Here is a 115,343-nt window from a genome sequence, read left to right on the forward strand (position 1 = left end):
TCCGCCGTCCGGGCGCCGCTCATCGACCGGCCCCCGCAGCACCCGTACCGACCGCTTCGATCCCGCGGCGGTCCGCCACCCGCAGCACCAGTGCCGCGTATCCGCAGAGCATCACGACGTCGACGCAGACCGACATCCAGTCCATGTCGGCGGCCGTCTCCTCGGAGGCGAGCGCGCCGACGATCGCGGTCGAAACCCCCATGGCCAGCAGGTTGTTGAGCACGTGCAGGCCGATGGCCGCCTCCAAGCCGCCCGTACGCACCGTCAGGAGGCCCGCGACGAGCGCGAACACCATCAGGTCCGCGAAGCCCCACGGCGTGCCCCAGCCGTGGGCCGCGGCGAACAGCGGAGCCTGGGGCAGGACCGCGAGCCACGGGGAGCGGAGCCAGGCGCCGACGGCCTGGGTGAGCCAGCCCCGGAACACGTACTCCTCGGCCGCCGCCTGGAACGGCACGAGTGCGCACACCATCGCGAGGCCGACCAGGAAGTCGGGGAGTCCGACCCACCGCATGTCGTCCGAGCCGTCGCCCGCCGGGGAGGGCAGCAGCAGCATGACCCCGAACGCCACCGCCACCAGGGGCACTCCCATCGCCGTGCACCGCCCGAGCCAGCGCCACCGCAGCCGCCCGGCGACCGACGACACCGTCCCGGCCGGGCGCCGCTGGGCCCAGCGGGCGGCGAGCAGCACGACGGGGAGCAGCAGCGCGAGGGAGAGCAGGCCAAGGCCCGTCTCCCCGATGCCGCCCCACACCCGGAACCCGTCCCGGTCCACCGGCCGGTCGAGCAGCGCGCCCGCCACCTGGCCGCCGAGCAGGACGAGCAGCATGACGGCGACGCCACCGGCCAGCACCAGGCCGGTGCCCGCGAGGGGACGCCACCAGCGGTGACGTCCGGTGAGCAGGGCGAGACGGTGGTACGGGAGGGGCGAGGGTGCCGGTGGGGGGAGGGGGTGGTGGGGGTACGGCGTGAAGTGGGCGTAGGGGCCGGAGGCGTACGGGCCGCGGGCGTCCGGGATGGCGGCGTACGGAGGGTGAGCGTACGGAGGGGCGGCGGGGGAGGGTGGTGGCGGCGGTGCGAACGGGTCGGGGGAAGGGCCCGCCGGGAAGGGCGTCTCGGTCATGCCCTTCAGCATTCCGGCCCCGACGGGCCAGGGCGTCGGCCGTCGGCAGGATCGCGCTCTCCACCCTGGGATAGAGCCGGGGCGGGACCGGGTGAGCGGGCCGGTACGGCCCCGGGCCCTGGGGCCCCGGCCCGGGCGAAGGCCGCCGCGGTACCGCCCCTCCGTATCATCGGAGCCCATATGGAGGGGATACGTAACTGGCTGCTGCCCGCCCTGTTGGCGATCCAGCAGCTGGCCTACTGGCCGGGGCGCGCGCTGCGGGACGGGGACCAGATCGGCGCCGCGCAGCTCACGGCGGCGCTGATCGTCGCGGTCGTCGTCACCGCGGGGCTCGGCATGCGCCGCGGCCGGCCGGTGGCCGCCGCGCTCGTCGTCGAGGCGGGCATGGCGGGCGGGTTGCTCCTGCCCGAGGACGCGACGCTGCTGCACGGGGTGGCCGTGCTGGTGGCCCTGTACTCGGTCGTGGTGCGCCGCCCGTTGCGCACGGCCGCCCTCGTCGGGTCGGCCCTGGCGGTCGCGGAGGCGGTCCGCGCGGCCGTGCTGTACCCCTCCATGGCCGAGGCCGGGGGCGAGACCCTCATCAACTGCGCGGTCTTCCTCACCGTCCTGGGGCTCGGCCGCAGCCGCCGCCGCTGGCTCGCCGGGCGCCGGGCCGCCGCGCGGGAGCTCGCGCGGGCGGAGGCCGAACGGAACCGGGCCGCCGGGACCGAACGCCTGCGCCTCGCCCGCGAACTGCACGACGTCAGCGCCCACCACCTCACCTCCGTCGTCGTCACCGCGGACGCGGCGCTGCGGCTCGGCGACCGCCGACCGGAACTGACCGCGCAGGCCCTCGCCTTCGCGGCGGACAGCGGACGCGAGACGCTGGCGGCGCTGCACCGCCTCGTCGCGATGATGCGCACCCGCGCGGCGGACGAGGAGAGCGGCATTCAGGAGCGCGTGGGAGAACTGGCCGACGGCTTCGCCCGCCTGGGCCTGCGCCCCGCCGTCGAGGTGACGCCGGACCTCGCGGCCCTGACCGGCCCGGTCGCCGACGCGGCGTTCGGCATCGTCCGCGAGGCCCTCACCAACGCCCTGCGGTACGCCCCCGGGGCCGCCGTACGCGTACGCGTCGGCGTCTTCGAACGTGACGGCGCGGTGGACCTCGTGGTCGAGGACGACGGGGCGGCCGCGGACGCGCCACCCGACGCGTCGTCCTCCGGAGGGAGGCAGCGGCTCGGGTCGGGCCGGGGCACCGCGGGCATGCGGGAGCGCGCCGCCGCGCTCGGCGGCACCCTGGAGGCGGGGCCGCGCGCCGACGGGCCCGGCTGGGCCGTGCGCGCACGGCTGCCGCGCACCACGGCCCCGATGCGCCACCACGCCTCCCGCCACCGGGCCCTGCGCGGCCTCGATCCGGCGGACGGGGCGGCCGTGCTGGCCGCCGCCTCGCTGCCGGTCTTCACCGTCCTCGCGGAGAGCCCCGGCGACACCGCCCTGGCCTGCGGGCCCGCCGTCGCCCACGCGCTGCCGCTGCTGTGGCGGCGCCGGGCACCCTGGGCGGTGCTGTGCGCGGTCCTCGCCACGGCCTGGCTCGCGCCGCTCGGGGTCGCCTTCGGGCTCGTGCCGCCCGCGGTGGCGCTCTGTCTGGCGGTGGCCGGCGGGGTGGGGGAGTGCGTGGCCGTGCACGCCGTGGGAGCCTTCGCGGGTCCGGCGCGGGTCACCTGGACCGCCGTGGTGGTGGGGGCGGCCGGGTTGTGCCTGTCGTGGCTCGCGGTGGCGGCGGCCGACGGCATGGCGGACCTCGACCAGGACGGCGGTTTCGGCGCGTTCCTCTTCATGGCGTGTGCGTTCGGCGTGCTGTCGCTGTTCCCCCTGGCGGTGCCCTGGGTCATCGGCGCGGTGGTCCGCACCCGGCGCGAACGCATCAGGGCGATCGAGGACCACGCCCTCACCGAGACGGTCCGCTCGGCGGTCTTCGAGGCGTACGAGGAGCGCCGCCGCATCGCCACGGAGCTGCGCGGCGAGGTCGTACGGCACGCGGACGCGGTGGTGCGACGAGCCGAGGCGGGCGACCTCCAGGGCGTGACCGACGAGGCGAGAGCGGGCCTGTCAGCCATGCGGAACTTGCTGGCGACGCTGAGAGAGACGACGGACCCGGGCAATGCGCGCGGGGCGCGCAGGGAGGCGGCGGGGGCGGCGGGGTCTGGTGCCGGGGTGGTGTCGGGTGGCTTGGCGGTCGTGAGTCCTACGGCGTCTGTGAGCACCGCGGCGGCTGAGGGCACCACGGCATCCGTGAGTCCGACGACGCCCGTGAGCACCCCGATGCCCGTGGGCACTACGGCGGCCGAGAGTCCCGCGACAGCCGTAAGTCCCACGGCGGCCGAGAGTCCCAGGACGCCTGTGAGCACCACGGCGGCCGAGAGGCATGCGACGCCGCTGGGCCCCGCCACACCCGTAAGCCCCACGACGCCCCTGAGCCCCACCCCACCCGTAAGCCCCACGACGCCCCTGAGCCCCACCCCACCCGTAAGCCCCACGACGCCCCTGAGCCCCACCCCACCCGTAAGCCCCACGACGCCCCAGAGTTCCCCGCTCGCCGAAAGCCACACGGCAGCCGCGAACACCCCTGCGGCCGCGAGCCCCACGGTGCCGTGAGCGCCCTTGTGGCAGCGAGCACAGCGGCAGCCGAGATCCCAAGGAGGTATCACCATCCCCACCGAGAACACAGCGGCCGACGAAGCCGGCGAGGCGCGCCCTGCTGGAACCGTCCGAGTGATGGTCGTCGACGACCAGGCCGTCGTCCGTGCCGGGTTCGCGGCGATCGTCGACGCGGAACCGGACCTGCACGTGGTGGCGGAGGCACAGGACGGTGCCCAGGCCGTGCGGCTGGCACGGGAACTCTCCCCGGACGTCGTCCTCATGGACATCCGCATGCCGGGCATGGACGGCCTGACGGCGACCCGCCTGCTCACCGCGGAGCCCACGGAGCCCGCGGGGGCGGCGCCGCGGGTCCTCGTCCTGACCACCTTCGACCAGGACGCGTACGTCCACGACGCCCTGCGCGCCGGGGCTTCCGGCTTCCTCCTCAAGGACGCGCTGCCGGAGGAACTCCTCGCAGGCATCAGGGTGGTGGCCTCGGGTGAGGCCATGCTCGCGCCCACCGTCACGCGCCGCCTGATCGACGCCTTCGCGGACACGGCCCCCGCTCCGGACCCCGAACTCCTCACCTCGCTCACGCCGCGCGAACGCGAGGTGCTGACCCTGGTGGCGGCGGGCCACACCAACGCCGAGATCGCCGGCGCCCTCGGCGTGACCACCGGCACGGTCAAGTCCCATGTCAACGCCCTGCTCGGCAAGTTGGGGCTGCGCGACCGCGTCCAGGCCACGATCCTCGCGTACGACCTGGGCCTGGCCCGCCCCCGACGGACGCACCGGGAGTGAGCGCGCCGCGGCCCCGGCGGATCAGGCCGACGGCGGCCAGGGCCCGGCGAGCAGCCGCTCGGCCTCGGTGACGATCGCCCGTGCCAGGTGCTCACGGTCGCCGCGCCTGAGCGCCGTCCAGTCGTTGTACGCGTCGACCTTGTCCACCAGGGGGCCGAGCGCCCGCGGCCGGCCCAGCGGGCCCCAGCCCTCGTACGTGATCACGTCACCACCGGGCCCCGGGGCCAGGCTGCCGTTGACGATCAGCCGCAGCCACCAGCGCACGAGCCGCCAGCGGACCGATGCCTCCCGGGAGCCGCCCCCGTCGTCGGCGGGAACGCCCCGGAGCAGCCCCGCCTCGCGCGTCACCTCCTCGAACAGCGCGGGGGCCCGCGCGCGCTCGGTGCGCAGCAGCCCGGCCAGTGACGGCAACGCGTCCGACTCCACCTCGGCGTCGAGGACCAGCGCCGTGAGCGCGGCCTCGATCAACTGCTCCGGGTGGTGCCGGCGGCCGATGAGGCGCTCCAGCGCCAGCATCCGCAGGTGTTCGACCGCCTCGCGCGCGTCCGTCGCGTACGGAGTGTGGGGCGTCGGCGCGGCGACGTCGGTCCCCGGCCCGCCCTCGACGAAGTACGACCAGAAGTCGACAGTGGCGTGCGCGGTGACAGCGCGGCTTCGGCCGGTGAACTCGTGCCGTACGTAGTCGCCGAGGTCATTGCCGTAGATGATGACGTCGGTCTGGTGGACGGAGAGCACGGGGTGCCCCCACTCGCCCGCCGTGCCCGGCAGATAGCGGTGGGCATGGACAGGGACCAGCCGCGGCACGGCCGCCAGCTCGGACGTCGCGAGCCGCAGGGCGTCGGACGTCCCGTCGGGCCGCGGGGGCCAGGAGGGGTGCCAGAAGCCGGTGTGCTCCACGTCGAAGAGCACGCCCTCCACCGGCCGGGAGAGCCTGTCGGCCAGGTCGTCGGGGTCGCCGCCGCGCCAGTCGGGCCACCGCGACGACCCATGGGGCAGCCCGGCGGCGAGAAAGACCCGGTGATCGGCGGAGAAACGGAACCCGAACCGTTCCTCGACGGCGGTGAGTTCGTGCTCACTGAGCCCCGGCCCGATCTCGGCCGGGAGCAAGCCCTGAAGCTCCCGGGCGGCTTCCGGCGTGAGCCGCGGGGGCGACTGCGTGGTCATTCCGGGGAGCATAGTGAGGCCCTCTGCGAGTGCCCCACCAGGGGCGTCATGGCCGCCGGTGCCGGGGCGGAAACGACCGCACCCGGACCGTCGAGGACGCCGTGTACGGCGGCCGGCCAACGGGCCGGGTGCGGGAAGGGCGGACGCTGCGGCCAAGGAGGCCGCAGGTCAGAGGGCGTGACCGGGGATCAGGCCTTCTTCGTCTCCCAGAAGATCTTGTCGATCTGGGCGATGTAGTCCAGCGCCTTCTGGCCCGTGGCCGGGTCCGTCGACGCCTTGGCGGCCGAGAGGGCCTTCAGGGTGTCGTTGACCAGCTGGTGCAGCTCCGGGTACTTCTCGAAGTGCGGGGGCTTGAAGTAGTCGCTCCAGAGCACCGACACGTGATGCTTGGCCAGCTCTGCGCGCTGCTCCTTGATGACCGTGGCACGCGCCTGGAAGTGGGCGTCGTCGTTGGCGGCCATCTTCTCCTGCACGGCCTTGACGGACTCCGCCTCGATGCGGGCCTGGGCCGGGTCGTACACGCCGCAGGGCAGGTCGCAGTGGGCGCTGACCTTCACCTTGGGGGCAAACAGGCGGGAAAGCATGTAGCTGTCCTTCCTCGTGATCGTCTTCTCAGGTGGGACATTACTCCGTGAGAAGCCGGTTTTCGCGGGTGCCCCCATGGGCTTAGGACAAAAGTCCAGGGTCAGACTGGGACTGGTGGAGGATAGGACCGGGGAGGTGCCGGTGATGCCGGAGCTGTCGCAGGAGAGCGAGCGCGGAAGGGCCGTCCTGCCGTGGGGCGCGGCAGAGGTGACGGGTCCCTCGATGGTGCCCACGCTGCATCACGGGGACCGGCTGCTCGTCCGGTGGGGCGGCCGCGTCCGCCCGGGGGACGTGGTGGTCCTGCGCCATCCGTTCCAGCAGGACCTGTTGGTCGTCAAGCGCGCCAAGGAGCGCCGCGGCGGCGGCTGGTGGGTGCGCGGCGACAACGCCTTCGCCGGCGGGGACAGTACGGACTACGGAGTCGTCCCCGAGGAGCTGGTGCTGGGCCGGGTGCGGTTCCGCTACCGGCCGCCCGCCTCCGGGCGGCGCTCGCCGCTGGCGCTGGCGCGCTGGGCGGTCTGTGCCGTGCGGCCGGTGTTCGCCGAGCGCTCCGTCTCCAGGCGCTTGCGGGCGCGGTAGGCGGCGACGTTGGCGCGGGTCGCGCAGCGGTCCGAGCAGTAGCGCCGGGAGCGGTTCGTGGAGGTGTCGAGATAGGCGTTGCGGCACGGCGCCGCCTCGCACAGGCCGAGGCGGTCCACGCCGTGCTCGGTGAGGTGGAAGGCGAGGCCCATCGCGGCGATCGCTGCGTACCCCGCGGTGGCGTTCGAGGGGTGGTCCGCCAGGTGCATGTGCCACAGCGGGCGTCCGTCGTCGTCCCGGTGGTCGTGGCCCGAGATCTGCGGGCTCACCGGGAACTCCAGGAGCAGTGAGTTCAGCAGGTCGACCGCGAGCGTCTCGTCGCCGCCGTCCGCCGCCTCGAAGACCGCCCGGAGCCTGCCCCGTACGGAACGGAAGCGCGTGACGTCGGAGTCCGTGGCGCGGCGGGCCATCTGCGTGCTCGTCCCGAACAGCTCCCGGATCGCTTCGACCGAGGTCAGCGCGTCCTTGTTGCGGCCCGGCTCCTCGCTGTTGACCAGGCGTACGGCGTAGTCCGAGTAATAGGCCAGTTCCACTTGTAGTCCTTACGGGGGCGGGCTATGGTCATCTCGTCGGCCGGTAATAGCCGATTGCGGTACCAGGGTATTACGGAGTGGAGGGGTTCTGATGACGGAGACGGGAACGGGGGCCGGGACCGCGGCCGGGCACGGCACCGACTGGCGCGCCTGGCAGGACAGCTGGGACCGGCAGCAGCAGTGGTACCTGCCCGACCGCGAGGAGCGGTTCCACATCATGCTCGACATGGTCGAGGCCGTGGTCGGCCCCGAGCCGCGCGTGCTCGATCTGGCGTGCGGTACGGGAAGTATTACGGACCGGCTCCTCAAGAGGTTCCCGGACGCGACGAGCGTCGGCGTCGACCTCGACCCCGCGCTGCTCACCATCGCCGAGGGCACCTTCGCGGGTGACGACCGGGTCACCTTCGTCACCGCCGACCTGAAGGACCCCGACTGGGCCGCCGCGCTGCCGCACGACTCGTATGACGCCGTGCTCACCGCGACGGCGTTGCACTGGCTCTTCAGCGAGCCGCTCGCCACGTTGTACGGCCAGGTCGCCGGGCTCGTCCGGGACGGTGGCGTCTTCATGAACGCCGATCACATGCCGGACCCCGCCACCCCGCGGCTGAACGCCGCCGAGAGCGCCTTCCGCCACCGGCGGATGGACCGTGCCAAGGCCGAGGGCGTGCTGGACTGGAAGGAGTGGTGGCAGCTCGCCGCCCAGGACCCGGTCCTCGCCGGACCCACCGCCAAGCGGTTCGAGATCTACGGTGAGCACGCGGACGGGGACATGCCGTCCGTCGAGTGGCATGTGCGTACGTTGCGGGAGGCCGGGTTCTCGGAGGCGCGGCCGGTGTGGGCGTCGCCGTCGGACGCGGTGGTCCTGGGGCTGAAGTAACCCGTGGACGGAGAAGGGGCGGTACGGATCACTGATCCGTACCGCCCCTTCTCGCACGTTTCCGGGTGCGGGCGCGTCGTGGTTGCTCGCGCAGTTCCCCGCGCCCCTTACGGGGCGCCGACTACAGCACCTTCGACAAGAACGACTGCGTCCGCTCCTGTTGCGGGTTGGTCAGGACGTCGCGCGGGTTGCCCGACTCGACGACCACGCCGCCGTCCATGAAGACGAGGCTGTCGCCGACCTCGCGGGCGAAGCCCATCTCGTGCGTGACGACGATCATCGTCATGCCGGACTCCGCGAGGTCGCGCATGACGTCGAGGACGTCGCCGACCAGCTCCGGGTCGAGCGCGGACGTCGGCTCGTCGAACAGCATCAGCTTCGGGTCCATCGCCAGCGCGCGGGCGATCGCCACGCGCTGCTGCTGGCCGCCGGAGAGCTGGGAGGGGTAGTTGCCCGCCTTGTCGGCCAGGCCGACCCGCTCCAGGAGCTGGCCCGCGCGCTCCCGGGCCTCGGCCTTGGCGATGCCCTTGACCTGGACCGGCGCCTCCATGACGTTCTCGAGCGCCGTCATGTGCGGGAAGAGGTTGAAGCGCTGGAAGACCATGCCGATGTCACGGCGCTTGAGGGCGACCTCGCTGTCCTTCAGCTCGTACAGCTTGTCCCCCTTCTGCCGGTAGCCGACCATCTCCCCGTCGACGTACAGCCGACCGGCGTTGATCTTCTCCAGGTGGTTGATGCAGCGCAGGAACGTCGACTTCCCGGAGCCGGACGGGCCGATGAGGCAGAACACCTCACCCGCCTCGACCTCCAGGTCGATGCCCTTGAGGACCTCTACGTGGCCGAAGGACTTGTGGACGCCCTCGGACTTCACCATGGCGGTCATCAGCGCGTCACCCCTTCCGTGCGGTTGCTCAGCGAGAGCATGTTTGCCTTGATCTTCTGGAAGGGGGTGTCCGGCAGGGTGCGGGACGAGCCGCGCGCGTAGTACCGCTCCAGGTAGAACTGACCGACGCTGAGGATCGACGTCATGATCAGGTACCAGCAGGCGGCGAGCAGCAGCGTCTCCACCGTCGCGCCCGACGAGGTGCCGATGTCCTGGGCGTACTTGAGCAGCTCGTAGTACTGGACGGCCGCGACCAGCGACGTCGTCTTCAGCATGTTGATGAACTCGTTGCCCGTCGGCGGCACCACGACGCGCATCGCCTGCGGCAGCACCACGCGGCGCAGCGTCTTGTTGTGGCTCATGCCCAGGGCGTGCGCCGCCTCGGTCTGGCCCTCGTCGACCGAGAGCAGGCCGGCGCGGCAGATCTCCGCCATGTACGCGGCTTCGTTGAGGCCGAGGCCGAGCAGCGCCGTCAGGAACGGCGTCATGAAGTCCGACCACTCGTCCTTGTAGACCGGGCCGAGGTTGATGTAGTCGAACACGAAGCCGAGGTTGAACCAGACGAAGAGCTGGACCAGGACCGGCGTACCGCGGAAGAACCAGATGTAGAACCAGGCGATCGACGAGGTCACCGGGTTCTTCGACAGGCGCATCACCGAAAGGATCACACCGCCCACGACGCCGATGAGCATCGAGAGGAAGGTGAGGATCAGCGTCTCGCGGACGCCCCTGAGGATGCGCTCGTCGAAGAAGTTGTCGGGGATCGCGTCCCAGCGGATGTCGCCCTGGGAGAAGGCGTAGACGATGGCGGCGAGGACGCCGATCGCGAGGACCGCGGCGACGTAGCGGCCGAAGTGGCGCACGGGGATGGCCTTGATGGCCTCCGCCTGCCGCGCCTTCGGGACGTCGTCCTCGGGGCCCTTCTTGGAGATGTCGGTGGTCACGTGCGTGGCCTTTCAGCGACTGGGAGGGAAGGGGGCGCGGTCACTTGCCGCCGTTGATCTTGGCTTCCTTGACCGCGCCGTCCTCGACGCCCCACTTCTTGATGATCTTTTCGTAGTCGCCGTTGGCGATGATCGCGTCGAGCGCGGCCTTGATCGCGTCGCGCAGCTCGGGGTTCTTCTTGGAGACCGCGATGCCGTACGGCGCCGCCTCCACCTGCTCGCCGACCAGTTGGAAGTCCTTGCCGCCGCCCGAGGTCTTCACCGCGTACGCGGCCACCGGGAAGTCGGACGAACCCGCGTCGGCGCCGCCGGAGCGCAGCCGGGTCTGGGCCTGCTGGTCGTTGTCGTACTGCTCGATGGAGATCTTCTTGCCGCCCTTGCACTTCTTCGACTCGGTCTTGGCCAGGTCGTGCGAGACGGTGCCGCGCTGGACGACGATCTTCTTGCCGCAGAGGTCCGACCAGGTCTTGATGCCCTGGTCGTCGCCCTTCTTGGTGTAGATCGAGACACCGGCGGTGAGGTAGTCGACGAAGTCGACGCCGTCGCCGATCTTCTTGCCGGTCTCCTCATCGATGCCCTCCTGACGGTTCTTGGTGTCCGTCATGGCCGACATCGCGATCTGGTAGCGCTTGGAGCGCAGACCGCCGAGGAGCGTGTCGAAGGTGCCGTTCTCGAACTCGAACCGCACGCCGAGCTGCTTGCCCATCGCCTCGCCCAGGTCCGGGTCGATGCCGACGGTGTTGCCGGACTTGTCCTTGAACTCCACCGGGGGATAGGCGATGTCGGACCCGACCTTGATGACGCCCTTGGCGCGGATGTCCTTGGGCAGCTTGTCGGCGAGCGGCGCGTCGACGACCGCGTTGCTCTTCTTGTCGTTGGTCTGGTCGCCACAGCCGGACAGCAGCAGCGCACCGGCGACCGCGATCGCGCCGACCGCGGCAATCCGGGACTTCGCGGACTTATCTGCGGTCCTGCGACAAATGGAGCTTGCGGTCATGGTGGGTCCTCCGGCGGATGAGGGAGTTGCCGATGAGTCGTGCACACACCTTCGGGTGTCGCGACCTCGTGTGATGACGGCATCTTGCCATTCGGACCGTCCGATTCTGGGTGCCGGAGATGTCAAAATCGGATAACGGGCCAGCCTCGAATGCTGACGGCCCGGTACAGCACGGGCTTATGGGGCGCGGTGCGAATCACCGTTAACCGAGTGATATCCCGCCAATCTCGCCATGTGGACTACAGACGATTCCGGGCCGCCGTACGGTTCGTGGCATGCGGAGGCCCGCCACTACCCCGCCGCGGGCCCGGCGGCCCCCATTCCGGCGCGTTCTGCAACCAATGTCACTCGCCCGGGCCCACCGCCTTCGGGTAGAAAGGTGGGCTACACCCCTCATCCGGGGCTCAGGGCGCGTGTGCGGCGCGCCCGCGTGTCCGTACCTCCCTCCGCCGACAGGCGGGGAACGGACGCGGTGCCCGCCCACTTCTCAACCAGGAGTGGACACCCTCAACGAATGATTAAGACTTAAGGGGTCAGACAAGTGGCAGCGGAGATCGTCAATCCTCGCAGCGACAGCAGTACGGATCACGAGGGCCCCGCCGGTGCGGCCGAGCCCTTCGATCCGGCGTTTGCGCTGCATCGCGGCGGCAAGATGGCCGTGCAGGCCACCGTGCCGGTCCGCGACAAGGACGACCTGTCCCTCGCATACACGCCCGGCGTCGCGAAAGTGTGCAGCGCGATCGCCGAGCGGCCGGAACTCGTCCACGACTACACGTGGAAGTCGAACGTCGTCGCCGTCGTGACCGACGGCACCGCCGTGCTCGGGCTCGGGGACATCGGCCCCGAGGCCTCGCTCCCCGTCATGGAGGGCAAGGCCATCCTCTTCAAGCAGTTCGGCGGTGTCGACGCGGTGCCGATCGCGCTCGCGACGACCGACGCCGACGAGATCGTCGAGACCGTGGTGCGCCTCGCCCCGTCCTTCGGCGGCGTCAACCTGGAGGACATCTCGGCGCCCCGGTGCTTCGAGATCGAGCGCAAGCTCCAGGAGCGGCTCGACATCCCCGTCTTCCACGACGACCAGCACGGCACGGCCGTCGTCACGCTGGCGGCGCTGCGCAACGCGGCGAAGCTGACCGGGCGGACACTCGGCGACCTGCGCGCCGTGATCTCCGGCGCCGGCGCGGCCGGTGTCGCCATCGCCAAGTTCCTGCTGGAGGCCGGGCTCGGCGACGTGGCGGTCGCGGACCGCAAGGGCGTCGTGAGCCGCGACCGGGACGACCTCACGCCGGTCAAGCGGGAGCTGGCCGAGCTGACCAACAAGGCGGGGTTGAGCGGGTCGCTGGAGGCCGCGCTCGCCGGTGCCGACGTCTTCATCGGCGTCTCGGGCGGCACCGTGCCCGAGCCGGCCGTCGCCTCCATGGCGCCCAACTCCTTCGTGTTCGCCATGGCCAACCCGAACCCCGAGGTCCACCCGGACATCGCGCACAAGTACGCGGCCGTGGTGGCGACCGGCCGGTCGGACTACCCGAACCAGATCAACAACGTCCTGGCCTTCCCCGGCATCTTCGCCGGCGCCCTCCAGGTGCGCGCCTCGCGGATCACCGAGGGCATGAAGATCGCCGCCGCCGACGCCCTCGCGGACGTCGTCGGGGACGAGCTGTCCGCCGCGTACGTGATCCCGTCGCCGTTCGACGAGCGCGTCGCCCCGGCCGTGACGGCCGCGGTCGCCGCCGCCGCCCGCGCGGAGGGCGTCGCCCGCAGCTGACCGCCCGCCCGGCACCGACCCCGCGCCCCCTGGCCTACCTCGCGTACGGCAGGGGGCGCGGCGCGTGTCACAGTCGTACGTGGTTCCGCCGCGGCCCGGCGGCGGCCTATGGTCGGCGGCATGTTCGCTGCATACGCCGCCCGTATCGACCGTGACCAGCCGCTCTCCGGCCTCGAGTTGGGGGAGCGTCCCGCCCCCGAGGCGCGCCCCGGCTGGTCGACCGTGAACGTCAGAGCCGCCTCCCTGAACCACCACGACCTGTGGTCGCTGCGCGGGGTCGGTCTCGCCGAGGACAAGCTGCCGATGATCCTCGGCTGTGACGCGGCGGGGATCGACGAGGACGGCAACGAAGTCGTCCTGCACTCCGTCATCGGCCAGTCCGGGCACGGGGTCGGGCCCCGCGAGGGCCGCTCCATCCTCACCGAGAAGTACCAGGGCACCTTCGCCGAACAGGTCGCCGTCCCCACGTGGAACGTGCTGCCCAAGCCGAAGGAGCTGTCCTTCGCCGAGGCGGCCTGCCTGCCGACCGCCTGGCTGACCGCGTACCGCATGCTCTTCACCAACGCCGGGGTGCGCCCCGGGGACTCCGTCCTCGTGCAGGGCGCGGGCGGCGGCGTCGCCACGGCCGCGATCGTGCTCGGCAAGGCGGCGGGCCTGCGGGTCTTCGCCACCAGCCGGGACGAGGCCAAGCGGAAGCGGGCGCTGGAGCTGGGCGCGGTGGAGGCCGTGGAGGCGGGTGTGCGGCTTCCGGAGCGGGTCGACGCCGTCATCGAGACGGTGGGCGCGGCGACCTGGTCGCACTCGGTCAAGTCGCTGAAGCCGGGCGGCACGCTGGTGATCTCCGGTGCGACCAGCGGCGACCGCCCCTCGCACGCCGAGCTGACCCGGATCTTCTTCCTGGAGCTGAAGGTCGTCGGCTCGACGATGGGGACCAAGGACGAGCTGGAGGACCTGCTCTCCTTCTGCGCCGCCACGGGCGTACGGCCCGTCATCGACGAGGTGCTGCCGCTGGACCGGGCGCGGGAGGGCTTCGAGCGGATCGAGTCCGGCGACCAGTTCGGCAAGATCGTGCTGGAGGTCTGAGACCGTGCCGGAGGTCTGAGATCGTGCCGGAGGTCTGAGCGCGGCCGTAGTCGCCGTCTCCGCTGTTCGCTCCGCCGTTCCCTCCATCGTCCACTCCGCTGTTCTCTCCGTCGGCCCCTTCGTCAACTACGGTTGACGGAGGGGCTCTGTCAACGTACGTTGACATACATGACCGAAGCTACGGATCTCGCCGAGCGGGCGGGCGATCAGGACCCACGGGTCGGGCTGCGTGCCGTCTCCGCGCTGCGGAAGCTGGTGGAGCGGCTGGAGGCCGTGCAGGTGCGCAGCGCGCGCCGGCAGGGCTGGTCGTGGCAGGAGATCGCCACGGAGCTCGGAGTGAGCAGGCAGGCCGTGCACAAGAAGTACGGGAGGCAGTGATGTTCGAGCGGTTCACCAAGGATGCCCGCGCGGTGGTGCTGGGCGCGGTCGAGCACGCCGAGCGGGGGAGCGCCGAGTCCGTGGACGACGGACACCTGCTGCTCGCCCTGCTCGACCGCGAGGCGAGCCGCGGGTCTTTCGCCCTCGCCACGCTCGGGGCCGCTCGCCAACGCGACGCGATCGAGGGGGCGTTGGGCGGGGCGCGGCGCCGCGGGGGTTTGTCGCAGGCCGACACGGAGGCGCTGGCCGGACTCGGCATCGACGTCGACGCGATCGTCTCCCGGGTCGAGGAGGGCCATGGGGAGGGGGCGTTGGACGGTTCCCGCCCCCGGGGGAAGCCGGGCGGGGGTGTGGGTGTGCGGGGGTGGCTCGGCCGGGTGCCCTTCTCCCGCGAGGCCAAGGAAACCCTGGTGAAGTCCCTGCGCATCGCCACCGCCCGCCGCGACCGCCGCATCGGTGACGAGCACATCCTGCTCGCCCTCACCGTCCGCCCGGGCGTCGTCGCCGAGGTGCTCGCGGACCATGGGGTCACCCACGCGGCGGTCGACCGGGTACTGGGGTGAGGCGCCTCCCTGGCGCGCCGTCAGACCTGCCGTGGGTGCAGGGTCGCCGCGATGTGCGCGGCGGCCGACGACAAGTGGGCGCGCACGTCCCGTAGTTGCTCCTCCGTGACGCCGTGGTCGCGGGCCGCGTCGCGGACGTCGTCGCGGAAGCGGTCCAGCAGGCGGTCGAGGTCGCGGGCCGGATTTCCGGTCGAGTCCTCCTGTGCCCAATCGGGGGTGTAGTCCACGACCAGGTCCTCGGGGGCCCCGCTGAACTTGGGCCCGGCCCCGGCCCCCGCCCCGGCCCCGGCGGGCGGGTGGGGGAAATGCTCGCCGAAGTCCATGCCGAACTCGCTGAACTCCTTGGCCAGTTCGGACAGGCCCTTCTGTACGCCCGTCGGCCAGTCGCCCCCCGCGAAGTGGTCCTGGACCTGCTCCTGGATGCGCCGGGCGATGCGCTGGACCTCCTCCTGCGCCAGGCTCCGCGCCTTCTCCTGGGCGTCCTTGGCCTGGCGGCGTGCGCGCTGGGCCTCCTCGCGGGCCCGGCGGCTCTCGTCCTTCGCGCGGCGCGCCTGTTCCTTCCACTCCTGCTTGGCGCGCTTGAACTCCTCCTTCGCCTGCCGCCAGCCGTCCTTGTCGGCCCAGGCGCCGTCGAGGAAACCGGACGGATCGGGGAAGCCGGTGCCGGTGCCCGTGACTCCCGAGGTACGCGCCTCCTTGGCGGCGGTCCGCATCTCGCGGCGCAGATCGCCCGCCGCGCCCCGGACGCCCTCGTGGATCTCGGCGGCCAGCTCGGCGACCGACTCGCGGATCTCCAGCTCCAGGTCGGCCAGCTCACCGCTGCGGCCTGCCAGCTCGGCCCGGCCCGCGTCCGTGATGGCGTACACCTTCCGGCCGCCCTCGGTAGTGTGCGTGACCAGGCCCTCGGCCTCCAGCTTCGCGAGGCGGGGGTAGACGGTGCCCGCCGAGGGCGCGTACAGACCCTGGAAGCGCTCTTCGAGGAGGCGGATCACTTCATAGCCGTGGCGGGGCGCCTCGTCGAGCAGCTTGAGCAAATAGAGGCGCAGGCGGCCGTGGGCGAACACGGGGGGCATCTCAGAGCACCTTCTTGTGGGTCGGGGCGGCGGGCGGCTGAGGGGGGACGTCGGCGTCGGGGGAGTCCGACGGGGCGACGTCCAGGGGGACCTCGTCGTAAGGATCTTCCTCCATCGGTGGCCGGCGCAGCAGCGCGACGGCTCCGGAGACCGTCGTCGCCCGGAGGCTTCCGCCGCCCGCGCCGAGCCGGCCCGTGACGCGCTTGGTGCCCCAGCCCCAGCCTTGCGCGCCGCCGCTGACCCGCAGCTCCTCGAAGGCGCTCGACACCGCGCCGCTCGTGGTCTCCACCTCCACCTCGGTGTCGGCCGGGTGCGGAAGGCGGACCGCGATCTCACCGGAGATGTTCGTCAGGGCGAGGTCCGCAGGGGTCCCCGTCGGGGTGAGGTCCACGATCAACGCGCCGCTCACCGAATCCGCCCGGACGGAGGCGCCCGCCGCCTCGACCATGGTCAGATCCCCGGAGACGGACCTGAATCCCAGGTCGCCGCAGACGCCCTGCGCCTCCACGCCGCCCGACATCGTCTCCGCGTTGACCGGGCCCGTGAGGCCGACCAGCGTCATGTCACCGGTGACGCTCCTGACCTCCACGGGTCCCTCGATGCCGGAGACCATGGCGCCCGCGCCGATCGCGCCCACTTCGACGCGGGCCCCCGCGGGCACCGCGAGGGACACCACCGCCCTGTGCCACCACCCCTTCTGGGCGAGTCCCTTGAGCTTGCGGAAGCCCTTCCACGGCAGGTCGTCATAGGCGACGGACAGGACGCCGTCCTTCTGGGTGACGGTGAGGGGAGGGCCCTCGATCTCGGAGACCTCCAGGCGGGCGGTGTCCTCGTCGGTGCCCACGACGTGCACCATGCCGTTCACCAGGCGCACATGGAGGGCGGTCACCGGGGCGTCGAACGTGAGCTTCCGGGGTTCGGCGACAGACCACTCGGACATGGGCTGACCTCCTTGATGGGCCGGGCGGCCGGGCGGGCGGGGCAGGCCGGGCGGGCCCGGCACGGAACACGCCATATCGCGTCTCCGCCATCCACGATATATCGCGGTTGGCGGAAGTCAAGACATGTCGAGGGTGAAAAGCCTCGGTCCGCGGTGGGCGGGCCGGGAGGGGCATGTGCGGCGTCGCCGCGGCCATATGTCACGGATCGTGCGCCGAATGTCACGATCTGTCCTAGCGTGGGGCCATGTCGTCTGAAGCCCTCGACCACGCCACTGGCGTCGGTGCGCTGCTCCTCGGCCAGGCCGAGCCCGACATCGTGGAACCGGCCGCCCACCTGCTCCGCGAGCGGATGCTCCTCGCGCCGGCCGGTGGCGGCTGGAGCGTCCTCGTGCCCGAGGGCAAGCCCTGGCTGCACGGCGAGGAGCCCGTCGACCGGGTGCTCACCGGCTGGGCCACGGCGCTCGCGGTCGGCTCGGGCCGGCCCGTGCTCGCCCTGTGGTGGGACACCGACCGCTCCGGCTACACCCTCGCGGCGGGCTTCCGGCGCACCGTCGGCTACGAATGGCTGGCGAACGGCACGCCCGTGGGCGAGGACGAGGCGATGCGTACGTTCGCCGCGCGGCTCGGCCTCGACCCGGTCCTGGACATGGAGTCCCTGGAGGCGTTGACCCGGCCCGACACGCAGGCCGACGCGCGCGCCAGGATGCTCGGCCTCCTCGCCGTCCTCACCCGTACGGGGCTCAGCCTCCCGCCCGGCCTCGGCCCCGGCGAACCGGCCGACCGGCTGCGCGAGGTCGCGCGGGTCCAGCGGGACCTGCGCCGGATCGAGTGGTCCGGCTGGCGTGACGCGGTGCGGGCGGAGTTCGACGTGGTCGACAGCGGCCCGCTCGGCCCCTGGGTGCGCGGCCCCAAGGCGCGCGCCCTCGCCGCGGCACAGGTGGCCGCCGGGCTGCCGCTCGCGGTGTGGGCGGTGCGGCGGCGCAGCGGGGGATGGGCCGCCGCGGCCGCGGTGCTGCTGGTGCAGGGGGCGCTGGGACTCGCGTACGACCGGATGCGGGCGCGGGGCTGAGGGGGCGGCGGCGCGCGGCGCGGGTCAGCGGCGGCGTACGGCGTCGAGGACCAGGGTCAGCAGGCGGTCCGGCTGAGCCGGGTCCGCCGTGGCGTGGGCCGTCGACAGTGCGATGCCGACCACCAGTTGTACGAGGTCGGGGGCCGTGAGGTCGGGCCGTGCCGTGCCGGAGCGCTGGGCGCGCGCGAGGAGCCCGTGTGCCGTGTCCTGAATCCGCTGGTGGCAGTCGAAGCCCAGGGCGTCCGGCCTCTCCAGTTCCTCGATCAGCAGGGAGCCGCCCATGCCTTGGTTCACGCGCGCGTGGGCGAGGAACGCGCGCAGCCACTCGGCCAGCGCCTCGTCGGGGGAGTCGGCCGTGAGCAGTTCCTCCGCGCGTCCGCACAGGGTGTCGATGCGGTCCTGGAGGACCGCGGTCAGGAGCGCGGGGCGGGTGGGGAAGTGGCGGTAGAGCGTGCCGGGGCCGACTCCCGCGCGGCGGGCGACCTCGTTGAGGGAGGCCTCAGGGCCGGACTCGGCGAACGCCTCGCGTGCCGCCTCGACGATCCGCTCGCGGTTGCGGCGGGCATCCGCGCGGGTGCGGCGGCCGCGCGCCGACTCCGAAGGCTTCGGGGGTTCCAGCGGGCCAAGAGGTTCCAGGGGTTCCAGGGGTTCCGAGGGGGACTTCGTCATCCGGCCATCCTCGCGTCCCGCACGGCCGGGGGCTAGTTATCCGGAGAGATTCTCCTTATCGTGAGTCCCGGTTATCCGGAGACCCTCTCCGGAAAGCACCCGCAGCATGCAGAAAGCACCGAAAAGGAACCGAGCAAGACCGCAAGGAACCGAGAAAGACCGAGAAGGCACAGAAAGCAAGGGGTGGGGCAATGGCTGGCAGCGCTTTGACGCGGGACGGCCTCGGGCGGGCCGGGGTGTGGACCTTCGCCTTCGAGGGGCAGCCCGCGGGCCGCGTGCGGGAGGCCGCCGCGGAGATAGAGGAACTGGGATACGGAGCCCTCTGGTACGGAGAGGCCTTCGGGCGGGACACGGTGGGACAGGCCTGGCTGCTGCTGTCCGCGACACAGCGCATCGTCGTCGCCTCGGGCATCGCCAACATCGCCTTCCGGGAGCCGCTGGCCATGGCGGCGGCGGAACGTACCCTCGGCGAGGCCTTTCCGGGGCGCTATCTGCTAGGTCTGGGCGGCCACCGGGTCGACGACACGGCCGTGGAGGTCGACGGCTACTCCGTCCCGACGCGCGGCAAGGCCCTCAGCACGATGCGCCGCTACCTGGAGGCCATGGACGCCGCCCCCGCCCACGGCCCCGCCCCGGACGTCGCCCCGCGCCGCGTCCTGGCCGCGCTCGGCCCGAAGATGCTGGCGCTGGCCGCCGAGCGCGCCTGGGGCGCCCACCCGTACTTCGTGCCCGTCGAGCACACGGCGTCCGCGCGCCGGGCCATGGGACCGGACGCGTTCCTCGGTGTCGAGCAGGCCGTCGTCCTCGACACGGACATCGACCGGGCGCGCGAGGTGGCCGCGCGGCACGTGGCGGGCTACGTCACGAGCGCCCCCCACCAGACGGCGAACGCGCGGCGCATGGGATTCGGTGACGAGGACCTCGCGGGCGGCAGGCCGAGCCGCCGCCTCGTCGACGCGATCGTCGCCTACGGAGACGTCGACGTGCTCCACGCGCGCGTGAAGGCCCATCTCGACGCGGGCGCCGATCACGTCTGCGTCCAGGTGCTGACCGAGGACCCGGCCGCGCTGCCCCTGCCGCAGTGGCGGGAGCTGGCACCCGCGCTCGTGACCGGGTGAGACGGCAACCGCCCGGCCGCGTGACCAGGAGCGGCTACTCGTCCTCGTCCTCGTCGTCCAGCCGCGCCAGCCAGGTCGCCAGGCGCTCGACCGGGACCTCGAAGTCGGGGTTGAGGTCCACGAAGGTGCGGAGCTGCTCGGCGAGCCACTCGAAGGTGATCTCCTCCTCGCCGCGCCGCTTCTCCAGCTCCTCGATGCCACGGTCGGTGAAGTACAACTCATGCTCCTGATGCGGACGGTCTCTTCCGCCTCAATCCTAGGCCGTGGGCGGCCGGCCTCGGTCTGGCCGGATTCGTACGGCGTGCGGGGGTCGCCCCGCAACCGCGCAGGCCATTAACCTCGTCGCAGATCAAACAGCGTGTTCGAAGGGCGAGTTGGAAGAGCGGGGGGACGGACTGTGACGGGGCATGTCCAGCGGATCGAGCTGCCCGGCGGTGAGACCGTGTACGCCAGGATCGGCACGGCCGGCGGACACGGCGAGGACGACGAGGACGTCGGTGTCCTCGACACCGCCGCCGCCAAGGTCGAGGAGCTGGGCCAGTTGATCCGCGGGGTCGGCCGCTCCGTGCTCGACGCCGCGGCGGCCGTGCGGCCCGACGAGGCCAGTGTCACCTTCGGGGTGGAGCTGAGCGCCAAGCCCGGCAAGGTCATCGCCGTGCTGGCCGACGGCGAGGCCAAGGCGTCCGTGCAGGTCACGCTGACCTGGCAGCTGGACAGGCAGGCCGCCCAGGGCCGGCCGGAGGGCGGCCCCGACGGCGCGCGCCCCGCCGCGGACCCGGACCCGGTCCCGCATGCCTGAGCCCGCCCCCAGGCTAGACGCCCTCGCACAGGCCGCCACCGTGCACCTCCTGGCGGCCGACCACGACGGCGCCGGGGACGCGCCGATGTGGGGCAGCGGGTTCTTCGTCGCGCCCGGCTGGGTGCTGACCTGCGCCCACGTGCTGCGCCCGCACCTCGCCAGGGACCGGGAGCGGCCGTTCGCGGTGCGCGGCGCCGACCTCAACGACGGCATCCCCGTCGCCGCCCGCCTCGCGCACTGGCTGCTCAGCGATCACGAGCGGCCCGTGGTGCTGCCCGAGGAGGACCTCGCGCTGGTCCGGCTCCTCGACGACGCCGTCGAGCACGAGTGCGTATGGCTCGCCGACCGGGCCGTACGCCCCTTCGGTGCCGTCGTCGCGTACGGCTACCGGCCGGACGAGAACGAGGCGAGCGCCGGCGCCAAGCCCTGGAGCGCCGACGCGGAGATCAACGTCCGCGACGACGGCGCCGGGCTGCGCTTCAAGCCCGACATCGCCTTCCCCAAGGGCGTCTCCGGCGGCCCCCTGCTCGATCCGCGCACCGGCGCGGTGGTCGGCCTGATCAAGTCGCGCCGCAAGGAGCGGGACGGCGGCATGGCCGTCGCGACGCTCGCGTTGCGGCGGTTCGGCGCCGCCTACCGCGAGGTGACGGCCGCGCACGACCGCTGGCACGGCACCGTCCCGCGCGTCATCACCGGCGACAACTGGATCGACGAACAGCAGCGGCTGCTGGGCGCAGGCCGCCACGCGGGCCCCGAACTGTGGACGCCCAAGGACCGCCGCGCCGCCCTCGCCCTGCTCGCCCGCCTGCCCGACCCGGGCGCCGCGCCCTCCGTCGCGAAGATCGTCCGCAAGGTGCGGGGCCGCAGGCCGCCGGGTGCCGCGCCCGCGCTGCTGACCTGGCGCGACGGCCATGGGCTGCTCTACGACGGCGCGCTGCCCGAGGACGCGCTGACGTTCCTGCACTACCTGCGGCTCGTCGCCGCGTACGTACGCAGCCGTGGGGGCGATGTCCAGCCGCTGGAGGCCTGGGTCGCCGAGCGGCTCGGGCAGGACGACCGCACCCATCTGCACGCCCTGGTCACCGACGCCCGGCTGCCCGACGAACTGCGCCCCGACCCGGGCGGCCCGGACCGGGTGGCCGTGCCCTATCCGGGGCCCGGCGAGGGGCCGACGGTGACCGTGCTGCTCGACCCGGTGATCAGCGTGACGCCCGCCCGCTTCCACTGGCAGATCTGGGTCAACCACAGCGGTACGGAAGGCGAGTTCGAGCACGGCGACACGGAGATGGCCGCGGAGGACTACTCCGGAGAGGGGTTCCTTCCCGCCGAGCTGGTCCAGGCGCTGCGTGCCCCGCTCGGCCGCACCCTGCACCGGCTGGACGGCGAGGGCGCCCCGGTGCCGCTGGAATTCGCCCTGCCCGCCGAGCACTTCGACACCCAGGTGCACCGCTGGCAGTTCGACGACATGGCGAAGCTGTACGCCACCGAGCACCTCGGCACGCAGCGGCGCGTGGTCCTGCGCGACCTCGCGCGCCGCGCGCATCCGGACAACCCCGACTGGCACGAACGCTGGGAGGCGATCGCCGCGGCGAGCGAACTGGCGCCCGCCCGGGTCCCCGAACGGGACACCAGGCCGCAGGCCCGCCACTTCCAGAAGCTGCCGCACACCTCGATCCCGGTGATGTGCCGCCCCGCCGGGCGCGGCGCGGGCCGCGACGCGATGCGGCTCGCCCTCGGCAGCGGCCACGGGGTCATGCTCTGGCACATCGAGGGCCACGCCACGCGCGGCTGCCAGGACTCCTGCGAGGACCTGCACGCGGGGGTGGCGCGGCTGCTCGGCCAGGTCGGCTCGGTCACCGAACTCCCGGACGTGCTGCGCCACATCCGCCAGGACATCAGCCGCGGCCGGAGCGACCGGCGCTGGGCGGAACCGCTCGCTCTCCTGTACGACGACCCGCGCAGGCCGTTGCCGCCCGAGGACACGATGCCGGCGGACTCCCCGTGAGCGCCCGACACGCCGGCACGGTCCCACCCCCGCCTCCCCAAAGCGCCCCCACCCCGCAGCCGCCCCCGCCCCCGCTCCCCGAAGCCACCCCCGTGACCGCCCCTGCGCCCCCCAACGCCCCCGCCCCACCCACCTCCTGGCCGAAACGCGCTCTTCGGAGCCGTGAGCGTGGGTACATTTCCAAGGGCCCGTTGTGGGCGCGTATCGCCCCCGTCGGCCAGGGCGTGGTCAGCCACCTCAGCCACCGACCGTCGACGAGGAGCACGCAGTGAGCGGATGGTTCATCTACGAAGGCGCCGGGGGTCCGGATTCGGACAAGATCCGGCGGCTGCCGGAGCCGCCGCCGTGGCGGGCGTTCGACGCGCCACCGGTGGAGTACGAGGTCCCGGGCATCGACTCGGCGACCCGCCGCCGCCTCGGCGACAGCAACGTCCCGATGTCCGTGCAGGGCGCCGAGGCACTCGAACTCATCAACGCCGCCCTCTACTTGAGACGCCCGCTCCTCGTGACCGGCGAGCCCGGCTCCGGCAAGAGCACCCTCGCGCACTCCCTCGCGTACGAACTGGACCTCGGCCGGGTGCTCCAGTGGGCCATCGTCAGCCGCAGCGAGCTGAAGGACGGCCTCTACACCTACGACGCCATCGGCCGCCTCCAGGACAACCAGCTCGGCCGCGACCACGCCGAGGACATCGGCCGCTATCTGCGGCTCGGACCGCTCGGCACCGCGCTCATCGCCTCCGACCGGCCGCGCGTGCTGCTCATCGACGAGCTGGACAAGAGCGACATCGACCTGCCCAACGACCTCCTGAACGTCCTGGAGGAGGGCGAGTTCGGCATCCCCGAGCTGGAGCGGATCGCCGACCGGCCGGGGCAGGAGACCGTGCGCGTCCTCACCGACGACGGGCGCAGGGTCCCCGTCACCCACGGCCGGGTGCGCTGCCGGGCGTTTCCCGTCGTCGTCCTGACCAGCAACCGCGAGCGGGAGTTCCCCGGCCCGCTGCTGCGCCGCTGCGTCCCTCTCGACCTCGAACCGCCGCGCGACCAGCGGCTCGCCGCGATGGTCCTCGCGCACTTCGGGGCCGGTTCGTACGACACGAACCTCGACCTCGTCGACCAGTTCACGGACGCCGAGTCGGACGGCGCGCTGCGCCCCACCGACCAGCTCCTGAACGCCATCTTCCTCGCCCAGCACGCCGCGCGGCAGCAGCCGGAGCGGCGCGAGGAGATCGCCGGGCTGCTCATGCGGCCCCTCGACCGAGGGCCGCGGTGACGGCGTGATGTCCGCCCCGCACCGTGCCGACGCCGTGAGTGAGGCGCTCGCGGCGCTCGTCGCGCGCCTGCGGGACGCCGAACTCGACCCCACGGTCCGGGAGCTGGCGGACTCCTTATGGCTCGCCCGGCAGGTCGCCGCGGGCACCGGCGCCGAGGAGGGCCCCGCGGTCGAGCCGCCGCCGCCCGCACGGCCGGGCGGCGGCGCCCACGACGACGCCGGGCTCACCCACCCGCACCCCCCGCCCGCCCCCGCGCCGAGGGTGCCGCCCCGGGCCGCGCCCCGCGCCCGGCTCGTCGTACCCGCCGGGGAGGGCGGCGACGCCGAGCGGCGCGACGGCGTGCCCGTGCAGGTCCCGGCCGCCGCCGTGCTGCCCGACCCGCTCGCCCTCCAGCGCGCCTTACGTCCCTTGCAGCGCTACCGGCCGCCCGTGCGCCCCGTACCGCGCCAGCTCGACGAGCAGGCCACGGCGGAGCGGGCCGCCGACACCGGACTCGTGATACCCGTCCTGCGGCACGCGCGGCGGCGCGAGGCACGGCTCCTGCTCCTCATGGACCTCTCCACGTCCACGGTCGTGTGGGAGCAGGCGCTCGGTGAGCTGCGGCACGTGTGCGAGCGGGCGGGCGCCTTCCGCGAAGTACAGGTGCAGTTCCTGCACGAGGGCGAGGACGGCCGCCCCGGATACGCGGCGACGGCCCGCCCCGGCACCGCCCTCCAGGACCCCGAACGCCTCAGCGACCCCACCGGCAGCAGGCTGGCCCTCGTCCTGAGCGACTGCGCGGGCCCGATGTGGCGCAGCGGCCGCATGCAGCGGCTGCTGTACCGCTGGGGATCGCTCGCGCCGGTCGCCGTGGTGCAGCCCCTGCCGCAGCGCATGTGGCGGCGTACGCACCTGCCCGCGCACCGCGGCCACCTGCACCGCTGGGAAGGCCCGGCGGGGCGCCTGGAGTTCGAGCCCGCGAGCGGCGGCCCGGCGCGGCGCCGGGGCATCCCCGTGCCGGTGCTCGCCCTGCGGCGGTCCTCCGTGGAGGGCTGGGCCAAGCTGGTGTCCGGCGCCACCGGGCAGTGCCTGGAGGCGGCCGCGGGGTACGCCGAGGCCGCGCACGGACCCTCCAGAGCGCCGGTGCGGGCCCGGCAGGAGGTCGGCGGCCGGGAGCGGGTGCGGGCGTTCCGGCGCACCGCGTCGCCCGCGGCCTGGCAGCTCGCCGTGTACCTCTCGGCGGTGCCGCCGATCCTGCCGGTGATGCAGCTCGTGCAGCGCGCCATGCTGGCGGGCAGCGGCCCCGAGGTCCTCGCGGAGGTGCTGCTCGGCGGCCTCCTCAAGCGCCGCGAGCGCGACGAGGACCCCGACGTGCTCGGCTACGAGTTCCTGGAGGGCGTGGAGGAGGAGTTGCTCGGGCACCTGGAGCGCGACGACGCGATCCTGCTGCAGAAGCACTGCTCCGACTATCTGGAGCGGCGGTTCGGGCGCAGCGTGCACAACTTCCCCGCCACGGCCGTGGCGCTGCTCGGCGACACCGGGCAGCCCGCGCCCACGCCGTCCGGCCCCGCCGTCGACCACCCCGGGCTGCGGGCCTTCGCCGAGGTCTCCGGGGAGGTCCTGCGGCGCTTCCTGCCGGGTGCGCGGGCGCAGGAGCGCGCCCTCGACGCGGCCGACCCCGAGGCGCTGCGGGCGGCGGCCAGACAAGCGCGTGAGCGGTACGCGCGAGAGCGGCAGGCCCCTGACCTGGACCGCGCCGTGGAGCTGTTGGAGGCGGCGGCTGGGCGGTGTGGCGACACGGTGCGGGACGGGGTGCTGAAGGAACTCGGCGAGACGCTGTTCCTGCGGTGGACCGCGCGGCACGGCGTGGCCGACCTGCGCCACGCGCTGCGGGTAGCGGCCGCCGTCGGGGAGCGGTCACCGCAGGCACGGCTGCTGCTCGGCGCGGTGCTCGTCGCGACCGCCGAGGAGGTCGAGCGCTCCGGCACGGAAGCCGCCGCGCTGCCGGACCCCGTGCGGGCCCAGGCGGAGCGGCTGGCCGGGGGCGGGCCCCTCGCGGCGCTCTGGGCGGAGTACCTCCTCCTGGGCGACGCGACGGACGCCCTCCTGCCGGTCCCCGCCCACCTCGGCGACGCCGCGGACGCCCCGGGCTGGCCGGCGCAGCAGACGCTGGCGGAGGTGCTCGGGCGGCTCGCGGTGGTGGCGGCACGGCTCGTGGAGGGAGGAGTCGAGATGGCGGTGGCGGGCCCGCACTCGGGCACGCGGGCGCAGGATGCGGGGGGTTCCCCCCGCGGATCACGCGGACCACGCGGATCAGGCGGAGGCGACGCGTACGCGCGAGGCACGGCGGAGGGCGTCGACCACCGAGCGGTCGTCGATCACCACGCGGCCGTCGACCACCAACTCGTGCGGCGGTTCGCACGAGAGGTCCACGGCCGCCTTGCCGAGCAGCGCCGCAGGGACCGGGACCAGAGGCTCTCCCCGATGTCGGACGAGGACGAGCGGCAGTACGCCCGTGCCGTCATCGCACAGGTCCTTGACGAGTACGCGGGCGCGGAGCCGGCCGACGGGCGCCGGCCGTTCCCATCGGAGACCGACAGGCGGTACGCGGATGCCGTGTTCGCGGCGCTGTACGAGGCGCACGGGACCGGGGAGCCGTCCGGCACGTTCCCGGGGGCCGCTGCCACCGGGTCCGCCGAGGACGACACCGTCGGCGTCGGCGCCTACACCGCGTCGGAGGGCCCCGGCCCCCGCGCGGGCCGCCTCGACCTCGGCGACGCCGCCTTCCACGGCAGCATGCTCGGGCAGTACCGCGCCGCCGCCGTCGGTTCACGCGCGGGGGGCGGCCCGGAGACGGAAGACCCCTGGTTCACGGCCCAGGGCGCGGCAGGACCCTCGTACACCCCCCGCACCGAAGGCCCCCGCCCCCAGGACATCTACGTCGACTTCATGCGTCGCGCCATCAGCACCGCCGGTGTGCTCACCCTCGGCCCCGACCAGGCCGACGGGTACCTCCTGCGCGGACGGCTGCGCAAGCGGCTCGCGCGGCACTACACCGGGCGCGGCGAGATCCCGAGGGACGACCTCGGGGGCCGCTCCGTGCCGGACGCCAGCGGCGTGGCCGTCGACGCCTGCGAGGATCTCCGCGAGGCCCTGGCGCATGACGGCTTCGGCACGGCCGAGCGCACCCGTGCCTGGCTCGACCTCGCCGACGCGCTCCAGCTCGCCCGCGCCGACGACCCCGACGACGGCGGCCAGCGGCTGATCTTCGCCGCCGTGGACGAGGCCCTCGCGGCGGCCGACGGCGACCACGACCTGATCCTGGAGTGCCACGCGCGCGGCGCCGACGTGCACTGGGCGCGGTTCCTCGGCTCCGGCCGCGACGAGTACCGACACCTGGCCATCGAACGCTGGGAGATGGCGCTCCCGCTCGCCCCCGACGACGACCCCGCCAGGGCGCTGCTGCTGCACCGCCTGGGCTCGGCCCTCGCGCAGCGCGGCGTCGACACGCACTCGGCGGCCGACACCGACGCCGCCGTACGGCACCTGCGCGAGGCCGTCGAGGCGACCCCGACGGCCGACCCGCGGCGCGACGAGCGGCGCATGCACCTGGCCGACGCCCACATCGCCCGCTTCGAGGTGCAGGAGGTGCTCGCCGACCTGTACGAGGCGGACTGGCTGCTCGGCGCCGTGGCCCGCTCCCTCGCCGACCCGTTCCTCGCCGCGTACAGCTGGCTGCGGCGCGGCGAGGTGGCCGCGCGGCTGGCCGCGCGCACCGATGTCCTCGCCCAGCTCCGCCGCGCCGACGAGTACTACCGCCGCGCCGCCGAGGCCGCGGCCGAGGCCGGGGACGCCGACCTCGCCGCCGAGGCCCACCACTCACGGGGCGAGACGCTGGAGCAGCTGGAGGAGCCCGACCTGGCCCTCGCGGAGTACCGCGCGGCCCGGCGCCTTCTCCAGCGGCCCCCGTCCGCCGGGGCCGCCGTCCGCGCCGAAGAGCTGCGCGCCGCCGTCGCCCGCCTAGAGTCCCGCCCGGACGAGGCGTGAGCGCCCCCGCCGCCGCGAGCGGCATACCCCTGCCCGAGCTGCCGCCCCTCGCCGCCCTCGCCCCCCACGCGGACCGCTCGGACCACCCCGTGTACGCCGCCCTGGTCGCCGACCTCGTCGAGGCCGCGGCCGCCGCGCCCGACGGCCCGGTCGTCGCCCGCTACGAGGACGCGCCGTGAGCCACCCCGCCTGGCCGCACGCCGCCCTGGACCCGGCAGCCCACCGGCCCGTCCCCTTCCGCCAGTTCGTCCTGAAGGTCCACGGCCGCTGCAACCTCGACTGCTCGTACTGCTACATCTACCGCTCCCCGGACGCCAGTTGGCGGGCACGCCCCGCCCGCGCCGACGCCACCGTCATGCGCCGCACGGCGGCCCGCGTCGCCGAACACGTCACCCGGCACCGGCTCACCGCCATCCGTGTCGAACTGCACGGCGGGGAACCGCTGTTGACCGGACCCGACGCCGTCATCGCGTACGCCCGTGCGGTGCGGGACGCCGTGCCCGCCGACTGCGAGGTGACCGCCACCGTCCAGACCAACGGCACCCTGCTCACCCGGAGTGCCCTCGACCGCCTCGCCGCCGCCGGTATCCGCGTCGGCCTGAGCCTCGACGGCGGGCGCGCCGCCCACAACGCCCGCCGCACCGACCACGCGGGCCGCTCCGCCTGGCCCGCCGCACACCGCGCGGCCCGGCTGCTCGCCGCGCATCCGCACGCGTACGCCGGGATTCTCTGCACCATCGACCTCGCCGCCGACCCCGTCGACGTATACGAGTCGCTGCTCGGCCTGGACCCGCCGGGCGTCGACTTCCTGCTTCCGCACGGCAACTGGGCCACGCCGCCGCCCGGCATCGCCCCCGAGGAGGGCCCGGGGCGGCACCGGCCGCGCCCCACCCCGTACGGCGACTGGCTCGCCACGCTCTTCGACGCCTGGTGGGACGCCGGGCGGATGCGCACCCGCGTCCGCCTCTTCCGGGAGATCGCCGCGCTCCTGCTCGGCCTGCCCAGCACCGCCGAGGCCGTGGGACTCTCACCGCTCGCCGCGGTCGTCGTCGACACGGACGGCGCGATCGAGCAGGTCGACTCGTTGAAGTCGGCGTACGCGGGCGCCCCCGCCACCGGCCTCGACGTCTTCCGGCACGGCTTCGACCGGGCCCTGCGCCACCCCGGCGTCGCCGCCCGCCAACTCGGCCTGGAGGGCCGCTCCGAGGAGTGCCGTACCTGCCCCGTGGTGCGCGTCTGCGGCGGCGGCAACTACGTCCACCGCTACGCCCCCGGCAGCGGCTTCCTGCACCCCAGCGTCTACTGCGCCGACCTGGAACGGCTGATTCGGCACGTCGCCGACCGGCTTTCCGCCGTCGCCGCCGCTTCCCCTGCCCCAAGTCGTCTATTCTGACGCCCCTTTGACGCACAATTGGAAGTCCTGTGCACACACGTGACCGTTTTCGCCGTGGCGGGACCCCGCCGGCGTCACCGGAGGAGGAGGCCGCGCATGACCGGACGACCCGGGGGTGAACGGCCGCACGTCACCGTGGTCTTCGCCGGCCAGAGCGAGTCCTGGGCCAAGTGGATCGAGCACCAGATACGCGCCGCCGGGCGGGCCACCACCCTGGTCCGCTGGAACCCCTTGCTGCGCCCGCCCGCCACCGACGCCCTCACCGGCCTCCTCGAAGCCCCCGGCCGCATCCTGCTCCTCATCGACGACTGGTACGAGCGGCTCGGCGCCGACCGCTTCGAGGCCTGGGCCGCCGCCCTGCGCGAGGTGCTGCCCGCCCACCGCGACCGCATCGCCGCCGTCAGCATCACGGCGCAGCCGCTGCCCGAGGCCGTCATAGCTCTGGCCCCGGTCGAACTGCGCGGACTGCGCCCCGAGGCCGCCCGCTCCCGCGTCCTGGAGTGCGCCGGGATCGCCGCGCCCACCACCCTCGTCGCCCTCGACCGCGGCCCCCGCTTCCCCGACGACCTGCCCGAGGTGTGGAACGCGCAGCGCCGCAACCGCCGCTTCACCGGCCGCACCCGCCTCCTGGAGCAGATCCACGACACCTTCGCGGCGGCGGGCCCCGACGGCTGCTCCCTCGCCCTGCACGGCCCCGGCGGCATCGGCAAGACCCAGCTCGCCCTGGAGTACGTCCACCGGTTCGCGGGCGACTACGACATCGTGTGGTGGGTCACCGCGGGCAGCCGCGTGACCGCCCGCGAGCAGTTCGCCGCCCTCGCGCCACAGCTCGGCATCGAGGCCTCCGGACAGCTGGAACCGGTCATCGGCGCCGTGCGCCGCGAACTGGTCGGCACCGCGCGCCCCTGGCTGCTCGTCCTGGACGGCGCGGACGCACCCGAGAAGGTGCTCGACCTCATCCCCGAGGGGCGCGGCCACGTCTTGGTCACCACCCTGCGCGCGGAGTGGGCGGCCCACACCGAGGCAGCCGTCCTCGTCCCGCCCTTCCGGCGCAGCGAGTCCGTCGCCTTCGTCGGGCGCCGGGCGGCCCGCCTCACCGAGAGCGAGGCGGACGGGCTCGCCGAGGCCGTCGAGGACATGCCGCTGCTCCTCGACCAGATGGCGGCCTGGCTCGACGTCACCCCGACCGCCGACGTGCCGGGCTACATCAAGGACATCCGGCGCGGCAAACCCGACCGCTTCGGCATCGTGGAGTCCCGCGACTACCCCGAGTCCTTCCAGGTCGCCTGGGCCAAGACCCTCAACACCCTGCGCGACGGCGCCGCCCCCGCCTGGCAGCTGCTGAACCTCCTGGCCTGCTTCTCCCCGGACGTCGTGCCGGTCCGGCTGCTGCAGACCGCCCGCCACGGCGACCTGCCCCGCCCGCTCGCCGAGCTGGTCTCCGAGCCGAGCAGCTGGAACACCGCCCTGCGCAGGCTCTCCGAGATCACCTCGATGCGCGTCGAGTACGAGCCGGGGCGCATGGACATCCAGCGCGTCAGCACCCTGCGCATGCACCGCCTCTTCCACCGCTACGTCATCGGCATCCAGTCCCCGAGGGACCGCGAGCGCTACTCCGAGGCCGCCCGCAAGGTCCTCGTCACCGCCGACCCGCGCGACCCGGCGTCCCCCGCGAACTGGGCGCGGTACGCCGAACTGATCCCGCACCTCAAACCGTCGGGTGCGCTGGAGTCCGAGGACGACGACGTCCGCGACCTCGTCCTCAACTGCATCGACTACCTCCGCATGCGGGGCGAGTACCGCGCCGGCTCGTGGCTCAGCCACCAGGCCGTCGAACACTGGCGGCCCGTCTCGGGCCCCACGCACCGCTCGGTGCTCGTCGCGCTCCACCAGCAGGCCAACATGCTCCGCAGGCTCGGCCACTACAGCGAGGCGGAGGCCGTCGGCCGCGACACCCTGGAGCGGCTCACGGCCACCGGGGACGCCCGCCCCATCGAGGTGATCCGCGCCCGCGACGGCCTCGGCGGCACCCTCATGGCCCTCGGACGGTACGACGAGGCCCGCGACCTCTTCGAAGCCGCCGCGGAACGCGCCGCGGCGGAACTGGGCGGCGAGGACATACCGCGCACCCTCACGATCCGCAGCAACCTCGCGGTGGCCCTCGGCCTCCAGGGCCGCTACACCGACGCTCTCGCCCTGCACCGCAGAATCCTGGAGGCCCGCGTCGAACTCCTCGGCGGCAAGAACCCGCTGACCCTGTACTCCGCGCTGCGCACCGCCTGGACGCTGCGCCTCCTCGGCAACTACACCGAGGCCATGGACATCCAGGGCCACAACTCCCGGCTGCACAGCCAGGTCCTGGACCGCAACCACGGCCAGACCCTGCACGCCGAGCACAACCTCGCCCTGTGCGCCCGCCGGACGGGCGACCTCCAGTTCGCCCTGGCGATGATGCGCAAGGTCCGCGAGAAGCTGCTGAGCCGACGCGGCAGCCAGGACCCCGACGCGCTCATGGTCTCCTGCGACTACGCCATGCTCCTGCGCCAGCTCGGCCGCCCCGACGAGGCCCGCGAGCTGGCCGAGACCACCGCCGCGCTGTACGAGGCACAGCTGGGCGACAGCCATCCGTACGCCATAGGAGCGCGGGCCAACGTCGGCCTGCTGCTGCGGGACGCGGGCGAGCTGAGGGCGGCGCTGGCCGTCACCCTGCGGACGCGGGGGCAGATGGCGCGGGCGGTCGGCCCGGACCACCCCTGGACGCTCGGCTGCGCCCTCAACGCCGCCGCGGTGCTCGCCCTCAGCGGCGACACCGAGGCCGCCGCGGAACTCGGCAGGGACGCGGCGGAGCGCTCCGCCCGCACCCTCGGCGACTCCCACGGACTGACCCGCGACCTCAGGGCGGGCCTCGCCCTGGACCGCGCCGGGCCGTCCAAGACCTCCGAGACCTCCGAACGCGGCCGCCTCTACTGGGACTTCGAGCCCCAGCCCATCTGAGACGCCCCCGCACACGCCGGTGGGCCCGGCCCCGAGCGACAAGCACTCGGGGCCGGGCCCACCGTCGTACGACCGCTGAGGCCTAGGCCTCGAAGACCTCGTTCAGGAGCTGTGCCTGCTCCTGCTCGTGGCGCTTCTTCGAGCCGACCGCCGGGGACGAGCCGTGCGGGCGCGAGATGCGCCGCAGCCGCTCGCCGTGCGGGATGTCGGCGCCGACCGCCAGGTCCAGGTGGTCGATGAGGTTGAGGGCGATGAAGGGCCACGCGCCCTGGTTCGCCGGCTCCTCCTGCGCCCACAGGTACTTCTCGGCGTTCGGGTACTTGGAGATCTCCTCCTGCAGCTCGGCGCCCGGCAGCGGGTACAGGCGCTCGATGCGGATGATCGCCGTGTCCGTGATGCCGCGCTTCTGCCGCTCGGCGTCCAGCTCGTAGTAGAGCTTGCCCGCGCAGAAGACGACCTTGCGGACCGCCTTCGCCTCCACGGACGCGTCGCCGATGACGGGGCGGAAGCTGCCCGAGGTGAACTCCTCCGTCTTGGACGCGGCGGCCTTCAGGCGCAGCATCCACTTCGGGGTGAAGACCACCAGCGGCTTGTGGTGCGGGTTGTGCACCTGCCACCGCAGGAGGTGGAAGTAGTTCGACGGCAGGGTCGGCATGGCGACCGTCATGTTGTTCTGCGCGCACAGCTGGAGGAAGCGCTCCGGGCGGGCGGACGAGTGGTCCGGGCCCTGGCCCTCATAGCCGTGCGGGAGGAGCAGGGTGACGCCGGAGGTCTGGCCCCACTTCTGCTCGGCCGAGGAGATGAACTCGTCGACGACGGTCTGCGCGCCGTTGACGAAGTCACCGAACTGGGCCTCCCACATCACGAGGGACTCGGGACGCGCCAGGGAGTAGCCGTACTCGAAGCCCATCGCCGCGTACTCCGAGAGGAGCGAGTCGTAGGCGTTGAAGCGGGCCTGGTCCTCGGAGAGGTACAGCAGCGGCGTGTAGTCGTCGCCCGTCTCGCGGTCGATGAGGACCGCGTGGCGCTGGCCGAACGTGCCGCGGCGCGAGTCCTGGCCCGCCAGGCGCACCGGGGTGCCCTCCATCAGCAGCGAGCCGATGGCGAGGGTCTCGCCCATGCCCCAGTCGATCGTGCCGTCCTCGACCATGGCCGCGCGGCGCTGGAGCTGCGGCAGCAGCCGCGGGTGCACGGTGATGCGGTCGGGGATGTTGACCTGGGACTCGGCGATGCGCTTGACGACCTCCTGGGAGATCGCGGTGTTCACCGCCACCGGGAACTCGGCCTCCGGACCGGAGATGTCCACCGGCGAGGGCTGCGAGGTGGCCTCGCGGACCTCGGTGAAGACCTTCTCCAGCTGCCCCTGGTAGTCCTGGAGCGCCTGCTCGGCCTCTTCCAGGGTGATGTCGCCGCGACCGATGAGGGACTCGGTGTAGAGCTTGCGCACCGAGCGCTTCTTGTCGATCAGGTCGTACATCAGCGGCTGGGTGAACGCCGGGTTGTCCGTCTCGTTGTGCCCGCGGCGGCGGTAGCAGATGAGGTCGATCACGACGTCCTTGTTGAACGCCTGACGGAACTCGAAGGCCAGGCGGGCCACGCGGACCACGGCCTCCGGGTCGTCGCCGTTCACGTGGAAGATCGGCGCCTCGATCATCCGCGCCACGTCCGTCGAGTACATCGACGAGCGGGACGACTCCGGGGCGGCGGTGAAGCCGACCTGGTTGTTGATGACGATGTGGACCGTGCCGCCCGTGCGGTAGCCGCGCAGCTGCGACATGTTCAGGGTCTCGGCCACCACGCCCTGGCCCGCGAAGGCCGCGTCGCCGTGGAGCGCGACGGGCAGGACCGTGAAGTCCGTGCCGCCCTTGTTGATGATGTCCTGCTTGGCGCGGACGACGCCCTCCAGGACGGGGTCCACCGCCTCCAGGTGCGAGGGGTTGGCGGTGAGCGAGACCTTGATCTGCTCGCCGTCCAGGCCGGTGAAGGTGCCCTCGGCGCCCAGGTGGTACTTCACGTCGCCGGAGCCGTGCATCGACTTCGGGTCGAGGTTGCCCTCGAACTCCCGGAAGATCTGCGCGTACGACTTGCCGACGATGTTCGCCAGGACGTTCAGACGGCCGCGGTGGGCCATGCCGATGACGACCTCGTCCAGGCGCGACTCGGCCGCTGAGTCGATGACCGCGTCGAGCAGCGGGATGACCGACTCGCCGCCTTCGAGCGAGAAGCGCTTCTGACCGACGTACTTGGTCTGGAGGAACGTCTCGAACGCCTCGGCGGCGTTCAGGCGGCGCAGGATGCGCAGCTGCTCCTCGCGCTCCGGCTTGGTGGCGTGCTGGCCCTCGATGCGGTCCTGGAGCCACTTGCGCTGCTTGGGGTCCTGGATGTGCATGAACTCGACGCCGGTGGTGCGGCAGTACGAGTCGCGCAGCACGCCGAGGACGTCGCGCAGCTTCATCATCGACTTGCCGGCGAAGCCGCCGACCGCGAACTCCCGCTCCAGGTCCCACAGGGTGAGGCCGTGCTCGGTGATGTCCAGGTCGGGGTGCTTGCGCTGCTTGTACTCCAGCGGGTCCGTGTCGGCCATGACGTGGCCGCGCACCCGGTAGGAGTGGATCAGCTCGAAGACGCGGGCGGCCTTGGTGACGTCGTCGTCGTGCGAGGCGTCGATGTCCTTGAGCCAGCGGACCGGCTCGTAGGGGATGCGCAGCGCCTCGAAGATCTCGTCGTAGAAGCCGTTCTCGCCGAGGAGGAGGTTGGCGACGATCCGCAGGAACTCGCCGGAGGCGGCGCCCTGGATGACCCGGTGGTCGTAGGTCGACGTGAGCGTCATGACCTTCGAGATGCCGAGCTTGTTCAGGGTGTCCTGGGAGGTGCCCTGGAACTCCGCGGGGTAGTCCATGGAGCCGACGCCCATGATGACCGACTGGCCGGGCATCAGGCGCGGCACGGAGTGGACGGTGCCGAGGCCGCCGGGGTTGGTCAGGGAGACCGTGACGCCGGTGAAGTCGTCCATGCCGAGCTTGCCGTCGCGGGCGCGGCGGACGATGTCCTCGTAGGCCTGCCAGAACTCGAAGAAGTTCAGGGTCTCGGCCTTCTTGATGCCCGCGACCACGAGCTGGCGGTCGCCGTTGGGCTTCACCAGGTCGATGGCGAGGCCGAAGTTGATGTGCTCCGGCTTGACCAGGGTCGGCTTGCCGTCCTTCTCCTGGAAGGAGTAGTTCATCGACGGCATGGCCTTGATGGCCTGCACCATCGCGTACCCGATGAGGTGCGTGAAGGAGATCTTCCCGCCGCGGGCACGCTTGAGGTGGTTGTTGATGACGATGCGGTTGTCGAAGAGCAGCTTCACCGGGACCGCGCGGACCGACGTGGCCGTCGGGACCTCGATCGAGGCGTTCATGTTCTTCGCGACCGCGGCGGCGGGGCCGCGCAGCGTCACGTACTCGGGGCCGGCCGGGGCCTCCTTGGCGGGGGCCTCCTTCGCGGGCTCCGCCTTGGCCGCGGGCTTCGCGGCGGCGGGCTTCGCGGCGGGGGCCGGAGCGGCGGCGGGCTTCGCCGCGGGGGCTGCGGGCTTCTCGGCGGCCGGGGCGGCCGGAGCCGCGGGTGCGGCAGGCGCGGCGGGAGCACTGGTGGCCGCGGCCCCCGCGGCCGCGTCACCCGCCGGCTTCGCCGGGGCGGCGGCTACGGAAGCGCCCACCCCTGGCTTGTAGTCGGCGAAGAAGTCCCACCAGGCTCGGTCGACCGAATTCGGGTCCTGGAGGTACTGCTGATAGATCTCATCGACGAGCCACTCATTGGGACCGAAGGCAGCGGCAGGGTCCTTGCCCTGCGCGTCTTGGTCGGTCGAGATGCTCGAGTTACTGGGGGACTCTGGCGACACGGCGGTAACCGCCCTCTTCCGCTTCACAAGGTGATGGACAGCGGAAATAAAGGCTACGCCTCCATCGGCGCTGGGTGCAGGCCGGGCCCGTCATCCGTCGCGTAAGTCACACTGGAGCAATGGTTTCGGGGCTGTAAATGGCGGGAAACAAGCGAGGTTCCGCAACGCGACATGGCCGCGCGGGTACGTCGGAGAGACGTCTACGCGCGGCGGCAGCCCCCGAGTGCCCACGAGAGTGGCCGGTAATCGCTTCCGCCTCGAACCCTACGTCAATTTCACGCGTCGGACAGGCCCGGAAGAGTGACCCGGATGCGGCAGCCGCGCGGGGATTCGGCCACCCCGATGTGGCCGCCGTGCAGATCGACGGCCCAGCGCGCGATGGCGAGGCCGAGGCCGGTGCCGCCGTCGATGGCCGAGCCCTTGGCGGGGGCTCCGGCGTGACTGCCCCGGTTGAACCGCTCGAAGACCCGGTGCCACTCGGACTGAGGGATTCCGGGGCCCTCGTCCAGCACCTCCAGGTCCAGCGACTCGGGGTAGGGGCCGCGCCGGGCCCGCACCGTCACGCGGCCGTGCGGCGGGCTGTGCTTGACCGCGTTGTCGATGAGGTTCGCCACCACCTGGTGCAGGCGCTCCGCGTCCGCGTGCGCCGTCAGCTCCGGGGGCGAGACGTCCAGGTGCAGATGGACGTCCGTACGCGTGTGGCTGCCGGAGCCCGAGGCCATGTTCGCGCGCGCGGAGGCCACCATGTTGGCCTCCTTCAGCACGCCCGACAGATACGGCCAGACCTCGAAGCGGCGGGCCTTCAGCGGTACGACGCCGTTGTCGAGGCGGGAGAGGTCGAGCAGGGTCTCCACCAGGCGGCCGAGGCGCTCGGTCTGCTTCAGGGCGGTGCGCATCGTCTCCGGGTCGGCGGCGGAGACTCCGTCCACCACGTTCTCCAGGACGGCGCGCAGGGCCGCGATGGGGGTGCGCAGCTCGTGGCTGACGTTGGCCACGAGTTCCTTGCGCTGGGTGTCCTGGGCCTCCAGGTCGTCGGCCATGGCGTTGATCGTGGTGGCCACGTCGCCCAGCTCGTCGCGCCGGTCGGCGCCGCGTACCCGGCGCGTGTAGTCGCCGTGGCTCACCGCGCGGGCCACCGCGTTCATCTCGTCCAGCGGCGCGGTGAGGCTGTGCGCCACGAACTGCGTGATGAGCAGCGTGGCGATCACCGAGAAGACGGTGATGAAGCGCAGCTCGGTCTCGGTCTTCATGGCCACCAGGAGCAGGCCCGTGGTGATGAAGACGGAGACCACCACCAGGGCCCCGAGCTTCGTCTTGATGGAGAACGGCCGCAGCCCCTGGAACGGCCCGAAGGACCCGAACGGCCCGCTCATGGCAGGACCGGCCTCACGGCGTCGGGGTTTCGAGGGCGTAGCCCACGCCGTGCACCGTCCGGATGCGCTCGGCACCGATCTTCCGGCGCAGCGCCTTGATGTGGCTGTCGACGGTGCGGGTGCCGGAGGCGTCGGCCCAGTCCCAGACCTCGGCGAGCAACTGCTCGCGGGAGAGGACGGCGCGCGGGGTGTTGGCCAGGCAGACCAGCAGGTCGAACTCCGTGGGCGTCAGATGGACGTCCTCGCTGCGCACGCGCACACGCCGCTGGGCGTGGTCGATCTCCAGTTCGCCCAGGCGCAGGATGCCGCTGCGGGGCGTGGTCGCGGCGAGCGCGGCCCGCTCGACCCTGCGGAGCAGGACGTGGACGCGGGCCGCGAGTTCCCGCATGGAGAACGGTTTGGTCATGTAGTCGTCGGCGCCCACGCCGAGGCCGACCAGCATGTCCGTCTCGTCGTCACGCGCGGTGAGCATGAGGACCGGGACGGGGCGCTGGGCCTGGACCCGGCGGCACACCTCCAGGCCGTCGAAGCCCGGCAGCATGATGTCGAGGATGAGCAGGTCGGGCTGCCAGGCCTGGGCCGTGTCGACCGCCGAAGGGCCGTCCCCGGCCGTTTGCACAACAAAACCCTCGGCCCGCAGCCGGGCGGCGATGGCGTCGACGATCGTCGGGTCGTCCTCGACCACCAGGACCCGTCGCTGGGCGCCGGGTGTCGCCGCCGTCGCGCCGTTGTGGGAGGTGTGTGTCTGCTCCATCGCCCGCCCCTGACACTGATCGCTTGTGTTCGGTCAGCAGGGTACGGGGCGCGAAGGCACCTCGGCTACGCAGCCCTGACGCCGAGATGCACCACGTCGGGGACGCCTCGGGCAACGGGGATCTCTTCGGTGCGTACCCGCTGGAATCCGGCATTCCGTAGAGCGTCGTCGAAAGCGGGCGAGGGCTTGGCGGACCACACGGCGAGCACTCCGCCGGGGGTGAGGCGGGCTTTGCAGGCGGCCAGACCGGCAGGCGAGTAAAGGGAGTTGTTGCCCTCCGTCACCGTCCAGTCGGGGCCGTTGTCGATGTCCAGACAGAGTGCGTCGTACGTCTGGTCGTCCGTCTGCGGGGCACCGGGGCGTGTGTCCCTGGTTCCGTTCATGTAGGTGACGAGGTCGGTGTGAAGAATTTGCGTACGCGGATCGGTGAGCGCGGCGGCGGACAGCTCGGCGAGCGGTCCCGCCCGGTGCCAGTCGATGATCGCCGCCTCGCGCTCGACGACGGTGATGCGCCCCCAGCGGGGGTCGGCGGCGGCGTGCGCGAGGGAGAAACCGACGCCGAGGCCGCCGATCAGGAGGGCGGGTGCCGGGCGGTCGTCGAGGGCGTCCCGCGCCGCGTCGACGAGCAGCCGCTCCGAGCGGCCGTCGGAGGTGTCCATGAGGAAGCAGCCGTTGGCGATGATCTGCAGCAGCTCACCGTGGCGCCGCAGCACGACCTCGCCGTACGGGCCCTCGCGCCTGTCGAGGACGACGGGGGCGTCGGTGGTGTGGGTGTGCATGGGCCACAGGGTATGAGCGCGGGGGCGGAGTGCGGGCGGCATTTTCGGCGGGCGGGTGGTGCCGAGGCTGCCGGTGACGCGGAAGTGACGGGTGGGGTTGCTGTGAATCACGTCCCACGTGGGCGCCGGGCGTGGACAGCGCTCCGGGAATGGGCAAAGGGTAGGACGGGACGGAAGGAGCGCCTCACCCGTGAACCAGAGCGTCGAGCCCCCGGACACCCCCGCCGCCACCGGCACCGCCCGCGCGCCCGGGGACGGTGAGCCGCCCGCCCTGAACGCGATACCCCGGCAGCCGCCGCCGGGGCTTTGGCGGGAGGGGGAGCGTGGGGGTGCCGCAACGGTTGGGGTTGCGGATACGGCCGGGGCCGCTGTTGGGCCTGCGGATGGGGCTACGACTGCCGGGGGGTCTGCGGCTGCCGTTGAGTCTGCGCCTGCGGCTGGGGCTGCCGCTGGGCCGGGGTCTGCGGCTACGATTGCCGAGGGGTCTGCGGCTGCGGCCGGCATTGGGCCTGCGGCCGTTGCCACCGCTGTGGCTGGGCCCGTCGCCGCTGGGCTCGCTCCGGCTGTCAGGGCCGTCGCCGGGTCCGCCACCGTCGGGCCCGTACCTGCTGTCGCGGCCGTCGGCGGGTCCGCCACCGCCGAGTCCACGCCCGCCGTCACGGCCATCGCCAGGCCTGTGGGCACCGCTACGGCCCGCGCCGAGTCCGCGGTCACCGCCGCCCCCGCCGTCCGCTCCCGGGCCCGCCCCTGGCGGTTGCTGCCCGGGCCCCGTCGTACGCCCTTCACCTTCGGGTACGCCGTCGTCCTCACCGGCACCTCGCTCCTCGGCCGGTACGGCGACCCGGAGCTGGTCGACGCGCTGTTGCGCGGGTCCAGCACCGATGTGGCGCACCTCGCGCACAACCCGCTCCTCGTCCTCGTCGCCAGCGCCCTGTGGATCGCGGGCGGCATCACCTCGCCGTACGCCATCGCCTTCCTGCTCGTCCTCACCGCGCTGGAGCGCCGCATCGGCGGTCTGCGCACGGCCGGGGTCTTCCTGCTCGGACACGTCGTCGCCACGCTCGCGACGGAGGTCCCGGTCGGGCTGTCCGTCCTCGCGGGGCACCTGCCCGGCAGCTCGCTGCACCGCCTCGACTACGGGATCAGCTTCGGCGTGGCCGCCAGCGTCGGCGCGCTCGCGGGGCTGCTCACGCCGTGGCTGCGCTGGGCCGTGCTCGCCGGCTTCGGCTGGATGCTGGTCGAGGACCTGATCGCGTTCACCGACCCCATGACGAACTGGGGGCACCTGCTCGCGTTCGCCGTCGGTGTCTGCGTCTGGCCGCTGCTCAGGCGCGGCCGTCCCTTCCGGGCTTCCGCCAGGCCGGCCTCACGCGCCGAAGCGGGCTAGGCGGGCACCGCCTCCAGTACGGACGGCCACGCCGCCGTCGGCACGATCCGCGTCAGCGTGAACCCTCCCGCCGAGAGCAGCGCCGTGAAGTCGGCCTCCGTCCGCTCCCGGCCGTCCACGATCGCGGCCATGGCGAGGTCCAGCGCCTTGCCGGGATGCGGGTCGTTGCCCTTGGGGAGCACCGACTCGACGACCAGGAGGCGGGCGCCGGGTGGCATGGCCGCCCGGCAGTTGCGCAGGATGCGCAGGCAGGCGTCGTCCGGCCAGTCGTGCAGTACGTGCTTGAGTACGTAGAGGTCGCCGCCCTTGGGTACCTCGGCGAAGAAGTCCCCGGACTCGGCGCTCCAGCGGCCCCGCACGGCCTCGTCCCCGCTCAGGACATGCGTACTGATCGCCGGGGTCTGGTCGAAGAGGACCCCGGTCAGGCCGGGCCGCCCGCGCAGGAGCGTCTTCAGGAGGTTGCCGCGCCCGCCGCCGACGTCCACCACCGTGCCCCGCTCGGGGAAGGGGAACGCCTCGGCGACCGCCGTGTCGACCGGCCCCGAGAGCGAGGTCATGCCCGCGTCGAACAGCTCCCGCAGCGCCGGGTCCCCGGCCAGGTACGCGAAGAACGGCTGCCCGAAGGTCCGCTCGAAGGACGGCCCCTCCTTGCGCACCGTCTCCTCCAGACCCGCCGAGGTCCTCTGGAACGCCTGGTCGGTCAGCATCACGACCGCCGCGTGCTGCGAGTGCGGCACGTCCGTGCGCAGCGAGTCCGCGAGCGGCGTGAGGTGGAAGGCGCCCGCCTCGTCCTCGCGGAAGACGTCACGCGTGGCGAGATAGCGCAGGACGCGGCGCAGGTGCCCGGCGTGGGTGTCCGTCAGCTCCGCCAGCTCCTCGGCGGTGCGGGGCCCGGCGGCCAGGTGGTCGGCGACCCGGCAGCGGGCCGCCGTGCGCAGCGCCGCGGAGAACAGGTGCCCGAGCGCGTGCTCCATGAGCCGGCCGGTGAGGTCAGGTGTGTCCACCATGGGTCTCCTCCGTGAGAGTCGGGGGGAAACCTCCACGGTCCCGAGGGAAGGCCCGTCCGTACAGAGGGCGTCCGGGGCCCACCTGGAGCGGATGACGGTGCTGATGCCCACGCCGATGCCGCTCACGCCGTCGCCCCGCACGGCCCCGGCGACCAACTTGGGGTCCCCGTAGCCGAGATGAGAGGCGCATATGGCGGCCCGCACGCCGGCTGAGCGCGTTCTGGCCCGCTCATTCACCACCGATGACGGCGCGACCCGGTTCAACGTCACCGACCTGATGACGGAACATCAGCCGGACCGCAGCGTCACGTTGACCTACGGCCTGATCGTCGAGCGGGAGGGTCGGGCCGACGAGTGCTGGGTGTGCACACTGCCCTGGGGCGACAAGTCCTTTGCGGACGTGTTCACCTCCTCCGCCCCCGACCCCGAGCGCCTTCGCCAACTCGTCGAGCTGGTGCGTGGCCTCTTGGAAGAGTGGTGGGACACCAAGGGGCACAACCGCCGGTCCGCGAAGTTGGGACGCCGCTGCCCCTGAGCCGCCTCCACGGAGGCAAGCGACCCGGAAACGCGGCACCGCGGCCCTCGGCAGCACACCGGGTCGGGGTGATCGCTCAGAGCGAACAACGGTTGGGGAACATCGCGGCGCTCACAAGCATTGAGTCGGTACAGCTCAACTTGAATGCCGAAAGGGAGATCATGGCTACTGAGTCCACCTCGTACACAACGCTCACTCTGCCTGTGCTGCCGCTCGACGACGAGGTGGTCCTGCCCGGCATGGTGGTTCCGTTCGACCTCTCCGACGCCGAGGTGCGCGCCGCGGTGGAGGCCGCGCAGGCCGCGGCCCGTTCCGAGGGCGACAGCAAGCCGAAGGTGCTGCTTGTTCCGCGCATCGACGGGACGTACGCCGCGATGGGCGTCCTCGGCACCGTCGAGCAGGTCGGACGGCTCTCCGACGGCGACCCCGGCGCCCTCATCCGCGGCCGCGGCCGCGTGCGCATCGGCGCCGGTACGACCGGGCCCGGCGCCGCCCTGTGGGTCGAGGGGCAGAACGTGAGCGACTCCGTCCCGGAGCCCCTGCCCGGCGCCGTCACCGAGCTGGTCAAGGAGTACAAGGCGCTCGCCACCAGCTGGCTGAAGAAGCGCGGCGCCTGGCAGGTCGTGGACCGCGTCACGCAGCTCGCAGAAGGCAAGGACGTCTCCGCGCTCGCCGACAACTCCGGGTACTCGCCCTTCCTCACCACCCAGCAGAAGGTCGAACTGCTGGAGACCGAGGACGCCGTCGCCCGCCTCAAGCTCGCCACCGCCCAGCTCCGCGAACACCTCGCCGAGCAGGACGTCGCCGAGACCATCGCCAAGGACGTCCAGGAGGGCGTCGACAAGCAGCAGCGCGAATTCCTGCTGCGGCGTCAGCTGGACGCCGTGCGCAAGGAGCTGCGCGAGCTGAACGGCGAGCAGGAAGGCGAGGAGTCCGACGACTACCGCGCCCGCGTCGAGGCCGCCGACCTGCCCGAGAAGGTCCGCGAGGCCGCCCTCAAGGAGGTCGACAAGCTGGAGCGCGCCAGCGACCAGTCGCCCGAGGGCTCGTGGATCAGGACGTGGCTCGACACCGTTCTCGAACTGCCGTGGAACGAGCACACGGAGGACGCGTACGACATCAAGGGCGCCCAGGAAGTGCTCGACGCCGAGCACGCGGGGCTCCAGGACGTGAAGGAGCGCATCACCGAGTACCTGGCGGTGCGCAAGCGCCGCGCCGACCGCGGCCTCGGGGTCGTCGGCGGGCGCCGCGGCGGCGCCGTGCTCGCCCTCGTCGGCCCGCCCGGCGTCGGCAAGACCTCGCTCGGCGAGTCCGTCGCGCACGCCATGGGCCGCAAGTTCGTGCGGGTCGCGCTCGGCGGCGTACGGGACGAGGCGGAGATCCGCGGACACCGCCGTACGTACGTCGGGGCGCTGCCCGGGCGGATCGTGCGGGCCATCAAGGAGGCCGGGTCGATGAACCCGGTCGTGCTCCTCGACGAGATCGACAAGGTGGGCTCCGACTTCCGGGGCGACCCGGCCGCCGCCCTCCTCGAAGTCCTCGACCCGGCGCAGAACCACACCTTCCGGGACCACTACCTGGAGGTGGAGCTGGACCTGAGCGACGTCGTCTTCCTGGCGACGGCCAACGTCCTCGAAGCCATCCCGGAGGCCCTGCTCGACCGCATGGAGCTGGTCCGCCTCGACGGTTACACGGAGGACGAGAAGATCGTCATCGCCCGCGACCACCTGCTCCCGCGCCAGCTGGACCGGGCGGGCCTGGCGAAGGACGAGGTCACGCTCGACGAGAGCGCCCTGCGCAAGCTCGCCGGGGAGTACACGCGCGAAGCGGGCGTACGCAACCTGGAGCGCTCGGTGGCGCGGCTGCTGCGCAAGGTCGCGGCCCAGCACGAACTGGGCGAGCGGGAGCTGCCCTTCACCGTCACCGACGAGGATCTGCGCGACCTGATCGGGCGGCCGCACCACGTGCCGGAGTCCGCCCAGGACCCGGCCGAGCGGCGCACCGCGGTGCCGGGCGTGGCGACCGGGCTCGCGGTCACCGGGGCGGGCGGCGACGTGCTGTTCGTGGAGGCGTCCCTCGCCGACCCGGAGACCGGGGCCTCGGGGCTGACCCTCACCGGCCAGCTCGGCGACGTGATGAAGGAGTCGGCGCAGATCGCGCTGAGCTTCCTGCGCTCGCACGGCGCCGAACTGGAGCTGCCGGTCGCCGACCTGAAGGACCGGGGCGTGCACATCCACTTCCCGGCGGGCGCGGTGCCGAAGGACGGGCCGAGCGCGGGCGTCACGATGACGACGGCCCTCGCCTCGCTGCTCAGCGGCCGGCTGGTCCGCACCGACGTGGCCATGACCGGTGAGGTCTCGCTGACCGGCCGGGTGCTGCCGATCGGCGGCGTCAAGCAGAAGCTGCTGGCCGCGCACCGCGCCGGGATCACCACGGTGATCATCCCGAAGCGGAACGAGCCCGACCTCGACGACGTCCCGGCCGAGGTCCTGGAGAAGCTCGACGTGCACGCGGTGACCGATGTGCGCCAGGTGCTCGAACTGGCGCTCACCGAGGCCACCGTGCCCGAGGCGCAGGTCCCGGTCGCCGTGTAACGGGCCAGGGATCGCCGCGTCACGGCAAGGGAACGGCGGTCCGCCCCGCACGGGGCGGGCCGCCGTTCGCGTACTCAGCCGTTGGCGAGCGCCTGGACCCGGTCGTAGGCGCCGTTGAACTTGTTGTGGTCACCGACCGTCGGCCCGGAGGAGGTGTACTGCCACATGGTGTGGAAGCCCCAGCCGGCGGGGAGTTCGCCCGGGCTGGTGTCGTAGCGGGCGATCCACAGCGGGTTGCTGGCGCCGAAGCCGCTGTAGTTGCCGGTGCACTGCTTCCACCAGCTGGTGGCGGTGTAGATCACGGCGTCGCGGCCGGTGCGCGCCTTGTAGGTGGTGAGGAAGTCACGAATCCAGCTGACCATCGCGGACTGCGACTTGCCGTAGCAGGCGGCCCCGTAGGGGTTCCATTCGATGTCCAGCGCGCCCGGCAGCGTCCTGCCGTCGCGCGACCAGCCGCCGCCGTTGCTCGCGAAGTAGTTGGCCTGGCTGGCGCCGCTGGCGGTGTCGGGGGTCGCGAAGTGGTACGCGCCCCGGATCATGCCCACGTTGTACGAACCGTTGTACTGCTGGGCGAAGTACGGGTTCTCGTAGTACGTGCCCTCGGTGGCCTTGACGTAGGCCCACTTCACGCCGCTGTTCCACAGCGTGGACCAGGCGACGTTGCCCTGATGGCTGCTGACGTCGACGCCCTCGGTCTGGGTGGCGCCGCCGCCGGTGGGCAGACCGCCCTGGCCGTCGTGTTCGATGACGCCCTGGCCGAGGCGGGCGGAGCCGCGCGGGGGGACGTCGTCCGCCTGGGCCGCCGTGGGGAGCGTCAGGAGGAGGGAGAGGGCGGACAGGACCGCGAGGAGGATCGCCGCCGGCGAGAAGCGGGGGCGGTGGGAGGGGCCGGGTCTGTGCACGGACATCTGCGTGCCTCCGAAGGCCTCGGTGGTGCTCTGGGGGGACCTTGCGACAGGTTCATGGTGTGAACATGTCACTTGAAAAGCTACGCACGTAGACCGTCGCGGGGAAGAGGTCCAGAGTGGTGCCGTTGGTCCACTCCTGTGGCGGTGCCACCGGAGCGGCACCGTGGCGACCTTGCGAAATACTGGTCAGGCCGTCGGCGCCACGGCCGCGGCGCGAGGGCCTTCCGGCGACAACTTTCAGAATCGGGAAAGCGGGACATGGGTGCTGCAGAGAAGGGCGTGAAGGACGGGGCGCGCGGTGACGCCGAACCAGGGGTGGACCGCGAGTTCCTCTCCCTGGAACGGGAGTTGTCTCTCCTGTTGCGCCGCGCGCGGGCCTCCTCCGGCGAGATGGCCCGCCAGGTCCACCCCGACCTGGAGCCCGCCGCGTACGGCCTGCTCGTCTGCCTGGACGACTCGGGCCCGCAGCGGGCCACCGACCTCGCCGCGTACATCGGCGTCGGCAAGGCGACGATGAGCCGCCAGCTGCGGGCCATGGAGGAGCTGGGCCTGGTCTCCCGCGAGCCCGACCCCGCCGACGGCCGCGCCTGGCTCATCCGGCTCACGCCCGACGGCCGCACCCGCTTCCGCACGGTGCGCGCCGCCCGCCGCGCCCGGTACGTGCGCCAGCTCCAGGGCTGGGACCGGGCGGAGGTCGCCGAGCTGGCCCGGCTGCTCGGCCGGCTGAACGCCGGCGCCGACGCGTGAGCCGCGGGGCGGCTGGGGGGCTCGGGGCTCTGCGTGAGCCGCCGGACGGCATAAAGCTCTGCGTGGGCCCCCGGCCCGTGGGCCGCCGGACGGCTCAGAGTTCCACGTAGACCGCCGCCGCGTCGTCGTGCCGCTTGCCGCGCGGGAAGGCCAGGCGGTCGGGATCGGCGTGCTCCAACTCCCGTACGCGGTCCAGCAGGTGCTGCGGGCCCTCCTTGCGCAGCAGGCCGAAGCACTCCGCCCAGTCGCCCTCGCGGAACGTCTCGACCCACCGCGCCGCCCCGTCGGTGAGCGCGGCCACCGCCGTCACGTCCGCCCGCGGCGCCTCACCGGTGACCGCGCGCAGGGCGGCCGAGGGATCGGCCGCGGCCGTGAAGAAGCCGTCCTCGGCGTTGCGCAGGGCCTCGACCGCGGCCCCGTAGGCCCGGCCCGCCACCTCGCGCTCGGCCGAGCCGCGCGGCAGGGCGCGCACCTGGTCGCGCAGGGCCTGGACGGCGGGTGGCAGTTCGGCGAGGCGGCGGTCGAGGACGGCGGTCACCGCGCCGCCCTCGCCCGTCATGAGGAGCGCCGAGTCGGACAGCACCAGATGCTCGACGCGCTCGGCGTCCCACCGCACCAGCACCACGGTTGCCTGAGGCGTACGCGGGTGAGAAAGGTCACAGGTTGAACCATGTGCCTCGGCGGTACGCGAGATGGCGGCCGCGAGGACCTCAGGCAGCGTCATATCCCGTCGTGAAACGGACAGTTCGCCCAGGGCGCCGCCGAGTCGCGCCGTGAACCAGGGGACGGAATGCAGACAGCCCATGGACCCCTCCGGCGGGGTCACGCCGTCCAGCAGGACGAGCGATCCGCCCTGCCCGGAAGCGGGAAGCGCGACCGACGCGTAGTCCTCGTTGGGGCGTGCGGGGTCTCCGGGCTCAGTGGCGAGTTCGATGCGCATCCAGCCAGTCTGCACGAGGCGTGCGCGGGGTCCAGGGGGTACGGGAAGCGAGGTCCGGCTCGGCCCGGACCGGCGGGTCTCGCGCCGGAATTGGACCGGAATGATCGACTCCGCCGGGGTGTGGCGGCGCATCCTGCCAAAGCCGGTCGGCGACGTCCAACCGGCGCACCGCATATGCCAGGACTCCCGCGCGCCGGGACTTGCTCGCCAACTCCCTGCCGATGTTCACTCCTTCGGGTGGCCAGGCATGCGATGCGCGACCACCACTCACCGGCACTGGAAGGGTCAGGAGCCGTACCGGGGGCGCGCTCGTGTTGACGGATCGTCACCCGGGCACAAGGGCAGACGAAAAACAGGAATGCGAGCACCGGTGCAGAAGATGCGGCCTCGGCGCAAAGGCAAGCAGACGGCCCCGGAAGGGGCCACGCCGGGCGCGCCCCATCCGACCGAGCGCGCGGCGGGCCCCGGAGGGCCTGACGTGACGGTGCCGGCGGCGCCCGCCGGACAGGCGACGGCGCCCGGGGCTCCTGCCGGACAGGCGACGGCGCCTGGGACTCCTGCCGGGCAGACGGCGGCGCACGGTGCGTCCGCCGGGCAGGCCGCGACGCCCCCGGCCGGGCAGACCGCCCCCACCGGGGACGCCGCCAAGGCCGCCGCCGCGGCCGCCGCGGGCGTCGGCAAGAAGCCCACCGCCCGGGTGCGCAACCGACTGGTCGTCGCCGTGGCGGTGGTCGCCGCCGCCATCGCCGGCGCGGGCGCGCCCGCGATCCTCGCCGCCTCCGGCCGGCTGAACGACACGCAGCGCCTCGTCACCCTCGCCGAGCAGACCCAGCAGGCCGTCTCCCTCGGCCACTCGCTGGCCGACGAGCGCGACGAGGTCACCTCCTTCATCGCCGCGGGCCGCCCCGACGGCAAGGGCCTGTCCGAGAGCCGCAGCGCCCGCGTCGACCGGCAGATCGACGAGCTGCGGGCCGCCGACGCCCCGGCCGGGCTGCGCGACGACCTCGCCGACGTCGCCGCCGTGCGCCGGGCCGCGCTCACCGGCAAGAGCACCGCCCTCGAAGCGCACGAGGCGTACACGAAGGTCATCACCGAACTCCACGGCCTCACCCGCGACCTGGCCGAGCAGCTGCCGCCCGAGGCCAACCAGGGCGCCCTCGCCCTCGCCGACCTCGACCACGCCGTCGAGCAGGCCGCCGCCGCCCGCGGCCTGCTCATCGCCGCCCTCGCCGTACGGCCCTCGGCGTCCACGTCCCTCGACCCGGTCACCGGCCTGCCGGCCACCGGGGAGTCCTCGGCCGACGGCAAGCGCCGCGACGGCCTGAGCGCCGCCGCCCAGCAGGCCCACCTGCGCGAGAAGGCCGCCCTCGCCGACTTCCGTGAGGCCGCCGGTGACCCCGCCCGCACCACGTACGACTCGACCATCACGGGCCCCGAGGTCACCACCGCCGAGAAGTACCTCGCCCGGCTCACCGACCAGCCCACGCTCTCCGCCGCCGAGCGGGGCCTCGACCCCAAGAAGGTCGACGCCGCGCTCTCCGCCCGGATCGAGACGATGCGCGGCGCCGAGTCCGCGCTCGGCGTCGAGCGCACCAAGCACCTCGCCCAGCTGCGCGACGACGACGTCACGGCACTGGAGATCCGCGTCGCGCTCGTCGGCGTCTGCCTGCTCGCCGCGGTCGGCGTCTCCATGGCGATGGCCCGCTCGCTGACCCGCCCGCTGGCCGTCCTGCGCCTCGGCTCGGCCCGGCTCGCCGCCGAGCCCGCGCCCCAGGAGCCGATCCGCTTCACCGGCCGCGACGACGAGTTCGCCCAGGTCGTCCGCTCCGTCAACGCCCTGCACGGCCATGCCACCGCCCTCACCGAGCGCCTCACCACCCTTGAGGCGGACCGCAAGCACCTCATCGGCAAGCGCCAGTCCATGGCCGACGAGCGCGAGGCCCTGCGCGCCGAACTGGCCGAGGCCTCCGCGCACCTGGACCGCGTACGCCAGTCCATCCACGGCACCTTCGTCAACCTCGCCCTGCGCACCCTCGGCCTGGTCGAGCGCCAGCTCGCCGTCATCGAGAACCTGGAGGACCGCGAGCAGGACCCCGAGCGCCTCGCCACGCTCTTCAAGCTCGACCACTTCGCCACGGTCATGCGCCGCCACAGCGAGAACCTCCTGGTCCTCGCGGGCGCCGAACACGGCCACCAGCACCCCGGTTCGGTCCCGCTCGTCGACGTCGTACGCGCCGCCGTCTCCGAGATCGAGCGGTACGAGCGGGTGCGCATCGCCACGCTGCCGCCGCACGCGCACCTCGCGGGCTTCGCCGCGGACGACATCAGCCACCTCGTCGCCGAACTCCTGGAGAACGCCACCTCGTTCTCGCCGCCGGACGCCTCCGTCGAGGTCTCCGGGTGGCTCCTGGAGAGCGGCGAGGTCATGCTCTCCGTCCAGGACGAGGGCATCGGTGTCTCCAAGGACCGCATGGACGAGCTGAACGCGCGCCTCGCGGATTTCGACCCGGCCGCCGCCCACGACCAGGAGAGCGGGGACGGCCTCGGCCTCGGCCTGTACGTCGTCGCCCGGCTCGCGGCGCGGCACGGCGCGCGGGTGCGGCTGCGGGAGCAGAAGCAGGGCGGTGTCGCGGCGGTCGTGGTGCTGCCCAAGCCGATCCTGGCGCAGCCGCCCTCGACGGCCGCGGTGGTCCCGCCGCCGCGGAACGGCGAGCCCGTGACGCACCTGCCCGGGTCGGAGGCCGAGGCCAACTCGAACGTGCTGCCGGGCCGGTTGGCCGGCGCCCCCGGCGAGGACCCGCTGATCGCGGCGGCCGAGCGGACGCTGGAGACGGCCCTCCCGCAGCTCCCGGAAGAGCCGACGGCCGACGACGGACCCGAGCCCACACCGGCGCTGTCGCCGACACCTTCGCCCTCGCCCTCGGCCGAGACGACCATGGAACTCATGGCCCCCGCCGCCCCGGAGCCCGACCTCGACCCCGAGCCCGCGGCCGCGCAGGAAACTGGGGCCGAAGCCGAGACCGAGCGGCAGACCGCGGCCGAGTCCGAGCCCACGCCCGCCCCCGAAGCCGCCGCCCCCGCGCCGCCCAAGTGGGAGCGCGTCACCGACAAGGGGTTGCCCAAGCGCACCCCCAAGATCACCGCGCCCACGAGCTCCGCGCCGAAGCCGCGCGGTGCCGTGGACGCCGAAGCACTCCGACGCCGCCTCGGCGGCTTCCACCAGGGCGCGCAGAGCGGCCGCCGGGACGTGGAGGCCGAGATCGCCGCGGGGGCGAACCCGACGGAGCCGAAGGACCAGCCGGGTCCGTCGGGCCAGGCGGAGCCGTCACACGAGACGGAACCGTCGGAACGTAACAAAAAGACCGCAAACGCCGCAGACGTAATGGGGGACTCAGTCGAGGAGGCAAGCAGTTGACTGCGCCCATGCGCACGCCCAGTTCTTCCGCCGGACCCGCCACGCCCGCTCCATACGGCCTGAGCAGCGAAGCCCGCAACCTGCACTGGCTGTTGACGAACCTCGTCGAGGAGGTGCCCGGCATCCTCTCCGTCGCGGTGGTCTCCTCCGACGGACTGCTGCTGCTCTCCTCCGACCCCGGACGCAACGCCGAGCGCCCCGCCGCGACCCCGAGCGGCCCCAAGGGCTCCAGCGCCGACCTCGCCACCATCGTCTCCGGGCTCGGCTCCCTGACCATCGGCGCCGCCAAGCTCATGGACGGCGGAGGCGTCAAGCAGACCGTGGTCGCGATGGCGGAGGGCAGCCTTTTCGTCATGTCGATCAGCGACGGCTCGCTGCTCGGCGTGCACGCCACCCCGGACTGCGACATGAGCGTCGTCGCGTACCACATGGCGCTCTTCGTCGGCCGCGCCGGGCACGTCCTCACCCCCGAACTCCGCAGCGAGCTGCGCAAGTCGATGGAGAGCGCCCGATGAGCGGCGGCCGCACGACGCCCAAGCTCCCGCAGCGCGGCGGCGACCGGAAACCCGCCCGGGTGCGCCCCTACTCGCTGACCGGCGGCCGGACCCGGTTCGGTCACGTCCTGCTCGTCGAGACCTTCGTGGCGAGCAACCCCGAGTTGGAGGCGGCCGAGGAGCGCCTGGAACTGCCCAAGGGCGACCTCTCCACCCGTGTCATGCCGGAGATGCGCGCGATCGTCGAGATCTGCCGCCGCATGCGCACGGTCGCGGAGATCGCGGCCCTCCTCAAGATGCCGCTCGGCGTGGTCCGCGTACTCCTCAGCGACCTCGCCGATCAGGGAAAGATCCGCGTGTACGGTACGGGCCACGGCCCGGGACAGCCCGACCGCGCACTGCTGGAAAGGGTGCTGAGTGGACTCCGCCGTCTCTGAACTCCTCGAGAACGAGGGTCAGTTGCAGGCCTGGCAGACGGACAGGGCACGCGCCCCGATCGCCACGAAGATCGTGGTGGCGGGCGGCTTCGGCGTCGGCAAGAGGACGCTGGTGACCGCCGTCTCCGAGATCACGCCCCTCCAGACGGAGGCGCTGATGACGCAGGCGAGCGCCGACACCGACGACCTGAGCGGCACGCCGGACAAGACGACCACCACGGTCGCCATGGACTTCGGCCGCATCACGCTCGACGACGACCTGGTGCTCTACCTCTTCGGCACGCCCGGCCAGCAGCGCTTCTGGTTCATGTGGGACGACCTGGTGCGCGGCGCGATCGGTGCCGTCGTGCTCGCCGACACCCGCAGGCTGTCCGACTGCTTCCCCGCGCTCGACTACTTCGAGAGCTGCGGGCTGCCGTACATCGTCGCCGTCAACCACTTCGACGGCAGCGAGAAGTTCGAGGTGCCCGATGTGCGCGAGGCCCTCACGGTGCCGCCGCACATACCCGTGCTGATCATGGACGCGCGGCAGCGGATCTCGGTCATCGAGACGCTGCTCGCCCTGGTGGGCCACGCGCTGGACGCCACCCCCGAGTAGCCGACGCCACCCCCCACAGCCTCAGCCTCTTTGAGAACGTACGTAGGAGAAGTGCCCCCATGCGGAAGATACTTGTCGTAGGAGCCGGACAGTCCGGGCTCCAGATCGCCCTCGGGCTCCAGGCGCAGGGGTACGAGGTCACCCTGATGTCCAACCGCACGGCGGACGAGATCCGGTCCGGGCGGGTCATGTCGACCCAGTGCATGTTCCACACGGCGCTCCAGCACGAGCGCGACATCCAGGCGAACTTCTGGGAGTCGCAGGCTCCCAAGATCGAGGGACTCGGCGTCTCGGTCGCCGGACCCGACGGCTCCCGCGTCATCGACTGGGTCGGCAAGCTCGACGGGTACGCCCAGTCCGTCGACCAGCGCGTGAAGATGGCCGGCTGGATGGAGACGTTCGCCCAGCGCGGCGGCCAGCTCGTCATCCACGGCGCGGCGGTCTCCGACCTCGACTACTTCTCCCGCGCCTACGACCTGGTGCTCGTCTCGGCGGGCAAGGGCGAGCTGGTGTCGATGTTCGAGCGTGACGCGTCCCGCTCGCCGTTCACCGAGCCGCAGCGCGCGCTGTCGGTCGCGTACGTCCACGGCCTCGGCCCGCGCCCCGAGCACCCCGAGTTCGACGCGGTGCGCTGCAACCTCGTGCCCGGCGTCGGCGAGCTGTTCGTCATGCCGACCCTCACCACCTCCGGCCGCGCCGACATCCTCTTCTGGGAGGGCATCCCGGGCGGCCCCCTCGACGTCTTCCAGGGCGTCAAGGACCCGAGCGAGCACCTGGCGCTCACCCTCGAACTCCTGGAGAAGTTCCTGCCCTGGGAGTACGCGCGCGCCACCAAGGTCGAGCTGACCGACGCGGGCGGCACGCTGGCCGGGCGGTACGCCCCCACGGTCCGCAAGCCCATCGGGCGGCTGCCCGGCGGCGGCGCGGTCCTCGGAGTCGCGGACGTCGTGGTCGCCAACGACCCGATCACCGGGCAGGGCTCCAACTCGGCGGCCAAGTGCGCCGCCTCGTACATCTCCTCGATCGTCGAGCACGGCGACAAGCCGTTCGACGAGGCGTGGATGCAGTCGGCGTTCGACCGCTACTGGGACACCGCGCAGTGGGTCACCAAGTGGACCAACGCGATGCTGGGCGCCCCGCCCGAGCACGTCCTGAACATCCTCGGCGCGGCGGGGCAGCTCCAGCCGGTCGCCGACCGGTTCGCGAACGGCTTCAACGACCCGGCCGACTTCGAGAACTTCTTCTACGACCCGGACAAGGCCGCCGCCTACCTGGAGTCGGTCGCGGCCGGCGCCTGATCACCGCTGTACCCCAGATCGCTGCCGCTGCCCGAGGTCGCCCCCTCGGGCAGCTTCGGCGGCGTGTAGCCGCGCATCGGGCGGCTGCCGGGGTCGGGCCGCACCGCGCCGAGGACGGGGTTAGCCGCGATCGGCGACACCTTGACGCGGCCGCCCGGGCGCGGCGCCTGCACGACCATCCCGTCGCCCAGGTACAGCGCCACGTGCGTCGCGTTCGGGAAGTAGACGACGACGTCGCCGGGGCGCAGCTTCGACAGCGGGACGCGACGCAGCTTCGCCCACTGCTCCTGGCTGGTCCGGGGGATCGCGCGGCCCGCGTGCCGCCACGCCTCGTACGTCAGCCCCGAGCAGTCGTACGCGTCCGGGCCCTCGGCGCCCCACCGGTACGGCAGCCCGATCTGGCGCACCGCGAAGTCGAGGGCCTTGCCGCCCCGCCGTGAGGGCGGGCGCGTGGCCGGGCTGCCGCCGAGGGCGCCGGACGCCACGAACTCCTCCTGGGCGCGGGTCGTCCCCGCCTCCTCCGCCGCCCGCACCGCGGCGAGCTGGTCGGGGGTGAGCGCGGCGAGCAGTTCGTGGACCTCCTTGAGCTGCCCGCCGACCTCGTCCCGCTGCTTCTTCTGCCGGGCGGCCAGGGCGCTCTGGGCGGCCAGGGCCCGCCCCGCCGCGTCCGCCAGCTCGGCGGCCCTGCGCTCGCCGCCGGTCAGCCGCTGGATCGTGGCGGCCCGCCCGGCGGCGACCCGCTGGATGACGTGGCCCTGGTCGAGGGCGTGCTGCGGGTCGCGGGCGAGCAGCAGGCGTACGTAGGGGGAGAGGCCGGTGGCGCCCTGGTACTGCTGGCGGGCGAAGCGGCCCGCGTCGCCCCGGCTGTCGCGCAGCGAGGCGCGTGCCCGGTTCAGCTTCCGGTTCAGCTCCGCCGCCCTTGCGCGCTGTTCTCTGAGCTTCTCCTCGGTGGCGTTGTAGGTCTCGGTGGCCTCTTCGGCGGCCCGGTAGCGCTGCTGAAGGTCCGTCAGCAGGGCGCTGATGGAACGGTCCTGGGGGCCGGGGACCGCGTGGGCGGGGGGTGGGGGCGTGCACAGGGCCCCCAGGGCGGCGCCTGTACAGACCCAGCGCAGCAGCCGTGCTGACACGTCATCACCTCCGGTGCGGGGGCGGGACTTCCGCCGCGCATCGTGAGCGTGAGGGGTGAGCGGGGGGTGCGCCTCTCGGGGGTGGGCGGTCGGCGCAATGGGGTCACTCGTGCGGGGGGTGGCGGCGTGGGGGGTTGTGTTTTGGGTGCGGGCGCGTTTCGGCTGGTCGCGCCCACGCGGCGGAGCCGCACGTGTCACAGGCCCGCGCCCCTTACGGGGCGCCGAGCACCCGGCAGGTGTTACCTGCCCCCCGGCTTCGACCACGGCCACTTCAGGCCGGTGTTCTTGTCGCCGGACGGGTCGTACTCGTACTGCCACTTCGGGGTGAGGGTGAGGCGGTGGCCGGGCTGTGCGGGGGTGCGGCGGTAGACCAGGACCGTCGGGGGGCCGCCGGCGTCGTCCGGGACGGGGACGCGGTAGACCTTCGGCGGGTGGCCGGTCGGGCCGAGCAGGACCGGGAGCACCCGGCCGTCCAGGGGGCCACCCACGAAGGGGGTCTCTTCGCTCTTCACGCCACCAGTGTCACACCACGGCCGTCACCGGCCGTCACAGCAGGTGGCCCGCGTCGGCGACCACCGGCAGCACGCGCCGCGCGAGGCCGCCCACCGGGCCCTCCGCCGTCTCCAGGTCCAGCGCCCACCGCACGACCCGCGCCGTCTGCGGGTCGCGGCCCGCCGTCGTCACGAGCACCGCCATGAACTGCTCGACGAGCATGTCCCGCAGGTCGTCCAGCGGCGGCTGCTTCTCCTCGTCGAGCCAGATCAGCGAGGCCGCCTCCACCGCGGTGATCCACATCCGCACGGTCATCCGCAGCCGGGGCCCCGGCTCCGGCACGTCCAGGTGGGCGAGAATGTGCTCGGCGGCGGCCCTGCGCACGCCGTCCACTATGGCGGTGGTCCGGGAGGTCTCCACCACGCTGCCGCCCTGGAGCAGCGCGCTGAACCCCGTGTCGTGCTCGTCGACGAACGCGAGGTACCGGTCGAGCGCCCGGGAGAGCCGCTGGGTGAGCGGACCCTGTGGGGGCTCGGCGAAGCACTGCTCCAGCTCGTCGGCGGCCGACCGCAGGGCGGCCTCGTACAACTGCTGCTTGCCGCCCGGGAAGTAGCGGTAGACGAGCGGCCGGGAGACCCCGGCCGCCTCGGCCACGTCGTCGAGGCTGACCTCCTCGGGCGCGCGGTGCGCGAAGAGGGAGAGCGCGGACTCCAGGAGCTGCCTCCGCCGCGCTTCGACGCTCAGGCGGCGGTACGCGGGACTGGTGGCTGGCGAGGTCATGCCCCGCAGCGTAACCGCCGCGCGCTCGCGAAGGGCTAGGCCAGCAGCCCCGAGGACCGCCACAGCCGCCGCCCCACTCCCCGCATCACCCCTATGTCGTCCAGGAAATCGGTGAGCCGCTTCGCCCCGGTCTGCATGACCTCCCTGCGGTGCCCGCTCGCCCTCACCTGGGCGACGGCCTCGCGGCGGTCGAGGCCGACGTCCGAGTACACCTTGGGGTTCACGAAGGCGAGCGAGAAGACCCGCGCGGCCTCGCCGCAGCTCAGCCGCGTCAACTCCCGTTCCCAGCGCGGCGCGGTCGCCATCTGGCGCCGCAGCTCCTCGCGGGCGTACCGGACGTGGCGCGCCTCCTCGACGACGTGGATGCGGGTCACGCCGCGCACGATGGTCTGGACGCGCTCGTCCGGGAAGGTGAGCCGCTGCATCCAGTCGAGGATCTCCTCGCCGAGGAGCGTGCAGGCGAAGGAGCCGGGCGTGGTGGAGACCGTCTTGAGTATGCGCGCGAGGTTGTGGTTGAGGCGCGTGACGGGGTACGTCGGCGCCCCGCCCTTCTGGATCATGCGCGCGAACATCATGGAGTGCCGGCACTCGTCGGCTATCTCGGTCAGCGCGTACCGTACGTGCGCGCTGGTCACCGACTTGTCGTAGATGTGCCGCACGAGCAGCTGCATGAGGATGATCTCGAACCAGATGCCGAGCGAGGCGAGGGAGGCGGCCTCGTGCCGGGCCAGGTCCATCCGCTGTTCCTCGGGCATCTTCTTCCACAGCGGGGTGCCGTAGAGCGAGACGAGTTCCGGCGGCCAGAACCACTTGCCCTCCTCGACGGGCGCGTCCCAGTCGAGTTCCCGGTCGGGGTCGAAGGAGTGCTTGGCGGAGGACTCCAGGAGCCGGAGGGCCACCTGCTCCCGGTCCTTGAGCACTCCGAGCGCGTCCCGCAGGCCCTGGAGCGAAACGTCTTCCGTCACGGTCGTCATGACTGTTCCTGCCTTGTCGCGGGTCACCGGCGGTGTTACCGGCGGTCATCCACTTATAAGACTGCCTGTCAGCAAGGCCGTCAATCCCTCGCGCACGACTTGTTGACCCCTTGTCCAGCAGCGTGTGAGCCTGCCTCTATGTCGACACAGGAGCTTTACACCAAGTCTCCGGGTGAGCCCAACTGGCAGGTGCAGTCGGCCGGTTCGGCTCGTTTCAGCTGGGAGTACGACGAAGGACGTGAGCGGCTCCTCGCCCTGTACCAGAAGGGCAAGGACAAGCAGTGGGACGGCGCCAGGCGCATCGACTGGGAACTGGAGGTCGACCCGCTCGACCCGCTCGGCACCCCCGACGAGTCGCTGTCGCTGTACGGCACGCCCCACTGGGCCAAGCTGACCGAGAAGGACAAGGGCGAGCTGCGCAAGCACTACGCCTCCTGGCAGTTCAGCCAGTTCCTCCACGGCGAGCAGGGCGCGATGGTGTGCGCGGCGCGCATCGTCGAGTCCGCGCCCGACCTGGACGCGAAGTTCTACTCCGCGACCCAGACCATGGACGAGGCGCGGCACGCCGAGATCTACGGCCGCTTCCTGCACGAGAAGGTCGGGATGCTCTACCCGATCAACGACAACCTCCAGGCGCTCCTCGGCGACACCCTGCGCGACTCCCGCTGGGACATGCCCTACCTCGGCATGCAGGTCCTCATCGAGGGCCTGGCGCTGGCCGCCTTCGGCATGATCCGCGACACCACCGACAAGCCCCTGCCCCAGCAGATCCTCGCCTACGTCATGCAGGACGAGGCCCGCCATGTCGCCTTCGGACGGATGGCGCTGCGCGACTACTACAAGCAGCTCACCGACGCGGAGCTGCGCGAGCGCGAGGAGTTCGTCATCGAGGGCTGTTACTTGATGCGCGACCGGCTGCGCGGTGTCGAGGTCCTGGAGAACTTCGGCATCCCCAAGGCGCAGGCCGAGGAGTACAGCGAGCAGTCCGAGTTCCTCGCCCTCTTCCGGCAGCTGCTCTTCAGCCGCATCGTCCCGTGCGTCAAGGACATCGGCCTGTGGGGCAAGCGTCTCCAGCAGGCCTATGTGGACATGGGCGTCTTCGAACTGGGCGACGCCAACCTCGATCAGCTGATGGCCCAGGACGAGGAGATCGCCGAGAAACTGGACGCGGAGCGCTTCGCGGCCGAGGAAAAGGAGCGGGTGGCGGAGGTGGAGGACGCGATCGCGGCGGGCGAGAGCGCCTGACCCGGGCGGGGTCAGAGCCCGTCCTTGCGCGCGGACTTCAGCGCCGCCTCCATCACCGCCTTCGCGACCGGGGCCGCGCTGCCGCCGCCGCTGATGTCGCCGCGGTCCGCCGACGCCTCCTCGACGACCACCGCGACCGCCACCGAGGGCTCGGGCTCCTGGGGGGCCTGCGCCCAGGAGACGAACCAGGCGTACGGCGTGCCGGCGTTGCCGATGCCGTGCTGGGCGGTGCCCGTCTTGCCGCCCACCGTCGCCCCGGGCACGGCGGCGTTGGCGCCGGTGCCCTTCTCGACGACCTGCGTCATCATCTCCCGCAGCCGCCCCGCCGTGCCGGGGTTCATCGCCTGCCGCAGGGTCCGCGGGCCCGAGGCGGACACCACGTCGCCGTCGTCCGTGGTCGTCCGCTCCACCAGGTACGGCGCCTTGATCGAGCCGCCGTTGGCGACGGCCGCCGCGACCAGCGCCATCTGGAGGGGCGTCGCCCGGGTCTCGTACTGGCCAATGGCGGAGAGCGCCAGCTGTGCCTTGTCCAGGGACGGGTCGAAGTAGCTGGCCGAGACGGGGGAGGGGATGCGAAGGCCGCCGCCGTCGAAGCCGAACCTCCGCGCGGTCTCCACCATCGGGCCCAGCCCCGTGTCGACGCCGAGCTTGGCGAAGACCGTGTTGCAGGACCACTGGAAGGCGTGCCGCAGCGAGGCGCCGGCGCAGCCGTCCGCCTCGTCGGTCAGCCGGGTGTTCGTGCCCGGCAGGGTGTACGGGCTGGGCGACTTCGTCGGCGCGTCCGGGTCCGTCACCGCCCCCGAGTCCAGCGCGGCGGCCGCCGTCACCACCTTGAACGTCGAACCCGGTGGATACGTCTGGCGGATCGCGCGGTTCAGCATCGGCTTGTCGGGCGCGCCGTTCAGCCCCCGCCACGCCTTCGCCACCGCCCGGCCGTTCCCCGAGAGCCGCTCCGGGTCGTAGCTGGGCGTGCTGACCAGCGCCAGGATCTTCCCGGTGGACGGCTCGACCGCCGCCACCGCCCCCCGCTTGCCGCCGAGCCCGGAGTAGGCGGCCCGCTGCACCGCCGCCCTGATGGTCGTTTCCACCGTGCCGCCGGGGTTTCGCGCGCGCGTGACGTCGTTCCACAGGGGGAGCGGGGCGAGCATCGGGTCGGTGCCGGAGAGGATGCCGTCCTCGGCGTTCTCCAGGAAGGTCGTGCCGTACATCTGCGAGGCGTAGCCGGTCACCGGGGCGTACAACGGCCCGTTGTTGTACGTACGTTCGTACCGCAGCTGCTCCCCGGTGTCCTTGGAGCCGGTGATCGGACGTCCGTCGACGAGGATGTCGCCGCGCGGCTGCTCGAAGCGGGCAATGGCCGGGCGCCGGTTGGCGGCGTTGCCGTCGAGCGACGCGGAGTCGACGACCTGCACGCGGGCGGCGTTGACGAGCAGCGCGAGCAGCAGCAGCGCGCACAAGGCCGAGGAGTGCCTGATGTACCGGGTCACGGGGCGGCCTCGCCGACGGGCTGGGCGCGGGCCGAGTCGCTGAGCCGGATGAGCAGCGCCACGATGATCCAGTTGGTGACGACCGACGAACCGCCCTGCGCGAGGAACGGCATCGCCATGCCGGTGAGCGGGATGAGCCCCATGACGCCGCCGGCGATCACGAAGACCTGGAGCGCGATGATCGAGGCGAGTCCGATCGCGAGCAGCCGCCCGAAGGGGTCGCGCACCGCGAGGCCCGCGCGGAAGCCGCGCTCGACGAGGAGGGCGTAGAGCAGGAAGATCGCGCAGAGCCCGGCGAGGCCCAGCTCCTCGCCCGCCGTCGCCAGGATGAAGTCGGACTTCGCGGCGAAGCCGATCAGGATGGAGTGCCCGAGCCCGAGCCCGGTGCCGAGCATCCCGCCGGCCGCGAACGCGAAGAGGGACTGGGCCAGCTGGTTCGGCCCCTCGCCCGCGTCGATGGAGGCGAAGGGGTGCAGCCAGTCCTGGACGCGGCTGTGCACGTGCGGTTCGAGCGAGCCGACGGCGAAGGCGCCGAGCGCGGCGAGCAGCAGGCCGACCGCGATCCAGCCGATGCGGCCCGTGGCGACGTACAGCAGGATCACGAAGAGCCCGAAGAAGAGCAGCGAGGTGCCGAGGTCGCGCTCCAGGACGAGGACGGCGACGCTCAGCAGCCAGATGGTGACGATCGGGCCGAGGACGCGGCCGGTGGGCAGCTGGAGGCGGCGGAACCGCCACAGGGTGCGGCCCGTGAGGGCGAGCGCGTTGCGGTTGGCGGCGAGGTGGCTGGCGAAGAAGACCGCGAGCAGGACCTTGGCGAACTCGCCCGGCTGGATGGACAGGCCGCCCAGCCTGATCCAGATCCGGGCGCCGTTCACGGCCGGGAAGAAGATCGGCACGATCATCAGGAGCAGCGCGGTGACCACCGAGACGTAGGCATACCGCTGGAGCACGCGGTGGTCGCGCAGGGCGAGCACCGCGGCGATGAAGAGCGCCACGCCGACGGTCGACCAGATCAGCTGGGCGGGCGCGGCCTCGTCGTGCGGGGTCTGGAGGTCCAGGCGGTAGATGAGCACCAGGCCGAGGCCGTTGAGGAGCACCGCGATGGGCAGCAGCAGCGGATCGGCGTACGGGGCGCGGAGGCGGACGGCGAGGTGCGCGAGGAGGGCGAGCACACCGAGCCCGGCGCCGTAACCGGCGGCGCCGGGCGGGACGGTGCCGTTCCTCGCGAGGCCGACGGCGCAGTAGCCGTACACGCAGAGCAGGACGGCGACGACGAGCAGGGCCAGCTCCGTGCCGCGGCGCCGGGGGACGCGGACGGCGGGGACCGCGGGGGGTGCGGCGCCCACTCGTGTTCCGGTCATGCCCGGAACGTAGCAAGCAACCTGCCCCGAAGTCTGCTTATGCCGTATATGTCGACTATCGCCGTACGGCGGCTACGGATGCCGCTGCCGCGGCCCCGCACGGTGATGGGGCGTCAGCACCAGCGCGGCGACTTCCCGATGTTGGCGATGTAGTTCGCCGAGCCCCAGGCCCAGGTCCCGTCGGTGAGCAGGTACCAGTGGTTGGTACGGCCCACGCGGTCGCCCTTCGTCTTGCAGTAGATGGTGACGACCTTGCCGTGGGGCTCGGTGCGGACCACGCGGCCGCCGCGGGTCGGGGCGTCGCGGAGCAGCAGCCCCGACTTGGCGGTCACGCGGCCCTTGTAGACGGGCGCCTTGTAGTCGGTGACCGGTGCCTTCCGGGCGGTGGCGTGCGCGTTCTGGCCGGTGGCGTGCGCGTTGCGGCCGGGGTCGTCCTGGGCGGCGGCCGGGACGGTGGCGCCGTACGCGGCGAGGGCGGCGCCGGCGACGAGTACGCCGAGCCGGGTGGCGGTGGTGCGCAGGGGCATGGGGCCTCCTCGGGAGAAGGGGGACAGGCGGCGCCTCGCGGGGGCGCGAAGGCCGCATGTCACAGTAAAAGCGGCACTCCGGGTGCGCGCACGCTCACGTGGTGCTTTCGGAGCCGTCCGCCTGGTCCTCGGCCGGGCACTCGTCGAAGGGCAGCCTCAGCGTCGCCACCGCCCCGCCGTCCGGGGCGTTGGAGAACGTCAGCCGGGCGCCGAGGACCGCGGCCTGGCCGAGCGCGATGGTCAGGCCGAGGCCGTGCCCCTTGCTGGTGCCCTCGGTGCGGAAGCGCTGCGGCCCGTGCTCCACCAGGTAACCGGGGTAGCCGTCGCCGTGGTCCCGCACGGTCACGACCGGCCCGTCGACCGTCACCACCACCGGCGCCCGGCCGTGCTTGAGCGCGTTGGCGACCAGATTGCCGAGCACCCGCTCCAGGCGCCGCCGGTCGGTCTCCACGCACACGTCACGGACGACGACCAGCTCCGTGCCCTCGCCGGAACCCCGCACCACACGCTCCGCCAACGGGGCGAGCTGATGGGCGTCCAGGTCCACGTGCTCGCTCTTCGCGTCGAGCCGGGAGATCTCCAGGAGGTCCTCGGTCAGCGTGCGCAGCGCGGCCACCCGGTCCCGCACCAGCTCGGTGGGGCGGCCGGGCTCGAGGAGTTCGGCCGCCGCGTGCAGCCCGGTCAGCGGCGTCCGCAGCTCGTGCGCCACGTCGGCGGTGAACCGCTGCTCGCTCAGCAGCTTGCCCTGGAGCGAGGACGCCATGGTGTCCAGCGCCCCGGCGACCGCGGCCACCTCGTCCTGACGGCGTGCCGGGTCCTTGGTGCGCGGGTCGTTGACGCGCGCGTCGAGGTCGCCCGCGCTGATCCGCCGGGCGACCTGCGCCGTCTGGTGCAGCCGCCGGGTCACCCGCGTCACGGCGAACGCGCCGACCAGCAGCGTCGCCCCGATCGCGAGGACGGAGGAGCCGAGGATCGCCCGGTCGAGTCCGTCGATGGTGCGGGCGCCCTGCGCGTAGTCGACCTGGACGGCGATGGCGCGGCCCCCGTCGGCGGGCCCCGCCGCCCACATCGTGGGCCGCGAGTCGTGGGCGGCGACCATCGTGCCGCGCTCCCCGCTCAGCGCCAGCTCACGCAGCGGCGCGGGCAGGCCCTCGGGGTCGACGCCCGCGCCGGAGCCGAGGCGGTCGCCCGCCTCATAGCGCTCGGTGACCTCCGTCAGCCGGTCGAGGGCCCGCTCGCGGGCCTGGCCGACGGTCTGGTTGGTCACCGAGACGTGCACGAGCATGCCGAGCAGCGCGGCCAGCGCGCAGCACATCACGGTGATGAAGACGGCCGCCTTCCAGGTGAGCGTCGCCGTCCAGGCGGGGAGCCGCGGTCCGCGCGGCCGGCGCCGGATCACCGCGCCCCGCTCTCGGCAGGGGCCGGGCGGGGCGTCTTGGGCCGCCGCGCGTGCGTCGAACGCACGATCTCGTCGCGCGTCGGCAGCATCGTCTTCTGGTGCGCGTCCCAGGACCACACCGTGTGGTACTCGTACCCCGGCAGGCTGGAGACGGCGCGGATGATCAGCGCGCGCCCGGCCAGTTCCACGCCGAGCACGGCGTCGCTCATCTCCATGATCTGCGTGAGCCGCCCCTCCTGTTCGGCGTAGACGCGGATGTCGAGGTTGTCATCGGGTGTCGAGACGCCGACGATCAGGTCGTCCTTGCCGTCGCCCGTCAGATCGCGGTAGTACGCCTTGAGGACCGGGCACCGTCCCCGCGCGCCGGAGTCCTTCTCGGCGCAGTCGTCGAGCCGCTCGACGGTCTGCTCGTAGACGGAGTCCGCGGTGTCGTACGTGCCCGGATTCTGCTCGAAGTCGGCCCGGACCACGTCGGCCGGGTCCACCTTGCGCAGGTCGCCGCCGGGGACCCGCACGCCTTTGACCCGCACGCTCTCTATGGCGCCGTAGTCCTCGGCGGGCGCGGACGGCGCCGGCAGGTCGGGCCACAGGTGCGTGGGGCCCTGGGCGCTGGGCGTCGCACCGGCGCCGCGCAGCCCGCCGGGGTCGCCGCACCCGCCGGCCAGGGCCGCGGCGAGCGCGGCGAAGGCGGCGGTGAGCGCGAGCCGGCTGCGGTTCACTGCACTCCTGCCTGCCGCGGGGTGCGGCCTGTCGTCACGGCGGCCGGCCGTGGGTTCAGGAGACCAGGTCGGCGTAGAGGATGATGTTGTCAGACCGGTGGCCGCCGACGATCGGCCCACCACAGGTCAGCAGGCGCAACTCGGGCCGCGCGGTCGCCCCGTACACCTTATGGGTGGGGAAGTCCTTCTTGTCCACCTGCTGGATCTCCCGCACCCGGAACCGCGCGGTGCCGCCGTCCGCACGCGGTACGTCGATGGCGGCGCCGATGCCGATCTTCGCGACGTGCCGCATCAGCGCGGGGCCGTTCACCGTGTCGTAGTGCGCGACGAGCACGGCGGGGCCCTTCTCGCCGGGCGTCACCGAGCCGGTCCACCAGCCGGGCTCCTGAGCCTTGTCCACCGGCGGCACCCGCAGCTGTCGGTCCGGGCCGAGACCGAGCCGGAGCATCGACGTCGCGTCGACGCCAGCCGCCGGGATGCGCAGCCCGGTCGGCGCGGAGGCCTTCAGCGGGGCCGAGGCCTGCTGGGCCCGCGCCGCGGCGGCGTCGGCCACCGTGACAGGCGGGGCCGGGTCGCCCGTGCCGCCGCCCTGTCCGCAGGCGATCAGGGCGATGCCCAGCGCGGCGGTCAGGCCCGAGGCGACGGCGATGCGGCTGCCGTGCCGGTGCGAGTCCGGGCCGGACCCGGCGGCGGGGGAGGTGTGCACGCGGGGGCTCCTCTGACGGGAGTGCGGGAGTGCGGGAGTGCGACAGGGGGCGGGCGGGGAGGACGGCACCCCGGTCAGGCATCCGTGCGGCCGCGGCGCAGCATCGCGTAACCGAGCCCCGCGGCCCCGGCCGCCGCCATGCCGCCGCCCGCGGCGAGGAACACCGGGTTGCCCGCGCCCCGGGCCCCTTCGGCTCCGGCCCCGACACCGCCGCGCGGGGTGGGAGACGCGGCGTCGTCCCCGCCGTCGAGGGGCGTGACACCGATGTGTCCGTTGGACGGGTACAGCTCGTAGCGCACGCCGCTCTCGGTCACCGTGGGGTGCCGGGCGGAGAGGGTGGCGATCTGCTGGTCGCCCACCGAGAGCGTCGCGACGTAGGAGCCGTCACGGTCGCGCACCTCGGCCCTGGCGCCATGGCCCAGCACGACCTCGCGGCCCTTGGCCGCGCCCGGCCCGGGGCTCGGCGCAGGCGCGCCCGCGAAGGCCCCGGCGGCCGGCGCGAGCAGCACACCGCCGACGAGGGCGGTGACGGCGGCGGCGTGGAGGGCGTGGCGGCGGGTGCTCACGGGACGTTCCTTCGGTCGGTCTGCTGCTCCGGGCGGATGCCACCGAAGCTAGACGCCCGCCATTGCGGCCTCCCGTCGGACATGTAACAACGCGCCATACCTGTGCGGGCGGTGTGGTTACGGGACCGGGGCGAGTCCCGCCCGGCAGGGGCCGGGTCCTTGCCCCGGCGGCCCACCGGCTGGTCCCATGGTCGGGGGGTGATGCGACATGAGCGGCCTGCGCGTCGTACCGGCCTGGCGGCACGGACAGGAGCGGTTGTACGTCTGTCTCGCGGGCGGCGGGAACGTCGCCTGGTACGACCGGGACAGCGCCCGGGTGAACCTGCTCGGCGAGGAACATGAGGCGGAGGTCCTGCGCGTCCTCGCGCCGTTCCTCGTCGGCCCCGTCACGGTGGGCCCGCCTCCGGTCCCCACCCCCGCCGACCTGGCCCGGCTCGCCCTGCACCCCGACGACGACCTCGCCCCGAACCGCCCCGGCGAGGCCCTGCACATCGCCCTGGAGCGCGACCCGGCGCCCGCGCGCAGGCTCCGCGCCGACCCCCGGCACCGGGCGCTCGCCGCGGAGCAGGCGGTCGGCGAGGCCCTGGACGGCCTGGAGGGCGCGGGCTGGCGCGCCCTGCACTCGCTGCCCCTGTCCGGCGGCTCCCGCATCCAGCACCTGCTGATCGGCCCCGGCGGCCTGTTCTGCGTGGCCGCCCTCGCCGTCCGCAAGCAGCGGGTGCGCATCGCCGACCCGATGGTGACCGTGGGCCGCCGCGCCCCCGTCCCGCTGCTGCGCACGCTGCGCTCCGAGGCGAGCCGCGCCTCCTTCGCACTCACGGCGGAGGTCCGGCCCGTCCTGGTGCTGGCCGGAACGGGCGCGGCGGGCCCGGAGGCGGCGCACTCCCCGCGCGACGTGCGGGTGCTGGGCGTCGGGGAGCTGCCGGCGCTGGCCCGCCTGGGCGGTGTCCTGAAACCCGCCGACGTGGCGGCCCTGCACGCCCTGGCCAGGGACCGCCGCACCTGGCGGCGGGTGTGAGCCGCCGTCACCGGTGGCTCAGAGGTTGTCCCCCCAGCCGCCCTGGATCATCGTCTGGAAGGCCCACGCCCCGCCGCGCCTGATCAGAACGTCGGCGTAGCGCAGCCGCCGCGTCTCGCCGCCCGCCGTCATCACCGAGTCGGTGAAGACGACGGCCATCGCGGGGGAGAGGAAGACGGGTGTGCGCGTGGACTCGAAGGCGATGTCCTCGCCGCCGTCCCCCATCACCTGGGTCATCGTGCGGACGAACTGCTCGCGGTCCCACTGCGCGGCCCGGCCGTCGCCCGCGGAGTCGTCGCTGACCAGGTTGAGCGGGAAGACGGCCAGGTCGGCCATGCGCTCCACGTCGCGCTTGGCGCTGTGTCCGTCGTACGCGGCGAACCAGGCGTCCAGGCTCGCGCGGTCCTCGGCGGTCGGCATGTATCCGGTCTCGGGCAGAAGGGTCACGCGGTCTCCTCGTCGAAGGCAAGCTCATCAACTTTGACTACTGACGGAGAAGGTATGCCTCGACGACGCTCTAGTCAAACTTGAATAGGGGTGACGCCGGTCACACCGGGTCAGCGGAACCGGACCACCACCGCTGTCGCGTGCCGCGTCGTGTTCTGCCGGACCTCGACCATCACCACGGGCTCTGGGGGCAGCGCCGCGTACGTCAGGTCGCCGATGCCGATCGCGGTCGCCACCCCCTCGCCCACCGGCTCCGGCAGCGCCCGCGCGGCGGTCGACCGCACCGCCGGGGAGAGCGGGGACGACACGACGGGCGTGCCGTCACCGGGCAGGGCGAGGACCAGGGCCTGGGGGCGGGCCGGGTTCCCCGTGCAGCCCACCACCACGGCGTCCCGGGTGTCGCTGTGCCGCAGCTTCAGCCACGCGCGCGTGTCGCCCCGGTACGCCGAGTCCAGCCGCTTGATCACCAGGCCCTCCACGCCGGTCTCCGGCAGCGTCTCGTACCAGGTCAGGGCCAGTTCCCTGTCGGTCGTCGACGGCACCGCCTGGAGCGGCGGACCCCAGGGCGCCAGCAGCCGTACGAGCCGCGCGCGCCGCTGGGCGTACGGCAGCCGGCGGCAGTCCTCGCCGCCCTCCGCCAGCAGGTCGAAGGCGGCGTACGAAGCGGGCAGGGTGCGCGCGAGGACACCGGCACGCGCGCGCGTGGCCGCCGCCCGCTGCTGCACGGCGGCGAAGTCGATGCGCCCGCCGGACCACACCACGACCTCGCCGTCGAGCACGGTGCCCTCGGGCAGCCGGGCCGCGGCCTCGGCGAGGTCGGGGAAGGCGCTGGTGACGGTCCGCCCGGAGCGGGCCTGGAGGGTGACCTTGCCCCCCGGGCCGCGCAGCACGACCATGCGGTGGCCGTCGAACTTGGGCTCGTACGCCCAGCCGCCGCCCTCCGGCAGCGCGCTCACCGCCTCCGCGAGGGCGACCCGTACGGGCTGCTGCACGCTCATCGCGGGGCCTTGGCGGGCAGCGGTCTCGCCTCGTCGCCGGTGAGGAGGGGGCCGAGCAGGTCGCCGTGGTCCCGCAGCCGGGGCGCCATGTCGTCCGCGGTGAACACGAGCTGCTCCGGCTCCTCGCAGGCCTCGATCTCCGCCCAGGTCACCGGGGCGGAGACGGTCGGCTCGGGGCGGGCCCGCAGGGTGTAGGGCGCGGCGGTGGTCTTCGCGGCGGCGTTCTGGCTGAAGTCGACGAAGACCTTGCCCGGCCGCAGGCTGCGCGTCATGCGGTGCACGACGAGCGCGGGCATCTCCTGCTCGGCCTGCACGGCCAAGGTCTTCGCGTACGCGCTGACCCGTTCGGAGGGCGTCGGCTCCAGCGGCACGAGCAGATGGAGGCCCTTGCTCCCGGAGGTCTTCGCGTACACGTGGAAGCCGTCGGCGGTCAGCCGTTCGCGCAGCCAGAGCGCGGCCCGGCAGCACTCGACGACGGTCGCGGGCGGCCCGGGGTCCAGGTCGAGGACCAGCCGGTCGGCCCGCGCCGGGGCGTCGGCGCGCCACTGCGGCGTATGGAACTCCGTCACCAGGTTGGCCGACCACATCAGCGACGGCAGGTCCTGTACGAGGATCTGGCGCGTCGGCCCCTCGGAGCGGGGCACCTCGGCGGTACGCACCCATTCGGGGGTGCCCGGCAGCACGTTCTTGGTGAAGAAGCGCTGGCCGTCGGGTCCGTCGGGATAGCGCAGGAAGGACAGCGGCCGGTCCAGGAGGTGCGGGAGAAGGACGTCGGCCGTGCTGGCGTAGTAGTGCAGCACCTCGCCCTTGGTGAAGCCGCTCGCGGGATAGATGACCTTGTCCAGGTTGCTGAGCGAGATCCGTCGCCCCTCCACCTCTGTGATCGGCGTCATACGATGAGACTCCCATAAAACGCCCAGAACCAGATGAACAGTGCATATCTTCACCCCCTCAGCGAGAGGTCCCGGAACGTGCGATCCATATGGAACGGTGCGATCTCCTTCGGCCTGGTCAGCATCCCGATCAAGCTCGTGAACGCCACCGAGAACCACTCGGTCTCCTTCCGCCAGATCCACACGGAGGACGGCGGCAGGATTCGCTACCGCAAGGTGTGCGAGCTGGAGGAGCGCGAGGTGACCTCGGCGGAGATCGGCAAGGGGTACGAGGACGCGGACGGCTCGATCATCCCGATCACGGACGAGGACCTGGCCGCGCTGCCGATCCCGACGGCCAAGACGATCGAGATCGTCGCCTTCGTCCCGGAAGACCGCATCGACCCGCTCCAGATCGACGCGGCGTACTACCTCTCGGCGAACGGCGTCCCCGCCGCCAAGCCGTACACCCTGCTGCGCGAGGCGCTCAAGCGGAGCCAGAAGGTGGCCATCGCCAAGTACGCGCTGCGGGGCCGGGAGCGGCTCGGCATGCTCCGCGTGGTCGACGACGTGATCGCGATGCACGGACTGCTGTGGCCGGACGAGATCCGGGAGCCGGAGGGCGTGGCACCCGAGGCCCAGGTCACGGTCCGCGACGCCGAACTGGACCTGGCGGACGCGCTGATGGACACCCTCGGTGAGGTCGACATGGCCACGCTCCACGACGACTACCGCGCGGCGGTCGAGGAACTCATCGCCACGAAGGTCGAGGGCGGGGCCCCCGCCGAGAAGGCCCCGGCCGGCGAGGCGGGCGGCGGCAAGGTCATCGACCTGATGGCGGCCCTGGAGAACAGCGTCCGCGCCGCCCGCACCGCCCGCGGGGAGGCCGCGGGCTCCGACGAGTCGGCCGAGGCCGGGGCGTCCACCGGGTCCGGGGCGGAGGCGGAGGTCACCCGGCTGGGGGACCGCCGCGCCAAGAAGGCCTCGTCGTCCGCGTCGCCTTCGCCGTCGGCGCGCAAGACGGCTTCGGCGCGCGGGTCGGCGCCCGCCGCCCCCAAGGAGGTCGGCGGCAAGAAGTCGACGTCGACCGCGGCGAAGAAGAAGGACGCCCCGGCCAAGAAGGCGGCGACGAAGTCCACGGCGACGGCCCGCAAGGCGACGGCGGGGAAGGCCGAGACGGGCAAGGCGGGCACGGGCAGGGCGGCCGCGGGCAAGGCGACGGCGGGCAAGACGGCGGCCAAGACCTCGGCCAAGAAGACGGCCCAGAAGAAGTCGGAGCCGGCGAAGAAGACCGCGGCGAAGCGCCGCGCCTCGGCCTGACGCGGCGAGCGGCCGTGCCATTCCGGATGCCACCGCGGTGGACACGGAAGGGAAAATCGTAAAATTCGGCCGCCGAGTGGAGAGCCCCTTGGCGGGGAACTTCGTGAAACAAGTCGCATAAGTCACCGCGTGAATACGGTCAAACCCCACCCTCTCGCCCTTCCCGGTTCTGTGATCTGCATCACACTCGCTTGATGGAATTAGATATTCCGCGCAATGATCCCTGCGGACACAAGGGGATTCTTCAGTATTTCCGGGGGGTTCGAGGTGTATGGCAAATAATCCGTTCGAGGACGACGACGCCGAATATCTGGTGCACGTGAACGACGAGAATCAGCACACCCTTTGGCCCGTCGGTCCCGACATCCCGGCCGGATGGACCCTCGTACAAGAGGCGAGTTCACGGGCCGATTCCCTGGCCTACGTCGAGGAGCACTGGACCGATATGCGTCCGGCGAGTCTGATATCCGGCCCCTGACGTGACGGATCGCGAAAAAGCGGACGGAAAAGCGGTGCCGCGGGGCGGGGAAAAGCAGACGGCGGGACGTTTCGACGGCATCGGGCCCCTGCTGCTCGTCTGGTCGGGACAAGCCGTCTCACTGGTCGGAAGCGCTGTTCTCAGATTCGCTTTCATCATCGAGGTGTGGTCCACCGGAGAGCAGGCGTCCGCCGTCACCGCGCTGTCCCTGTGCGCCGTGCTTCCGCAGGCGCTGTTCAGTCCGTTCGCGGGCGCGATCATCGACCGCATTCGTAAACGGTCCGCACTCCAGATCGCGGACGCCGGCGGCATCCTGGCCGTCGGTCTGCTCGCCCTCGTGCACTTCTTCGGCGGCGGCCTGGAACCGTGGCAGGTCTACCCCGCCACCGTGCTGCTCGGCATCTCCGCCGCCTTCCAGCTCCCCGCGCTCACCGCGGCCGTCCCGCTCCTGGTGCGCAAGGACCAGCTCGGCCGGGCCAACGGCCTGTTGGCGGGCGCCCGCAGTGCCGCGGGCATCTGCGGCCCGGCGCTGGGCGGCGTCATGATCGCCCTGTCCGGGATCGGCACCGTCCTCGTCATCGACCTGGCCAGCTACGCCTTCGCACTGATCGGCGTACGCGTCGTGCGGATGCGGGGCGACAAGGTCCCCGAAGGCGCCGGCGCCCCGCGCGCGAAGATCACCGCCGAGGCCGTGGAGGGCATGCGCTACCTCTTCCGGCAGGCGAGCCTGCGCGACATGACCGTCAACTTCTGCGTGGTCAACCTCGTCATGGTCTTCGGCTTCGCCGTCGTCCAGCCCATGGTGCTGCTCCGGTCCGGCAACGGCGCGCTCGCCGCCGTGAACAGCGCGATCGGGCTCGGCGGCGTCGTCGGCGGCCTGGTGATGGCCGCGTGGGGCGGACCGAAGAACCGCGGCCGCGGCATGATGCTCGGCATCCTCGGCATGTGCCTGTCTGCGCAGATCGGCATGTCCCTGGTCGGCGGAGTCGTCGGCTGGTGTGCGGCCATGCTGGTCGGCGCGGCGCTCATGACGGTCGTCAACGCCTCGATGCAGTCGATCGTGCAGACCAAGGTGCCCCATGAATGGCAGGGCCGGGTCTTCGGCGCGGTGATGTTCCTGTCGCAGATCTCCGGGCCGCTGGCCATGGCGTTCTCCGGGCCGCTCGCCGACGGCCTCTTCGAGCCGCAGGCCGCCGACGGAACCGGGGTCTTCGTGCTGCTCGGCCCCCTCTTCGGCGACGCGCCCGGCAGCGGCATGGCGGGGATGCTCTTCCTCGCCGGCGTCGCGGGGCTCGCGGTCGCGCTCTGGGGCCTGGCGAGCCGCTCGATCCGGGACATCGACGTACTGCTCCCGGACGTCGGCACCGCCACCGATGCCGACGGCGGGACCGAGCGCAAGGGCGGTGAGAAGGATGACGCGGTGCGTGCATGAGCTCTTCGAGGAGCAGGCGTCACGGACCCCCGGCGCGACCGCCCTCGTCCACGACGGCGAACGGCTGACGTACGCCGAACTCGACGCCCGCGCCGACCGGTTGGCGGGCCTCCTGTCGGACCGCGGGGTGCGGCGCGGCGACACCGTCGGCGTGTACCTGGAGCGCTCCGCGGAGCTGGTCGTCGCGGTCCTCGGCACGCTCAAGGCAGGCGCCGGATACGTGCCGCTCGACCCCGGCTTCCCGGCCGCGCGGCTGCGCGGCATGGCGCGGGACGCCGGCATCGCGGCGGTGCTCGCGCGGCGCGGAGCGGAACCCGGGCCGTCCCGGTCCGGGAGAGCGCCGGTGATGCACGTCGAGGACGCCGCGCACGCCCGGCCGTTGGCGCGCGGCGCGGTGCGGGCGGCGCCGGACGACGTGGCCTGCGTGATGTTCACCTCCGGGTCGACCGGGCGGCCGAAGGGCATCGTGGCCCCGCACCGCGCCGTCACCGAGACGCTGACCGGCCAGGACTTCGCCTCCTTCGGGCCGGGCGCGGTGTGGCTCCAGTGCGCGCCCGTGTCGTGGGACGCGTTCGCGCTGGAGCTGTGGGGGCCGCTGCTGGGCGGCGGGACGTGCGTACTGCATCCGGGGCGGCGCCCCGACCCGGTGGTGATCGCGCGGCTCGTCGCCGCGCACGGGGTCACGTCCATGTACCTGTCCGGGTCCCTGTTCAACGTGATCGTCGACGAGTACCCGCGCGCCCTCGCCGGGCTGCGTGAACTGATCGTCGGCGGCGAGGCGTTGTCGCCCCCGCACGTCGCCCGCGCCCTGGAGCGCCAGCCGGGCCTGCGGCTCAGCAACGGCTACGGCCCCGTCGAGTGCATGGTCTTCCTCACCGTCCACCGCGTCACCCCCGAGGACGTCCGCGACGGCCGTCCGGTGCCGATCGGCCGTCCGCTGGCGGGCAAACGGCTGTACGTCCTCGACGAACGGCTGCGGCCGGTCGCCGACGGAGTCACCGGCGAGCTGTACGCCGCGGGGGCGGGCCTCGCCCGCGGCTACTGCGACGCGTCGCTGACGGCGGAGCGGTTCGTGGCCGGACGGGACGACGGCCCCGGCCCCGGCGTACGCATGTACCGTACCGGCGACCTGGCACTCCGGCGCCCCGACGGCACCTTCGAGTACCGGGGCCGGGCCGACGACCAGGTGAAGATCCGCGGCTTCCGCGTGGAACCCACCGAGGTCGAGGCGGCCCTGCTCCGCCACTCCGGGGTCGACCGAGCCGCGGTGATCGCCGCCCGCGCACAGACGGACGGCGAACGTCAACTCGTCGCGTACGTGGTGCCGACGGGGCGGGCCGCGGCTCGGCGTGGCGGGGATTCGGGCGGGGGCGACGGGGATTCGCGGGGCGGCGGCCAGGACACCGGAGCGTGGCACCCCCTCACCGAAGCCGACCTGCGCGGCCACGCCGAGCGTCAACTCGCCGACTTTCTCGTGCCCGCCGTCTTCGTCATCCTGGACGCGCTTCCCCTGACGGCCGGCGGGAAGCTGGACCGGGCCGCGCTGCCGGTACCCCGGGGTGTAGTCGGCTCCGGGGGCGGGGTTCCGCGTGCGGCGGTCGATGCCTCGCGGGGTGAGACGGTCCGTGTGCTGTGCGGGGTCTTCGCCGATGTCCTCGGGGTCACCTCGGTCGGCGCGGACGACGACTTCTTCGCCCTGGGCGGGCATTCGCTGCTGGCCGCGCGGGTGCTCGGCCGTGTGCATGCCCGGCTGGGCGCCGAGCTGGACCTTCGTACGCTCTTCGCGGCACCCACCCCGGCCCGCCTGGCACCGCACGTCGACGCGGCCGCCAAGTCCCCCCTGCCGCCCACCACATCGCCCCACGCGGACGGCGACCCGCTCCCCGTCTCGCACGCCCAGCACCGCCTGTGGTTCCTCGACCGGCTCGGCGCCGGAGTCGCGTACAACCTGCCCATGCTGGTGCGGCTGCGCGGTGCGGTCGACGTGGACGCGCTCGCCGGCGCCCTCGCGGACGTCGCCGCCCGGCACGAGGTGCTGCGTACCGTCTTCGACGAGGTGGACGGCTCTCCCGTGCGGCGCGTGCTGGACGGAGCCGAGGCGCGGCCGCCGTTCCGGCACGTCACCGTGACGGAAGGCGAGTTGACGTCCGCCGTCGGTGCCGCCGCGCGGCACCGCTTCGAGTTGGGGCATGAGCTGCCTGTGCGGGCAACGCTGTTCAGCCTCCAGGAGCGGACCGACACGCACGCGCTGCTCGTCCTGGTCCACCACATCGCCGGGGACGGCTGGTCCCTCGCCCCGCTCTTCCGCGACCTCTCGCGCGCCTACGCCGCGAGGGCCGGGACGGGCAGGCGGGCAGCGGGGCTGCCGCCCCTGCCCGTCACCTACGCCGAGCACGCCCGCCGCCACCCGGCGCGCCTCGGCTCCCCGACCGACCCCACTTCACTCGCCGCGCGCCAACTCGGCCATTGGCGGGAGGCGTTGAGCGGAGCCGACCCCGCAGGGCCGCTGCTGCCCCGCCGCCCCGAGCGGCCCGCCGTACCGGGACCCGCCGCCGCGACCGTGGTGCGCCGGCTCGACGCGGCCGCCCACGCCCGCCTCGTGGACGCCGCCCGCGCCGAGGGCGCCACCCTCTTCATGGCCCTCCACGCCGCGCTCGCCGCCGCCCTCGCGCGGGCCGGCGCGGGGGAGGACCTGGTGATCGGCACCCCCGTGGCCGGGCGCGCGGGGGACGGCAGCGTCGAGGACATCGTCGGGTTCTTCGTGAACATGCTCGCCCTGCGCGTCGACGTGTCCGGCGGCCCGACCGCGCGGCAGCTGCTCGCCCGGGTCCGCGAGAGCGACCTCGGCGCCTTCGCCCACCAGGACGTGCCGTTCGAGCAGGTGGTGGGCGAGCTGAACCCGCCGCGCGTACGGGGACGGCAGCCGTTCACCGACGTCGTGCTCGCCCTCCAGAACAACGCGCGCGCCGAAGTGGACCTGCCCGGCGCCGACACCGGCGTCGAGGTGGTGCGCACCGGCGAGGCCCGCTTCGAACTGCTCGTCGACATCACCGAGGCGACGGGACCCGGCGGCGCCCCCGAGGGCCTCACGCTCACCTTCGAGTACCGCGCGGACTCCCTGGAGGAGCGCTTCGTGACGTGGCTCGCCGACGCGCTGCCCCAGGCCCTGGAGGCGGCCGCCGCGGCACCGGAGACCCCCGTCGGCGACCTCGTCCCCGCGGGGCCCCCGCGCCGCGCGGACGAGCGGGACAGGGTCACGGTCCCGCGAGCGGCAGCGGTCGCTGCCGCCACCGGCCCTGTCACCCCGCTGGAGCGGGAGGTCGCCGCCGTCTGGGCCGACGTGCTCGGCGTCCCGGACATCGGCCGCGACGACGACTTCTTCGCGCTCGGCGGCAACTCGCTGCGCGCGGTGCGGGTCGCCGCCCGCCTCACCACCGGCACCAGGACCGTCACGGCCACGCAGCTCTTCACCGCCCCCACCGTCGCCGCCCTCGCCGCCGAACTGGCCAGGGCGCCCGTCACCACCGGCCCCGCGCCCGTCCCCATCCCGAGGCGGCCGCGCGTACCCCGCCGACAGGACCAGCGGAGTCACCGCAGCGACCCCAGTGACCTCAGCGACCTCAACAGCGAGCAGGAGGAGAGGCCGTGGACCTCAGCGTGATGTTCTTCGGCGCGGACAGCGGTTCCGACAGCGCCGCGGGCAGCGCTTCGGATGGCGGCCCGCCCCATGGGTCCGGCACCGCCCCGTCGCACGCCCAGACCTACGACGACATCCTCACCCTCGCCCGCGCCGCCGACCGCCTCGGCTTCCACGCCGTCTGGACCCCGGAGCGCCACTTCCAGCAGGTCGGCCAGGTCTTCCCCAGCCCGCCCGTGCTCAGCGCGGCCCTCGCCGTCGCCACCGAGCGCATCAAGATCCGCGCGGGCAGCGTCGTCCTGCCCCTGCACCACCCGCTGAAGGTCGCCGAGGAGTGGGCGGTCGTCGACAACCTCTCGCACGGCCGGGCCGGCCTCTCCGTCGCCACCGGCTGGCACTCGACCGACTTCACCCTCGCCCCCGGCCACTACGAGGACCGCAGGCGCCGCACCCTCGAAGCCGTGCCGGAGCTGCGGCGGCTGTGGGCGGGCGAGGCCGTCACCTACCCGGACGGCACCGGGCGGCCCGTCGCCGTCGTCCCCCAACCACGCCCCGTACAGCGGGAGCTGCCGCTGTGGATCACCACCTCCGGGAACCCCGAGACCTGGGAGACCGCCGGGCGGCTGCGCGCCGGAGTGCTCGGCGCGACCGTCGGACAGACCAGGGACGAACTGGCCGACCGGATCGACCGCTACCGCACGGCCTGCGCCGCCGCCCCCGACCAGGCGGGCACCGACGCGCACGGCCGCGTGACCCTGATGGCGCACACCTACGTCGGCGCGGACGACGCCGAGGTGCACCGCCTGGCCGCCGCGCCCCTGAAGGCGTACCTCGCCTCGTATCTGCGCCAGACCGCCGCCAACCGCGCGGCAAAGGCCCGCGAGGGCGGTGAGCTGACCGGTGAACAGACCGCGCTGCTCGCCGAGTTCGCCTTCCGGCGCTATCTGAACTGGGGCAGCCTGCTCGGCTCGCCCGGCACCTGCGCCAAGATGCTCGCCGACCTGCGCGACCTCGGCTGCGACGAGGTGGCCTGCTTCATCGACTTCGGCATCGGACGGGACGAGGTAGTCGCGGGGCTGCACCGCCTCGCCGAGCTGAGAGAGGCCGCACTGTGACCCGGAACCACCCCTCCATGGCCGACCGCTTCAGCGCGCTCAGCAGCGAGCAGCGGGTCCGGCTGATGCGCCGCCTCGTCGAGGCCGGCCGCACCCAAGAGATCCCCCGGGTCGTCCCGCCCCGCGACAGCGCCGGAGCCGTGCCGCTCAGCCCCGCCCAGCGGGACCTGTGGGTCTACGAGTCGCTGTATCCCGGCACCCCGGCCCTCAACCTCTGCTGCGCCTACCACTTCGACGCGGCGGACGGCCCGGTCGACCCCGCCCACCTGGAGGCCGCGCTCACCCTCGTCCAGAGCCACCACGACATCCTGCGCACCCGGATCTCCGGCACGGCGGACGACCCGCGCGTCGACTTCCCCGACGAGGGCCCTTTCGTCCTGGAGCGCGAGGACTTGCGCGGCACGGCCACCACCATCGAAGAGGCCTTCCGCGCCTTCCGCCGCCGCCCCTTCGACCTCACCGCCGACCGGCTGATCCGGGGCCGCTTCGTCCGCGTCGACGAGACCCGTACGACGCTGATGCTGAGCCTGCACCACATCATCACCGACTGGTGGTCCTTCGACGTGCTGCAGAGCGAGTTCGCCGAGGCGTACCGCGCCGTGCGCGAGGGCGCCGAGCCGAAGCTGAGCCGGCCCGCGATCCAGTACGCCGACTTCGCCTCCTGGCAGGGCGAGCTGGAGGCCGCCGGGGTCTTCGACGACCGCCTCGCCTTCTGGCGCCGCTATCTCGCCGATCCGCCGGGCCCGCTGACCGTGCCGGGGCACGGGGACCCCGAGGCGGGCGGCGAGGACGGCATCGTCCAGATCCGCTTCCGGGTCGACGCGGACACCACCCGCGCCGTCCGCGCGCTGGCCCGCGAGCGTGGCGCCTCCGTGTACGTCGTTCTCATGACGGCCTTCGCGGTCCTCGCGCACCGCGTCACCGGCACCGACGACCTGGTGCTCGGCACCCCGGTCGCCAACCGCTCCGCCAAGGGCCTGGACCAGGTCATCGGCTACGTGATGAACGCCGTGCCGACCCGCTGGCGCATCACCGAGGACGACTCCTTCGCCGACGTCCTCGCCCGCTTCGGCGCCGACTTCCCCGCCCTCATGGCGGGCGCCGACCTGCCGGTGGGCCGCATCGTCTCGGCCGCCGCGCCCGAACGCAGCGCGGGCCGCTCCCCGCTCTTCCAGTGGGTGTTCATGCACCTGACGGAGCAGCCGAGCGTCTCGGCCGTACGGGAGTTCGCCGAGCCCGAGCGCATCCACACCGGCGGCGAGCACGACCTGGTGGGCGTCGTGCGGGACAGCGGCGACGGCATGGACGGCAGCTTCGAGATCCGCACCGACCTGTTCGCCCCGGCGGCGGTGGCCCGCTGGGCGGACAGCTATCTCACCCTGCTCCGCCACGTCACCGCCGCCCCGGCCACCCCCCTGCGGGACCTCGACGTGCTGCCCGGCGCCGAACGCCGCCGCCTGCTCGCCCTGGCGCACGGACCGGCCGCCCCGGCACCCGAGTCGCTGCCGGACATGGTCGCCCGGCACGCCGCCCGCACACCCGACGCCCCGGCCCTCGAAGCCGACGGCACCCACCTCACGTACGCCCAACTGGCCGACCGCGTCGACCGCTTGGCGGCCCGCCTGGTCCGTGGCGGCGCCGGACCCGAGCGGACCGTCGCCCTCGCCCTCGGACGCGGCGCCGACCTCCCGGTGGCCGCGCTGGCCGTGCAGCGGGCCGGTGCCGCGTACCTGCCGGTCGACCCCGACCACCCGGCCGAGCGGGTCCGCCGTGTCCTCGACGACGCAGCGCCCGTGCTCCTGGTCACCGACGCGCGCACGGCCGCCGCGGGCGTCCTGCCGCCGACGGACGTACCGTGCCTCGTCCTGGGCGACGACGAGCGCGGCGGGGCGTACGCGGGTGAGCCTTTGGCGCCCGCGTCGGCCGCCGTGCAGGGGGCCGGTGCCGCGTCCCTGTCGGTCGACCCCGATCATCCGGCCGAGCGCGGCGGGGCGCACGTGGGTGAGCCTTTGGCGCCCGCGTCGGCCGCCGTGCAGCGGGCCGGTGCCGCGTCCCTGCCGGTCGACCCCGACCATCCGGCCGAGCACGGCGACGCGTACGCGGGTGAGCCCCTGGCGCCCGTGCCCCTCGACCCGGCGCACGCCGCCTACGTCATCCACACCTCCGGCTCCACCGGCACCCCCAAGGGCGTCGTCGTCACGCACGCCGGGATCGCCGCGCTCACCCGCGGCCTCACCGACCGCTTCGCGCTGGACGCGGACGCGCGGGTCCTCCAGCTCGGGTCACCGGCGTTCGACATCTCCGTCGCCGAGATGTGCATGGCCTTCGGGCCCGGCGCCACCCTCGTCGTGCCGCCGCCGGGGCCCCTCGTCGGGGAAGGCCTCGGCACGTTCCTCGCCGAGCGGCGGATCTCCTGCGCCATGGTGCCGCCGTCCGTCCTCGCGACCGTGCCCGAGGGGCCCTACCCGGCGCTGCGCGCGCTCGCCGTCGGCGCCGAGGCCTGCCCGCCCGCCCTCGTGGCCCGCTGGGCCGTCGCGGGGCGCCGCGTCCACAACGCCTACGGGCCCACCGAGGCCACCGTCGCCGCCACCCTCAGCGGCCCCCTGACCGCCGACGGCACCGCCCCGCCCCTCGGCACCCCGGTCCCCGGCACCGCCGCCCATGTCCTCGACGCGCGGCTGCGGCCCGCGCCCACCGGGGTCGCGGGCGAGCTGTACCTCTCCTCGCCGGGCCTGGCCCGCGGCTATCTCCACCGGCCGGGCGCCACCGCCGAACGCTTCGTCGCCGACCCCTACGGCCCGCCCGGCTCCCGCATGTACCGCACCGGCGACCTGGCGTACCGCGACGACGACGGCACCCTGCACTACCTGGGCCGCACCGACGACCAGATCAAACTGCGCGGCCTGCGCGTCGAACCCGGCGAGATCGCCGAGGCCCTCGCCCGGCACCCCTCGGTGGCACGCGCCGCCGCGGCCGTCCGCGAGGACGCCGACGGCCGGCCCCAGCTGACCGGCTACGCCGTGCCCGCCCCCGGCCACACCGTCGACCCGACCGCCCTCCTCGCGCACGCCGCCACCCTGCTGCCCGCGCACATGGTGCCCTCGGACGTCGTGGAGCTGCCCGAACTGCCCCTGACCCGCAGCGGCAAGCTCGACCGCGCCGCCCTGCCCGCACCACGGACGGCCGCCACCACGCGGGCCCCGGCCTCCGTCCGCGAGAAGGAGCTGTGCGGCCTCTTCGCCCGCGTCCTCGGCGTCGGCGAGGTGGGCGCCGACGACGACTTCTTCCGGCTGGGCGGCGACAGCATCATGGCCATCCAGCTCGCGGGCCACGCCTCGGCGGCCGGCCTCGTCCTCGCCCCGCGCGACGTGTTCACCCTGCGTACGCCCGCCCAACTGGCCGTCCACGCGCGGTCCTCGGACGGCGCCGGCCCGGACGCGTCGGACACCGGTGTCGGCCGCTTCCCGCTCACGCCCGTGATGCGGTGGTGGCGCGAACAGGGCGGCGACCCCTGGGCGTTCACCCAGTCGATGGCGTTCCCCGTGCCGCCCGGCACGGGCCGGGAGCGGATCGAGGCCGCGGTGCGCGGACTCACCCGGCGCCACGGCGCGCTCCGGATGCGGCTGCTCGCGCCGGAGGCCGAGATGGAGGTCGTCGAGGAGGCGCCGCCCGGCGTCGGCGTCGCGCGCGTGGAGGTGGCCGACGAGGCCGAAGCCCGCGCCAGGGCACGGAAGGCGGCGGCCGGTATCCGCCTCGCCCCGGAGGACGGCGAGATGCTGCGGGCCGTCTGGTTCGACGCCGGACCGGGGCGGCGCGGGCTGCTGCTCCTGACCGTGCACCACCTGGCCGTCGACGGCGTCTCGTGGCGGGTCATCGGACCGGACGTGGCGGCCGCCCTCAGCGGTGCTCCGGCCGACGCGACGGCCGCCCCGGCGACCTCCTTCCCCCGCTGGGCCGCGCTGCTCGCCGAGGAGGCCGTGCGCCCCGAACGCGCGGCGGAGGCGCAGTGGTGGCACAGCCGTCTCGCGGCGGCGGACGAGGCGCGGTTCACCGCGGGCCGCGGCGCGCGGTCCCGTCGGGCGGCCCTCACCGTGGAGCTGCCCGCGGATCTCACCGCGGCCGCGCTCACCACGCTGCCCGCCGCCTTCAACTGCGGGCCGGACGCGGTGCTCCTCACCGCGCTGGTCTCGGCGGCCGTACGCAGGCGGGGCACCGGCACCGGCCTGCTCGTGCACCTCGAAGGGCACGGCAGGCAAGCGCTGTCGGCGGCGGCGGACGTGTCGCGGACGGTCGGCTGGTTCACCACGCAGTACCCGGTGCTGCTCGACCCGTCCGCGCTCGGCTCCGGGGGGACGGGGAGGGGCGCGTCCGTCGAGGCGCTCAAGGCGGTGAAGGAGCAGCTGCGGTCCGTGCCCGACGGCGGCATCGGCTGGGGCCTGTTGCGCCACCTCAACCCGGACACCGCCCCGGCCCTCGCCGAACTCCCCGTCCCGGACGTGCGGTTCAACTACCTCGGCCGACTCACCGCACGGGACGCGGCGGGCGGCGAACTGCTCGACGCGGGCGCCGACGCCGTACCGCTCGGCCACGCGGTCGAGATCGACGCCCTCGCCCTGGAGGGCCCGGACGGGCCGCGGCTCGAGGCGACGTTCTCGTACGCGCAAGGGGTCCTCGCCGAGGACGAGGTGCGGGAGCTGGCACGGCTGTGGCGCGAGGCCATCGCCGTCCTCGTGCGGGAGACGGAGGAGGGCGGCCCGGTCGGCGCCACCCCGTCGGACTTCCCGCTGGCCGGGCTCTCGGCCGACCAACTGGCCATGCTGGAGGGCGACTTGGCGGACCTCGCCGAGCCGTCTTCGACGGAACCGGAGGACGGCCGGTGAGCGGGCGCATCGCCGACGTCCTGCCGCTCACGCCGGTCCAGGAGGGGCTGCTCTTCCACGCCGTGCGGGACCGCGAAGGGGCCGACCCGTACCTGGTCCAGGCCCGCTTCCGCCTCGGCCCCGGCCTCACCGCCGAGACGGTACGGGACGCCGTCACCGCGCTCCTGGACCGGCACCCCAACCTGCGCGCCTGCTTCCGCCACGAACGCCTGGACCGCCCCGTGCAGGTGATCCCGCACACGGTCCCGCTGCCCTGGCGGGAGGCCGACCTGACCGGGCGCACCGAAGCTGAAGCGGCCGCGGCGGTCGAGGAGCTGCTGGCCGAGGACCGTACACGCCGCTTCGACCTGGCCCGCCCGCCCGTCCTGCGCGCGCTGTTCCTGCGGTACGACACCGGAAGCGAACTCCTCCTCAGCTTCCACCACATCCTGCTCGACGGCTGGTCCGTCCCGGTCCTGGAGCGGGACCTCGCGGCCCTGGTCACCGGCAGGCCCCTGCCGCCCGCCGTGCCTCACCGGCAGTACGCGCTGTGGCTGAGCCGCCAGGACCGGGGCCTCGCGGAGGCGGCCTGGAGCGAGGCGCTCGCGGGTCTGGAGCGACCGGCACCCCTCGTGCCCGAGTCACCCCCGAGCGGCCAAGCGCCGCCGGACACCGCGCGGCTGCACCTCACCGCCGAGCTGACGGCCGCCCTCACCCGGCGCGCCGCCGAGGCGGGCGTCACCCTCAACACCGTCACCCAGGCGGCCTGGGCCCTGGTGCTCGCCCGGATGACCGGTGGCCGGGACCTGGTCTTCGGCGGCGTCGTCGCGGGCCGCCCACACGACCTGCCCGGGGCCGGGGAGATGGTGGGCCTGTTCATCAACACCCTGCCGGTACGGGTGCGGCTGCGCGACGGCGAGACGACCGGCGAGCTGCTCACCCGCCTCCAGGACGAGCAGTGGCGCCTGGCGCCCCACCACCACGTGCGGCTCGCGGACGTGCAGCGGGCGGCGGGGGCGGCCGCGTCCGGCCCCGCCGGGCTCTTCGACTCCGTCCTCGCCTTCGAGAACTTCCCGCGCGGGTCGCGGGAGCCGGGGGACGACGGCCCCGACACCGTGCGCGTCACCGACGTACGCGACGCCACGCACTACCCCGTGACGCTCGCCGTCGTCGCGGGGGAGCGGGTGCTCCTGTCGGTGGGCTGCCGGCACGGCCTGGACGCGACGGCGGTCGCGGCCCGCGTCGTCCGCGCCTTCGAGCAGCTGGCGGGAGACCTCGCGACGCCGGTGGACCGCATCGACGTGCTCCCCGAGGAGGAGCGCCGGCGGCTCCTCGCGCGGTCCGCGGGGCCCCCGGCGGCGCCGGTGGACGGCCCCGCCACCGTGACCGCCCGGTTCGCCGCGCAGGTGGCCCGTACGCCGGACGCGCCCGCCGTCGAGAGCGGCGACGACGTCCTCACGTACGCCGGTCTCGACGCGGCAGCCGACCGGCTGGCGCGCCGCCTCGCCGCCGCGGGAGTCGGGCCCGGCTCCGTGGTCGGCCTGCTGCTGGGCCGCTCGCCGTCGCTGGTCGTCGCGCAGCTGGCGGTGCTGAAGGCGGGGGCGTGCTGGCTGCCGCTGGACGCGGCCCATCCGGCGGAGCGGCTCGCGCGGCTGCTCGACGGGGCGGCCGCGAGGCTGGTCCTGACGGAGGGCGAGCCGTCCGTGCCGCTGCCCGCGGGCGTGCGCACCCTGGCCGTGCGCGGCCGCTCGCCCGAGTCCGCGGAACCGGCCGCCTCGCCGCACCCCGAGGCCCCGGCGTGCGTGATGTACACCTCCGGGTCGAGCGGCGAGCCCAAGGCGGTCGTCGTCCCGCAGCGGGCCATCGTGGAACTGGCCGCCGACACGAACTTCGGCGGCGGCCACGGCCCCGGAGCGCACCACCGCGTCCTGCTGCACAGCCCGCACACCTTCGACGCCGCCACCTACGAGGTCTGGGTGCCGCTCCTGACCGGCGGCACGGTCGTCATCTGCCCCGACGAGCCCCTCACCCCCGGCCTGCTGGCACGGGTGCTGCCCGAGCGACGCGTGACGGCGCTCTGGCTCACCGCGGAGCTGTTCCGCACCGTCGCGGAGCTGGCCCCCGGCTCGCCGGGCGGCCTGCGCGAGCTGTGGACCGGCGGTGACGTGGTGGACGCCGCGGCGGTGCGCCGCGTCCGGCGGCACTGCCCCGGCACGGTCGTCGTCAACGGCTACGGCCCCACCGAGGCGACGGTGTTCGCCACGGCCCACCGCGTCCAGGGGCCCGGCCCGAGCGGCCCGCCGCCCATCGGCCGCCCGCTGGACGGCACCCGCGTCCACCTCCTGGACGCCCGGCTGCGCCCGGTGCCGGACGGCCGCGCGGGAGAGGTGTACCTCGCGGGCGCCGGGCTCGCCCACGGCTACCTCGGGCGCCCGGCCGCCACCGCCGAACGCTTCGTGGCCGACCCGTACGGCCCGCCGGGCACCCGCATGTACCGCACCGGCGACCTGGCCCGCAGAACCCCTGAGGGCACCCTCGTCTTCGTGGGGCGCGCGGACGACCAGGTCAAGGTCCGCGGCTTCCGGGTCGAACCGGCGGAGGTGGAGGCGGCTTTGACGTCCTGCCCCGGCGTGCGCCGCGCGGTGGTCGCCGCGAGGCCCGCGCCGGGCGGCGGCAAGCGGCTGGTGGCGTGGGTGGTGCCGGACGAGGAGCACGGCCGTCCGGCGCCCGGCGCGGCGGGCGGCGACCCCGGCCCGCTGGCGCACGTACGGTCGGCCGCCGCCCGTGTCCTGCCCCCGCACCTGCTCCCCACCGCCTGGGTCCGCGTCGACGCCGTGCCGCTCACCCCGCACGGCAAGGCGGACCGCGCCGCACTGCCCGACCCCCCGGCCGGACCGACGGCGGCGGCGACGCGCGCGCCGCGCACCGCCCGCGAGAAGGAACTGTGCGCGCTCTTCGGCGAGGTGCTCGGCGGTGGCACGGAGGCCGGACCGGACACCGACTTCTTCGCGTCCGGGGGCCACTCGCTGAGCGCGCTGCGCCTGGCCGGGCGGATCGAAGAGGCCTGGGGCGTACGGGTCCCCGTGGCGACCCTCTTCGCGGCACCGACGCCCGCGCGGCTCATCGCCCGCCTGGACGACACGACCGAACCCGGCGCCTTCGGAAAGAGCGGCTCCGCGAACAGCGCCTCCGCGAGCGGCGGTCCCGTACCCGGCGCCTCCCTCCCCGTCGGTGCGGAGAGCCTCGCCCCGCTGCTGGCCCTGCGCGCCGGCGGCGACCGCGCCCCCCTCTTCTGCGTGCACCCGGGGCTGGGCGTGAGCTGGGCGTACACGGCGTTGCTGCCCCACCTCGCGCCCGACCGCCCGGTCCACGCGCTCCAGACCCCGGCCCTCTCGGCAGCCGGGGCAGGACCCGCGCACCTGCCGTCCTCGGTGGCGGAGCTGGCCGAGTCGTACCTGTACCGCATCCGCGCCGTCCGGCCCCACGGCCCCTACCTCCTCCTCGGCACGTCCTTCGGCGGCCCCGTGGCCCACGAGATGGCGGTGCGGCTGCGCGCGTCCGGCGAGGAAGTGGCGCTGCTCGCCGTGGTGGACGCCATGCCGAAGCCGCCCGAGGCCGTCCGCACCCCGCTCGCGCCGGCCGTCGTCGAGGCCGAGGCCCGGCGCATCCTCCGCGAGGACGGAGCCGCGCTGGACGGCATCGGCGAGCACCGCCTGACCGCGCTCGCCGCGGCGGTCGCCCGCCACGTCGTCATCGGCAGGAGCTGGGTCCCCTCCCGCTACGACGGCACCGTGACCCTCTTCGCCGCCACCCGCGACCCCGAGGCCATCCCCACGGAGGAGAAGGCCGCCGCCTGGCGCCGCGCCGCCACGGCGGTCGCCGTCCACGAACTGCCCTGCGCCCACGCCGAGGTGCTCCACGCGGAACAGGCCGCACGGATCGCCGCGACCCTCGAAGCCGCCCTCGCCGGCCGCACCCGAACCCCCCTCCAGGGAGAGTGAACCCAGTGGACGCACCGCACCCGGCCCCGGCACCCGCCGACGAGGAGTACGAGTTCCCCGTCTCCGACGCCCAGAGCCGCCTGCTCGTCCTGGACCGGATGAACCCCGGCACCGCCCAGTACAACGTGCCCGCCGCCTTCGCCGTCCACGGCCCCTTCGACCCCGGCGCCCTCGCCCGGGCCCTGGACGCCGTCGTGGCCCGCCACGAAGCCCTGCGCACCGTCTTCCGCACCGCCGCCGACGGCAGCCAGGCGCAGATCGTCTCCGCCACCGGCCGCGCGCACGTCACGGTCGAGAAGGACGTGCGGGCCGCCGAGGCGGCCGACCGGATGCGCGCGGACGCGGCCCGCCCCTTCGACCCGGCGACCGGACCGCTGCTGCGCTGCACGGTGTACGCCGTCGACGACGGCAGCCACCGCGTCCTGCTCGTCGCCCACCACCTGATCTGCGACGGCTGGTCCCTCGGCGTCCTCCTGCGGGACCTGTCGGCCGCGTACGAGGCACAGGCCGGGGCAGGGGCCGCCCACCCCCTGCCCGAACCGCCGCTCCAGTACCCGGACTTCGCGGCCTGGCAGCGCGACCGCCAGGCCGAAGGCGCCTACGCCGAGGCCGTCGCCCACTGGGCCGGGCGGCTGCGGGGCGCCCCCGACGTCGTCTCGCCGCCCCTGGACCGGCCGCGCCCTGCGGTGCGTTCGGCGGCGGGCGGCAGTGCGGGGTTCCTGCTCGACGCCGGGCTCCGGGCCCGCCTGGCCGGGGCGGCGCGGGCCCGGGGCGCCACCCCGTTCATGGCGCTGTTCGCCGCGTACGCCGCCTTCCTCGGCCGCCTGACCGGCCGCGACGACCTGGTCATCGGCTTCCCCGTCTCCGGGCGCGACCGCCCCGAACTCCAGGAGATGGTCGGCATGCTGACCAACACCCTGGCGCTGCGCGTCGATCTGTCCGGCGACCCCTCGTACGGCGAGCTGATCGACCGCGTCCGCGCGGAGCTGCTGGCCGGACAGCCCTACCAGGACGCGCCGTTCGAGTCCGTCGTCGACGCCCTCGCCCCGCCCCGCGACACGAGCCACGATCCGGTGGTGCAACTGGTCTTCGCGTACGACGACGACACCGACTTCTCCCTCGCGCTGCCGGGCGCCCGCGTCGAGCGCCTCGAACTGGCGCTGGACACCGCGAAGTTCGACTTCCACCTGCATGTCGAGCGCTGGGAGGAGGGCGACAGCGGCGGCGCCGCCCTCGCCGCCCGGTTCATCTACCGCGCCGACCTCTTCGAGGCCACCACCGTCCGCGCCTGGGCCCGCAACTTCCGGACCCTCCTGGACGCCGCCCTCACCCGCCCCGACGCCCCCCTCTCCACCCTCGACGCGGTCCCCGCCGAGGAGCGCCGCCGTGCCGTCGCGGCCGCCGACCGCACGGCCGGGGCCGCGCCCGTGGACCGGCTGGTGCCCGACCTGATCGCGGACGTCGCCGCGGCCCGGCCCGACGCCACCGCCCTGGTCTGCGGCGACGTACGGCTCACCTACCGCGAACTCCTCGGCAGGGCGGACGCGTTGGCGGCCCGGCTGCGCGCGGCGGGCGTGCGCCCCGGCTTCCGGGTCGGCCTGCTGCTGCCCCGCTCGCCCGAGATGGGCATCGCGGCGCTGGCCGTCCTGCGCGCGGGCGGCGCGTACGTCCCGCTGGACCGGGCCCACCCGCACGCCCGCCTCGCGCACATGGCCGAGACCTCCGGCACCGGGCTGCTGCTGACGGCGGCGGAGACCGCGGCCCAGGGGGAGCGGCTCGGCATCCCGTGCCTGCGAGCCGACGCCCCCGGCGCCACCCGGCCCACCGCACCCCCACAGCCGGCCGCCGCCCCCGCCCCCGACGACCTCGCCTACGTCCTGTTCACCTCCGGCTCCACCGGCGTCCCCAAGGGCGTCGCCGTCGAGCACCGGGCGCTCGCCAACCTCACCGGCGCCGTGCGCCACGCCTTCCCCGTCACCGCCGACGACCGCGTCCTGCAATGCGTCTCCTTCGGCTTCGACGTCGCCGTGTCCGACCTGTTCTTCCCCTGGGTCGCGGGCGCCGAGCTGCACATCGCCCGAGACGACGAACGCCTCGGCGACGCGCTCCACGCCCGGCTGCGGGACTCCCGCATCACGTACGTGTTCCTGCCGCCGTCCGCCGCGATGCTGCTGCCGGACAGCGCGGGCGGCAGCGGGGGACTGCCCCACCTGCGTACGCTCGCCGTCGGCGGCGAGGCCTGCCCCGCCGAGCTGGTCGAGCGGCTCAGCGCGCCGGGCCGCCGGATCGTCAACGCGTACGGGCCGAGCGAGGCCACCGTCTACGCCACCACCGCCGACCTCGAACCCGGCGAGCCGGTGGTGATCGGCGCCCCCGTGCCGGGCGCCCGCGTATACGTCCTGGACGCCCGCCTGCGCACGGTGCCCACCGGCGTGACCGGCGAGGTGTACATCGCCGGCGCCTCCCTGGCCCGCGGCTACATCGGCCGCCCCGGCCTGACCGCCGAACGCTTCGTCGCCGACCCGTACGGCCCGCCGGGCACCCGCATGTACCGCACGGGCGACCTCGCCCGCGTCGACGCGCGCGGCCGCCTCCACTACCTCGGCCGCTCCGACTCCCAGGTCAAACTGCGCGGCATCCGCATCGAACTCGGCGAGATCGAGGCCCTGCTCGCCGGCTCCCCGGACGTGGCGGTCGCGGCGGCGGCCGTCCACGGCGGCGGCGCCGAACAGCGCCTGGTCGCCTACGTCGTGCCCCGGGACGGCGCCACCCCCTCCGACGAGGCCCTCCGCGCCCACCTCGCCGAACGGCTCCCCGGCTACATGCTCCCCGAGGAGTACGTCCGCCTCGACGCGCTGCCCCTCAACCGCTCCGGCAAGATCGACCGGCCCCGCCTGCCCGCGCCGGGAGCGGAGCGGCGCGCGTCACGTCGTACGTACGTCGCCGCGCGCACCGCGACCGAGCGGCGCGTGGCGGACGTCTGGGCCCGCGTGCTGACCCTGGACCGGGTCGGCGTCCACGACAACTTCTTCGAGCTGGGCGGCAACTCGGTGCGGCTGGTCAGCGTCCTGGACGCCCTGCGCGCGACGGCCGCCGCAGGGCCGGAGACCCCCGTGGACCTCACCCTGGTCGACCTGTTCCGCCACCCCACCGTCGCCTCGATCGCGGCCCACCTCGACCGCGCCACCGGGGAAGCCCCCGCCACCGCCACGGCGGCCGAGCGCCGGGGCGGCGAGCGCCGCGCACGCCAGACCGCCGCCGCACAGCGGCTCCGCTCCAGTCGCTCCAGAAAGGGCACGTCACGATGACCGAGCCGGCACGCAAGGCAGACGACCCCGACCGCGACCCGGGCTTCGACACCGACTCGGCGATCGCGGTCGTCGGGATGAGCGGACGGTTCCCCGGCGCCCCCGACGTGGCCACGTACTGGGCCAACCTCCGCGACGGCGTCTGCTCCCTCACCGACTTCACCGAAGCCGAACTGCTGGCCGACGGCGCCGACCCCGCCGAACTGCGCCACCCCGCACACGTGCCCACCAAGGGGTACCTCGCCGACGCCGACCGCTTCGACGCCGAACTCTTCGGCTTCCACCGCGCCGAGGCGGCCGCCCTCGACCCCCAGCACCGCCTCCTGCTGGAGACCGCCTGGGCCGCCCTGGAGGACGCGGGCCAGGACCCGCTCGCCGTCACCGCCCGCACCGGCGTCTACGTCGGCGGCAGCCCCACCGAGCACATGCTGGCCGCCCACACCGACCGCGCCCTCGCCGCGTCCCTCGGCGCGATGCAGGTCCGCATCCTCACCGACCGGGAGTTCCTCGCCCCCTGGGTCTCCTACCGCCTCGGCCTCGAAGGCCCGAGCTTGACCGTGCAGACGGCCTGCTCGACCTCGCTGACCGCCGTGCACCTCGCCGCGCAGGCGCTGCTGCTCGGCGAGTGCGACATCGCGCTCGCGGGCGGCGCCAGTGTCGACACCGTGCGCAGACAGGGGTACGTCCACCACGAGGGAGGCATCTTCTCGCCGGACGGCCGCTGCCGGCCCTTCGACGGGCGGGCGGGCGGCACCGTGCCGGGCAGCGGCGTGGGCGTCGTCGTCCTGCGCCGCCTGTCGGACGCGCTCGCCGACGGCGACCCGGTCCGCGCGGTCCTGCGCGGCAGCGCCCTGACCAACGACGGCGCCACGAAGGTCGGCTTCACCGCCCCCGGCGTCGAACAGCAGACGGCGGCGATCGTCGAGGCCTGGGCGGCGGCGGGTCTGACCCCCTCGGCGGCCCAGTACGTGGAGACGCACGGCACCGCCACCGAGCTGGGCGACCGCATCGAACTGGCGGCGGCCACCGCGGCGTTCACCACGGGCGGCGCGCCGGGCGCCCGCATAGGCATCGGCTCCGTGAAGTCGAACATCGGCCACCTGGACGCGGCCGCGGGCGTGGCCTCGTTCATCAAGACGGTCCTCATGCTGGAGCACGCCACGTTGGCTCCCACCGTCAGCCTCACCGGCCCCCACCCCGAACTCGCCCTGGACGCCTCCCCGTTCCGCGTCGTGGACCACACCGCCCCCTGGCCGCCTCCCGCCGAAGGCCCGCGCCGCGCGGGAGTCAGCTCCCTCGGCATCGGCGGTACGAACGTCCACGTCGTCCTGGAACAGGCCCCGCACCGCCCCACACCCCCCGCCCCGCAGGGACGCCGCCCCGCGGCGACGGAGATCCTCCCCCTCTCGGCCCGCACGGAACAGGCGCTCACCGCACTGGCCGCACGCCTCGCGGCAGCCCTGCGCGCCCCCGACGCCCCGTCCCTCGCCGACGCCGCGCACACGTTGCGCACCGCCCGCACCCCCATGGACGTACGCGCGTACGTCCTGGCCACGGACCCGGCGCAGGCGGCCGACCGGCTGACGGCGCTCGCGGAGGGCCGCCGCCCCGCCGCCGACCCGGGAGAGGGCCCCGACCCGGACGGGCTGCGCGGCCTCGGGGAACTGTGGCTGAAGGGCGGCTCGGTCCCCTGGCCGGACCCGGCACCCGGCGCCCGGAGGGTGAGCCTGCCGACCTACCCGTTCGAGCCCCGGAGCTTCGGCGCGCTGCGGCTGCCGCAGCCGGGCGCGGCGGCCGGAACCTGGACGCCCGGCGACGCCGGGACGACAGCCGCCCCGGGGGATGACCTGACGCGGGCCGTCTCCGCCCTGCTGGCCGAGGCGCTGGGCCTGGACGGGACCGCGGTGACCCCCGGGACGACGTACTTCGCGGCGGGCGGCGACTCGCTGACCGCCGTCCACCTGGTGGGCAGGCTCCGGGACGACTTCGGCATCGACGTGCCGATCACACTGTTCCTGGAGGAACTGCCCCTCCAGGAACTGGCGTCACACATCGCCGGGCTGAAGGAGCCGGGCGCGGCGGAGGACTCCCTGGACGCCCTCCTGTCGGAGTTCGAGGCGGAGGAGCCGCGGTGACAAGCCCAGGGGCCGGTGGCTACGGCGCCGTCATCGCCTCCCGGCCCGGCAGCGTGGCGGCGATGACGTCGGCCACGTAGGGCAGGTGGCCGTCGAGGAAGAAGTGCCCCCCTGCCAGGACATGGCAGGAGAAGCCGCCCCGCGTCTCGCTCTCCCAGGCCCGCGCCTCTTCGGGTGCGACGCGGGGATCGTCGTCGCCGGTCAGGACGGCGATGGGGCAGCTCAGCGGCGGCCCGGCGCGGTAGACGTAGTCGTCGACGATCTGGTAGTCGGCGCGCATCGGCGGCAGGAAGATGGAGAGCAGCTCGGGGGAGGAGAGCAGCTCGTCGGCGGTGCCCGACAACTTCCGCATCTCCTCGACGAGTTCGGCGTCGTCCATGTCCCGCACCGGGCGCGTGGCGGCGGTCCGCCGGGGCAGCGAGGGCGCCGCCCTGCCGGAGAGGACCAGCGCCACGGGGGGCTCCCCCTCGCGCTCCAGGCGCCGCGCGGTCTCGAACGCCAGGAGGGCGCCCATGCTGTGCCCGAACAGCGCGAGCGGCGCCTCCCCCGGCCCCCGGGGCAGCTCGTCCAGCACGGCGTCGACGATCTCGTCCGCCCCCGCGGCGAACGGCTCGCCGAACCGGTCCTGACGCCCCGGGTACTGCACCATCAGCGGCTCCACCCGGCCCGAGACCGCCGCCGACAGCCCGTGATAGGCGACGACGGAACCTCCCGCGTGCGGGAAGCAGAGCAGACGGACCCCGGCGTCGGGTGCGGGGTGGAAGCAACGTATCCAGTCGCCCACGAACGCGCCCTCCTTTCCTGTACCGCAGGAAGCCGCCGACCGGCCCCCTGCCGCGGGCCAGCATGCCGGACGAACCCCGCCCAGCACGAGACTTTCCGGGTGACCCCGCAGCACCGGGGTACCGGGAAAGGGAAAAGACAAGACTTCCGGAGGGGACGAGACAAGGCCCCCGACGACAACCGAGGGAGCGGAAACCCGATGGCGTCCTCGCTGCTAGAAGCCGTCGACATCAACGCGCCGACCGCCGTGACCTGGGCACTCTGGGAAGACGTGGAGCGCTGGCCGACTTTCCTGAGCCACGTCAAGCACGTGCAGCGCATCGACGCGAAGACGTTCGCCTGGCAACTCGCCCTGCCCGGCGCCGACAAGAGCTTCGTGGCCGAACTCACGGAGATCGTCCCCCGCGAGCGCATCGCCTGGCGCACCACGGAGGGCGTCCACCACGCGGGCGTGGTCACCTTCCACCGCCTCAGCGACACGGAGAGCCGGGTCACGCTCCGGATCGAGTACGACCCGCAGGGCTTTCTGGAACACCTGGGAGCCCTCACCAACCTGGACGCGGCCCTGGCCACCTACGACCTGGACGAGTTCCGGCACATGGCGGAACGGGCGGCGGGCACCCGCGGCGCTCAGGAGTAGCCCGGGTCCACGTCGGCCGCGGGCACGCGCACGGTCAGGATGGCCACGTCGTCGTCGTTATCGGTCGGGCGGGCTTCCATCAGGGCGTCGGTGAAGGCGCCCAGCGGATGGCCGGCGAGACGGGCGGCGTGCAGGCGCAGCCGCTCCAGGCCGTCGTCGATGGGGTGGCGGGGGGATTCGATGAGCCCGTCGGTGTAGAGCACCAGCGTCGACAGCGGCGGCAGCGCGCCGACGGCGTCGGTCCGGGGGATACCCGCGTGGGCGCCGAGCAGGATGCCGTGCCCGCCGTTGAGATAACGGGCCCGACCGTCGTGGGTGACCAGCAGGGGCGGCGGATGGCCCGCGTTGGTCCACCGCAGCTCCCACCGCCCGTCGGCCCCGGCCTGGAGCCGCCCCAGGATCATGGTGGCCATGCCGACGTCGGTGATGTGGGGCAGCGCCTGGTCGAACCGCTCGACGATGGCACTGAGGGGTTCTTGCCGGGACCAGGCGTAGGCGCGCAGGATGTTGCGGACCTGGGCCATGCCGGCCGCGGCGTCCAGGTCGTGTCCCGCGACGTCGCCGATGACGAGGGCGAGGGCCCGGTCGGGCAGATGGAATACGTCGTACCAGTCACCGCCCACCTGGGAGGCGTGCGGAGCGGGCAGGTAACGGGCGGTCATGTCCAGGCCCGGGACGCGCGGCAGCTGCGGCAGCAGATGGCGCTGCATGGTCTCGGCGACCTTGCGCTGGCGCTGGTAGAGGCGGGCGTTGTCCAGCGCGAGCCCGGCCCGCCGGGTGATGTCTTCGAGCAGCGGGATCTCGGCGGTGGTGAAGGGCTCCGACTGTTCGGACCGGCCGAGCGTGAGCGCCCCGAGGACCTCGCGCAGACCGCGGACGGGAGCGATGAGCGCGGAGTGCATGCCGGTGGCCTCGAAGAGCCGGCGCTGTTCGACGGCGACGTCGGAGTCCGGCGGGCCCTGATAGGTCTGCGGGGTCGCCAGGGTGGAGCCGGCGCCGCGCAGGGCACGGGACAGCGGCAGCGGCGAGGTCTCGGGCACGGAGAGCAGGGCCCCTTGCAGATCGTGCCGACGGGTGATCCCCCGGTCGTCACCGTGGGCGACCAGGGTGCGCTGCACCTGGCCGTTCTCGGTGAAGAGGTCGATGACGACCCAGTCCGCCAGCATCGGGACGATCAGCTGCACCAGCCGGTCCAGCGCCTCGCCGACGTCCAGGGTGGCGGTCAGCCGGGTCGTGGTCTCGGCCAGCAACGCCAGCCGTTCCAGCTCGGAGAGCAGCCCCGCCCGGAGCGTCGAGACGGGCAGCGGGACACCGGCCTGGCTGTACTCGTGGAACACCACCAGGGCGCCTCTCTCGTCGGAGGTGATGCGCAGCGGAGCCACCAGCCAGGAAGCCGTCAGCAGCGAGCCGTCCCCTCGCGCGAAGAAGCCCTTCTCCTCCTGGCGCACCTGGTCGGCCACGAAGGCCTCCATCATCGGGCACTGGCTGCGCGGCATGGTCATCCCGTCCTGCCGCCGGTGCAGGAAGTCATGCGCGTCCCGCCCCAGCAGCCCGTCCGCGCCGCGACCCAGCAACACCTCGGCCTGCGCGTTCACGGCGATGATGCCGCCGTCGGCATCCACCGCGTAGGCCCCGGCACCCAGCCGGTCCAGGGCCGTGCCCAGCAGCTGCTGCAGCATCACGAACCGCTCGGAGGGATCGGCCGCACCGGACACACCGTTCACGTCTGCACCTCCACGCCCGGGACGGGCGGCACGCCCGGTGGCCGTCACCCCGCCAGTGCGCCGGGTGCTGATCACAGCATCGTAGACAGGTACAGGCCCGGCGAAAACACGCGTGAGGGTGAGGCGGGTGGCCGCGTTGTGCTTCCATGACAAGGGCGAGTCGATTCCGACAGGCAGGGGATCAGCAGCGTGGCGGTGATGCCAACAGTGGCCGCGCCCTGTGAGCGGGAGCCGGCGGCGGGGCGTCACTCCAGTGTCGTCTTCGCCGATGACCGGGAGTGGGCCCACCATCTCTGTGCCTTCGTCCGCGGCGGACTGGAGCGGGGTGAGCAGGTGCGGTACGTGGCGGACACCACCGAGCCCGGCCGCGTGCTGTCCGCGCTCGCCGACGCGGGCATCGACGCGGAGGGCGCGGTCGCCCGCGGGCAGCTGTCCGTGTCGACCGCCGCGGGCACCTACCTCGCGGGGGCGCGCTTCGACCCGGACGCGGCGATCGAGGGGTGGCACGCCGCGGTGGAGTCGTCGTCCACCGGGGGGCACCGAGGGCTGCGTGTGATCGGCGAGATGGCGTGGGGCGCCCGGGACATCGTCGGCGCCGACCGGCTGCTGGAGTACGAACTCCGCCTCCACCACGAGGTCTTCGAGCCCCTGCCGCTCACGGGATGGTGCTTCTACGACCGCCGCCTGCTGCCCGAGGAGTACGTGAACGTCCTGGCGGGCGCCCACCCGGCGCACCGCGGTGACCCCGTGGACGGGGCCGCGTTGCAGGTGGCCCCCCTGACCGACCGCCCGGGGCTGCTGATGGCCGGATCGGCGGGGTACGACATGCGTGCCGTCGTCACCGCCGCGGCCGCCGCCCTCAAGGACACCCCGGCGGAGCGGGTGGAGCTGAACCTCTCGGCCCTGCGTCATCTGGACGCCGCTTCCCTGGCCACCCTGGCCGGTGCGGCCGCGGACCGGCCGACCGGCGGTGCGCTGCGGGTCCGGCACGCGCCACCGTCCCTGCGGCGGCTCCTGGACCTCTTCCCCGAGTTCGGCTCCGCGCTGGAGGTCGTCGACCGATGACGACGGACGCACACGCCCCGGCCCCGCACGAAAGTCAGAGCCCCTTCTTCCACCCGGCCCTCTTCTACGACACCGTGGAGGGCTACCTCGACGGTGTCGGGACCTTCGTACGACGCGCCGTCGCGGACGGACAGCCGACGCTGGTGGCGGTGCCCGGCCGGCGCCTGGAGCTGCTCAAGGACGCCCTCGCCGACAGCCACGAGCACGTCACCTGGGTGGACATGGCCCAGGCGGGGCGCAACCCGGGCCGCATCCTCTCGATGCTCCAGGAGTTCGCGGACCGCCCCGAGGGCGCGCACGGGCGGGTGTCGATCGTGGGCGAACCGATCTGGGTCGGCCGCACCCCGGCGGAGAGCCAGGAGGCGACACGCCACGAGGCGCTGATCAACCTCGCCTTCGCGGGCCGCGGCGTCAGCATCCTGTGTCCCTACGACAACGCGCTGCCCGAGGACGTACTGGTCCAGGCGCACCGCACCCACCCGGTCGTCGGCGACCCGGTGGCCTACCGCGCCAGTTCCCGTTACGCCGATCCCCACGAGGTCGCCCGGGACTGCGACCTCCCGCTGCCCGAACCGCGGGACGCGACCGTCATGGTGTTCGACGAGGGGCGCCTGGCACGGGCCCGGGACGACGCCGACCACTGGGCGGCCTCCGCCGGCCTGCCCCCGGAGCGCCGCACGGACTGGCTCCTCGCCGTCGCCGAGGCGACCAGCAACTCGGTGCGGCACGGGGGAGGCGAGGGACGCCTGCGCATGTGGCGTACCGCCGAGGAACTCGTCGCGGAGATCAGCGACCGCGGCCGGCTCGCCGACCCCCTGACCGGACGCCGCCGCCCCGACCCCTACGGGGCGAACGGCGGTCGGGGCGTGTGGATGATGCACCAGCTCTGCGACCTGGTCGAGATCCGGGCGACGGACGAGGGACTGATCCTGCGCCTGCACATGCGCCTGACGTGAAGCGCTGACGAAGAGCAGGTGCGAGCCCGGAGACCGGCCACCAACCCCCGTTACGCCGAACGCCCACCGGGCCGGGGGCCGGGCGGGCGTTGGAACGTCGACGACGAGGTGGGCAGGTGAGGTGGGCAGAGGCGCTCAGCTCGTGGCCAGCATGCCTGCCCGCAGCTGCTTCAGGGTGCGGGAGAGAAGCCGCGAGACGTGCATCTGGGAGCAGCCGAGAAGCTCGCCGATCTGGGACTGCGTGAGCTCCTCGACGAACCGCAGCCGCAGGATCTCGCGGTCGCGGTCATCGAGCTCGGCGAGCAGCGGGGCCAGGGCGTGGAAGTCCTCGACGAGTTCCATGGCGGGGTCCTCGGCACCGATGAAGTCGGCGAGGGCGGCTTCACCGTCGTCGCTGTCATTGTTGACGGCGGCGTCCAGGGAGCTGGAGTTGTATCCGTTGGAGGCCAGCCGGGCCTCGATGACCTCTTCCTCGGTGAGGTTCATCAGCGTGGCCAGTTCCTTGACCGTGGGGGTGCGCCCCAGACGGGTGTGGAGCTCCTCGGTGGCGCGCGCCAGCTCGACCCGGGCCTCCTGAAGACGCCGCGGCACGTGGACGGCCCACGAGGTGTCCCGGAAGAACCGCTTGATCTCACCGACGATGTACGGCACGGCGAAGGTGGCGAACTCCACCTCACGCGTCAGCTCGAAGCGGTCGATGGCCTTGATCAGACCGATCATGCCGACCTGGACGATGTCCTCCATCTCATCCGCGCCACGGCTCCGGAACCGGCCGGCGGCATAGCGGACGAGAGACATGTTCATCTCGATCAGGGTGTTCCGCACATCCTGGAACTCCCGGGTGCCCTCCTCCAGAACGGCGAGCCGGTCGAAGAACACCTTCGACAGCGCACGAGCGTCCTTCGGCGCCACCTTCTGCGGGCGGGGAACCGCCGGCATGGTCAAAGCAGTGTTCTCCACCGCCACCGTCGCCGTCTGCTGAGCCGTGACCATGACCGCCATTCTCGTTCCCTCCCGCGTCCGTTCGACCTTCACCTCGTCCCCCGACAAGCCGATAGCGGCCCATCTACCCGGCTTCGACCACCTCACACGCACGAATACGGCACCAACATGAAACCGCTCCAACTCGGCCCGCCCACACAAACGCGAAGACCCCGTCCTCAGCGAAGCCGCTGATGGCGGGGTCTTTGGGCACCTACTCCAAGGTGCCCCCGGCAGGATTCGAACCTGCGCACACGGCTCCGGAGGCCGTTGCTCTATCCCCTGAGCTACGGGGGCGTGTCGTCGCGGTTGCGCGGTGACGGGTAGAACCCTACCAGCTCCGCGGGGCTGTCCATGAACAGGTATTTCCGTGGGCCCTCCGCCCGCGCGCCGCTCGACTCGCACGGGGCGGAAGTGGGGAAAACCGGGACGCGGCGGTGAGGGTGGACCTACTCTCGAGTTGTGTCAGGCGCGCCCGGCCGTGTGCTTGTTGTGGACGACAACAAGGTCATTCGGCAACTGATCAGGGTCAACCTCGAGCTGGAGGGCTTCGAGGTCGTGACCGCGGCCGATGGTGCCGAGTGTCTGGACGTCGTGCATCAGGTCCAGCCCGACGTGGTCACCCTCGACGTCGTGATGCCCCGGCTCGACGGCCTGCGGACCGCCGCCCGGCTGCGTGCCGACGCGCGGACCCGGCAGCTGCCCATCGTCATCGTCAGCGCGTGTTCGCAGTACGAGGTCGAGAGCGGCCTCGAAGTCGGCGTCGACGCCTTTCTCGCCAAGCCTTTCGAGCCCGGCGAACTGGTGGGAACCGTACGGCAGTTGATGGAGCGCGTCGGGCGACGCGGGGCGGCGGGTGGCGACGGTTGTCGGGGCGACGAGGGTGAGGGCAGGGGCGCGAGCGGGGACGCGGGTGGTGACGGTGACGGTATGGGCCTCCTCGGCGAAGCCGAGCGCGCCGCGCAGCCCGGCGCCTGACGCCCACCCCCGACAGCGCCAGAAGCCGGCGGGCCAGGGCCGCACTCCCCACCTCGGGCAGAGTCAGAAGCCGGCGGGCCAGGGCCGCACTCCCCACCCCGGACAGAGTCAGAAGCCGGCGGACCAAGGCCACACCCCCCACCCCCGTCCACATCCCAAGACCACCCCGAAACCAAGTCGCCGACCCACCCCCCTCCTCCCCTACGCTTGACCCGTGACCCCCGTCGAGCTCTCCCGCACCGTGCTGCGTGCCATGCGTCATGCCGTTGACGCGGGCGAACTCAGCGTGGCCGTGCCGGAGACGGTGGGGGTGGAGCGGCCCCGGCCCGGCGGGTGCGGGGACTACGCCACCAACGTCGCCCTCCAGGTCGCCCGCGCCGCGGGCCGCACCCCCCGGCAGGTCGCCGAAGCCGTGGCCCCGCGGCTCGCCGCCGAGGACGGGATCGCCGGGGTGGACATCACCGGGCCCGGGTTCCTCAACATCACCCTCGCGCGGTCGCCCGCCGAAGCCCTGGTGCGTGACGTACTCGCCCGCGGCCGCCGCTACGGACACGTCCACCCCGACACCGGGCAGCTCGCCCAGCTCCACGCCCCCCGGGAAGTCCGCGCCCTCGTCGTCGCCGACGCCGCCCGCCGCATCCTCCGCTCCCAGGGCACCCTCGTCCGGCTCACCTGCGACGCCGCCCCCGACCCGCGGTGGGTCGACATCCTCGGGGTGCGCGTCGACGCGTACGGCATTCCGCCGCGGCCGCTCCCCGGCCCGCGGCCCGTGCCCGCCCCCGCCGACCCCCTCCCCCTCGGCCGGGACGCCGCCCGCTGGGCCCTGCTGCACCCCGCCGCCCACGACCACCCCCGCACCGACCCCGCCCACGGCGGCGACCTGCACCTCGCCCAGCGCGAGAGCAACCCCCTCTTCCGGGTGCGGTACGCCCACGCCCGCTGCCGCGCCCTCTCCCGCAACGCCGCCGCGCTCGGCTTCGACGCCCACCCCGGCGACGTACACCCCCACGACATACCGCATCCCCAGGCCCTGCTCGCCGCCCTCGGTGACCACCCCGCCGTCCTCGCCGCCGCCGCCCGCCACCGCGCCCCGGACCGCCTCGCCCGCCACCTCGTCGTCACCGCCGACGCGCTGCTCGCGTACCAGCACGCCGTCCTGCCTCGCGGGGACGAGAAACCCTCGGCCACCCACCGCGCCCGGCTCGCGCTCGCCGAAGCCGCCGGGACGGTGCTCGCCGGTGGCCTGTCCCTGCTCGGCATCAGCGCACCCGCATACCTGTGACGCCGGTGACATACGTGACTTCCGTGACCCCCGCGAGCCACGCGTCCCGCGTGTCACCCGTGAGAGACGAGACATACGAGCCATGAGCCGTTCCGCACACCCCGCAGGGCCCCGCCACGCCGACGTGCTGCCCGAGGGCCACTACACCGCCCCGCCGGCCGACCTCAACGCCCTGGACGCCAAGGTCTGGTCCCGCACCGCGACCCGTACCCCCGACGGTGTCGTCCGCATGGGCGGCATCGAAGTGACGCGCCTGGCCGAGGAGTTCGGCACCCCCGCGTACTTCGTCGACGAGGCCGACTTCCGCGCCCGCTGCCGCGCCTGGCGCGACGCCTTCGGCAGCGACGCCGACGTCTTCTACGCCGGCAAGGCCTTCCTCTCGCGGGCCGTCGTGCGGTGGCTGCACGAGGAAGGCCTCAACCTCGACGTGTGCAGCGGCGGCGAGCTGGCCACCGCCCTCGGCGCCGGCATGCCCGCCGAGCGCATCGCCTTCCACGGCAACAACAAGAGCGAGGAGGAGATCAAGCGGGCCGTCGCGGCCGGCGTCGGACGCATCGTGCTCGACTCCTTCCAGGAGATCGTGCGCGTCTCGCACATCGCCGAGCGGCTCGGCCGGCGCCAGCCCGTGCAGATCCGCGTGACCGTGGGCGTCGAGGCGCACACCCATGAGTTCATCGCCACCGCGCACGAGGACCAGAAGTTCGGGATCGCCCTGGCCGGGGGACAGGCCGCCGAAGCCGTGCGGCGCGCTCTCCGGCTCGACGGGATCGAGCTGATCGGCATCCACTCCCACATCGGGTCGCAGATCTTCGACATGGCCGGCTTCGAGGTCTCCGCCCGGCGCGTCGTGCAGCTGCTCGCCGAGGTGCGCGACGAGCACGGCGTCGAGCTGCCCGAGATCGACCTCGGCGGCGGCCTCGGCATCGCGTACACCTCCGACGACGACCCGCGCGAGCCGCACGAGATCGCCAAGGCGCTGAACGAGATCGTCACGCGGGAGTGCGCCGCCGCGGGCCTGCGCACGCCCCGCATCTCCGTCGAGCCCGGCCGCGCCATCGTCGGCCCGACCGCCTTCACGCTCTACGAGGTCGGCACCATCAAGCCCCTCGAAGGACTGCGTACGTACGTCTCCGTCGACGGAGGCATGTCGGACAACATCCGTACCGCGCTCTACGACGCGGAGTACACCGTCGCCCTGGTCTCCCGCTCCTCCGACGCCGAGCCCATGCTGGTGCGCGTGGTCGGCAAGCACTGCGAGAGTGGTGACATCGTCGTACGCGATGCTTTCCTTCCGGCCGATCTCGCGCCCGGTGACCTGATCGCCGTGCCCGCGACCGGCGCGTACTGCCGCTCGATGGCGAGCAACTACAACCACGCTCTTCGCCCGCCCGTCGTCGCCGTGCACGACGGCGCGGCGCGGGTGATCGTCCGGCGTGAGACGGAGGAAGATCTCCTGCGTCTCGACGTCGGATGAAGAAAAATATGGAATAGATGTCTCACCATCCGGACAATGGACGGAAAGTCCGTTCCGGTGGGTGAGACTGGTCCCACCGTAGATGTATGAGAAGTGAGGTCGGATGATGCGTACGCGTCCGCTGAAGGTGGCGCTGCTGGGCTGTGGGGTTGTCGGCTCAGAGGTGGCGCGCATCATGACGACGCACGCCGACGACCTCACAGCGAGGATCGGCGCCCCGGTGGAGCTGGCCGGGGTCGCCGTCCGCCGCCCCTCCAAGGTGCGCGAGGGAATCGACCCGGAGCTGATCACCACCGACGCGACCGCCCTGGTCAAGCGCGGTGACATTGACGTCATCGTCGAGGTCATCGGCGGCATCGAGCCCGCCCGGACCCTCATCACCACCGCCTTCGAGCACGGCGCCTCGGTCGTCTCCGCGAACAAGGCGCTCATCGCGCAGGACGGCGCCGCGCTGCACCAGGCCGCCGTCGAGCACGGGCGTGATCTGTACTACGAGGCTGCCGTCGCCGGCGCCATCCCGCTGATCCGGCCGCTGCGCGAGTCCTTGGCGGGAGACAAGGTCAACCGCGTCCTCGGCATCGTGAACGGCACGACGAACTTCATCCTCGACGCCATGGACACCACCGGTGCCGGGTATCAGGAAGCCCTCGACGAGGCCACCGCGCTCGGGTACGCCGAGGCCGACCCCACCGCCGACGTCGAGGGCTTCGACGCCGCCGCCAAGGCCGCGATCCTGGCCGGCATCGCCTTCCACACGCGCGTACGCCTCGACGACGTCTACCGCGAGGGCATGACCGAGGTGACCGCCGCCGACTTCGCGTCCGCGAAGCGTATGGGCTGCACCATCAAGCTCCTCGCCATCTGCGAGCGGGCCGCCGACGGCGGGTCCGTGACCGCGCGCGTGCACCCCGCCATGATTCCGCTCAGCCACCCGCTGGCCTCGGTCCGCGGGGCGTACAACGCCGTCTTCGTCGAGGCGGAGGCCGCGGGCCAGCTCATGTTCTACGGGCCCGGCGCCGGCGGTTCGCCCACCGCCTCCGCCGTCCTCGGCGACCTCGTGGCCGTCTGCCGCAACAAACTCGCCGAGACCACCGGACCCGGCGACTCCGCGTACACCCAGCTGCCCGTGGGCGCCATGGGCGAGGTCGTCACGCGGTACCACATCAGCCTCGACGTGGCCGACAAGCCGGGCGTCCTCGCCCAGGTCGCGACGGTCTTCGCCGAGCACGGCGTATCGATCGATACGGTCCGTCAGACGGGCAAGGACGGCGAGGCCTCCCTCGTCGTCGTCACCCATCGCGCGCCCGACGCCGCCCTCACCGGCACCGTCGACGCGCTGCGCAGACTCGACACCGTGCGTGGTGTCGCCAGCATCATGCGGGTTGAAGGGGAGTAGGCAGCAATGAGCCACCAGTGGCGCGGAATCATCGAGGAGTACCGGGACCGCCTTCCGGTCTCGGACACCACGCCGGTCGTGACGCTTCGCGAGGGCGGCACGCCGCTCGTACCCGCGCAGGTGCTCTCGGAGCGCACGGGCTGCGAGGTCCACCTCAAGGTCGAGGGTGCCAACCCCACCGGGTCCTTCAAGGACCGCGGCATGACCATGGCGATCACCAAGGCCAAGGAGGAGGGCGCCAAGGCCGTCATCTGCGCCTCCACCGGCAACACGTCGGCGTCCGCCGCCGCCTACGCCGTCCGCGCGGGGATGGTCTGCGCGGTCCTCGTGCCGCAGGGCAAGATCGCGCTCGGCAAGATGGGCCAGGCGCTCGTCTACGGCTCGAAGATCCTCCAGGTCGACGGCAACTTCGACGACTGCCTGAACCTCGCGCGCGCTCTGTCCGAGAACTACCCGGTGGCGCTGGTCAACTCGGTCAACCCGTTCCGCATCGAGGGCCAGAAGACCGCCTCGTTCGAGATCGTGGACGCCCTCGGCGACGCGCCCGACCTCCACATCCTTCCCGTGGGCAACGCCGGCAACATCACGGCCTACTGGAAGGGCTACAAGGAGTACGCCGCCGACGCGGTGTCGACGCGTACGCCCCGGATGTGGGGCTTCCAGGCCTCCGGTTCCGCGCCCATCGTGCGCGGCGAGGTCGTCAAGGACCCCTCGACGATCGCCACCGCGATTCGCATCGGCAACCCCGCCTCGTGGCAGTACGCGCTCGCCGCGCGCGACGAGTCGGGCGGCCTCATCGACGAGGTGACGGACCGTGAGATCCTGCGCGCGTACAAGCTGTTGGCGTCCCAGGAGGGTGTCTTCGTGGAGCCCGCGTCGGCCGCCTCGGTCGCCGGTCTGCTGAAGGCCGCCGAGCGGGGCCTGGTCGACAAGGGGCAGAAGATCGTCTGCACCGTGACCGGAAACGGCCTCAAGGACCCCGACTGGGCCGTCGCCGGCGCCCCGCAGCCGGTCACCGTCCCGGTCGACGCGGACGCCGCCGCCGAGCGCCTCGGCCTGGCGTGACCCGCCGGCCGCCGGCGTAAGCCTGCGGCCGTATACGAGGGGTGGCACAGGGGGCTTACGACACGCATCGTGCGCCTCCTGTGCGCCCTATGTCGCCACAGAACCTTCCTTCGATAGGCTGTACCGAACCCGCCCCGCCGCATATGCCGCGGTGCCGCCGTAGTGCGCGGCCTTCGGGTGTTCCGTACATGTGGCACGTACCGAAAATACGCAGCCTCGAAAACACGCAGCTCAAGGAGAGTCATCGAGCGATGGCCGGTCCAGCGTTCCGCGCCGCCGCCGTCCGGGTGCGCGTCCCCGCCACCAGCGCCAACCTCGGTCCGGGCTTCGACGCCCTGGGCCTGTCGCTGGGTCTGTACGACGACGTGGTCGTCCGGGTGGCCGACTCCGGGCTGCACATCGACATCGCCGGGGAGGGCAGCGACACCCTTCCACGCGACGAGTCGCATCTGCTCGTACGATCCCTGCGCACCGCCTTCGACCTGCTCGGCGGACAGCCGCGCGGTCTAGAGATCGTCTGCGCCAACCGCATCCCGCACGGCCGCGGCCTCGGCTCGTCGTCCGCCGCCATCTGCGCGGGCATCGTCGCCGCCCGCGCCGTGACGATAGGCGGCGAGGCCCGGCTCGACGACACGGCGCTGCTCGAACTCGCCACCGAGATCGAGGGCCACCCCGACAACGTCGCCGCCTGTCTGCTCGGCGGCTTCACGCTCTCCTGGATGGACGGGGGAGCGGCGCGGGCGATCAGGATGGAACCCGCCGCTTCCGTCGTTCCGGTGGTCTTCGTGCCCGGGAAGCCCGTCCTCACCGAGACCGCGCGCGGCCTGCTGCCGCGCACCGTCCCGCACGTCGACGCTGCCGCCAACGCGGGCCGGGCGGCCCTGCTCGTCGAGGCCCTGACCAGGCGCCCCGAGCTGCTGCTCCCCGCCACCGAGGACCGGCTGCACCAGGAGTACCGCGCCCCGGCGATGCCGGAGAGCGCCGCCCTGGTGGAGCGGCTGCGCGCCGACGGCGTGCCCGCGGTGATCTCCGGCGCGGGACCCACGGTCCTCGCGCTGGCCGAAGACAGTGCGGCCGACAAGGTCGCACGCCTGGCGGGCGAGGGCTGGGCGGCCAACCGCCTGGCGCTCGACGCCGCGGGTGCGAGCGTGCTGCCGCTCGCGCCCTGACGCAGTGCCCGCAGCGAACGCAGGGATTTCGGGGCGACCCGAATTCGAGAGGGGGAATGTTTGTTGGGTCCGGTAGTGTTAATCTCAAGTCTGCACCCGACCTCACCATGGCGAGGTGCTTTGTGTCCCCGTCCGGGACAACCATTCTTCCGGGAGCCTCCCAAACTGCTTCGTGCCCCGCACTGAGCGGTCCTGAGCACGCTCCGGAACCGGCGTGACCGAGCCGAGTGACACCGCACTTCAGTGGCACCGCACCGGGAATCGCCATCACCAATGAATTCTTCCGCCTCGTTGGCGGACCACCGCCCCGGCACGGTCCATACGCATAGGACCGCCGGACAGCACAACCGGTCGCCGAGCCAGACAGGCCGACGTCCGCTCCAGGGAAGGACCCTTCGTGAGCGACACCACCGATCTGATGGGCGTGACTGCCGACACGCCCGCCACGGACGCCTCCGCGGCGCCTGCCACCGGTGCTTCGGCCGGGTCCCGGCGGCGCCGCGGCACCGGCCTCGAGGGCATGGTGCTGGCGGAACTGCAGCAGGTCGCCTCGGGCCTTGGGATCAAGGGAACCGGGCGCATGCGCAAGAGCCAGCTGATCGAGGTCATCAAGGAGGCGCAGGCAGGGGGCGGAGCCCCGGCCAAGAGCGCCGCGCCTTCCGCGGACACCGCTGAGACCAAGCCCAAGCGCCGGGCCACCTCGAAGGCCCGTACGGGCGAGGACGAGGGTGCCGCCAAGGCGAGCAAGGCCGAGAAGGCCGACAAGGCCGAGGGCGGCAAGGCCGAGAAGGCCGTCACCCAGCAGCAGATCGAGATCCCCGGTCAGCCGGCCGGGGGCCCCGCCCGCGCGAGCGAGACCGAGCGCGCGGGAGACGACCAGCCCGCCGGTGAGCGCCGCCGGCGCCGGGCCACCGCCGACGCGGGCAGCCCGGAGACCGTCACCGCCGAGGCGAAGTCGGACACCAGGACCGAGGTCAAGGCCGACACGGCCGAGGCCAAGGCCGACCGCGGCGACAGCGGTGACAACAGCGCCGAGGGCCGTCGCGAGCGCCGTGACCGGCAGGGCCGCGGCCGTGACCGCGACCGCCGCGGCAACAAGGGCGAGGACCAGCCGGGCGGCGGCCGCCAGGACCGCCCGGACCGTCAGGACCGGCAGGACCGCCAGCAGCAGGGCGGCCGCCAGGACCGGCAGGACCGTCAGCGTGACAACGGCCCGCGGGCCGACGAGGACGGCGACGACTTCGAGGGCGGCCGCCGCGGCCGCCGGGGCCGTTACCGCGACCGCCGTGGCCGTCGCGGCCGCGACGAGCAGGGCTTCGGCAACGAACCGCAGGTCTCCGAGGACGACGTCCTGATCCCCGTCGCGGGCATCCTGGACATCCTCGACAACTACGCGTTCATCCGCACGTCGGGCTACCTCCCCGGTCCCAACGACGTGTACGTCTCGCTGGCCCAGGTCCGCAAGAACGGCCTGCGCAAGGGCGACCACGTCACCGGCGCGGTCCGCCAGCCCAAGGACGGCGAGCGCCGCGAGAAGTTCAACGCGCTCGTACGCCTGGACTCCGTCAACGGCATGGCGCCCGAATCCGGGCGCGGCCGACCGGAGTTCAACAAGCTGACGCCCCTTTACCCGCAGGACCGGCTCCGCCTGGAGACCGACCCGGGCGTGCTGACGACCCGCATCATCGACCTCGTCGCCCCCATCGGCAAGGGCCAGCGCGGTCTGATCGTGGCCCCGCCGAAGACCGGCAAGACCATGATCATGCAGGCGATCGCCAACGCGATCACGCACAACAACCCCGAGTGCCACCTGATGGTCGTCCTGGTCGACGAGCGTCCGGAAGAGGTCACCGACATGCAGCGGTCGGTGAAGGGCGAGGTCATCTCCTCGACCTTCGACCGCCCGGCCGAGGACCACACCACCGTCGCCGAGCTGGCCATCGAGCGCGCCAAGCGCCTGGTGGAGCTGGGCCACGACGTCGTCGTGCTGCTCGACTCGATCACGCGTCTGGGCCGTGCGTACAACCTCGCCGCCCCGGCCTCCGGCCGCATCCTGTCCGGTGGTGTCGACTCGACGGCGCTGTACCCGCCCAAGCGCTTCTTCGGTGCCGCGCGCAACATCGAGGACGGCGGCTCGCTGACCATCCTCGCGACCGCGCTCGTCGACACCGGGTCCCGCATGGACGAGGTCATCTTCGAGGAGTTCAAGGGCACCGGCAACGCCGAGCTGAAGCTCGACCGCAAGCTCGCCGACAAGCGCATCTTCCCGGCGGTGGACGTGGACGCGTCCGGTACCCGCAAGGAGGAGATCCTGCTCGGCAGCGACGAGCTGGCCATCACCTGGAAGCTGCGCCGTGTGCTGCACGCGCTCGACCAGCAGCAGGCGATCGAGCTGCTCCTGGACAAGATGAAGCAGACGAAGTCGAACGCCGAGTTCCTGCTCCAGATCCAGAAGACGACGCCGACGCCGGGCAACGGCAACGACTAGTCGTCCGCACGGCACAAGGGGCCGCCCCGTCACAGGAGTGACGGGGCGGCCCCTTTGTCACGCGCGAGACCTTGGCCACACGCATAAGAGATCCTCACGCTTACGGGCAGTAGCCCGCGTGGCCGAAAAACCGCAGGTGAGAGGCGGAAATCGGGAGGATACGGGGCACGTTCCGTGACCGCCCCGGCACCGGGGCGCGGCCAGGGCGCTGTGCAACCCTTCAACCGGTTTCCCCGTCTGACAAGTGACGACGAACCGCACCGACCCTGAAAGCAGGGGGTAACCGACCGACGAGGACTGAGGAGCCCATGACCGACGAGAGCACCCTGGCGGGCCCGGCCGACACGCGGCCCAGACGCCCCCGCGGCGGAGGCGGCAAGCGCCGCAAGCCGCGTCGGCGCAGCAAGGCGCTCGTCATCACGGCATGGTCGGCGGCCTCGGTGGTCGTCCTCGGCGGCACCGGTCTCGGCGTCGTGTACTTCAAGCTCAACGGCAACATCAAGGGCGTCGACATCAACGCCGCGCTCGGCACGGACCGGCCCGAGGACATCGACAACGGCTCCCAGGACATCCTGGTCCTCGGCTCCGACTCGCGTTCCGGCAAGAACGCCAAGTACGGCAAGGACGAGGGCGCCGCCCGCTCCGACACGGCGATGATCGTGCACGTCTACAAGGGCCACCAGAAGGCCAGCGTGGTCTCGATACCCCGTGACACCCTGATATCCCGGCCCGCGTGCGAGACGGACGACGGCAGGACCGACCCGGGCGGTCAGCGGCAGATGTTCAACACGGCGTACGAGGTCGGCGGCCCCGCCTGCGCCGTCAAGACCGTCGAGAAGATGTCCGGCATCCGGATGGACCACTACCTCGAAGTGGACTTCACGGGCTTCAAGAAGCTCATCGACACCCTCGGCGGCGTCGACATCACCACCAAGAAGGCCATCCGCGACAAGGACAGCCACCTCGACCTGGACGCGGGCCGGCACACCCTCGACGGCGAGCAGGCGCTCGGCCTGGTCCGCACTCGGCACGGCGTCGGCGACGGCAGCGACCTCGGCCGCATCCAGCTCCAGCAGGCCTTCATCAAGGCCCTGCTCGACCAGGTCAAGGACGTCGGGGTCTTCGGCAACCCCAAGAAGCTCTACGACCTGGCGAACGACGCGACCAGCGCCGTCACCACCGACTCCGACCTGAACGACGTCAAGAGCCTCGCGGGCTTCGCGGGCGGCCTCAAGGGCATCGGCGCGGGCGACATGAAGATGGTCACGATGCCCATCCAGTACGACCCCGCCGACCCCAACCGCGTCCTGCCCCTCGAAGAGGCCGACCAGCAGGTCTGGGACGCCCTCAGGGCCGACAGGCCCATCCCGAAGTCCGCGACCGAGAAGTCCGCGGGCGACAAGGGCGACGTGGGCGACGTGGTGGCCGGCCACTGAGGTCCGCGGGCCCCCAGGAATAGATCCCGGCCTCCCCCCGTTTTGGGAGATACGGCCGGTCCTGGCAGACTGGTACGTCGGCCCCGGTTCACGTACGAGCAATCCGCGCGTACGACCCGGTGCCCTCCCGAAACTAGGAGACACCTTGAAGCGCGACATCCACCCCGAGTACGTCGAGACCCAGGTCAGCTGCACCTGTGGCGCCGAGTTCACCACCCGCAGCACGATCCCCAGCGGCACCGTCCGCGCCGAGGTCTGCTCCGAGTGCCACCCGTTCTACACGGGCAAGCAGAAGATCCTCGACACCGGTGGCCGCGTGGCCCGCTTCGAGGCCCGCTTCGGCAAGGCCGCGGCTGCCAAGAAGTAGCGAGCCACTGCGCCGGTCATCGGCCGCCCTCGCCAGGGGGCGGCCGGGACCGGCGCTTTTGCCGTCCCGCAGCCAATTCGCGTAGAACCGCGCGGAGATCCTTCGCGCAGAAAACCAGGAGCCCCCGATGTTCGAGGCGGTCGAGGAACTGATCGGTGAGCACGCCGATCTGGAGAAGAAGCTCGCGGACCCGTCGGTCCACGCCGACCAGGCCAACGCGCGCAAGCTCAACAAGCGCTACGCCGAGCTGACCCCGATCGTCGCCACCTACCGCAGCTGGAAGCAGACCGGGGACGACATCGAGACCGCCCGCGAGCTGGGCGCCGACGACCCCGAGTTCGCCGCCGAGGTCAAGGACCTGGAGCGCCGCCGCGACGAGATCACCGAGAAGCTGCGGCTGCTGCTCGTGCCCCGGGACCCGTCCGACGACAAGGACGTCATCCTGGAGATCAAGGCGGGCGCGGGCGGCGACGAGTCCGCCCTCTTCGCCGGTGACCTGCTGCGCATGTACCTGCGGTACGCCGAGCGCGTCGGCTGGAAGACCGAGATCATCGACGCCACCGAGTCCGAGCTGGGCGGCTACAAGGACGTCCAGGTCGCCGTGAAGACCAAGGGCGGCCAGGGCGCCACCGAGCCCGGCCAGGGCGTGTGGGCCCGCCTCAAGTACGAGGGCGGCGTGCACCGCGTGCAGCGCGTGCCCTCCACCGAGTCGCAGGGCCGCATCCACACCTCCGCCGCCGGTGTCCTGGTGACGCCCGAGGCCGAGGAGATCGACGTCGAGATCCACGCCAACGACCTGCGCATCGACGTCTACCGCTCCTCCGGGCCCGGCGGCCAGTCCGTCAACACCACCGACTCCGCGGTGCGCATCACGCACCTGCCGACCGGTGTCGTCGCCTCCTGCCAGAACGAGAAGAGCCAGCTCCAGAACAAGGAGCAGGCCATGCGCATCCTGCGTTCCAGGCTGCTCGCCGCCGCTCAGGAGGAGGCGGAGAGCAAGGCCGCCGACGCCCGCCGCAGCCAGGTCCGCACCGTCGACCGCTCCGAGAAGATCCGGACGTACAACTACCCGGAAAACCGCATCTCGGACCACCGCGTCGGCTTCAAGGCGTACAACTTGGACCAGGTGCTCGACGGCGACCTCGACGCGGTCATCCAGGCCTGCGTCGACGCGGACTCCGCGGCCAAGCTCGCCGCGGCCTGACGCCCCCATCCCTCGTACGACGCCCCCCGGAGGACCAGCGTGAACCTGCTGCTCGCGGAAGTGGCCCAGGCCACCCAGCGGCTGGCCGACGCCGGCGTGCCCTCGCCGCGCAACGACGCGGAGGAGCTCGCGGCCTTCGTGCACGGCGTGAAGCGGGGCGAGCTGCACTCCGTCAAGGACTCCGACTTCGACGCCCGCTACTGGGAGACGATCGCGCGCCGTGAGGCCCGCGAGCCGCTCCAGCACATCACCGGCCGGGCCTACTTCCGCTACCTGGAGCTTCAGGTGGGCCCCGGCGTCTTCGTGCCGCGGCCCGAGACGGAGTCGGTCGTCGGCTGGGCGATAGACGCGGTGCGGGCGATGGACGTCGTCGAGCCGCTCATCGTCGACCTGTGCACCGGTTCCGGCGCCATCGCGCTCGCCCTCGCCCAGGAGGTGCCGCGCTCGCGCGTGCACGCCGTGGAGCTCTCCGAGGACGCCCTGAAGTGGACCCGGAAGAACGTCGAGGGGTCCCGGGTCAAGCTGGTCCAGGGCGACGCCCGCGACGCGTTCCCGGAGCTGGACGGCCAGGTCGACCTGGTGGTCTCCAACCCGCCGTACATCCCCCTCACCGAATGGGAGTACGTCGCTCCGGAAGCCCGGGACTACGACCCCGAGCTGGCCCTCTTCTCCGGTGAGGACGGCCTCGACCTGATCCGGGGCATCGAGCGCACCGCCCACCGGCTGCTGCGCCCCGGCGGCGTCGTCGTCATCGAGCACGCCGACACCCAGGGCGGCCAGGTCCCGTGGATCTTCACCGAGGAGCGGGGCTGGGCCGACGCGGCCGACCACCCCGACCTGAACAACCGGCCGCGCTTCGCGACGGCGCGCAGGGCGATGCCGTGACGACCAACATTTCACCGCAGCAGTACGTGTACGAGGAGGCCCGCTGATGGCACGGCGATACGACACCAACGACGCGACCGACCGCTCGACCGGTCTGCGCGAGGCAGCGTCCGCCGTCCGCCGGGGCGAGCTGGTCGTGCTGCCCACCGACACCGTCTACGGCATCGGCGCCGACGCCTTCAGCCCGGAGGCCTGCGCCGACCTGCTCGACGCCAAGGGCCGCGGCCGCAACATGCCGACCCCCGTCCTCATCGGCTCGCCGAACACCCTGCACGGCCTGGTCACCGACTTCTCCGAGATGGCCTGGGAGCTGGTCGACGCCTTCTGGCCCGGCGCCCTGACCCTCGTCGCCAAGCAGCAGCCGTCCCTCCAGTGGGACCTCGGCGACACCCGCGGCACGGTCGCCATCCGCATGCCGCTGCACCCCGTCGCCATCGAACTGCTCACCGAGGTCGGCCCCATGGCCGTCTCCTCCGCCAACCTCACCGGGCACCCCGCCCCCGAGGACTGCGACGCCGCGCAGAACATGCTCGGCGACTCCGTCTCCGTCTACCTCGACGGCGGCCCGACCCCCGGCATCGTCCCCTCCTCGATCGTCGACGTCACGGGCAAGGTGCCGGTCCTGCTCCGCGCGGGCGCCCTCGACGCGGACGAGCTGCGCAAGGTGGTACCCGACCTCGAGGTGGCGAATTGACAGCCCCTGAGACGGGGCGTGGCATAACGGGCTTCCCGGGCTCCGCGGGCACCTTCCGCATCCTCCACGTCAGCACCGGCAACGTCTGCCGCTCGCCGATCACCGAGCGGCTGACCCGGCATGCCCTGGCCGACCGCCTCGGCGACCCCCTGACCGGCGGCCTGATCGTGGAGAGCGCGGGCACCTGGGGCCACGAGGGCGCCCCCATGGAGACCAACGCCGAGACCGTCCTCGCCGACTTCGGAGCGGACGCCAGCGGCTTCATGGGACGCGAACTCCTCGACGACCACGTGATCCGCGCCGACCTGGTCCTGACCGCCACCCGCGACCACCGGGCGCAGGTCATCTCCATGGGCCACTCGGCGGGCCTGCGCACCTTCACCCTCAAGGAGTTCACCCGGCTGGTGCGGGCCATAGACCCCACGACCCTGCCGGAGCCGGACGGCAACGGCGTGGTGGAGCGCGCCCGCGCCCTGGTACGGGCCGCCGCCGCCCTGCGCGGCTGGCTCCTGGCGCCCAACGTGGAGGCCGACGAGGTGTACGACCCCTACGGGGCGCCCCTGCCGTTCTTCCGCTCCGTGGGCGACGAGATCAACCAGGCCCTTGACCCCGTGGTGACGGCGCTGACCGGGGTGCCCGCGCACACGTAGCCGTACTCCCGGGCAAGCCCGCCGCCACGGGCCTACATTGGATCTGAGGTCACCCCTGCCAGGCCCCGGAGCCCGCGATGTCGCTCAGCACGGTCAGCACCGCCCCCACCGCCCACGAGGCGTCGTACACGGACCTCGGCGCGCTGCGCCGGCAGGACCCCGAGCTGGCCGACGTCCTCGCCGCCGAGGCAGCCCGGCAGTCCGCGGGACTCCAACTGGTCGCCGCCGAGAACTTCACCTCTCCCGCCGTGCTGACCGCCCTCGGCTCCCCGCTCGCCAACAAGTACGCCGAGGGCTACCCCGGGGCCCGCCACCACGGCGGCTGCGAACTCGTCGACGTCGCCGAGCGGATCGCCGTTGACCGCGCCAAGGCCCTCTTCGGCGCCGAACACGCCAACGTCCAGGCGCACTCGGGGTCGTCCGCCGTCCTCGCCGCGTACGCCGCGCTGCTGCGGCCCGGCGACACGGTCCTCGCGATGGGCCTGCCGTACGGCGGCCACCTCACACACGGCTCGCCCACCAACTTCTCCGGGCGCTGGTTCGACTTCGTCGGCTACGGCGTCGACGCCGAGAGTGGCCTCATCGACTACGACCAGGTGCACGCCCTGGCCCGCAGCCACCGCCCGAAGGCGATCGTCTGCGGTTCGATCTCCTACCCCCGGCACATCGACTACGCGGCCTTCCGCGCCATCGCCGACGACGTGGGCGCGTATCTCATCGCCGACGCGGCGCACCCCCTGGGCCTGGTCGCCGGGGGAGCGGCGCCGAACCCCGTGCCGCACGCCGACGTCGTCTGCGCCACCACCCACAAGGTCCTGCGCGGCCCCCGGGGCGGCCTGCTGCTCTGCGGGGCGGAGCTGGCGCACCGGATCGACCGGGCCGTCTTCCCGTTCACACAGGGCGGCGCCCAGATGCATACCATCGCCGCCAAGGCGGTGGCCTTCGGCGAGGCGGCGACACCGTCCTTCACCGCGTACGCCCATCAGGTGGTCGCCAACGCGCGGACGCTGGCGGAGGCCCTGGCCGCCGGCGGGTTCGCGATCACCACCGGCGGCACCGACACCCATCTGATTCTGGCCGATCCGGCCCCCCTCGGAGTCGAGGCGCACACCGCCCGCGGCCGGCTCGCGGCCGCCGGGATCGTCCTCGACACCTGCGCCCTGCCGCACGGCGACGCCCGCGGACTGCGCCTCGGCACCGCCGCCGTCACGACCCAGGGCATGACCGCCCCCGACATGGCGCGCGTCGCGAGACTGCTGGCCGACGCGGTGCGCGGCACGGGACGGAGCACGGACGTACGAGACGAGGTGCGTGCACTGGCGGGCAGATTTCCGCCGTATCCGGGATAGGACGGGGTGGGCGCGTCAGAGACGCACGCGTACTCGTGCAACCATCGTCGCTACCCGTAAGTCCCCAACCGTATGCGCGCAAAGCTAGGGTGTGGGGCTGAGATGGCCAGCGATACCTGTGGGGAAGCCCGTGCGTGAATACCTGCTGACGCTCTGCATCACGGCCGCGGTGACCTATCTGCTGACCGGGCCGGTGCGGAAGTTCGCGATCGTGGCCGGCGCCATGCCGGAGATCCGCGCCCGCGACGTGCACCGGGAGCCCACGCCCCGGCTCGGCGGGATCGCGATGTTCTTCGGCCTCTGCGCGGGCCTGCTGGTCGCCGACCACCTGCCGAACCTGAACGCCGTCTTCGAGAACTCCAACGAACCGCGCGCGCTGCTCTCCGGAGCGGCGCTGATCTGGCTGATCGGCGTCCTCGACGACAAGTTCGAGATCGACGCCCTGATCAAGCTCGGCGGCCAGATGATCGCCGCCGGCGTCATGGTCATGCAAGGCCTCACCATCCTGTGGATTCCCATCCCCGGCGTCGGCACGGTCTCGCTCACCTCCGGCCAGGGCACCCTGCTCACCGTCGCGCTCGTCGTCATCACCATCAACGCCGTCAACTTCGTGGACGGCCTCGACGGCCTCGCGGCGGGCATGGTCTGCATCGCCTCCGCCGCGTCCTTCATGTACGCCTACCGGATCTGGTACGGCTACGGCATCGAGGCCGCCGCGCCCGCCACGCTCTTCGCCGCCATCCTCATGGGCATGTGCCTGGGCTTCCTGCCGCACAACATGCACCCCGCCCGGATCTTCATGGGCGACTCGGGGTCGATGCTCATCGGTCTGGTCCTCGCGGCGGGCGCCATCTCCGTCACGGGCCAGGTCGACCCGGCGGCGATGAAGCTGAACTTCGGCGGCGCCCGCGACGCCACGCACGCGATGCTGCCGGTCTTCATCCCGCTGCTGATGCCGCTCACGATCATCGCGATCCCCTTCGCCGACCTGGTCCTCGCCATCGTGCGGCGCACCTGGAACGGCAAGTCGCCCTTCGCCGCCGACCGCGGGCACCTGCACCACCGGCTCCTGGAGATCGGCCACTCGCACAGCCGCGCGGTGCTGATCATGTACTTCTGGTCGGCGCTCATCGCCTTCGGCACCGTCGCGTACTCCGTGCACTCCACGAGCGTGTGGATTCTGTTGCTCATCGTCGCGCTCAGCGCGCTGGGCCTCGTGCTGCTCCTGCTGCCGCGCTTCCGGCCGCGTACGCCGCGCTGGGCGGAGGCGTTCGTGCCGCCGCGCTATCGCCGCCGCAGGGCGGAGCACGTAGAGGCGGAGGCGACCCCCGAGGAGAGCGGAACACCCGCCGGTCCGGCGCCCGCCCCCGTGCCCGAGCTGAGCGGCGCCACGCGTCTGCACGGCAGCACGGCGGTCTCCGAGCGGCCCCGTGTACGGTCGCACGAGCGGGAGTAGCCGCGGCTATCACCCCGACGGGTGCACGGCCAACACGAAACGCGCACAGTGAACCAATCGTGTGATGGTCGGCACACTTTCAGGTAAAGACTGCATCAAATAGTTTGTGATACGGTTCACGAGAACCCGAGATATATTGGGGCGGCCCCGACGAGACCGGCCGCCCTGGTGAGGTGCGCCTCTTCGTCTCCGTGCGCCTCACGTCACGGATCAGGGCCATCGCTCGACGATCGCAATGCCACGCCCCCAATTCCGCCGGAGGAGCTGCCGCCATGCAGTCCAACGACGCCCGCACACTGCTTCACTGCGCCCTGCCCACCGCTGCCGCGGGTGTGGCGGGGATCGCGGTCAGTGCCGCCGTTGCCGGCGGCAAGGGTGCGCTCGGTGCCGCCTTCGGTGCTCTTCTCGTTCTGCTGTTCATGGGCGGTGGCCTTGTGGCGCTCCAGCGGGGCGCGCGCTCCTGGCCCCACCTGTTCCAGATGATGGGTCTGCTGGTCTACACCACGCAGATCCTGATCCTGATGGTGGTGCTGACCGCGCTCCGCGGTACGTCGGCGTTCAACTCCAAGTGCTTCGCCTTCACGCTGCTCGCCGCCACTTTGGTGTGGATGGCGGCGCAGGTGCGTTCCCATATGAAGGCCAAGGTCCTTTACGTGGAGCCGGATTCCGCCCGGCCGCAATCGTGAGCTGTAGGGCCAGCGTAAGGAGACCTCCGCTCATTTGCTATGGTCTCGCCACAACTGCGGCAGAGCTGGCGCGGGAGGCGGCCGTGCCTGTGAAGCCATACGGCTCGGAGCCCAGCCGCCGCCCCCAAATCCGCAAGTCCAGTCCAGTGCCGCTCCGCGGACATCGACCGCGCCGACACATCGAGGTTGCCGTACCCATGCGCCACGTTGAAGGAGC

92 protein-coding genes and 1 tRNA gene (1 of these 93 cut by a window edge) are annotated in these 115,343 nt (G+C 73.2%); 56 read left to right on the plus strand and 37 right to left on the minus strand.

Features of this window, described 5'->3' with window-relative positions:
• Positions 1 to 23, minus strand: the beginning of a protein-coding gene (locus J2N69_RS24965) for a hypothetical protein (protein ID WP_230902713.1). 466 nt of this gene lie to the left of the window's left edge; only the first 23 of its 489 coding nucleotides appear in the window; it begins with the start codon at positions 21 to 23; its stop codon lies off the left edge, out of view.
• The gene (locus J2N69_RS24970; RefSeq protein WP_230902714.1) at positions 20 to 1,120 is read right to left on the minus strand and encodes a CPBP family intramembrane glutamic endopeptidase; all 1,101 of its coding nucleotides are present in this window, start codon (positions 1,118 to 1,120) and stop codon (positions 20 to 22) included. The genes J2N69_RS24965 and J2N69_RS24970 overlap by 4 nt, the downstream gene beginning before the upstream one ends.
• Positions 1,121 to 1,300: 180 nt before the next feature.
• On the opposite strand from J2N69_RS24970, the gene J2N69_RS24975 reads away from it, so the two are divergent.
• Positions 1,301 to 3,754: a sensor histidine kinase gene (locus tag J2N69_RS24975; RefSeq protein WP_230902715.1), complete on the plus strand. Its 2,454-nt coding sequence runs from the start codon at positions 1,301 to 1,303 to the stop codon at positions 3,752 to 3,754.
• Between the two features lie 120 nt (positions 3,755 to 3,874).
• Positions 3,875 to 4,540, plus strand: a complete 666-nt coding sequence (locus J2N69_RS24980; protein ID WP_230902716.1) for a response regulator — start codon at positions 3,875 to 3,877, stop codon at positions 4,538 to 4,540.
• Positions 4,541 to 4,561: 21 nt separating this feature from the next.
• Here J2N69_RS24980 and J2N69_RS24985 read toward each other — a convergent pair whose 3' ends face one another.
• Positions 4,562 to 5,704: a hypothetical protein gene (locus J2N69_RS24985; RefSeq protein WP_230902717.1), complete on the minus strand. Its 1,143-nt coding sequence runs from the start codon at positions 5,702 to 5,704 to the stop codon at positions 4,562 to 4,564.
• A gap of 188 nt (positions 5,705 to 5,892) precedes the next feature.
• Positions 5,893 to 6,288, minus strand: coding sequence for a superoxide dismutase, Ni (gene sodN, locus J2N69_RS24990; RefSeq protein WP_230902718.1), 396 nt, complete (start codon positions 6,286 to 6,288; stop codon positions 5,893 to 5,895).
• A 145-nt stretch (positions 6,289 to 6,433) separates the two neighbouring features.
• Between sodN and sodX the strand changes: the two genes are divergently transcribed.
• Entirely contained in the window at positions 6,434 to 6,868 is a 435-nt protein-coding gene (gene sodX, locus J2N69_RS24995) for a nickel-type superoxide dismutase maturation protease (RefSeq protein WP_230904861.1), read from the plus strand.
• Here sodX and J2N69_RS25000 read toward each other — a convergent pair.
• Positions 6,751 to 7,401: a CGNR zinc finger domain-containing protein gene (locus J2N69_RS25000; protein WP_230902719.1), complete on the minus strand. Its 651-nt coding sequence runs from the start codon at positions 7,399 to 7,401 to the stop codon at positions 6,751 to 6,753. The two genes, sodX and J2N69_RS25000, sit on opposite strands and share 118 nt — an antisense overlap.
• 91 nt (positions 7,402 to 7,492) lie before the next feature.
• On the opposite strand from J2N69_RS25000, the gene J2N69_RS25005 reads away from it, so the two are divergent.
• Positions 7,493 to 8,278: a class I SAM-dependent methyltransferase gene (locus J2N69_RS25005; RefSeq protein WP_230902720.1), complete on the plus strand. Its 786-nt coding sequence runs from the start codon at positions 7,493 to 7,495 to the stop codon at positions 8,276 to 8,278.
• A gap of 121 nt (positions 8,279 to 8,399) precedes the next feature.
• Here the strand turns inward: J2N69_RS25005 and J2N69_RS25010 are convergent, their stop codons facing one another.
• Genes J2N69_RS25010 through J2N69_RS25020 form a run of 3 tightly spaced genes read right to left on the minus strand, consistent with a single transcriptional unit; the run spans position 8,400 to position 11,102 of the window.
• Entirely contained in the window at positions 8,400 to 9,161 is a 762-nt protein-coding gene (locus tag J2N69_RS25010) for an amino acid ABC transporter ATP-binding protein (RefSeq protein ID WP_272595839.1), read from the minus strand.
• Positions 9,161 to 10,105, minus strand: a complete 945-nt coding sequence (locus J2N69_RS25015) for an amino acid ABC transporter permease (protein WP_230902721.1) — start codon at positions 10,103 to 10,105, stop codon at positions 9,161 to 9,163. The genes J2N69_RS25010 and J2N69_RS25015 overlap by 1 nt, the downstream gene beginning before the upstream one ends.
• 40 nt (positions 10,106 to 10,145) lie before the next feature.
• Positions 10,146 to 11,102, minus strand: coding sequence for an ABC transporter substrate-binding protein (locus tag J2N69_RS25020; protein WP_230902722.1), 957 nt, complete (start codon positions 11,100 to 11,102; stop codon positions 10,146 to 10,148).
• A gap of 541 nt (positions 11,103 to 11,643) precedes the next feature.
• Between J2N69_RS25020 and J2N69_RS25025 the strand changes: the two genes are divergently transcribed.
• The 4 genes from J2N69_RS25025 (at position 11,644) to J2N69_RS25040 (ending at position 14,891) form a co-directional block, all read left to right on the plus strand.
• Complete coding sequence (locus J2N69_RS25025; protein ID WP_230902723.1) at positions 11,644 to 12,867, plus strand: NAD(P)-dependent malic enzyme; 1,224 nt, start codon at positions 11,644 to 11,646, stop codon at positions 12,865 to 12,867.
• Positions 12,868 to 12,987: 120 nt separating this feature from the next.
• Positions 12,988 to 13,950, plus strand: a complete 963-nt coding sequence (locus tag J2N69_RS25030; protein ID WP_230902724.1) for a zinc-binding dehydrogenase — start codon at positions 12,988 to 12,990, stop codon at positions 13,948 to 13,950.
• Between the two features lie 168 nt (positions 13,951 to 14,118).
• On the plus strand, positions 14,119 to 14,328 hold the full coding sequence (locus tag J2N69_RS25035) for a helix-turn-helix domain-containing protein (RefSeq protein ID WP_127912196.1): 210 nt from the start codon (positions 14,119 to 14,121) through the stop codon (positions 14,326 to 14,328).
• Positions 14,328 to 14,891 carry a Clp protease N-terminal domain-containing protein gene (locus J2N69_RS25040; RefSeq protein WP_230902725.1) on the plus strand — a complete coding sequence of 188 codons (564 nt, stop codon included), beginning with the start codon at positions 14,328 to 14,330 and terminating at the stop codon, positions 14,889 to 14,891. Before J2N69_RS25035 ends, J2N69_RS25040 begins: the two co-directional genes overlap by 1 nt.
• Positions 14,892 to 14,911: 20 nt before the next feature.
• Here J2N69_RS25040 and J2N69_RS25045 read toward each other — a convergent pair whose 3' ends face one another.
• Both J2N69_RS25045 and J2N69_RS25050 read right to left on the minus strand, forming a co-directional pair.
• Complete coding sequence (locus J2N69_RS25045; protein ID WP_230902726.1) at positions 14,912 to 15,964, minus strand: PadR family transcriptional regulator; 1,053 nt, start codon at positions 15,962 to 15,964, stop codon at positions 14,912 to 14,914.
• A gap of 1 nt (position 15,965) precedes the next feature.
• Positions 15,966 to 16,904 (minus strand): DUF4097 family beta strand repeat-containing protein, encoded by a 939-nt coding sequence (locus J2N69_RS25050; RefSeq protein ID WP_230902727.1) that lies wholly within the window; start codon positions 16,902 to 16,904, stop codon positions 15,966 to 15,968.
• Positions 16,905 to 17,149: 245 nt separating this feature from the next.
• On the opposite strand from J2N69_RS25050, the gene J2N69_RS25055 reads away from it, so the two are divergent.
• Positions 17,150 to 17,974, plus strand: a complete 825-nt coding sequence (locus J2N69_RS25055) for a hypothetical protein (RefSeq protein ID WP_230902728.1) — start codon at positions 17,150 to 17,152, stop codon at positions 17,972 to 17,974.
• A gap of 24 nt (positions 17,975 to 17,998) precedes the next feature.
• Here the strand turns inward: J2N69_RS25055 and J2N69_RS25060 are convergent, their stop codons facing one another.
• On the minus strand, positions 17,999 to 18,643 hold the full coding sequence (locus J2N69_RS25060) for a TetR/AcrR family transcriptional regulator (protein WP_230902729.1): 645 nt from the start codon (positions 18,641 to 18,643) through the stop codon (positions 17,999 to 18,001).
• 191 nt (positions 18,644 to 18,834) lie between these two features.
• Between J2N69_RS25060 and J2N69_RS25065 the strand changes: the two genes are divergently transcribed.
• Complete coding sequence (locus J2N69_RS25065) at positions 18,835 to 19,761, plus strand: TIGR03620 family F420-dependent LLM class oxidoreductase (protein WP_230902730.1); 927 nt, start codon at positions 18,835 to 18,837, stop codon at positions 19,759 to 19,761.
• Positions 19,762 to 19,795: 34 nt separating this feature from the next.
• Here J2N69_RS25065 and J2N69_RS25070 read toward each other — a convergent pair whose 3' ends face one another.
• Positions 19,796 to 19,978, minus strand: a complete 183-nt coding sequence (locus tag J2N69_RS25070; RefSeq protein WP_014176503.1) for a DUF6104 family protein — start codon at positions 19,976 to 19,978, stop codon at positions 19,796 to 19,798.
• Between the two features lie 180 nt (positions 19,979 to 20,158).
• Here J2N69_RS25070 and J2N69_RS25075 point away from each other — a divergent pair, with 180 nt between their 5' ends.
• The 7 genes from J2N69_RS25075 to fxsT all read left to right on the plus strand — a co-directional run bounded on the left by J2N69_RS25075 (position 20,159) and on the right by fxsT (position 32,249).
• On the plus strand, positions 20,159 to 20,560 hold the full coding sequence (locus J2N69_RS25075; RefSeq protein ID WP_230902731.1) for a CU044_2847 family protein: 402 nt from the start codon (positions 20,159 to 20,161) through the stop codon (positions 20,558 to 20,560).
• A complete protein-coding gene (locus J2N69_RS25080) occupies positions 20,553 to 22,565 on the plus strand; it encodes a VMAP-C domain-containing protein (protein WP_230902732.1) in 2,013 nt (670 codons plus the stop codon). Before J2N69_RS25075 ends, J2N69_RS25080 begins: the two co-directional genes overlap by 8 nt.
• Before the next feature lie 268 nt (positions 22,566 to 22,833).
• Entirely contained in the window at positions 22,834 to 23,835 is a 1,002-nt protein-coding gene (locus J2N69_RS25085) for an AAA family ATPase (RefSeq protein WP_230902733.1), read from the plus strand.
• Positions 23,836 to 23,842: 7 nt separating this feature from the next.
• Complete coding sequence (locus J2N69_RS25090) at positions 23,843 to 27,862, plus strand: SAV_2336 N-terminal domain-related protein (RefSeq protein ID WP_230902734.1); 4,020 nt, start codon at positions 23,843 to 23,845, stop codon at positions 27,860 to 27,862.
• Positions 27,859 to 28,041, plus strand: a complete 183-nt coding sequence (locus tag J2N69_RS25095; RefSeq protein ID WP_230902735.1) for a hypothetical protein — start codon at positions 27,859 to 27,861, stop codon at positions 28,039 to 28,041. Before J2N69_RS25090 ends, J2N69_RS25095 begins: the two co-directional genes overlap by 4 nt.
• A complete protein-coding gene (locus tag J2N69_RS25100; protein ID WP_230902736.1) occupies positions 28,038 to 29,255 on the plus strand; it encodes an FxsB family cyclophane-forming radical SAM/SPASM peptide maturase in 1,218 nt (405 codons plus the stop codon). Before J2N69_RS25095 ends, J2N69_RS25100 begins: the two co-directional genes overlap by 4 nt.
• 96 nt (positions 29,256 to 29,351) lie before the next feature.
• Positions 29,352 to 32,249 carry an FxSxx-COOH system tetratricopeptide repeat protein gene (gene fxsT, locus J2N69_RS25105; protein ID WP_230902737.1) on the plus strand — a complete coding sequence of 966 codons (2,898 nt, stop codon included), beginning with the start codon at positions 29,352 to 29,354 and terminating at the stop codon, positions 32,247 to 32,249.
• 82 nt (positions 32,250 to 32,331) lie between these two features.
• Here fxsT and J2N69_RS25110 read toward each other — a convergent pair whose 3' ends face one another.
• The 4 genes from J2N69_RS25110 to J2N69_RS25125 all read right to left on the minus strand — a co-directional run bounded on the left by J2N69_RS25110 (position 32,332) and on the right by J2N69_RS25125 (position 39,035).
• The gene (locus tag J2N69_RS25110) at positions 32,332 to 36,129 is read right to left on the minus strand and encodes a multifunctional oxoglutarate decarboxylase/oxoglutarate dehydrogenase thiamine pyrophosphate-binding subunit/dihydrolipoyllysine-residue succinyltransferase subunit (protein ID WP_230902738.1); all 3,798 of its coding nucleotides are present in this window, start codon (positions 36,127 to 36,129) and stop codon (positions 32,332 to 32,334) included.
• A 275-nt stretch (positions 36,130 to 36,404) separates the two neighbouring features.
• A complete protein-coding gene (locus J2N69_RS25115) occupies positions 36,405 to 37,502 on the minus strand; it encodes a sensor histidine kinase (RefSeq protein WP_230902739.1) in 1,098 nt (365 codons plus the stop codon).
• Between the two features lie 13 nt (positions 37,503 to 37,515).
• Entirely contained in the window at positions 37,516 to 38,256 is a 741-nt protein-coding gene (locus J2N69_RS25120; RefSeq protein ID WP_055701842.1) for a response regulator transcription factor, read from the minus strand.
• 65 nt (positions 38,257 to 38,321) lie between these two features.
• Positions 38,322 to 39,035, minus strand: coding sequence for a spermidine synthase family protein (locus J2N69_RS25125; protein ID WP_230902740.1), 714 nt, complete (start codon positions 39,033 to 39,035; stop codon positions 38,322 to 38,324).
• Between the two features lie 676 nt (positions 39,036 to 39,711).
• On the opposite strand from J2N69_RS25125, the gene J2N69_RS25130 reads away from it, so the two are divergent.
• The gene (locus tag J2N69_RS25130; protein ID WP_408056789.1) at positions 39,712 to 40,422 is read left to right on the plus strand and encodes a rhomboid-like protein; all 711 of its coding nucleotides are present in this window, start codon (positions 39,712 to 39,714) and stop codon (positions 40,420 to 40,422) included.
• Here the strand turns inward: J2N69_RS25130 and J2N69_RS25135 are convergent.
• On the minus strand, positions 40,419 to 41,429 hold the full coding sequence (locus tag J2N69_RS25135) for an acetylserotonin O-methyltransferase (protein WP_230902741.1): 1,011 nt from the start codon (positions 41,427 to 41,429) through the stop codon (positions 40,419 to 40,421). The genes J2N69_RS25130 and J2N69_RS25135 overlap by 4 nt on opposite strands.
• 190 nt (positions 41,430 to 41,619) lie before the next feature.
• On the opposite strand from J2N69_RS25135, the gene J2N69_RS25140 reads away from it, so the two are divergent.
• Positions 41,620 to 41,964: a hypothetical protein gene (locus J2N69_RS25140; RefSeq protein ID WP_230902742.1), complete on the plus strand. Its 345-nt coding sequence runs from the start codon at positions 41,620 to 41,622 to the stop codon at positions 41,962 to 41,964.
• Positions 41,965 to 42,125: 161 nt separating this feature from the next.
• A complete protein-coding gene (gene lon / locus J2N69_RS25145) occupies positions 42,126 to 44,558 on the plus strand; it encodes an endopeptidase La (RefSeq protein WP_230902743.1) in 2,433 nt (810 codons plus the stop codon).
• Positions 44,559 to 44,632: 74 nt separating this feature from the next.
• Here the strand turns inward: lon and J2N69_RS25150 are convergent, their stop codons facing one another.
• Positions 44,633 to 45,466, minus strand: coding sequence for a lysozyme (locus J2N69_RS25150; RefSeq protein WP_230902744.1), 834 nt, complete (start codon positions 45,464 to 45,466; stop codon positions 44,633 to 44,635).
• A 258-nt stretch (positions 45,467 to 45,724) separates the two neighbouring features.
• Here J2N69_RS25150 and J2N69_RS25155 point away from each other — a divergent pair, with 258 nt between their 5' ends.
• Positions 45,725 to 46,213, plus strand: coding sequence for a MarR family winged helix-turn-helix transcriptional regulator (locus J2N69_RS25155; RefSeq protein WP_230902745.1), 489 nt, complete (start codon positions 45,725 to 45,727; stop codon positions 46,211 to 46,213).
• Positions 46,214 to 46,307: 94 nt separating this feature from the next.
• Here the strand turns inward: J2N69_RS25155 and J2N69_RS25160 are convergent, their stop codons facing one another.
• Entirely contained in the window at positions 46,308 to 47,153 is an 846-nt protein-coding gene (locus tag J2N69_RS25160; RefSeq protein ID WP_230902746.1) for a protein phosphatase 2C domain-containing protein, read from the minus strand.
• 358 nt (positions 47,154 to 47,511) lie between these two features.
• Here J2N69_RS25160 and J2N69_RS25165 point away from each other — a divergent pair, with 358 nt between their 5' ends.
• The 5 genes from J2N69_RS25165 to J2N69_RS25185 are packed head-to-tail and all read left to right on the plus strand — an operon-like array spanning position 47,512 to position 53,395.
• Positions 47,512 to 50,568 (plus strand): sensor histidine kinase, encoded by a 3,057-nt coding sequence (locus J2N69_RS25165; protein ID WP_408056790.1) that lies wholly within the window; start codon positions 47,512 to 47,514, stop codon positions 50,566 to 50,568.
• Positions 50,569 to 50,576: 8 nt separating this feature from the next.
• Positions 50,577 to 51,083: a roadblock/LC7 domain-containing protein gene (locus J2N69_RS25170; protein ID WP_230902747.1), complete on the plus strand. Its 507-nt coding sequence runs from the start codon at positions 50,577 to 50,579 to the stop codon at positions 51,081 to 51,083.
• Positions 51,080 to 51,499 (plus strand): DUF742 domain-containing protein, encoded by a 420-nt coding sequence (locus J2N69_RS25175; protein WP_230902748.1) that lies wholly within the window; start codon positions 51,080 to 51,082, stop codon positions 51,497 to 51,499. Before J2N69_RS25170 ends, J2N69_RS25175 begins: the two co-directional genes overlap by 4 nt.
• Positions 51,480 to 52,097 (plus strand): GTP-binding protein, encoded by a 618-nt coding sequence (locus tag J2N69_RS25180; protein WP_230902749.1) that lies wholly within the window; start codon positions 51,480 to 51,482, stop codon positions 52,095 to 52,097. Before J2N69_RS25175 ends, J2N69_RS25180 begins: the two co-directional genes overlap by 20 nt.
• Before the next feature lie 59 nt (positions 52,098 to 52,156).
• Entirely contained in the window at positions 52,157 to 53,395 is a 1,239-nt protein-coding gene (locus tag J2N69_RS25185) for a styrene monooxygenase/indole monooxygenase family protein (RefSeq protein ID WP_230902750.1), read from the plus strand.
• On the opposite strand, the gene J2N69_RS25190 is transcribed toward J2N69_RS25185, so the two are convergent.
• From J2N69_RS25190 to J2N69_RS25205, 4 genes are all read right to left on the minus strand, one after another.
• Entirely contained in the window at positions 53,365 to 54,522 is a 1,158-nt protein-coding gene (locus J2N69_RS25190) for a C40 family peptidase (RefSeq protein WP_408056791.1), read from the minus strand. The genes J2N69_RS25185 and J2N69_RS25190 overlap by 31 nt on opposite strands.
• 239 nt (positions 54,523 to 54,761) lie before the next feature.
• On the minus strand, positions 54,762 to 55,034 hold the full coding sequence (locus tag J2N69_RS25195) for a hypothetical protein (protein ID WP_230902751.1): 273 nt from the start codon (positions 55,032 to 55,034) through the stop codon (positions 54,762 to 54,764).
• A gap of 34 nt (positions 55,035 to 55,068) precedes the next feature.
• Positions 55,069 to 55,794, minus strand: coding sequence for a TetR/AcrR family transcriptional regulator (locus J2N69_RS25200; RefSeq protein ID WP_230902752.1), 726 nt, complete (start codon positions 55,792 to 55,794; stop codon positions 55,069 to 55,071).
• Positions 55,795 to 55,829: 35 nt separating this feature from the next.
• Positions 55,830 to 56,768 carry an AurF N-oxygenase family protein gene (locus tag J2N69_RS25205; protein WP_230902753.1) on the minus strand — a complete coding sequence of 313 codons (939 nt, stop codon included), beginning with the start codon at positions 56,766 to 56,768 and terminating at the stop codon, positions 55,830 to 55,832.
• 138 nt (positions 56,769 to 56,906) lie between these two features.
• Between J2N69_RS25205 and J2N69_RS25210 the strand changes: the two genes are divergently transcribed.
• Positions 56,907 to 58,013 carry a ferritin-like domain-containing protein gene (locus J2N69_RS25210; protein WP_230902754.1) on the plus strand — a complete coding sequence of 369 codons (1,107 nt, stop codon included), beginning with the start codon at positions 56,907 to 56,909 and terminating at the stop codon, positions 58,011 to 58,013.
• A gap of 11 nt (positions 58,014 to 58,024) precedes the next feature.
• Here the strand turns inward: J2N69_RS25210 and J2N69_RS25215 are convergent, their stop codons facing one another.
• The 7 genes from J2N69_RS25215 to J2N69_RS25245 form a co-directional block, all read right to left on the minus strand.
• Positions 58,025 to 59,500: a peptidoglycan D,D-transpeptidase FtsI family protein gene (locus J2N69_RS25215; protein WP_230902755.1), complete on the minus strand. Its 1,476-nt coding sequence runs from the start codon at positions 59,498 to 59,500 to the stop codon at positions 58,025 to 58,027.
• On the minus strand, positions 59,497 to 60,861 hold the full coding sequence (locus tag J2N69_RS25220; RefSeq protein ID WP_230902756.1) for an FtsW/RodA/SpoVE family cell cycle protein: 1,365 nt from the start codon (positions 60,859 to 60,861) through the stop codon (positions 59,497 to 59,499). The genes J2N69_RS25215 and J2N69_RS25220 overlap by 4 nt, the downstream gene beginning before the upstream one ends.
• Before the next feature lie 113 nt (positions 60,862 to 60,974).
• Positions 60,975 to 61,388: an SH3 domain-containing protein gene (locus tag J2N69_RS25225; RefSeq protein ID WP_230902757.1), complete on the minus strand. Its 414-nt coding sequence runs from the start codon at positions 61,386 to 61,388 to the stop codon at positions 60,975 to 60,977.
• Between the two features lie 94 nt (positions 61,389 to 61,482).
• Positions 61,483 to 62,787 carry a sensor histidine kinase gene (locus J2N69_RS25230; RefSeq protein ID WP_230902758.1) on the minus strand — a complete coding sequence of 435 codons (1,305 nt, stop codon included), beginning with the start codon at positions 62,785 to 62,787 and terminating at the stop codon, positions 61,483 to 61,485.
• A complete protein-coding gene (locus J2N69_RS25235) occupies positions 62,784 to 63,506 on the minus strand; it encodes a hypothetical protein (RefSeq protein WP_230902759.1) in 723 nt (240 codons plus the stop codon). Before J2N69_RS25235 ends, J2N69_RS25230 begins: the two co-directional genes overlap by 4 nt.
• Before the next feature lie 55 nt (positions 63,507 to 63,561).
• Positions 63,562 to 64,212: a class F sortase gene (locus J2N69_RS25240; RefSeq protein ID WP_230902760.1), complete on the minus strand. Its 651-nt coding sequence runs from the start codon at positions 64,210 to 64,212 to the stop codon at positions 63,562 to 63,564.
• A gap of 74 nt (positions 64,213 to 64,286) precedes the next feature.
• Positions 64,287 to 64,778: a hypothetical protein gene (locus J2N69_RS25245; protein WP_230902761.1), complete on the minus strand. Its 492-nt coding sequence runs from the start codon at positions 64,776 to 64,778 to the stop codon at positions 64,287 to 64,289.
• Positions 64,779 to 64,986: 208 nt separating this feature from the next.
• On the opposite strand from J2N69_RS25245, the gene J2N69_RS25250 reads away from it, so the two are divergent.
• A complete protein-coding gene (locus tag J2N69_RS25250; RefSeq protein ID WP_230902762.1) occupies positions 64,987 to 65,796 on the plus strand; it encodes a nuclease-related domain-containing protein in 810 nt (269 codons plus the stop codon).
• Positions 65,797 to 65,814: 18 nt separating this feature from the next.
• Here J2N69_RS25250 and J2N69_RS25255 read toward each other — a convergent pair whose 3' ends face one another.
• From J2N69_RS25255 to ligD, 3 genes are all read right to left on the minus strand, one after another.
• Positions 65,815 to 66,243 carry a nuclear transport factor 2 family protein gene (locus tag J2N69_RS25255; protein WP_230902763.1) on the minus strand — a complete coding sequence of 143 codons (429 nt, stop codon included), beginning with the start codon at positions 66,241 to 66,243 and terminating at the stop codon, positions 65,815 to 65,817.
• 110 nt (positions 66,244 to 66,353) lie between these two features.
• A complete protein-coding gene (locus J2N69_RS25260) occupies positions 66,354 to 67,241 on the minus strand; it encodes an ATP-dependent DNA ligase (protein WP_230902764.1) in 888 nt (295 codons plus the stop codon).
• Positions 67,238 to 68,134 (minus strand): non-homologous end-joining DNA ligase, encoded by an 897-nt coding sequence (gene ligD / locus J2N69_RS25265; protein ID WP_230902765.1) that lies wholly within the window; start codon positions 68,132 to 68,134, stop codon positions 67,238 to 67,240. The genes J2N69_RS25260 and ligD overlap by 4 nt, the downstream gene beginning before the upstream one ends.
• A 78-nt stretch (positions 68,135 to 68,212) precedes the next feature.
• On the opposite strand from ligD, the gene ku reads away from it, so the two are divergent.
• The 9 genes from ku (at position 68,213) to J2N69_RS25310 (ending at position 90,398) form a co-directional block, all read left to right on the plus strand.
• Positions 68,213 to 69,433, plus strand: a complete 1,221-nt coding sequence (ku, locus tag J2N69_RS25270; RefSeq protein ID WP_230902766.1) for a non-homologous end joining protein Ku — start codon at positions 68,213 to 68,215, stop codon at positions 69,431 to 69,433.
• 271 nt (positions 69,434 to 69,704) lie between these two features.
• Positions 69,705 to 69,911 (plus strand): MbtH family protein, encoded by a 207-nt coding sequence (locus J2N69_RS25275; RefSeq protein ID WP_230902767.1) that lies wholly within the window; start codon positions 69,705 to 69,707, stop codon positions 69,909 to 69,911.
• Position 69,912: 1 nt separating this feature from the next.
• Positions 69,913 to 71,343 carry an MFS transporter gene (locus tag J2N69_RS25280; protein WP_230902768.1) on the plus strand — a complete coding sequence of 477 codons (1,431 nt, stop codon included), beginning with the start codon at positions 69,913 to 69,915 and terminating at the stop codon, positions 71,341 to 71,343.
• Positions 71,336 to 75,004: an amino acid adenylation domain-containing protein gene (locus J2N69_RS25285; protein ID WP_269075632.1), complete on the plus strand. Its 3,669-nt coding sequence runs from the start codon at positions 71,336 to 71,338 to the stop codon at positions 75,002 to 75,004. The genes J2N69_RS25280 and J2N69_RS25285 overlap by 8 nt, the downstream gene beginning before the upstream one ends.
• Positions 74,989 to 76,095, plus strand: coding sequence for a MupA/Atu3671 family FMN-dependent luciferase-like monooxygenase (locus J2N69_RS25290; RefSeq protein ID WP_230902769.1), 1,107 nt, complete (start codon positions 74,989 to 74,991; stop codon positions 76,093 to 76,095). The genes J2N69_RS25285 and J2N69_RS25290 overlap by 16 nt, the downstream gene beginning before the upstream one ends.
• Positions 76,092 to 80,975 (plus strand): non-ribosomal peptide synthetase, encoded by a 4,884-nt coding sequence (locus tag J2N69_RS25295; protein WP_230902770.1) that lies wholly within the window; start codon positions 76,092 to 76,094, stop codon positions 80,973 to 80,975. The genes J2N69_RS25290 and J2N69_RS25295 overlap by 4 nt, the downstream gene beginning before the upstream one ends.
• Positions 80,972 to 84,955 (plus strand): non-ribosomal peptide synthetase, encoded by a 3,984-nt coding sequence (locus J2N69_RS25300; protein WP_230902771.1) that lies wholly within the window; start codon positions 80,972 to 80,974, stop codon positions 84,953 to 84,955. The genes J2N69_RS25295 and J2N69_RS25300 overlap by 4 nt, the downstream gene beginning before the upstream one ends.
• A 5-nt stretch (positions 84,956 to 84,960) precedes the next feature.
• Positions 84,961 to 88,263, plus strand: a complete 3,303-nt coding sequence (locus tag J2N69_RS25305; RefSeq protein ID WP_230902772.1) for a non-ribosomal peptide synthetase — start codon at positions 84,961 to 84,963, stop codon at positions 88,261 to 88,263.
• Entirely contained in the window at positions 88,260 to 90,398 is a 2,139-nt protein-coding gene (locus tag J2N69_RS25310) for a type I polyketide synthase (protein ID WP_230902773.1), read from the plus strand. Before J2N69_RS25305 ends, J2N69_RS25310 begins: the two co-directional genes overlap by 4 nt.
• A 19-nt stretch (positions 90,399 to 90,417) precedes the next feature.
• On the opposite strand, the gene J2N69_RS25315 is transcribed toward J2N69_RS25310, so the two are convergent.
• Positions 90,418 to 91,182 carry a thioesterase II family protein gene (locus tag J2N69_RS25315; RefSeq protein WP_230902774.1) on the minus strand — a complete coding sequence of 255 codons (765 nt, stop codon included), beginning with the start codon at positions 91,180 to 91,182 and terminating at the stop codon, positions 90,418 to 90,420.
• 198 nt (positions 91,183 to 91,380) lie between these two features.
• Here J2N69_RS25315 and J2N69_RS25320 point away from each other — a divergent pair, with 198 nt between their 5' ends.
• A complete protein-coding gene (locus J2N69_RS25320; RefSeq protein ID WP_230902775.1) occupies positions 91,381 to 91,821 on the plus strand; it encodes an SRPBCC family protein in 441 nt (146 codons plus the stop codon).
• Here the strand turns inward: J2N69_RS25320 and J2N69_RS25325 are convergent.
• Entirely contained in the window at positions 91,812 to 93,500 is a 1,689-nt protein-coding gene (locus J2N69_RS25325; protein WP_230904866.1) for a SpoIIE family protein phosphatase, read from the minus strand. The genes J2N69_RS25320 and J2N69_RS25325 overlap by 10 nt on opposite strands.
• 243 nt (positions 93,501 to 93,743) lie before the next feature.
• Here J2N69_RS25325 and J2N69_RS25330 point away from each other — a divergent pair, with 243 nt between their 5' ends.
• Together J2N69_RS25330 and J2N69_RS25335 are read left to right on the plus strand one after the other, a co-directional pair.
• On the plus strand, positions 93,744 to 94,610 hold the full coding sequence (locus J2N69_RS25330; RefSeq protein WP_230902776.1) for an MEDS domain-containing protein: 867 nt from the start codon (positions 93,744 to 93,746) through the stop codon (positions 94,608 to 94,610).
• The gene (locus tag J2N69_RS25335) at positions 94,607 to 95,566 is read left to right on the plus strand and encodes a sensor histidine kinase (RefSeq protein WP_230902777.1); all 960 of its coding nucleotides are present in this window, start codon (positions 94,607 to 94,609) and stop codon (positions 95,564 to 95,566) included. The genes J2N69_RS25330 and J2N69_RS25335 overlap by 4 nt, the downstream gene beginning before the upstream one ends.
• Positions 95,567 to 95,701: 135 nt before the next feature.
• Here J2N69_RS25335 and J2N69_RS25340 read toward each other — a convergent pair whose 3' ends face one another.
• Positions 95,702 to 96,568 carry an RNA polymerase sigma factor SigF gene (locus J2N69_RS25340; RefSeq protein ID WP_230902778.1) on the minus strand — a complete coding sequence of 289 codons (867 nt, stop codon included), beginning with the start codon at positions 96,566 to 96,568 and terminating at the stop codon, positions 95,702 to 95,704.
• Positions 96,569 to 96,772: 204 nt separating this feature from the next.
• Positions 96,773 to 96,844: transfer RNA gene (locus J2N69_RS25345), tRNA-Arg, on the minus strand.
• Between the two features lie 165 nt (positions 96,845 to 97,009).
• On the opposite strand from J2N69_RS25345, the gene J2N69_RS25350 reads away from it, so the two are divergent.
• The 16 genes from J2N69_RS25350 to J2N69_RS25430 all read left to right on the plus strand — a co-directional run bounded on the left by J2N69_RS25350 (position 97,010) and on the right by J2N69_RS25430 (position 115,126).
• On the plus strand, positions 97,010 to 97,525 hold the full coding sequence (locus tag J2N69_RS25350; protein ID WP_230902779.1) for a response regulator: 516 nt from the start codon (positions 97,010 to 97,012) through the stop codon (positions 97,523 to 97,525).
• Between the two features lie 214 nt (positions 97,526 to 97,739).
• Positions 97,740 to 98,807, plus strand: coding sequence for an ArgS-related anticodon-binding protein NrtL (gene nrtL, locus J2N69_RS25360; RefSeq protein WP_230902780.1), 1,068 nt, complete (start codon positions 97,740 to 97,742; stop codon positions 98,805 to 98,807).
• An 82-nt stretch (positions 98,808 to 98,889) separates the two neighbouring features.
• Positions 98,890 to 100,281, plus strand: a complete 1,392-nt coding sequence (lysA, locus tag J2N69_RS25365) for a diaminopimelate decarboxylase (protein WP_230902781.1) — start codon at positions 98,890 to 98,892, stop codon at positions 100,279 to 100,281.
• A 103-nt stretch (positions 100,282 to 100,384) separates the two neighbouring features.
• The gene (locus J2N69_RS25370) at positions 100,385 to 101,677 is read left to right on the plus strand and encodes a homoserine dehydrogenase (RefSeq protein WP_230902782.1); all 1,293 of its coding nucleotides are present in this window, start codon (positions 100,385 to 100,387) and stop codon (positions 101,675 to 101,677) included.
• Between the two features lie 6 nt (positions 101,678 to 101,683).
• Positions 101,684 to 102,742, plus strand: coding sequence for a threonine synthase (gene thrC / locus J2N69_RS25375; protein WP_230902783.1), 1,059 nt, complete (start codon positions 101,684 to 101,686; stop codon positions 102,740 to 102,742).
• 251 nt (positions 102,743 to 102,993) lie between these two features.
• Positions 102,994 to 103,911, plus strand: a complete 918-nt coding sequence (thrB, locus tag J2N69_RS25380) for a homoserine kinase (RefSeq protein ID WP_230902784.1) — start codon at positions 102,994 to 102,996, stop codon at positions 103,909 to 103,911.
• A 397-nt stretch (positions 103,912 to 104,308) separates the two neighbouring features.
• The gene (gene rho / locus J2N69_RS25385) at positions 104,309 to 106,399 is read left to right on the plus strand and encodes a transcription termination factor Rho (RefSeq protein WP_230902785.1); all 2,091 of its coding nucleotides are present in this window, start codon (positions 104,309 to 104,311) and stop codon (positions 106,397 to 106,399) included.
• 308 nt (positions 106,400 to 106,707) lie between these two features.
• A complete protein-coding gene (locus J2N69_RS25390; protein WP_230902786.1) occupies positions 106,708 to 107,835 on the plus strand; it encodes an LCP family protein in 1,128 nt (375 codons plus the stop codon).
• A 145-nt stretch (positions 107,836 to 107,980) separates the two neighbouring features.
• Positions 107,981 to 108,202 carry a 50S ribosomal protein L31 gene (gene rpmE / locus J2N69_RS25395; RefSeq protein ID WP_230902787.1) on the plus strand — a complete coding sequence of 74 codons (222 nt, stop codon included), beginning with the start codon at positions 107,981 to 107,983 and terminating at the stop codon, positions 108,200 to 108,202.
• Positions 108,203 to 108,329: 127 nt separating this feature from the next.
• A complete protein-coding gene (gene prfA, locus J2N69_RS25400; RefSeq protein ID WP_205036320.1) occupies positions 108,330 to 109,406 on the plus strand; it encodes a peptide chain release factor 1 in 1,077 nt (358 codons plus the stop codon).
• A gap of 39 nt (positions 109,407 to 109,445) precedes the next feature.
• The gene (prmC, locus tag J2N69_RS25405; RefSeq protein WP_127909460.1) at positions 109,446 to 110,291 is read left to right on the plus strand and encodes a peptide chain release factor N(5)-glutamine methyltransferase; all 846 of its coding nucleotides are present in this window, start codon (positions 109,446 to 109,448) and stop codon (positions 110,289 to 110,291) included.
• A 46-nt stretch (positions 110,292 to 110,337) separates the two neighbouring features.
• Positions 110,338 to 110,985 carry an L-threonylcarbamoyladenylate synthase gene (locus J2N69_RS25410; protein ID WP_127909459.1) on the plus strand — a complete coding sequence of 216 codons (648 nt, stop codon included), beginning with the start codon at positions 110,338 to 110,340 and terminating at the stop codon, positions 110,983 to 110,985.
• Entirely contained in the window at positions 110,982 to 111,635 is a 654-nt protein-coding gene (locus tag J2N69_RS25415) for an arsenate reductase/protein-tyrosine-phosphatase family protein (protein WP_230902788.1), read from the plus strand. Before J2N69_RS25410 ends, J2N69_RS25415 begins: the two co-directional genes overlap by 4 nt.
• 77 nt (positions 111,636 to 111,712) lie before the next feature.
• A complete protein-coding gene (locus tag J2N69_RS25420) occupies positions 111,713 to 112,984 on the plus strand; it encodes a serine hydroxymethyltransferase (protein WP_230902789.1) in 1,272 nt (423 codons plus the stop codon).
• 130 nt (positions 112,985 to 113,114) lie between these two features.
• Positions 113,115 to 114,440 (plus strand): MraY family glycosyltransferase, encoded by a 1,326-nt coding sequence (locus tag J2N69_RS25425; RefSeq protein ID WP_230902790.1) that lies wholly within the window; start codon positions 113,115 to 113,117, stop codon positions 114,438 to 114,440.
• A 272-nt stretch (positions 114,441 to 114,712) separates the two neighbouring features.
• Positions 114,713 to 115,126 carry a hypothetical protein gene (locus J2N69_RS25430; RefSeq protein WP_230902791.1) on the plus strand — a complete coding sequence of 138 codons (414 nt, stop codon included), beginning with the start codon at positions 114,713 to 114,715 and terminating at the stop codon, positions 115,124 to 115,126.
• Positions 115,127 to 115,343: the final 217 nt, after the last annotated feature.

It is taken from the genome of Streptomyces huasconensis (assembly GCF_021028635.1).
In the GTDB taxonomy this organism is placed as follows: domain Bacteria; phylum Actinomycetota; class Actinomycetes; order Streptomycetales; family Streptomycetaceae; genus Streptomyces; species Streptomyces huasconensis.

Coding starts and splice junctions, on each gene's coding strand:
- J2N69_RS24970 (WP_230902714.1), bottom strand. CDS start 1,120: ATGACCGAGACGCCCTTCCCGGCGGGCCCTTCCCCCGACCCGTTCGCA.
- J2N69_RS24975 (WP_230902715.1), top strand. CDS start 1,301: ATGGAGGGGATACGTAACTGGCTGCTGCCCGCCCTGTTGGCGATCCAG.
- J2N69_RS24980 (WP_230902716.1), top strand. CDS start 3,875: ATGGTCGTCGACGACCAGGCCGTCGTCCGTGCCGGGTTCGCGGCGATC.
- J2N69_RS24985 (WP_230902717.1), bottom strand. CDS start 5,704: ATGACCACGCAGTCGCCCCCGCGGCTCACGCCGGAAGCCGCCCGGGAG.
- sodN (WP_230902718.1), bottom strand. CDS start 6,288: ATGCTTTCCCGCCTGTTTGCCCCCAAGGTGAAGGTCAGCGCCCACTGC.
- sodX (WP_230904861.1), top strand. CDS start 6,434: ATGCCGGAGCTGTCGCAGGAGAGCGAGCGCGGAAGGGCCGTCCTGCCG.
- J2N69_RS25005 (WP_230902720.1), top strand. CDS start 7,493: ATGACGGAGACGGGAACGGGGGCCGGGACCGCGGCCGGGCACGGCACC.
- J2N69_RS25010 (WP_272595839.1), bottom strand. CDS start 9,161: ATGACCGCCATGGTGAAGTCCGAGGGCGTCCACAAGTCCTTCGGCCAC.
- J2N69_RS25020 (WP_230902722.1), bottom strand. CDS start 11,102: ATGACCGCAAGCTCCATTTGTCGCAGGACCGCAGATAAGTCCGCGAAG.
- J2N69_RS25030 (WP_230902724.1), top strand. CDS start 12,988: ATGTTCGCTGCATACGCCGCCCGTATCGACCGTGACCAGCCGCTCTCC.
- J2N69_RS25035 (WP_127912196.1), top strand. CDS start 14,119: ATGACCGAAGCTACGGATCTCGCCGAGCGGGCGGGCGATCAGGACCCA.
- J2N69_RS25040 (WP_230902725.1), top strand. CDS start 14,328: ATGTTCGAGCGGTTCACCAAGGATGCCCGCGCGGTGGTGCTGGGCGCG.
- J2N69_RS25045 (WP_230902726.1), bottom strand. CDS start 15,964: ATGCCCCCCGTGTTCGCCCACGGCCGCCTGCGCCTCTATTTGCTCAAG.
- J2N69_RS25050 (WP_230902727.1), bottom strand. CDS start 16,904: ATGTCCGAGTGGTCTGTCGCCGAACCCCGGAAGCTCACGTTCGACGCC.
- J2N69_RS25055 (WP_230902728.1), top strand. CDS start 17,150: ATGTCGTCTGAAGCCCTCGACCACGCCACTGGCGTCGGTGCGCTGCTC.
- J2N69_RS25060 (WP_230902729.1), bottom strand. CDS start 18,643: ATGACGAAGTCCCCCTCGGAACCCCTGGAACCCCTGGAACCTCTTGGC.
- J2N69_RS25065 (WP_230902730.1), top strand. CDS start 18,835: ATGGCTGGCAGCGCTTTGACGCGGGACGGCCTCGGGCGGGCCGGGGTG.
- J2N69_RS25080 (WP_230902732.1), top strand. CDS start 20,553: ATGCCTGAGCCCGCCCCCAGGCTAGACGCCCTCGCACAGGCCGCCACC.
- J2N69_RS25090 (WP_230902734.1), top strand. CDS start 23,843: ATGTCCGCCCCGCACCGTGCCGACGCCGTGAGTGAGGCGCTCGCGGCG.
- fxsT (WP_230902737.1), top strand. CDS start 29,352: ATGACCGGACGACCCGGGGGTGAACGGCCGCACGTCACCGTGGTCTTC.
- J2N69_RS25115 (WP_230902739.1), bottom strand. CDS start 37,502: ATGAGCGGGCCGTTCGGGTCCTTCGGGCCGTTCCAGGGGCTGCGGCCG.
- J2N69_RS25120 (WP_055701842.1), bottom strand. CDS start 38,256: ATGGAGCAGACACACACCTCCCACAACGGCGCGACGGCGGCGACACCC.
- J2N69_RS25125 (WP_230902740.1), bottom strand. CDS start 39,035: ATGCACACCCACACCACCGACGCCCCCGTCGTCCTCGACAGGCGCGAG.
- J2N69_RS25135 (WP_230902741.1), bottom strand. CDS start 41,429: ATGGTGGACACACCTGACCTCACCGGCCGGCTCATGGAGCACGCGCTC.
- J2N69_RS25140 (WP_230902742.1), top strand. CDS start 41,620: ATGGCGGCCCGCACGCCGGCTGAGCGCGTTCTGGCCCGCTCATTCACC.
- lon (WP_230902743.1), top strand. CDS start 42,126: ATGGCTACTGAGTCCACCTCGTACACAACGCTCACTCTGCCTGTGCTG.
- J2N69_RS25150 (WP_230902744.1), bottom strand. CDS start 45,466: ATGTCCGTGCACAGACCCGGCCCCTCCCACCGCCCCCGCTTCTCGCCG.
- J2N69_RS25155 (WP_230902745.1), top strand. CDS start 45,725: ATGGGTGCTGCAGAGAAGGGCGTGAAGGACGGGGCGCGCGGTGACGCC.
- J2N69_RS25160 (WP_230902746.1), bottom strand. CDS start 47,153: ATGCGCATCGAACTCGCCACTGAGCCCGGAGACCCCGCACGCCCCAAC.
- J2N69_RS25165 (WP_408056790.1), top strand. CDS start 47,512: ATGCGAGCACCGGTGCAGAAGATGCGGCCTCGGCGCAAAGGCAAGCAG.
- J2N69_RS25170 (WP_230902747.1), top strand. CDS start 50,577: ATGCGCACGCCCAGTTCTTCCGCCGGACCCGCCACGCCCGCTCCATAC.
- J2N69_RS25175 (WP_230902748.1), top strand. CDS start 51,080: ATGAGCGGCGGCCGCACGACGCCCAAGCTCCCGCAGCGCGGCGGCGAC.
- J2N69_RS25185 (WP_230902750.1), top strand. CDS start 52,157: ATGCGGAAGATACTTGTCGTAGGAGCCGGACAGTCCGGGCTCCAGATC.
- J2N69_RS25200 (WP_230902752.1), bottom strand. CDS start 55,794: ATGACCTCGCCAGCCACCAGTCCCGCGTACCGCCGCCTGAGCGTCGAA.
- J2N69_RS25205 (WP_230902753.1), bottom strand. CDS start 56,768: ATGACGACCGTGACGGAAGACGTTTCGCTCCAGGGCCTGCGGGACGCG.
- J2N69_RS25210 (WP_230902754.1), top strand. CDS start 56,907: ATGTCGACACAGGAGCTTTACACCAAGTCTCCGGGTGAGCCCAACTGG.
- J2N69_RS25220 (WP_230902756.1), bottom strand. CDS start 60,861: ATGACCGGAACACGAGTGGGCGCCGCACCCCCCGCGGTCCCCGCCGTC.
- J2N69_RS25225 (WP_230902757.1), bottom strand. CDS start 61,388: ATGCCCCTGCGCACCACCGCCACCCGGCTCGGCGTACTCGTCGCCGGC.
- J2N69_RS25250 (WP_230902762.1), top strand. CDS start 64,987: ATGAGCGGCCTGCGCGTCGTACCGGCCTGGCGGCACGGACAGGAGCGG.
- J2N69_RS25260 (WP_230902764.1), bottom strand. CDS start 67,241: ATGAGCGTGCAGCAGCCCGTACGGGTCGCCCTCGCGGAGGCGGTGAGC.
- ligD (WP_230902765.1), bottom strand. CDS start 68,134: ATGACGCCGATCACAGAGGTGGAGGGGCGACGGATCTCGCTCAGCAAC.
- J2N69_RS25275 (WP_230902767.1), top strand. CDS start 69,705: ATGGCAAATAATCCGTTCGAGGACGACGACGCCGAATATCTGGTGCAC.
- J2N69_RS25310 (WP_230902773.1), top strand. CDS start 88,260: ATGACCGAGCCGGCACGCAAGGCAGACGACCCCGACCGCGACCCGGGC.
- J2N69_RS25320 (WP_230902775.1), top strand. CDS start 91,381: ATGGCGTCCTCGCTGCTAGAAGCCGTCGACATCAACGCGCCGACCGCC.
- J2N69_RS25325 (WP_230904866.1), bottom strand. CDS start 93,500: ATGCTGCAGCAGCTGCTGGGCACGGCCCTGGACCGGCTGGGTGCCGGG.
- J2N69_RS25330 (WP_230902776.1), top strand. CDS start 93,744: ATGCCAACAGTGGCCGCGCCCTGTGAGCGGGAGCCGGCGGCGGGGCGT.
- J2N69_RS25335 (WP_230902777.1), top strand. CDS start 94,607: ATGACGACGGACGCACACGCCCCGGCCCCGCACGAAAGTCAGAGCCCC.
- J2N69_RS25340 (WP_230902778.1), bottom strand. CDS start 96,568: ATGGCGGTCATGGTCACGGCTCAGCAGACGGCGACGGTGGCGGTGGAG.
- lysA (WP_230902781.1), top strand. CDS start 98,890: ATGAGCCGTTCCGCACACCCCGCAGGGCCCCGCCACGCCGACGTGCTG.
- J2N69_RS25370 (WP_230902782.1), top strand. CDS start 100,385: ATGATGCGTACGCGTCCGCTGAAGGTGGCGCTGCTGGGCTGTGGGGTT.
- thrC (WP_230902783.1), top strand. CDS start 101,684: ATGAGCCACCAGTGGCGCGGAATCATCGAGGAGTACCGGGACCGCCTT.
- thrB (WP_230902784.1), top strand. CDS start 102,994: ATGGCCGGTCCAGCGTTCCGCGCCGCCGCCGTCCGGGTGCGCGTCCCC.
- J2N69_RS25390 (WP_230902786.1), top strand. CDS start 106,708: ATGACCGACGAGAGCACCCTGGCGGGCCCGGCCGACACGCGGCCCAGA.
- prfA (WP_205036320.1), top strand. CDS start 108,330: ATGTTCGAGGCGGTCGAGGAACTGATCGGTGAGCACGCCGATCTGGAG.
- J2N69_RS25410 (WP_127909459.1), top strand. CDS start 110,338: ATGGCACGGCGATACGACACCAACGACGCGACCGACCGCTCGACCGGT.
- J2N69_RS25420 (WP_230902789.1), top strand. CDS start 111,713: ATGTCGCTCAGCACGGTCAGCACCGCCCCCACCGCCCACGAGGCGTCG.
- J2N69_RS25430 (WP_230902791.1), top strand. CDS start 114,713: ATGCAGTCCAACGACGCCCGCACACTGCTTCACTGCGCCCTGCCCACC.